Annotated in this window: 96 protein-coding genes (2 of these 96 running past the window's edge); 53 read left to right on the forward strand and 43 right to left on the reverse strand. The window is 48.6% G+C overall.

Annotation, left to right across the window (positions count from 1 at the left end; all coding sequences use genetic code 11):
* Together ACYVF1_RS15120 and ACYVF1_RS15125 are read right to left on the reverse strand one after the other, a co-directional pair.
* Window positions 1-508, reverse strand: partial view of a Gfo/Idh/MocA family protein gene (locus ACYVF1_RS15120; protein WP_461080138.1) — the 5' portion only. 605 nt of this gene lie to the left of the window's left edge; only the first 508 of its 1,113 coding nucleotides appear in the window; the start codon lies at window positions 506-508; its stop codon lies off the left edge, out of view.
* 62 nt (window positions 509-570) lie between these two features.
* Entirely contained in the window at window positions 571-1,461 is an 891-nt protein-coding gene (locus tag ACYVF1_RS15125) for a sugar phosphate isomerase/epimerase family protein (RefSeq protein WP_461080140.1), read from the reverse strand.
* 130 nt (window positions 1,462-1,591) lie between these two features.
* Between ACYVF1_RS15125 and ACYVF1_RS15130 the strand changes: the two genes are divergently transcribed.
* Window positions 1,592-2,464, forward strand: a complete 873-nt coding sequence (locus ACYVF1_RS15130; protein WP_461080142.1) for an AraC family transcriptional regulator — start codon at window positions 1,592-1,594, stop codon at window positions 2,462-2,464.
* Between the two features lie 91 nt (window positions 2,465-2,555).
* Here the strand turns inward: ACYVF1_RS15130 and ACYVF1_RS15135 are convergent, their stop codons facing one another.
* On the reverse strand, window positions 2,556-3,431 hold the full coding sequence (locus ACYVF1_RS15135; RefSeq protein ID WP_461080144.1) for an alpha/beta fold hydrolase: 876 nt from the start codon (window positions 3,429-3,431) through the stop codon (window positions 2,556-2,558).
* A gap of 118 nt (window positions 3,432-3,549) precedes the next feature.
* Between ACYVF1_RS15135 and ACYVF1_RS15140 the strand changes: the two genes are divergently transcribed.
* Entirely contained in the window at window positions 3,550-4,035 is a 486-nt protein-coding gene (locus ACYVF1_RS15140; RefSeq protein WP_461080146.1) for a DinB family protein, read from the forward strand.
* 98 nt (window positions 4,036-4,133) lie between these two features.
* Here ACYVF1_RS15140 and ACYVF1_RS15145 read toward each other — a convergent pair whose 3' ends face one another.
* Together ACYVF1_RS15145 and ACYVF1_RS15150 are read right to left on the reverse strand one after the other, a co-directional pair.
* Window positions 4,134-4,958, reverse strand: coding sequence for a glycoside hydrolase family 16 protein (locus ACYVF1_RS15145; protein WP_461080148.1), 825 nt, complete (start codon window positions 4,956-4,958; stop codon window positions 4,134-4,136).
* Window positions 4,959-4,986: 28 nt separating this feature from the next.
* Window positions 4,987-5,847 carry an alpha/beta hydrolase gene (locus tag ACYVF1_RS15150; RefSeq protein ID WP_461080762.1) on the reverse strand — a complete coding sequence of 287 codons (861 nt, stop codon included), beginning with the start codon at window positions 5,845-5,847 and terminating at the stop codon, window positions 4,987-4,989.
* 144 nt (window positions 5,848-5,991) lie between these two features.
* Here ACYVF1_RS15150 and ACYVF1_RS15155 point away from each other — a divergent pair, with 144 nt between their 5' ends.
* The 17 genes from ACYVF1_RS15155 to ACYVF1_RS15235 all read left to right on the forward strand — a co-directional run bounded on the left by ACYVF1_RS15155 (window position 5,992) and on the right by ACYVF1_RS15235 (window position 27,815).
* Window positions 5,992-6,696: an esterase family protein gene (locus ACYVF1_RS15155; RefSeq protein ID WP_461080150.1), complete on the forward strand. Its 705-nt coding sequence runs from the start codon at window positions 5,992-5,994 to the stop codon at window positions 6,694-6,696.
* Between the two features lie 76 nt (window positions 6,697-6,772).
* Complete coding sequence (locus tag ACYVF1_RS15160; RefSeq protein WP_461080152.1) at window positions 6,773-7,213, forward strand: DinB family protein; 441 nt, start codon at window positions 6,773-6,775, stop codon at window positions 7,211-7,213.
* A gap of 677 nt (window positions 7,214-7,890) precedes the next feature.
* Window positions 7,891-8,982 (forward strand): ATP-grasp domain-containing protein, encoded by a 1,092-nt coding sequence (locus ACYVF1_RS15165; RefSeq protein ID WP_461080154.1) that lies wholly within the window; start codon window positions 7,891-7,893, stop codon window positions 8,980-8,982.
* 504 nt (window positions 8,983-9,486) lie between these two features.
* Complete coding sequence (locus ACYVF1_RS15170; RefSeq protein WP_461080156.1) at window positions 9,487-11,160, forward strand: TldD/PmbA family protein; 1,674 nt, start codon at window positions 9,487-9,489, stop codon at window positions 11,158-11,160.
* A gap of 90 nt (window positions 11,161-11,250) precedes the next feature.
* Entirely contained in the window at window positions 11,251-12,618 is a 1,368-nt protein-coding gene (locus tag ACYVF1_RS15175; RefSeq protein ID WP_461080158.1) for a TldD/PmbA family protein, read from the forward strand.
* A 136-nt stretch (window positions 12,619-12,754) separates the two neighbouring features.
* Window positions 12,755-14,395 carry a TldD/PmbA family protein gene (locus tag ACYVF1_RS15180; RefSeq protein ID WP_461080160.1) on the forward strand — a complete coding sequence of 547 codons (1,641 nt, stop codon included), beginning with the start codon at window positions 12,755-12,757 and terminating at the stop codon, window positions 14,393-14,395.
* 63 nt (window positions 14,396-14,458) lie between these two features.
* Window positions 14,459-15,805 (forward strand): TldD/PmbA family protein, encoded by a 1,347-nt coding sequence (locus ACYVF1_RS15185; RefSeq protein WP_461080162.1) that lies wholly within the window; start codon window positions 14,459-14,461, stop codon window positions 15,803-15,805.
* Between the two features lie 102 nt (window positions 15,806-15,907).
* Window positions 15,908-17,548, forward strand: a complete 1,641-nt coding sequence (locus ACYVF1_RS15190; RefSeq protein ID WP_461080164.1) for a TldD/PmbA family protein — start codon at window positions 15,908-15,910, stop codon at window positions 17,546-17,548.
* Window positions 17,549-17,621: 73 nt separating this feature from the next.
* On the forward strand, window positions 17,622-18,959 hold the full coding sequence (locus ACYVF1_RS15195) for a TldD/PmbA family protein (RefSeq protein ID WP_461080166.1): 1,338 nt from the start codon (window positions 17,622-17,624) through the stop codon (window positions 18,957-18,959).
* Window positions 18,960-18,991: 32 nt separating this feature from the next.
* Entirely contained in the window at window positions 18,992-19,507 is a 516-nt protein-coding gene (locus ACYVF1_RS15200; RefSeq protein WP_461080168.1) for a GNAT family N-acetyltransferase, read from the forward strand.
* A gap of 2 nt (window positions 19,508-19,509) precedes the next feature.
* Window positions 19,510-20,016 carry a GNAT family N-acetyltransferase gene (locus tag ACYVF1_RS15205; RefSeq protein WP_461080169.1) on the forward strand — a complete coding sequence of 169 codons (507 nt, stop codon included), beginning with the start codon at window positions 19,510-19,512 and terminating at the stop codon, window positions 20,014-20,016.
* 36 nt (window positions 20,017-20,052) lie between these two features.
* On the forward strand, window positions 20,053-20,670 hold the full coding sequence (locus ACYVF1_RS15210; protein ID WP_461080171.1) for a DUF4159 domain-containing protein: 618 nt from the start codon (window positions 20,053-20,055) through the stop codon (window positions 20,668-20,670).
* Between the two features lie 80 nt (window positions 20,671-20,750).
* Window positions 20,751-21,725 carry an AAA family ATPase gene (locus ACYVF1_RS15215; protein ID WP_461080173.1) on the forward strand — a complete coding sequence of 325 codons (975 nt, stop codon included), beginning with the start codon at window positions 20,751-20,753 and terminating at the stop codon, window positions 21,723-21,725.
* 122 nt (window positions 21,726-21,847) lie between these two features.
* Window positions 21,848-22,699, forward strand: a complete 852-nt coding sequence (locus ACYVF1_RS15220; RefSeq protein ID WP_461080175.1) for a DUF58 domain-containing protein — start codon at window positions 21,848-21,850, stop codon at window positions 22,697-22,699.
* A gap of 56 nt (window positions 22,700-22,755) precedes the next feature.
* A complete protein-coding gene (locus ACYVF1_RS15225; RefSeq protein WP_461080177.1) occupies window positions 22,756-23,946 on the forward strand; it encodes a BatA domain-containing protein in 1,191 nt (396 codons plus the stop codon).
* Window positions 23,943-26,171 carry a hypothetical protein gene (locus tag ACYVF1_RS15230; RefSeq protein ID WP_461080179.1) on the forward strand — a complete coding sequence of 743 codons (2,229 nt, stop codon included), beginning with the start codon at window positions 23,943-23,945 and terminating at the stop codon, window positions 26,169-26,171. The genes ACYVF1_RS15225 and ACYVF1_RS15230 overlap by 4 nt, the downstream gene beginning before the upstream one ends.
* A gap of 6 nt (window positions 26,172-26,177) precedes the next feature.
* Window positions 26,178-27,815, forward strand: coding sequence for a hypothetical protein (locus ACYVF1_RS15235; protein WP_461080181.1), 1,638 nt, complete (start codon window positions 26,178-26,180; stop codon window positions 27,813-27,815).
* 17 nt (window positions 27,816-27,832) lie between these two features.
* On the opposite strand, the gene ACYVF1_RS15240 is transcribed toward ACYVF1_RS15235, so the two are convergent.
* On the reverse strand, window positions 27,833-28,090 hold the full coding sequence (locus ACYVF1_RS15240) for a hypothetical protein (RefSeq protein WP_461080183.1): 258 nt from the start codon (window positions 28,088-28,090) through the stop codon (window positions 27,833-27,835).
* Window positions 28,091-28,340: 250 nt separating this feature from the next.
* On the opposite strand from ACYVF1_RS15240, the gene ACYVF1_RS15245 reads away from it, so the two are divergent.
* The 4 genes from ACYVF1_RS15245 (at window position 28,341) to ACYVF1_RS15260 (ending at window position 32,508) form a co-directional block, all read left to right on the forward strand.
* The gene (locus ACYVF1_RS15245; protein WP_461080185.1) at window positions 28,341-29,441 is read left to right on the forward strand and encodes a carboxylate-amine ligase; all 1,101 of its coding nucleotides are present in this window, start codon (window positions 28,341-28,343) and stop codon (window positions 29,439-29,441) included.
* Between the two features lie 134 nt (window positions 29,442-29,575).
* Entirely contained in the window at window positions 29,576-30,406 is an 831-nt protein-coding gene (locus ACYVF1_RS15250) for a type 1 glutamine amidotransferase (RefSeq protein ID WP_461080187.1), read from the forward strand.
* Window positions 30,407-30,491: 85 nt separating this feature from the next.
* Window positions 30,492-31,688, forward strand: a complete 1,197-nt coding sequence (locus ACYVF1_RS15255; protein ID WP_461080189.1) for a hypothetical protein — start codon at window positions 30,492-30,494, stop codon at window positions 31,686-31,688.
* 43 nt (window positions 31,689-31,731) lie between these two features.
* Window positions 31,732-32,508, forward strand: a complete 777-nt coding sequence (locus tag ACYVF1_RS15260) for an SDR family NAD(P)-dependent oxidoreductase (protein ID WP_461080191.1) — start codon at window positions 31,732-31,734, stop codon at window positions 32,506-32,508.
* A gap of 79 nt (window positions 32,509-32,587) precedes the next feature.
* On the opposite strand, the gene nagA is transcribed toward ACYVF1_RS15260, so the two are convergent.
* The 12 genes from nagA to ACYVF1_RS15320 form a co-directional block, all read right to left on the reverse strand.
* Complete coding sequence (gene nagA / locus ACYVF1_RS15265; protein WP_461080193.1) at window positions 32,588-33,766, reverse strand: N-acetylglucosamine-6-phosphate deacetylase; 1,179 nt, start codon at window positions 33,764-33,766, stop codon at window positions 32,588-32,590.
* Window positions 33,754-35,070 (reverse strand): sugar MFS transporter, encoded by a 1,317-nt coding sequence (locus tag ACYVF1_RS15270; RefSeq protein WP_461080195.1) that lies wholly within the window; start codon window positions 35,068-35,070, stop codon window positions 33,754-33,756. Before ACYVF1_RS15270 ends, nagA begins: the two co-directional genes overlap by 13 nt.
* A 26-nt stretch (window positions 35,071-35,096) precedes the next feature.
* A complete protein-coding gene (locus tag ACYVF1_RS15275; protein ID WP_461080197.1) occupies window positions 35,097-36,464 on the reverse strand; it encodes a Gfo/Idh/MocA family protein in 1,368 nt (455 codons plus the stop codon).
* Window positions 36,465-36,525: 61 nt separating this feature from the next.
* Window positions 36,526-37,803, reverse strand: a complete 1,278-nt coding sequence (locus ACYVF1_RS15280) for an NHL repeat-containing protein (protein WP_461080199.1) — start codon at window positions 37,801-37,803, stop codon at window positions 36,526-36,528.
* A gap of 26 nt (window positions 37,804-37,829) precedes the next feature.
* Entirely contained in the window at window positions 37,830-39,197 is a 1,368-nt protein-coding gene (locus tag ACYVF1_RS15285; RefSeq protein ID WP_461080201.1) for a neutral/alkaline non-lysosomal ceramidase N-terminal domain-containing protein, read from the reverse strand.
* On the reverse strand, window positions 39,194-40,612 hold the full coding sequence (locus tag ACYVF1_RS15290; protein WP_461080203.1) for a DegT/DnrJ/EryC1/StrS family aminotransferase: 1,419 nt from the start codon (window positions 40,610-40,612) through the stop codon (window positions 39,194-39,196). Before ACYVF1_RS15290 ends, ACYVF1_RS15285 begins: the two co-directional genes overlap by 4 nt.
* 90 nt (window positions 40,613-40,702) lie before the next feature.
* Window positions 40,703-42,352, reverse strand: a complete 1,650-nt coding sequence (locus ACYVF1_RS15295) for a DUF4980 domain-containing protein (protein WP_461080205.1) — start codon at window positions 42,350-42,352, stop codon at window positions 40,703-40,705.
* A 13-nt stretch (window positions 42,353-42,365) separates the two neighbouring features.
* Complete coding sequence (locus ACYVF1_RS15300; RefSeq protein WP_461080207.1) at window positions 42,366-43,382, reverse strand: Gfo/Idh/MocA family protein; 1,017 nt, start codon at window positions 43,380-43,382, stop codon at window positions 42,366-42,368.
* Between the two features lie 173 nt (window positions 43,383-43,555).
* Window positions 43,556-44,377 carry a PhzF family phenazine biosynthesis protein gene (locus tag ACYVF1_RS15305; RefSeq protein WP_461080209.1) on the reverse strand — a complete coding sequence of 274 codons (822 nt, stop codon included), beginning with the start codon at window positions 44,375-44,377 and terminating at the stop codon, window positions 43,556-43,558.
* 25 nt (window positions 44,378-44,402) lie between these two features.
* Entirely contained in the window at window positions 44,403-45,098 is a 696-nt protein-coding gene (gene hxpB, locus ACYVF1_RS15310; RefSeq protein WP_461080211.1) for a hexitol phosphatase HxpB, read from the reverse strand.
* Window positions 45,099-45,173: 75 nt separating this feature from the next.
* Complete coding sequence (locus ACYVF1_RS15315) at window positions 45,174-45,461, reverse strand: YciI family protein (RefSeq protein WP_461080213.1); 288 nt, start codon at window positions 45,459-45,461, stop codon at window positions 45,174-45,176.
* A gap of 137 nt (window positions 45,462-45,598) precedes the next feature.
* Complete coding sequence (locus tag ACYVF1_RS15320) at window positions 45,599-46,255, reverse strand: alpha/beta hydrolase (protein ID WP_461080215.1); 657 nt, start codon at window positions 46,253-46,255, stop codon at window positions 45,599-45,601.
* A 72-nt stretch (window positions 46,256-46,327) separates the two neighbouring features.
* On the opposite strand from ACYVF1_RS15320, the gene ACYVF1_RS15325 reads away from it, so the two are divergent.
* Entirely contained in the window at window positions 46,328-48,757 is a 2,430-nt protein-coding gene (locus ACYVF1_RS15325) for a S9 family peptidase (protein WP_461080217.1), read from the forward strand.
* Window positions 48,758-48,865: 108 nt separating this feature from the next.
* On the opposite strand, the gene ACYVF1_RS15330 is transcribed toward ACYVF1_RS15325, so the two are convergent.
* From ACYVF1_RS15330 to ACYVF1_RS15350, 5 genes are all read right to left on the reverse strand, one after another.
* Window positions 48,866-51,235 (reverse strand): T9SS type A sorting domain-containing protein, encoded by a 2,370-nt coding sequence (locus ACYVF1_RS15330; RefSeq protein ID WP_461080219.1) that lies wholly within the window; start codon window positions 51,233-51,235, stop codon window positions 48,866-48,868.
* 135 nt (window positions 51,236-51,370) lie between these two features.
* Window positions 51,371-52,162 carry a LytR/AlgR family response regulator transcription factor gene (locus tag ACYVF1_RS15335; protein ID WP_461080221.1) on the reverse strand — a complete coding sequence of 264 codons (792 nt, stop codon included), beginning with the start codon at window positions 52,160-52,162 and terminating at the stop codon, window positions 51,371-51,373.
* Complete coding sequence (locus ACYVF1_RS15340; protein ID WP_461080223.1) at window positions 52,159-53,271, reverse strand: sensor histidine kinase; 1,113 nt, start codon at window positions 53,269-53,271, stop codon at window positions 52,159-52,161. Before ACYVF1_RS15340 ends, ACYVF1_RS15335 begins: the two co-directional genes overlap by 4 nt.
* Window positions 53,272-53,425: 154 nt before the next feature.
* Window positions 53,426-54,511, reverse strand: coding sequence for a sensor histidine kinase (locus ACYVF1_RS15345; protein ID WP_461080225.1), 1,086 nt, complete (start codon window positions 54,509-54,511; stop codon window positions 53,426-53,428).
* 320 nt (window positions 54,512-54,831) lie between these two features.
* Window positions 54,832-55,326, reverse strand: a complete 495-nt coding sequence (locus ACYVF1_RS15350; protein WP_190890380.1) for a hypothetical protein — start codon at window positions 55,324-55,326, stop codon at window positions 54,832-54,834.
* 293 nt (window positions 55,327-55,619) lie between these two features.
* Between ACYVF1_RS15350 and ACYVF1_RS15355 the strand changes: the two genes are divergently transcribed.
* From ACYVF1_RS15355 to ACYVF1_RS15385, 7 genes are all read left to right on the forward strand, one after another.
* On the forward strand, window positions 55,620-58,106 hold the full coding sequence (locus tag ACYVF1_RS15355) for a hypothetical protein (RefSeq protein ID WP_461080227.1): 2,487 nt from the start codon (window positions 55,620-55,622) through the stop codon (window positions 58,104-58,106).
* Between the two features lie 145 nt (window positions 58,107-58,251).
* Window positions 58,252-58,998: a peptidase gene (locus ACYVF1_RS15360; RefSeq protein ID WP_461080764.1), complete on the forward strand. Its 747-nt coding sequence runs from the start codon at window positions 58,252-58,254 to the stop codon at window positions 58,996-58,998.
* Between the two features lie 91 nt (window positions 58,999-59,089).
* Complete coding sequence (locus ACYVF1_RS15365) at window positions 59,090-59,920, forward strand: transglutaminase family protein (RefSeq protein ID WP_461080229.1); 831 nt, start codon at window positions 59,090-59,092, stop codon at window positions 59,918-59,920.
* Between the two features lie 200 nt (window positions 59,921-60,120).
* On the forward strand, window positions 60,121-61,518 hold the full coding sequence (gene glmM, locus ACYVF1_RS15370) for a phosphoglucosamine mutase (protein WP_461080231.1): 1,398 nt from the start codon (window positions 60,121-60,123) through the stop codon (window positions 61,516-61,518).
* Window positions 61,519-61,828: 310 nt separating this feature from the next.
* Window positions 61,829-62,191, forward strand: a complete 363-nt coding sequence (locus tag ACYVF1_RS15375) for a YtxH domain-containing protein (protein ID WP_461080233.1) — start codon at window positions 61,829-61,831, stop codon at window positions 62,189-62,191.
* A 155-nt stretch (window positions 62,192-62,346) separates the two neighbouring features.
* A complete protein-coding gene (locus tag ACYVF1_RS15380; RefSeq protein WP_461080235.1) occupies window positions 62,347-62,706 on the forward strand; it encodes a hypothetical protein in 360 nt (119 codons plus the stop codon).
* A gap of 24 nt (window positions 62,707-62,730) precedes the next feature.
* Window positions 62,731-64,338: an FAD-binding protein gene (locus ACYVF1_RS15385; protein WP_461080237.1), complete on the forward strand. Its 1,608-nt coding sequence runs from the start codon at window positions 62,731-62,733 to the stop codon at window positions 64,336-64,338.
* Window positions 64,339-64,467: 129 nt separating this feature from the next.
* Here the strand turns inward: ACYVF1_RS15385 and ACYVF1_RS15390 are convergent, their stop codons facing one another.
* The 3 genes from ACYVF1_RS15390 to ACYVF1_RS15400 all read right to left on the reverse strand — a co-directional run bounded on the left by ACYVF1_RS15390 (window position 64,468) and on the right by ACYVF1_RS15400 (window position 67,990).
* Entirely contained in the window at window positions 64,468-65,001 is a 534-nt protein-coding gene (locus ACYVF1_RS15390; protein ID WP_461080239.1) for a DUF2911 domain-containing protein, read from the reverse strand.
* 147 nt (window positions 65,002-65,148) lie between these two features.
* The gene (guaA, locus tag ACYVF1_RS15395; protein ID WP_461080241.1) at window positions 65,149-66,681 is read right to left on the reverse strand and encodes a glutamine-hydrolyzing GMP synthase; all 1,533 of its coding nucleotides are present in this window, start codon (window positions 66,679-66,681) and stop codon (window positions 65,149-65,151) included.
* Window positions 66,682-66,811: 130 nt separating this feature from the next.
* Window positions 66,812-67,990: an exo-beta-N-acetylmuramidase NamZ family protein gene (locus tag ACYVF1_RS15400; protein ID WP_461080243.1), complete on the reverse strand. Its 1,179-nt coding sequence runs from the start codon at window positions 67,988-67,990 to the stop codon at window positions 66,812-66,814.
* 177 nt (window positions 67,991-68,167) lie between these two features.
* Between ACYVF1_RS15400 and ACYVF1_RS15405 the strand changes: the two genes are divergently transcribed.
* On the forward strand, window positions 68,168-69,394 hold the full coding sequence (locus tag ACYVF1_RS15405) for an ABC transporter permease (protein ID WP_461080245.1): 1,227 nt from the start codon (window positions 68,168-68,170) through the stop codon (window positions 69,392-69,394).
* 69 nt (window positions 69,395-69,463) lie between these two features.
* Here the strand turns inward: ACYVF1_RS15405 and ACYVF1_RS15410 are convergent, their stop codons facing one another.
* A complete protein-coding gene (locus ACYVF1_RS15410; RefSeq protein ID WP_461080247.1) occupies window positions 69,464-70,336 on the reverse strand; it encodes a TraB/GumN family protein in 873 nt (290 codons plus the stop codon).
* 103 nt (window positions 70,337-70,439) lie between these two features.
* On the opposite strand from ACYVF1_RS15410, the gene ACYVF1_RS15415 reads away from it, so the two are divergent.
* Complete coding sequence (locus tag ACYVF1_RS15415; RefSeq protein ID WP_461080249.1) at window positions 70,440-73,802, forward strand: methylmalonyl-CoA mutase family protein; 3,363 nt, start codon at window positions 70,440-70,442, stop codon at window positions 73,800-73,802.
* A gap of 29 nt (window positions 73,803-73,831) precedes the next feature.
* On the opposite strand, the gene ACYVF1_RS15420 is transcribed toward ACYVF1_RS15415, so the two are convergent.
* The gene (locus tag ACYVF1_RS15420) at window positions 73,832-74,305 is read right to left on the reverse strand and encodes a LytTR family transcriptional regulator DNA-binding domain-containing protein (RefSeq protein ID WP_461080251.1); all 474 of its coding nucleotides are present in this window, start codon (window positions 74,303-74,305) and stop codon (window positions 73,832-73,834) included.
* Window positions 74,306-74,347: 42 nt separating this feature from the next.
* The gene (locus tag ACYVF1_RS15425) at window positions 74,348-74,686 is read right to left on the reverse strand and encodes a response regulator (protein ID WP_461080253.1); all 339 of its coding nucleotides are present in this window, start codon (window positions 74,684-74,686) and stop codon (window positions 74,348-74,350) included.
* 19 nt (window positions 74,687-74,705) lie between these two features.
* On the opposite strand from ACYVF1_RS15425, the gene ACYVF1_RS15430 reads away from it, so the two are divergent.
* Window positions 74,706-75,110: a hypothetical protein gene (locus ACYVF1_RS15430; RefSeq protein WP_461080255.1), complete on the forward strand. Its 405-nt coding sequence runs from the start codon at window positions 74,706-74,708 to the stop codon at window positions 75,108-75,110.
* 28 nt (window positions 75,111-75,138) lie between these two features.
* Here ACYVF1_RS15430 and ACYVF1_RS15435 read toward each other — a convergent pair whose 3' ends face one another.
* The gene (locus ACYVF1_RS15435; protein WP_461080257.1) at window positions 75,139-75,912 is read right to left on the reverse strand and encodes a hypothetical protein; all 774 of its coding nucleotides are present in this window, start codon (window positions 75,910-75,912) and stop codon (window positions 75,139-75,141) included.
* A gap of 99 nt (window positions 75,913-76,011) precedes the next feature.
* A complete protein-coding gene (locus ACYVF1_RS15440; protein WP_461080259.1) occupies window positions 76,012-76,341 on the reverse strand; it encodes a YegP family protein in 330 nt (109 codons plus the stop codon).
* 292 nt (window positions 76,342-76,633) lie between these two features.
* On the opposite strand from ACYVF1_RS15440, the gene ACYVF1_RS15445 reads away from it, so the two are divergent.
* The 4 genes from ACYVF1_RS15445 (at window position 76,634) to ACYVF1_RS15460 (ending at window position 81,106) form a co-directional block, all read left to right on the forward strand.
* Entirely contained in the window at window positions 76,634-77,656 is a 1,023-nt protein-coding gene (locus ACYVF1_RS15445) for a bile acid:sodium symporter family protein (protein ID WP_461080261.1), read from the forward strand.
* A 112-nt stretch (window positions 77,657-77,768) separates the two neighbouring features.
* Window positions 77,769-78,164 (forward strand): hypothetical protein, encoded by a 396-nt coding sequence (locus ACYVF1_RS15450; protein ID WP_461080263.1) that lies wholly within the window; start codon window positions 77,769-77,771, stop codon window positions 78,162-78,164.
* 123 nt (window positions 78,165-78,287) lie between these two features.
* Window positions 78,288-79,670 (forward strand): GH1 family beta-glucosidase, encoded by a 1,383-nt coding sequence (locus tag ACYVF1_RS15455; RefSeq protein WP_461080265.1) that lies wholly within the window; start codon window positions 78,288-78,290, stop codon window positions 79,668-79,670.
* A gap of 152 nt (window positions 79,671-79,822) precedes the next feature.
* Complete coding sequence (locus ACYVF1_RS15460) at window positions 79,823-81,106, forward strand: acetyl-CoA hydrolase/transferase family protein (protein ID WP_461080267.1); 1,284 nt, start codon at window positions 79,823-79,825, stop codon at window positions 81,104-81,106.
* Window positions 81,107-81,159: 53 nt separating this feature from the next.
* Here ACYVF1_RS15460 and ACYVF1_RS15465 read toward each other — a convergent pair whose 3' ends face one another.
* The 3 genes from ACYVF1_RS15465 to ACYVF1_RS15475 form a co-directional block, all read right to left on the reverse strand.
* Window positions 81,160-82,050 carry a sugar phosphate isomerase/epimerase family protein gene (locus ACYVF1_RS15465; protein ID WP_461080269.1) on the reverse strand — a complete coding sequence of 297 codons (891 nt, stop codon included), beginning with the start codon at window positions 82,048-82,050 and terminating at the stop codon, window positions 81,160-81,162.
* Window positions 82,051-82,135: 85 nt separating this feature from the next.
* Window positions 82,136-82,864: a DUF72 domain-containing protein gene (locus tag ACYVF1_RS15470; RefSeq protein ID WP_461080271.1), complete on the reverse strand. Its 729-nt coding sequence runs from the start codon at window positions 82,862-82,864 to the stop codon at window positions 82,136-82,138.
* A gap of 82 nt (window positions 82,865-82,946) precedes the next feature.
* Entirely contained in the window at window positions 82,947-84,254 is a 1,308-nt protein-coding gene (locus tag ACYVF1_RS15475; protein ID WP_461080273.1) for a PQQ-dependent sugar dehydrogenase, read from the reverse strand.
* 187 nt (window positions 84,255-84,441) lie between these two features.
* Here ACYVF1_RS15475 and ACYVF1_RS15480 point away from each other — a divergent pair, with 187 nt between their 5' ends.
* From ACYVF1_RS15480 to ACYVF1_RS15490, 3 genes are read left to right on the forward strand one after another with little or no spacing between them, the layout of a single operon-like run.
* On the forward strand, window positions 84,442-87,051 hold the full coding sequence (locus ACYVF1_RS15480; RefSeq protein WP_461080275.1) for a PQQ-dependent sugar dehydrogenase: 2,610 nt from the start codon (window positions 84,442-84,444) through the stop codon (window positions 87,049-87,051).
* A 3-nt stretch (window positions 87,052-87,054) separates the two neighbouring features.
* Entirely contained in the window at window positions 87,055-87,615 is a 561-nt protein-coding gene (locus tag ACYVF1_RS15485) for a hypothetical protein (RefSeq protein ID WP_461080277.1), read from the forward strand.
* Window positions 87,612-87,779, forward strand: coding sequence for a hypothetical protein (locus tag ACYVF1_RS15490; RefSeq protein WP_461080279.1), 168 nt, complete (start codon window positions 87,612-87,614; stop codon window positions 87,777-87,779). Before ACYVF1_RS15485 ends, ACYVF1_RS15490 begins: the two co-directional genes overlap by 4 nt.
* 1 nt (window position 87,780) lies before the next feature.
* Here the strand turns inward: ACYVF1_RS15490 and ACYVF1_RS15495 are convergent, their stop codons facing one another.
* From ACYVF1_RS15495 to ACYVF1_RS15505, 3 genes are all read right to left on the reverse strand, one after another.
* Window positions 87,781-88,383, reverse strand: coding sequence for a class I SAM-dependent methyltransferase (locus ACYVF1_RS15495; RefSeq protein ID WP_461080281.1), 603 nt, complete (start codon window positions 88,381-88,383; stop codon window positions 87,781-87,783).
* A gap of 72 nt (window positions 88,384-88,455) precedes the next feature.
* On the reverse strand, window positions 88,456-90,168 hold the full coding sequence (locus tag ACYVF1_RS15500; RefSeq protein WP_461080283.1) for a GMC oxidoreductase: 1,713 nt from the start codon (window positions 90,166-90,168) through the stop codon (window positions 88,456-88,458).
* Window positions 90,169-90,171: 3 nt separating this feature from the next.
* The gene (locus ACYVF1_RS15505) at window positions 90,172-90,687 is read right to left on the reverse strand and encodes a gluconate 2-dehydrogenase subunit 3 family protein (protein ID WP_461080766.1); all 516 of its coding nucleotides are present in this window, start codon (window positions 90,685-90,687) and stop codon (window positions 90,172-90,174) included.
* A gap of 556 nt (window positions 90,688-91,243) precedes the next feature.
* Between ACYVF1_RS15505 and ACYVF1_RS15510 the strand changes: the two genes are divergently transcribed.
* The 4 genes from ACYVF1_RS15510 to ACYVF1_RS15525 all read left to right on the forward strand — a co-directional run bounded on the left by ACYVF1_RS15510 (window position 91,244) and on the right by ACYVF1_RS15525 (window position 95,893).
* Entirely contained in the window at window positions 91,244-92,755 is a 1,512-nt protein-coding gene (locus ACYVF1_RS15510; protein ID WP_461080285.1) for a S41 family peptidase, read from the forward strand.
* A 334-nt stretch (window positions 92,756-93,089) separates the two neighbouring features.
* Window positions 93,090-94,181, forward strand: a complete 1,092-nt coding sequence (locus ACYVF1_RS15515; protein ID WP_461080287.1) for a Kelch repeat-containing protein — start codon at window positions 93,090-93,092, stop codon at window positions 94,179-94,181.
* Window positions 94,182-94,190: 9 nt separating this feature from the next.
* Window positions 94,191-94,550, forward strand: a complete 360-nt coding sequence (locus ACYVF1_RS15520) for a DUF4907 domain-containing protein (RefSeq protein WP_461080289.1) — start codon at window positions 94,191-94,193, stop codon at window positions 94,548-94,550.
* A gap of 11 nt (window positions 94,551-94,561) precedes the next feature.
* Window positions 94,562-95,893, forward strand: coding sequence for a DUF4270 family protein (locus tag ACYVF1_RS15525; protein WP_461080291.1), 1,332 nt, complete (start codon window positions 94,562-94,564; stop codon window positions 95,891-95,893).
* A gap of 61 nt (window positions 95,894-95,954) precedes the next feature.
* On the opposite strand, the gene ACYVF1_RS15530 is transcribed toward ACYVF1_RS15525, so the two are convergent.
* Window positions 95,955-98,432, reverse strand: coding sequence for a glycoside hydrolase family 95 protein (locus ACYVF1_RS15530; protein WP_461080293.1), 2,478 nt, complete (start codon window positions 98,430-98,432; stop codon window positions 95,955-95,957).
* 229 nt (window positions 98,433-98,661) lie between these two features.
* Here ACYVF1_RS15530 and ACYVF1_RS15535 point away from each other — a divergent pair, with 229 nt between their 5' ends.
* From ACYVF1_RS15535 to ACYVF1_RS15555, 5 genes are all read left to right on the forward strand, one after another.
* Window positions 98,662-100,119, forward strand: coding sequence for a CotH kinase family protein (locus ACYVF1_RS15535; RefSeq protein WP_461080295.1), 1,458 nt, complete (start codon window positions 98,662-98,664; stop codon window positions 100,117-100,119).
* Window positions 100,120-100,123: 4 nt separating this feature from the next.
* Window positions 100,124-100,810 (forward strand): DUF4956 domain-containing protein, encoded by a 687-nt coding sequence (locus ACYVF1_RS15540; RefSeq protein WP_461080297.1) that lies wholly within the window; start codon window positions 100,124-100,126, stop codon window positions 100,808-100,810.
* Window positions 100,755-101,513: a DUF2490 domain-containing protein gene (locus ACYVF1_RS15545; RefSeq protein WP_461080299.1), complete on the forward strand. Its 759-nt coding sequence runs from the start codon at window positions 100,755-100,757 to the stop codon at window positions 101,511-101,513. Before ACYVF1_RS15540 ends, ACYVF1_RS15545 begins: the two co-directional genes overlap by 56 nt.
* 98 nt (window positions 101,514-101,611) lie before the next feature.
* The gene (locus ACYVF1_RS15550; RefSeq protein ID WP_461080300.1) at window positions 101,612-102,346 is read left to right on the forward strand and encodes a DUF2490 domain-containing protein; all 735 of its coding nucleotides are present in this window, start codon (window positions 101,612-101,614) and stop codon (window positions 102,344-102,346) included.
* Between the two features lie 129 nt (window positions 102,347-102,475).
* Window positions 102,476-104,869, forward strand: coding sequence for a gliding motility-associated C-terminal domain-containing protein (locus tag ACYVF1_RS15555; protein ID WP_461080302.1), 2,394 nt, complete (start codon window positions 102,476-102,478; stop codon window positions 104,867-104,869).
* 72 nt (window positions 104,870-104,941) lie between these two features.
* Here the strand turns inward: ACYVF1_RS15555 and ACYVF1_RS15560 are convergent, their stop codons facing one another.
* The 3 genes from ACYVF1_RS15560 to ACYVF1_RS15570 all read right to left on the reverse strand — a co-directional run bounded on the left by ACYVF1_RS15560 (window position 104,942) and on the right by ACYVF1_RS15570 (window position 107,373).
* Window positions 104,942-105,490: a YceI family protein gene (locus tag ACYVF1_RS15560; RefSeq protein ID WP_461080304.1), complete on the reverse strand. Its 549-nt coding sequence runs from the start codon at window positions 105,488-105,490 to the stop codon at window positions 104,942-104,944.
* 153 nt (window positions 105,491-105,643) lie between these two features.
* The gene (locus ACYVF1_RS15565) at window positions 105,644-106,351 is read right to left on the reverse strand and encodes a LytR/AlgR family response regulator transcription factor (RefSeq protein ID WP_461080306.1); all 708 of its coding nucleotides are present in this window, start codon (window positions 106,349-106,351) and stop codon (window positions 105,644-105,646) included.
* Window positions 106,348-107,373, reverse strand: coding sequence for a sensor histidine kinase (locus tag ACYVF1_RS15570; protein ID WP_461080308.1), 1,026 nt, complete (start codon window positions 107,371-107,373; stop codon window positions 106,348-106,350). The genes ACYVF1_RS15565 and ACYVF1_RS15570 overlap by 4 nt, the downstream gene beginning before the upstream one ends.
* 244 nt (window positions 107,374-107,617) lie before the next feature.
* Between ACYVF1_RS15570 and ACYVF1_RS15575 the strand changes: the two genes are divergently transcribed.
* Window positions 107,618-110,062 carry an outer membrane beta-barrel protein gene (locus ACYVF1_RS15575; protein WP_461080310.1) on the forward strand — a complete coding sequence of 815 codons (2,445 nt, stop codon included), beginning with the start codon at window positions 107,618-107,620 and terminating at the stop codon, window positions 110,060-110,062.
* A 10-nt stretch (window positions 110,063-110,072) separates the two neighbouring features.
* Here the strand turns inward: ACYVF1_RS15575 and ACYVF1_RS15580 are convergent, their stop codons facing one another.
* Both ACYVF1_RS15580 and ACYVF1_RS15585 read right to left on the reverse strand, forming a co-directional pair.
* On the reverse strand, window positions 110,073-111,593 hold the full coding sequence (locus ACYVF1_RS15580; RefSeq protein ID WP_461080312.1) for a M20/M25/M40 family metallo-hydrolase: 1,521 nt from the start codon (window positions 111,591-111,593) through the stop codon (window positions 110,073-110,075).
* Window positions 111,594-111,722: 129 nt separating this feature from the next.
* On the reverse strand, window positions 111,723-113,288 hold the full coding sequence (locus tag ACYVF1_RS15585; RefSeq protein ID WP_461080314.1) for a serine hydrolase: 1,566 nt from the start codon (window positions 113,286-113,288) through the stop codon (window positions 111,723-111,725).
* A 110-nt stretch (window positions 113,289-113,398) separates the two neighbouring features.
* Here ACYVF1_RS15585 and ACYVF1_RS15590 point away from each other — a divergent pair, with 110 nt between their 5' ends.
* Window positions 113,399-114,886: a M28 family peptidase gene (locus tag ACYVF1_RS15590; protein WP_461080316.1), complete on the forward strand. Its 1,488-nt coding sequence runs from the start codon at window positions 113,399-113,401 to the stop codon at window positions 114,884-114,886.
* A gap of 74 nt (window positions 114,887-114,960) precedes the next feature.
* A protein-coding gene (locus ACYVF1_RS15595; RefSeq protein ID WP_461080318.1) for a serine hydrolase domain-containing protein crosses the window boundary here: on the forward strand, window positions 114,961-115,343 show its start. It continues 793 nt past the right edge of the window; the window shows 383 of its 1,176 coding nt (coding positions 1-383); the start codon lies at window positions 114,961-114,963; the stop codon falls past the right edge of the window.

A 115,343-nucleotide genomic window follows, 5' to 3' on the forward strand; every position in this document is an offset into this window, starting at 1 on the left:
CGTAGTGCATTGGCGGCAAACCGGGCCAGTAATCCGGCCATCCGTCCATATCCTGCTGGTGACTGGCTTTCAGAAACTGCACTTTCCCCAGCTCACCTTTTTCGTATAACTCCTTGACGAACAGAAATTCACGGCTATACACCACCGTTTCCATCATCATGTATTTCTTGCCCGATTCTTTGGTAGCTTTCACGATTTCCAGGCAATCTTCAACCGAAGTTGCCATCGGCACCGTGCACGCTACGTGTTTACCAGCACGTAACGCTTTGAGGCTTTGTTCGGCGTGGTTCGGAATCGGCGAATTGATATGAACGGCATCCACATTGGGGTCGGCCAGTAGTTCGTCGTAGCTGCTATAGCGTTTTTCAATGCCATACGCGTCGCCAATCTTGTTCAGATTTTCGACGTTGCGCTGGCAGATAGCATACATATTGGCGTTCGGATGACGCTGATAAATCGGAATGAATTCGGCCCCAAAACCCAGGCCCACAATGGCAACGTTAATCATAATTAAAGAGTGAAAGTGCGAAAGATTGAAAGAGCGAAAGATTGACTGCTGGTGAGGCAACATTATGACGAGAGCAATGCGCTCTTTCGCTTATTCGCTCTTTCACTCATTGTTTTTATAAACGCCAGTCCGTCTACTGCCAGTTGTTCGGGCGAGGTAAACATGGGCCGGAAAATATGCGTGGCTGCCGCCAGATCAGGCGGGTTCGGACCGAAGGCTTCTATAGCAATTGGGCCTTCGTAACCCACTTCCTGCAACGTACCAAATACATCGTCGAAATTAATATGGCCTTTGCCGGGAGTAGAACGGTCGTTTTCGGAAATCTGAACGTGAACCAGGTAAGGCGCTACGTTCCGAATGGCCTCTGCTACGCTCTTCTCCTCCATGTTGGCGTGGAACGTATCGAAAGCCGCCCGGCAATTCGGGTGATCAACCGCTTCGACGTAGCGAACCAGTTCATCGACGCAGGTAAGCAGGTACGTCTCAAACCTATTTAGGTACTCAACCGCCAGCACTACGTCCTTCGTTTGGGCGTATTCGGCCACTTCGCGCATTCCTTCAACCGACCAGTTCCATTCCTGCTCAGTGGCGGGTTTGCCCGTAAAGGTTTTGAATCCGGCATACATCGGCCCCATCAGAATGCGGGAACCAACGGCTGCTGAGCAGTCGACAATCTTTTTTAAGTACGTAACGCCTGCACGTCGCGTAGCTTCGTCGGGACTGATGAGGCTTACCTCATGGCTACAGATGGTACAGGTTTGAACACCTAAGTCCAGCGCCTTCAATTGTTGACCGATACGTTGCCATTTGGCGAGGTTCGGCGTATCGTTCGGTTCGCTGATGGGAACCTCCACAAAATCGAATCCGCTGTTTTTCAGAAACGCGAACGTTTCGGACAAGTTTTCGTCCATCGACGCTGTCCAGACAAACAGATTCATTCCTACCTTATTCATATTACGTCTCTAAAAAATTACACAAATTTACTTAGTAACCAAATACGAGTCATAGCTTTTATTAATGAATACCGACTGTATTTTCACGCAAAACTTCTATTTTTGGCTCGGATTACGTTAAATAAAAACAATGCGACCGCCCTTACGCAAAGATATCGAACCTGTTGCGTCTTCGTTCATTGTTAAAGAACTGACAGAGCCTCACTTCGATCAAAATTGGCATTTTCATCCCCACTACCAGTTATTTCTGGTCGAAGAAGGGACCGGTATGCGGTTTATTGGCGACTCAATAAAGCCGTTCGGTCCCGGCGATCTGGTTTTTTTAGGCCCCAATTTACCGCATCTCTGGCGTAGTGATCAGGATTATTTCAACAAATTTTCGGGCCTCATCACGAAAGGCATTGTCGTTTATTTCGCCGAAGATTTTCTGGGAGGGGATTTCTTCAATAAACAGGAGATGACCCTGGTGCGGCAATTGCTCAATAACGCCCGGCAAGGGCTGGAATGGACTGGTGAGACACGTAGACAAACCGAAAAATCGCTACGTAATCTGGCCAAACAAACCGTTGATTTTGAGCGTGTTATTAGTCTACTCTCCTTACTAAATACGTTGTCGCATGCGTCAGACTACCGTTTTCTGACGAGTTCAGGATATACCAACACGGTAAAGCCGTCTGAAACGGATCGCATGCAATTGGTACACGATTACGTACTGGAACATTTCCCAGACGACCTTAGCCTAGATACCATCGCCGATCTGGCCGGGATGACGCCACCCGCTTTTTGTCGCTATTTTAAAACCCGGGCCAATAAAACGTTTTCTGAATTTGTGTCGGAGGTACGCATCGGGCATGCGTGTAAACTACTGATGATGGGGAAGTTAAATATCACGCAGATCAGTCTGGAAAGCGGTTTCCGTACGCTTTCGAATTTTAATCGCCAGTTCAAAGACATAACCGGCCAAACTCCTTCGAATTACGTAAAGACGTATCGGGAGCTTTAGCATATAAAGTGCGGAAGAATAAAAGAGTGAAAGTGCGAATACCATCGTAGGCTTTTCGCACTTTCACTCTTTTATTCTTTCACTCTTAAACTTAATACGTCACCGTGCTCGCTGGTTCGCGAACTGATACGCCTTCATTGATAAAGGTCAGCAGATCTTCGTTGAGCCGATCTTTTTCGGTTACGAACAAACCGTGCGGAGCGCCTTCATACACGATATACGTAGCATTTGGCAAAGCATCGGCTGTCCGTTCGCCTGACGCTTCAATGGGTACGGTTTTATCGGAATCCCCATGAATAATGAGCGCCGGTACGTTAATCTGCATTAAATCATCCCGAAAATCGGTGGTTGCAAATGCGTTGGCGCAGTCGAGCGTAGCTTTGTGCGATGCTACGTAGGCGCGGGCAAAATCACCGTCGAGGTGGGCTTGACTAACGGGCTGGCTGATCAGGCTGACGCCATAGAATTGCTTACCGAAAGTTTGCAGGAAATCGGCGCGATCTTTCTGTAAATTCTCAGTGATTTCGTCGAACACTTCCTTATCTACGCCATCTGGATTGTCTTCCGTTTTCAGCAAATAAGGTGTTACAGCACTGACAAATGCTACTTTCGCTACGCGCGCACCACCATGGCGGCTCATGTAACGAGCTACTTCGCCACCGCCCATCGAAAAACCGACCAGCGTTACGTTCTGCAAATCCAGTTCATCAAGAACCGCTTTCAGATCGTCGGCCAACGTATCGTAATCATAACCATCCCAGGTCTGGGTCGATTTTCCGAAACCGCGACGGTCATAAGCGACTACGCGGATGCCATGTGCCGGTAATTCGGCCAGTTGATAATCCCACATTTCGTGGCTGAGCGGCCAGCCATGAATGAGTACGACAGGATTGCCGGTGCCTAAATCTTGATAGAACAATTTGATGTCGTTGCCTGAGGCATCGGTGCCTGCTTTAATATAGCTCATAACGTTTTTGTTTTGTCGATTTTAATCGAGTTGTTTTATAGACAACTCGACTTGTAATAAATAGTTTGCTACTGGTCCATTATTTGATTGTTACCAGGGTTTAGCCGATTATTGGTCCATGAAACAATCTTTACTCGCCCGACTTTCCGAGCAACCACACGCCCTAAACCATTTATTACTTGGCCTTAGCGAAGATCAGATCCGGCAACGACCACAGCCTGAGAAATGGTCTATTTTAGAAAATATGGCGCATTTGGGGCGTTATCAGGAAGTGTTTCTGGACCGTATCCAGCAGATTATCAGCAACGTAACACCAAGATTTAACCGCTACGTTGCCGATAATGATCCTGATTTTGATGATTGGACACGGCTATCTTTTCAAACGTTGACCGAGCGCATGCAAAACGAACGGGCAGCACTGAATGCCTTTCTGAGCATTTTACGAGAGGAGCAATTGTTACGCGTGGGCATACACCCCGCGTTTGGACCTATGACAGTAGAAGGCTGGGCCGAATTTTTTCTGCTCCATGAAGCGCATCATTTCTTTACCATTCTGAAGCTAGGCGGAGCCATGCGAACCGAAGAACAGCCGATGGGCGTATAGTAAAAAGCGATGAGAGACAAAGGATGAGTTTGCTGACGCATTCAATTGCTTGGTACTTCAGCAAACTCATCCTTTGTCTCTCATCGCTTTTTTTCTGACTACTGGTACACCCGCACGTAGTCGACTTCCATTCGTCGGGGCCAGATGCTTTCGTCAACGCCTTTCTGGCCTCCCCAGTTGCCGCCCACCGCTACGTTCAGCAGCAGGTAAAATTTTTGTTCAAACGGCCATTCTGCTACGTTACTGCCCAAAACAGACTTTTCGACCGTGTTATATTTCTGGTTATCGACGAAGAAATCGATCTTATCGGCGGTCCATTCAATAGCGTAGAGGTGATACGCCTGAGTAGCATCCGGTACATTAATCTGCTTCCCTTTCTGGGTCTTTTTAGCGTGGTTGTACGATTCGGTGTGAATTGTGCCATGAATGACGCCTTCATCGAAGCCAACGTGTTCCATGATGTCAATTTCGCCAGCCAGCGGCCAACCGGCTGTTTTAATATTATTACCCAGCATCCAGACGGCAGGCCACGTACCACGACCCGATGGCAGTTTGGCGTAGGCTTCGATACGTCCCTGCTGCCACGCCATTTTGCCTCGCGTCAGCAACCGTGCCGACGTATAGTTTTTGCCTTCATAGGTTTCTTTGCGGGCTTCGATGATCAGTTTCCCATTTTCAACGCGGGCGTTTTCACTTCGCCGACGGGTGTAGTACTGCAGCTCATTATTGCCCCAGCCATTCCCTCCTACTTCATAATCCCATTTCGTGGAATCGGGCAGGCCTGGCTTGTCGAATTCATCACTCCACACGAGTTTTCGGTCTGTGGGCGAAGTTGTTACGTTCACCGGGGCTGTTACGTCCGGCGCTTTACAGGCTAGCAGAGCGATTAGCACTAAGGCTTTTAATATCAATACGTTTCTCATAATCAGTATTTCTTGTTCGATCAATCACTCATTTTCCAAACGCCCACGTCAGGAAATCGGGCATGATGGCGCTCCAGGTTTCCTGGTTGTGTTTTCCTCCGGCAATTTCAACGTAGCGAATGTCGTCGTTACGTTGATAACCTTTTTCCTCCAACTCCTTTATCAGATCAAGCGTATCGTCGATGGCGTCGATGATGCCGTTGTTATTGCGGTCGCTGGTTTCGTCGTCGGTACCGGCTTCGAACCAGAATTTCTGGCCTTTATGATACGTTCCCTTTCGAACAAGCGCGTGCATAATTCGGTCGGTTTCGTCGCGGTAACCGTCTTCCGTACTCTTGCTACGCCACCAGAGCGAACCCGAAAATACGCCCGCTTTGGAGAATCGGTCGGGATGGTGAAACACAATATCGAAGGCCGACAATCCGCCGAGCGAAAAACCAGCAAACACTGATTGGGCGGGGTCGGTACTGACGCGGTACTTTTTCTTAACGTAGGGAATGAGTTCAGTCAGCACGAAGTCGGTATACAGATTGGCCTTACTTCCCCGGCTCATATAATCGGCCTGAGCCGCCGTTCCGTATTCCTGAATCCGGTCGCCGGCGTGAATAGCCACAAGTATAAACGGACGTATCGCCTGTTTTTCGTAAAGAGAATCGAGCACTTCTTTTATCCGCAACCGGGTCAGATCCTGCCCATCGTTCAGGTATAAAACGGGCAAGCGCGCTACGTCGTTTTGCCGATTCATTTCAGCAAAGGACTGGTAATGAGGAGGTAGTACTACGTCTAATTCAACAGTTCGTTTTAGGGGAACCGAGTATAATGAATCGTCGTGCCGAACCGTTACGGTAGATTGTTCAGCATTGGGGAGGGTTGGTACAAGGTCAACCATAAGCGCAAAAAATAACAAAAGGATAATCTTCACAATTGACAAAGTAGCTAAATTTTTCGATGCCTACGACTCTCTTTTTGACGGTACGAGCTATTTCTTCTATTTTCAGCCGAAATTTTGTACACTCATTAAACAACTACCAACGTGAAGGAAGACTATCGGAAGTGGTATTCGCATCACCTCGGACGCGACATTGAAATGCTGGTTTATGGGGATTGGGGCTACCCGGTGATAATGTTTCCGACCTCTATGGGCCATTATTACGAATATAAAGATTTCGGTTTGCTCGAAACGGCCCGTTGGTTTGTGGAAACCGGAAAAGTAAAACTTTATTGCATCGACAGCATCGACAAAGACAGCTGGTATGCCAAGCACCTGCATCCTGGCACCCGCATCTGGAATCACGTATTGTACGACCGGTTTCTGCATGAGGAATTGGTACCCGGCATTCAGCGGGAATGCAACGTACGGAAAATCGGCGTTTCGGGCGCTTCATTTGGTGGGTATCATGCCATGAACTTTGCGTTCCGGCATCCCGAACAGGTTGGTCATCTGCTCACCATGGGCGCGGCTTTCGACATCAGATCGTTTCTGGGTGGTTATTACGACGATAACGTGTATTACAACAATCCGCCCGATTTCATGCCCAACGCGCAAAACGATGAGTTCTACCATATGAATATTGTGCTCGGTACGTCGGAATATGATTTCTGCAAACCCGCTAATTACCAGATGTCGGGCATCCTGAACCAAAAGGGCATTCGGCATCAACTCGACGTAACGCCTTGGGGAAACCATGACTGGCCCGTCTGGAAAGACCAGTTTCCTAAGTATTTAAGCCAGATATAATGTATGAACTAGGATGTATGAAGTATGAACGTCGTATCGCATACATCCTATTCTATACTTTATACATCATCAATCTATGCACCACCTCGACCGGCTTCGCCAACATATTATTGACATACCGATTCGCCTGAAAGCCTTCTCCGATACCGAGCTGACTCAGCACGCACCGGACAAGTGGTCGCGTAAGCAAATTCTGGGGCACCTGATTGATTCGGCTATTAATAATCTGAAGCGATTTACGGATGCTCAGTTTTCGGAGGGAACGTATCAGACAACGTCTTACAATCAGAATCAGCTGGTTATTGTCAACCAATACCAAACGTTACCGCTGGACCATCTGCTCACGCTCTGGAGCAGTTTGAACACCCAAATTCTTTACGTTGCTGAAGTCATACCAGATGCCAAACTTGCTCAATCTGTTCAGTACAATGGAGTAGCAGCAGAAACCTATACACTCGATTGGATTATTGAAGATTACGTAGCACACTTGGAGCATCACCTCAAAACATTACTTTGATTATCAGATATTTATAATAATAATCCTATCAACGTAACATTATCTTTTACTACGTAGTATCAGTTCGGCACAGTAGTTGTTTTGGAAGATTTAATGCCTCATCCTCCATAACATAACTATGACAACTTTTACACAAATCTGGCCCAATTTTCGCCGTACGAAGACCGGCTTGCACATGTACATTCAGCACCGCAATAAACAGGGGTTCGTTTTAAGCAACTACGTTTGTTCGGCGCTATATAATTGAAAAAAGCCCGCTAAATGACGGGCCTTGTGTAGTAGCGAGGTGGTTTTACAGGTTGCGGTGGACAAGCGGAAAACCGGGACAAAGTTAAGTAGTTTTACCCGAAACGTTTGCAGATTTATATTAAAACCCGATTAATTCAACCTATTTACCAATACGTATCTTGAATCAAATCAGTCTCTTACGATAGAAAATAGTAAAATACTATAGCCTTTCTGACTCACTAGTTCACGACGCTACACAGCCTTTTAAGCACAAATAGTTAAGTAGTTTATACTGTATAGACTAAGCAGGTTACCGCTAAGATTGCGATTGATGCGCGCTAAACAATGTGAAAAGCGGTATGTTTACCACATCAACAACCAACGCTTTTGCAATTTAATAAACTGTTGTTCATGAAAGCAGTTTTTAAATTAGCCTTAACTAATTCATTATGAGCAAGAAATCAAAAATCGGTATTTTGTTCGGCCAGGAGAATACTTTTCCGCAAGCATTTGTCGACCGTGTTAATGAAAAACAGAGCGCTTTCCAGGCCGAATTTGTTGCCATTGAGCAAGTTGAACAAAGTGTGGCGACCGATTACGCCGTTATTATCGACCGCATCTCGCAGGATGTGCCGTTCTATAAAGCTTTCCTGAAAAACGCTGCGCTGACCGGTACAGCGGTGGTAAACAACCCGTTCTGGTGGAGCGCCGACGAGAAATTTTTCAATAACGCTCTGGCCGTTCAGCTGGGCGTACCTGTTCCGAAAACCATTTTGCTTCCTTCGAAAGAACGCCCCGACGATACGAACCATAACTCATTCCGGAACCTTCGCCACATGAACTGGGATGCGATTTTCAGGCATATCGGTTTCCCGGCTTTCATGAAACCGCACGCGGGTGGCGGCTGGAAAAGCGTATATAAAGTTGATAATCCGGAGCAGATGTTCAACGCCTACGACGAAACGGGGCAGTTGGTAATGCTGTATCAGGAAGCCATCGACTTTACCGACTATTTCCGGTGCTACTGCATTGGTGGAAAAGATGTTCGGATAATGCCCTACGAGCCACGTAATCCGCACCACCTGCGCTACGCGTCCGAAATGAAAACTACGGGGGATGCTGGCAAAAAACTGCTGGAAACCATGCACGACTACGTATTGAAACTGAATCATGGCCTTGGTTACGATTTCAATACGGTAGAATTTGCGGTACGTGACGGTATACCCATTGCCATTGATTTCTGCAACCCTGCCCCCGACGCCGACGTGCATTCGGTTGGACAGGAGAATTTCGACTGGGTGGTTGAAGCAGCCGCCAATATGGCCATCGACCGGGCGAAAAAAGCGCAGAAAGGCACCAACAATCTGACTTGGGGTACGTTTGTCCGCGGCTCAGTGGGCGATACGTCTGAAGTGTCAGCGCCGGCAAAAGAAGCGAAAGTCCCGGCTTCTAAAGGTGAAAAAACGAAAGAAGCTCCTAAAGCCGCAACGAAAGCGGTGAAAGCCAGCGAAGAAGAAAAACCCAAAAAAGGAAAAAAATAAGGAATCTTGTCATTCTGAAGGACAGAATAAGCCTAACAGCCCCTCCCAAACGTATCAATACGTTTGGGAGGGGCTGTTAGGCTTTAGTTATAGACCAGGTTATTTCAGACCAATACCCGTATCGCGGGCCGAGGCACGTAGTATGGCCAGCATTTCGCCGTAACTGAATAAGCGCCCGTCGATGTAATCATGCTCTTTCGGGCGGTCCGACGTTTGGGTTAGCGAAGGTTCGCTTCTCTTCCAGATCGCAAATGTTGGCGTGAATCGTTATTAATACGTCCTGAATAAACTCCTCAAATTACGCTACATCCATAACTACGTAGCATTAATCTATTTTCTATAAATCCTACAAAAATCTCTGCATATAAGTCTTTACCCCGAATAATATTAGGCATATTGGCAAAATTTCGACGTACCGCTCGTCACAAAAGTACCGTCACTTCAGCATTTTTAACCATATTCGCGTTTTGCGAATGTTTGAATCGATCATCAACAACCTAGTACATGCAAAGACGCAATTTTATCCAGTTGTCGGGACTGGGAATTGGTAGCCTTTTTACATCTGGAATTCCGGCGGCCGGCGTCCCGGTATTTGGCAATAACGTATCGGCAGACTATCTGTCCGATGCATCAGGTTGGGGCGCAGGTGTTGACGCTGCTGCCAAGAAAACATTAGCTGACGTAGCACTCAATACGGCCAAAAGTCAGGGCGCTACGTACACCGACGTGCGCATCGGCCGTTACCTCCAACAATACGTATTTACACGCGAGAAACAGGTTCAGAATATTGTCAACGCTGAATCGTACGGCATCGGTATTCGGGTTATTGCGAATGGTACGTGGGGTTTTGCCGCCACCAGCGACGTAACACCTGATGCCATTGCCCGTTGTACGAAGACGGCCGTGGCCATCGCCAAAGCTAATTCTCGCCTGCAAACAGAACCGGTTCAACTGGCTCCGCAGAAAGGCGTTGGTGAAGTAGCCTGGAAAACCCCCATTCAGAAAAACGCCTTTCAGATTCCCGTTAGTGAAAAAATCGATCTGTTGATGAAGGTTAACGGCGAAGCGCTGAAAAACGGCGCGGCTTTCGTTACGTCGAACCTGTTTTTTATCAACGAACAGAAATACTTCGCTTCAACCGACGGCTCCTACATCGATCAGGACATTCACCGCATCTGGCCAACGTTCACGGTGTCTGCGGTTGACCGGGCGGCCGGCAAATTCAAAACGCGCGATGCCATCAGTTCGCCGATGGGCATGGGCTACGAATACCTCGATGGACTGGCTTCCGAAAAGATAAAAGCACCAAACGGTCTGGTAGGCTACCGGTATTCGTACGACATGGTTGAAGATGCTACGTTGGCTGCGAAACAGGCGAAAGAAAAACTCACGGCCAAAAGCGTTCAGCCCGGCAAATATGATCTTGTGCTCGACCCCAATCACCTCGGTCTGACCATCCATGAATCCGTTGGTCACCCTACCGAACTTGATCGCGTACTGGGCTATGAAGCGAATTACGCAGGAACCAGTTTCGCTACGTTGGATAAATGGAAATCCAAAACGTTCAACTACGGCAGCAAACTAGTCAATATCGTGGCCGACAAAACCCAGCCGCATACACTCGGCACGGTCGGTTACGACGATGAGGGTGTTCCTTGCAAAGAGTGGGATTTGATCAAAAACGGTATTCTGGTGAATTACCAGGCCATTCGCGACCAGGCCGCTATTCTGGGCGAGAAAGAATCGAACGGGTGCTGCTACGCCGACAACTGGAGTACGGTACAGTTTCAGCGGATGCCGAACGTATCACTCAAACCCGGTACGGAAAAACGCTCGGTTTTCGACATGATCAAAGGCGTTGACAAAGGTATTTATATCATTGGACGCGGATCGTATTCTATTGACCAACAGCGGTATAACTTCCAGTTTGGCGGACAGTTGTTCTATGAAATCAAGAATGGCGAAATCGTAGGTATGCTCGACGACGTAGCCTACCAGTCGAACACGCAGGAATTCTGGAACTCCTGCACCCAGCTCTGCGACCAGGACGATTACCGCACATTCGGTTCGTTCTTCGATGGAAAGGGGCAGCCTTCACAAGTCAGCGCCGTTTCGCACGGGTCAGCAACAACGCGTTTCAACGGCGTCAACGTAATCAATACAGGTCGGAAGATATAAAGGGAAGTTGTAAGGTTGTAGAGTTATAAAGTTGCTGACGCAAAACAAACTCTACAACGCAACAACTTTACAACCCTACAACAAGGAACCATGTCCATCTTAACCAAAGACGAAGCAAAAAAAATAATTGACAAGGCCCTCTCCTATGCCAAGTGCGACGAAATGAGTGTCAACCTATCGGGGGGACGTACCGGCAATATTCGTTATGCCCGCAACGCCGTATCGACCAGTGGCGAAGGCACTAACCTCTCGATGAGTGTAACGGCGGTATTCGGCAAACGGGCTGGTACAGCAACGCTCAACGAATTTGATGACGCGTCGATTGAAAAGACTGTCCGGCGCGCCGAAGAAGTGGCCCGACTTGCGCCCGAAAACCCGGAATACGTACCAATGCTGGGGCCGCAAACGTATCTTCCGGCTGATCCTTATTCCGAAAATACGGCCAAAATCGATCCCGAATTTCGGGCCAAAGCTACTTTCGACAGTCTTGATCCTTGCCGAAAAAAGAATTTGACAGCGGCTGGCTACATGGAAGATACGACCCGATTTACGGCTATCGGTAACACTAAAGGATTATCAGCCTATAACCGGGAAACCTCCGTCGAATTTTCGATTACGGTACGTACCGCCGACGGAACCGGCTCTGGTTACGCCACCCGCGACGTAACGGACGTATCAAAATTAAGTACGAAAGACGCCACCGAGATTGCCATGCAGAAAGCGATGGCTTCGACAAACGCGCGAGCGCTGGAGCCCGGAAAATACACAGTTATTCTGGAACCAGCCGCCCTGTTGAGCAACGTAGATGCTTCGCTTATGGCTGCGATGATGAATGGTCTGGATGCCCGAAATGCTGAAGAAGGGCGTAGTTTTCTGAGTAAAAAAGGGGGTTCTACGCGATTGGGTGACAAATTATTTGACGAGCGGGTCACGATTTATTCCGACCCGACGAATCTGGAAGTTCCCGCTGCCGCGTTTGGCGGAGGAGGGGGCGGTGGTCGTTTTGGGGGTGGCGGCAGTGACGGTCGTCCGCAGGAAAAGATCACCTGGATCGAAAAAGGCGTTGTGAAAAACCTGTCGTATTCGCGCTACTGGGCGGAGAAAAAAGGCGTAAAAGCTGTACCTCCGCCAGCGAATTTCATTATGGAAGGTGGCACGCAGTCGCTGGTTGATATGATCAAAAGTACCGAAAAAGGAATTCTGGTTACGCGATTCTGGTATATCCGCCCGGTCGATCCACAAACATTATTGTATACGGGGCTCACCCGCGACGGTACGTTCTACATCGAAAACGGGCAGATCAAATTCCCGGTCAAAAACTTCCGCTTCAACGAAAGCCCGGTCATCATGCTCAACAATCTTGAAGCACTGGGTAAACCCGTTCGGATGGGGGGCAACCTGATTCCGCCCATGAAAATTCGCGACTTTACGTTTACCAGCCTGTCTGACGCCGTGTAGTTATATCGTTATAAAGGGTTTAAAGTCTGTGAACGCGGCAGTCCTAGCGGGGAACCGCAAAGGCGGCCCAGCGCAACGTTACAACCTTACACAACTCTATAACTCTCTTGTACCCAACCTGAAAACTCTCACTTCAATGAATCGTCGAGATTTTAATCATTTATTAAGTATGGGCGCAGCCGGAATGCTGATGCCTTCATTACCCGCTTTTTCGCGATCGGTTACCCCGGAACAATTGCTGGAGCCTGGTCTGGATATAGCCGTAAAAAAACGGCTGGCTGATGCCGCGCTAAACACGGCGAAAAGCAAAGGTGCTACGTATGCCGATGTACGTATTGGCCGCTACCTGAACCAGTTCGTACTCACCCGCGAGAACAAAGTGCAGGGCATCGTCAACTCCGAATCGTTTGGCGTTGGCGTACGTGTTATTGCCGATGGCTGCTGGGGGTTTGCGTCGGTAGGTGATGCGCGAGATGAATCGGTTGTAGTCAAAGCCACCGAAACAGCCATTCGGATTGCCAAAGCGAACGCCCGCTTATTGACCGAACCCGTTCAACTCGCCCCACAAAAGGGTTTTGGCGAAGTAAGCTGGAAAGCTCCGATCAAACGTAACGCCTTCGAAGTACCCATTAAAGAAAAGGTGGAATTGTTGCTGTCCTGCAACGCTGCGGCCATGAAAAACGGAGCCAATTTCGTGAACAACGTACTGTTCCAGGTTAACGAACAAAAATATTTTGCCTCGACCGATGGTACGTATTCCGATCAGGATATTCACCGGATTGGGCCGAGTTTTACCGTTACAGCCGTTGATCCGCAGAACGGGCGGTTTGCTACCCGGAATTCATTGAGTGCGCCAATGGGGATGGGCTACGATTATCTGCAAACAAATCCGGCCGACAAGATTACGGGCGTAACGACCCGGTACAACAAAGGGTACGATATGCTGGAAGATATTACCGCAGCCGCCAAGCAAGCCAAAGAAAAACTCTCGGCCAAGTCGGTGGAAGCGGGCAAATACGACCTCGTCCTCGACCCATCGCACACCTGGCTGACCATTCACGAATCGGTTGGTCACCCGCTCGAACTCGACCGCGTACTGGGTTACGAAGCCAACTACGCGGGCACCAGCTTCGCTACGTTGGATAAGTGGCAAACCAAGAATTTCAATTACGGCAGTCCGGTGGTTAACTTCTTCGCCGATAAAACCCAGGAAGGTTCATTAGGTTCCGTGGGCTGGGATGACGAAGGCGTTAAAACCAAGCGTTGGGATCTAGTAAAAGATGGCATTCTGGTGAATTACCAGGCCATTCGCGATCAGGTGCACATCATTGGCGAGAAAGAATCGCAGGGCTGCTGCTACGCCGACAACTGGAGTTCAGTACAGTTTCAACGCATGGCCAACGTATCGCTGGCTCCCGGAAAAACGCCGTTGTCCGTTGACCAAATGATTAAAGACGTTAAAAAAGGGATCTACATCATCGGCGACGGTTCGTTCTCCATTGATCAGCAGCGCTATAATTTCCAGTTTGGTGGCCAATTGTTCTACGAAATCAAAGACGGTCAGATCGTGGGAATGCTCAAGGACGTAGCATACCAGGCGAACACCCGCGAATTCTGGAACTCCTGCGTAGCGGTTTGCGACGAAAAAGATTACCGGTTAGGTGGCGCATTTAACGACGGAAAAGGCCAGCCACCTCAATCGAGCGCGGTTTCGCATGGTAGCTCAACGGCTCGTTTTAATGGGGTTAACGTAATTAATACTGCACGGAAAATCTAAAAAGATATACGAGCGATGTGTCATCTTTCATAGCTCATATATCCTACATCATCAACTAAATGTATGGCCATCTTAACCAAAGACGAAGCAAAACGTATCATAGATAAGGCTCTTTCCTACGCCAAGGCCGACGAAACCAGCGTCAATCTGACGGGGGGACGTACCGGCAACATTCGCTACGCCCGTAACTCGGTATCGACCAGCGGTGAAGCCGATAACATGGCGCTTGCGGTGACAGCCGTGTTCGGCAAACGGTCGGGTACGGCGACCATCAACGAACTCGATGATGCGTCGCTTGAGAAAACGGTACGTCGGGCGGAGGAGATTGCAAAGCTTGCGCCCGAAAACCCAGAATACATGCCGATGCTGGGGCCGCAAACGTATCTGCAAACCAATACGTACGCCGAAAGTACCGCCAAAATCGATCCCGAATTCCGGGCCAATGCCGCTTTCGATAGCATTGATCCCTGCAAAAAGAAGAATTTGACAGCCGCCGGTTATATGGAAGATACCACTGGCTTTTCGTCGATTGGCAACAGCAAGGGATTGTTTGGATATAACCGCTCAACCGGCGTCGATTTTTCGATTACGGTACGTACCGCCGACGGACTTGGCTCGGGTTACGCCAATCCTGATGTGAACGACGTATCGAAACTCAGCACCAAAGCGGCCACGGAAATAGCCATGAGCAAAGCGGTAGCCTCCGTAAACGCCCGTGCGTTGGAACCCGGTAAATACACGGTCATTCTGGAGCCGACGGCATCGGTTGAGTTATTACAGAACATGATGTTCAGCATGGATGCTCGAAACGCCGATGAAGGCCGAAGTTTTTTAAGCAAAAAAGGCGGAGGTACGCGTTTGGGCGAGAAACTTTTCGACGAACGCGTCAACATCATTACTGACCCGATGAATGCCGAGTTACCCCTGTCGCCATTCGGCGGAGGAGGGGGCGGCCGTTTTGGCGGTGGCAGCGATGGCCGTCCACAGGAAAAAGTGACGTGGGTCGAAAAAGGCGTTGTGAAGAATATGACGTATTCGCGCTACTGGGCGGAGAAAAAAGGCGTGAAAGCCGTACCTCCACCTAGCGGCATCATTATGCTAGGCGGTACAGAATCGCTGGCCGACTTGATTAAAAGCACAACGAAAGGAATTTTGGTCACCCGGCTTTGGTACATCCGCGCCGTTGATCCGCAGACTTTGCTCTATACGGGCCTCACCCGCGACGGTACGTTCTACATCGAAAATGGGCAGATTAAGTACCCGGTCAAGAACTTCCGGTTCAACGAGAGCCCGGTCATCATGCTTAATAACCTCGAAGCGCTGGGCAAGCCCGTTCGGGCAGGTGGGCACTTGATTCCGCCCATGAAAATTCGTGACTTTACGTTTACCAGCCTGTCTGACGCCGTGTAGACTTTAAGTTATAGAGTTGTAAGGTTATAATGTTGTAAAGTTGGTTCGACAGCCACACAATGCTATAACCTTACAACCTACAACCTTATAACTCTTAATTCAATGAACCGCCGACACTTTAACCAACTTCTGGGCATGGGTACTGCTGGTATCCTGTTGCCACCCTTACCCGCCTTTTCACGCCCGGTTACGCCTGAAATGCTACTGGAACCCGGCCTGGACGTAGCCGTCAAGAAGCGCCTTGCCGATGCCGCCATGAATGCGGCCAAAAGTAAAGGTGCTACGTACACCGACGTACGTATTGGCCGCTACCTGAATCAATTTGTGGTTACCCGCGAGGATAAAGTACAGAATATCGTCAACACGGAATCGTATGGCGTTGGGGTTCGGGTGATTGCCGATGGGTGTTGGGGATTTGCCGCCGTGGTCGATGCGAAAAGCGAGACGGATACGGCCAAAGCGGCCGAAAAAGCCGTAGCTATTGCAAAAGCGAACGCCAAGCTGATGAAACAACCTGTGCAGCTGGCTCCGCAGAAAGGGTATGGCGAAGTAAGCTGGAAAGCACCCATTCAAAAAAATGCGTTTGAGGTGCCTATTCAGGAGAAAGTTGATTTGCTCTTATCCGTCAACAACGCAGCCCTGAAAAACGGAGCTAACTACGTGAACTCCATCCTGTTCATGGTCAATGAGCAGAAGTATCTGGCTACTACCGATGGTACCTACGCCGACCAGGATATTCACCGCATCTGGCCACTGTCCACCGTAACAGCAATCGACCCAAAAACGGGTAAATTCGAGACGCGGCAGGGGCTAAGCGCACCAGTAGGTATGGGTTATGAATACCTTCAGACTAATCCGGCCGATAAAATTACGGGTATCACGACTCGGTATAACAAAGGCTACGACATGCTGGAGGACATTACCGCAGCCGCAAAACAAGCCCGCGCCAAGCATGCAGCCAAATCAGTCGAAGCCGGTAAGTATGACCTTGTTTTGGACCCCTCGCACCTTTGGCTGACCATTCATGAATCCGTTGGTCACCCGCTCGAACTCGATCGCGTACTGGGTTATGAAGCCAATTTTGCGGGCACCAGCTTCGCTACGTTGGATAAGTGGCAAACCAAGAATTTCAACTATGGCAGCAAGCAGGTCAATCTGTTCGCCGATAAAACGCAGGTAGGTTCATTGGGCGCCGTTGGCTACGACGACGAAGGTGTGCAGACCAAGCGTTGGGATCTGGTGAAAGATGGTACGTTGGTGAATTACCAGGCCATCCGCGATCAGGTGCACATCATCGGCGAAAAAGAATCGCAGGGCTGCTGCTACGCGGATAGCTGGAGTTCGGTGCAGTTTCAACGCATGGCCAACGTATCGCTGGCACCTGGCAAAACGCCTTTATCGGTGCAGGACATGATTAAAGACGTCAAAAAAGGTATTTACATCATCGGTGACGGCTCGTTCTCCATTGATCAGCAACGCTATAACTTCCAGTTTGGCGGCCAGCTATACTACGAAATCAAAGATGGTCAGATTGCCGGGATGCTCAAGGACGTAGCGTACCAGTCAAATACGCAGGAATTCTGGAACTCCTGCGTAGCGGTCTGCGACGAAAAAGACTATCGACTTGGTGGCTCATTCTTCGACGGGAAAGGGCAGCCCCCACAGTCGAGTGCGGTTTCGCATGGGAGCTCAACGGCACGATTCAACGGCGTAAATGTTATTAATACGGCAAGAAAAATATAAGTTATCGGTCGATAGTCGACAGTCACCAGCATTCTGACGACTATTGACCGAAAGCTACTGACCGACTAAAATCATGGCAATCATACTCACAGAAGCAGAAGCTAAGGCGCTGCTCACTAAAGTTCTCAGTTACTCGAAAGCTGACGAGTGCGAAGTCAATATTCTCGGCGAAGAACGGGGTAATCTACGTTATGCCCGCAACGAAGTGTCGACCAGCGGCTCGCTCATCAACAAAAACCTGGCGGTTCAGTCGGCATTTGGCAAAAAAGTCGGCGTGGCCACTATCGACGAATTTGATGATGCTTCTCTAGAAAAAGTGGTACGTCGTTCGGAGGAGCTGGCCCGGCTGGCCCCCGAAAACCCGGAATATGTGAGCGTATTGGACCCGCAACAATACCTGAAATCGAATGGGTTTTTCGACACAACTGCTCAGATTACGCCCGATAAACGCGCTGATGCTGTCGACAAAAGCCTGCAACTTTCGCGAGAAAAAAATTTAGTAGCCGCTGGCTTTTTGCAGGATCAATATGGCTACTCAGCCATGATGAACTCCAAAGGCTTATTCGCCTATTACCCAAGCACTAACGTTAATTTCTCTCTGACGGTACGTACGCCCGATGGCAAAGGTTCCGGATACGTAGCACGCGGTTTTAGCGACTTCAATAAGCTGGATACCGCTGGAGCTACACGTATCGCTATCCAGAAAGCGCAGGGTTCAGCCGAAGCACGTGCCATCGAGCCAGGTAAATACACCGTTATTTTGGAGCCAACGGCCGCCGTCGTTTTGCTCGAAAACATTTTCTTCAACATGGACGCCCGGTCGGCAGATGAAGGCCGGTCGTATTTCAGCAAAGCGGGCGGCAAATCACGGCTGGGCGATAAGATTGTTGATGAACGTGTTACCATTTATTCCGACCCAACAAATCCCGATTTGCCCGCATCACCCTGGTCGGGCGATGGGCGTCCGCAGGAAAAAACGATGTGGATTGAGAAAGGGGTAGCTAAAAATCTGTCGTACTCACGATACTGGGCGCAAAAACAAGGCAAAAAAGCCATTCCAGGCCCCAATAACGTAATCATGATGGGCGGCAACGCTTCGCTCGAAGACATGATTAAAAGTACGCAACGAGGTATTCTGGTCACCAAACTATGGTATATCCGCTCCGTAGATCCGCAAACGATCCTGCTCACCGGCCTTACCCGCGATGGTACGTTCTACATTGAAAACGGGAAAATAAAGCACCCTGTCAAGAACTTCCGGTTCAACGAAAGTCCGATTATCATGCTCAATAACCTCGAATCCCTGGGTAAACCAGAACGTGTCGTCAGCACCGAAACGGATCAGAACTACCTGATTCCACCCATGAAAATTCGGGAATTCACGTTCACCAGTCTTTCGGATGCGGTGTAAAGATAAAGTTAACGTAGAAGCGAATTGACATAATGGTCACGATTCGGCACGGATTCCTTCAGGATAAAAACGCACTTTGTGAACTGTATCGGGACGTAGCGCGTATCAGCCAGGGCATTGCCCGAACAGAAGCAGAAATTACGGATGCGTACGTAGCATCGCTGTTTCAAACTACGGCAAGGCAGGGGCTGATGCTCGTTGCCACCGACGAACCGAACCGACTGGTTGCCGAAATCCACGCGTCGAAATACGGAATCCATATTTTCGACCATATTTTAACCGGTCTGACCATAGCGGTTCATCCTGATTATCAAGGTAAAGGGATTGGCAAAATGCTGTTTCAGGCATTTCTGGCTGACATACAGATCCGGTTTCCTGAAGTGCTACGTGTTGAGCTTGAATCGCGGGCGTCGAATCAGAAATCAATCGGACTTTACCAAAGTCTGGGATTTGTTCTGGAAGGCACGATGCGGAACAAAACCAGAAATGCGGACGGTTCTTTTGAAGACAGCCTATTGATGGCCTGGACGAAAATGAATAATGAGTAGGCATGATTGCAATTACAGAAGTTAGTGAAGCCGATTTTCCGATTATTCAGGACATCGCCAAGCGAACCTGGCCCAGTACGTTCGAAGCTATTCTGTCGCCCACGCAGATTAGTTATATGCTCGATATGATGTATAGTCTGGATTCGCTCAAGTCGCAGATACAGGATAAACATCACGTTTTTCTGCTGGCGAAAAACCAGCCCACTAACGAACCCTTAGGTTACGTATCGTATGAACTGAATTATAAAGAAGAGCCACTAACGAAAGTCCATAAAATATATCTTTTGCCTGCTAGTCAGGGCAAAGGCGTTGGGCGGTTATTGCTCGACAAAGTGGCCGAAACCGCGCTACGTAACGGAAATACTCGACTCGGGCTGAACGTAAACCGATTTAACAAAGCCGTTCAGTTTTACGAACGAATGGGTTTTTCAGTGGTTGGGCAGGAAGACATTGATATTGGCGAAGGTTTTTTGATGGAAGATTTTATTATGGAAAAACCGTTAACGTAGCAGCACTACGTAGTGCACCAAACTCAACAAACGCTTTTGAAACCGTTTTTTTTCACTCGAATCCAATATACCTCCGGCGACTGGGACACCGATCAGCGGATGCCATCGAACCTGTTGCATTCACTGGTAGAGTATACTACGTTGCCGGTCGACCAGAAGGAGCGGGTGGTTCAGTTAAGTAGCCCAGACTTGTTTAAAAGTCCGTTTTGTTACCTCAGCGGACACAAATTGGTCGAGTTTTCGGCTCAGGAGCGAGATCATTTTAAACGCTACGTTCAAAACGGTGGCTTCGTGTTCGTCGACGACTGCAATCACGACGTAGACGGGCTATTTGCGAAATCGTTCGAGCAGGAAATGGCCCGGACTTTTGGCCAAAAAGCGTTACAGAAAATACCGAATACGCACCCGATTTACACCTGTTTTTTCAAGTTTGACGAGGGGCCACCTACTACGTCGTTCGAACTGAATGGATGGGGTGATGATCTGGTTCATGACTATCTCAAAGCCGTAACCATCAACGGACGTATCGGCGTGTTGTACAGCAACAAAGACTACGGCTGTGAGTGGGATTACGATTTTCGAAACAAGCGTTTTCTGGCCGAAGACAACACAAAATTTGGAGTAAACATCGTCACGTATGCGCTAACCGCTTGAGTTTTATTTAGAATGTATGATGTATTGGCAAACAAGTGATGCCTCCTATATCATACATCAACATACAACCTGAATAGACATTGGATACACAACATTACAAAACACTCGTCGCCAAACTACCGCAACTAAGAGCAGAAATCGGAAAGGTCATCATCGGGCAGCAGGAGGCTATCAACGAAGTGCTTACTACGTTGCTGGCCGGTGGACATTGCCTGCTCGAAGGCGTACCGGGGCTGGCTAAGACGCTGATGGTCAAGACCATGTCGGATGCGCTGGCAATGCGATTCAAACGAATTCAGTTTACGCCCGACCTGATGCCCGGCGACATTGTTGGCACCGAAATCCTGGAAGATGACCACGAAACGGGCCACAAAGTCTTTGTGTTTAACCGGGGCCCGCTGTTTGCCAACGTAGTGCTGGCCGATGAAATTAACCGAACCCCGCCCAAAACGCAGGCCGCCATGCTGGAAGCCATGCAGGAATACAAGGTTACGTATGGCGGCACCGACTATGAACTTCCCCGGCCTTTCCTGATCATTGCAACCCAGAATCCAATTGAGCAGGCGGGTACGTATCCGCTCCCCGAAGCCCAGCTCGACCGATTTCTGCTGTATATCAAGCTAAGTTATCCGTCTGAAAACGAGGAATTGAACGTATTGAAAAGTACGACCGGCACCGCCAAACCGAAGCTGGATACCGTATTGTCCGACAAGGATATACTTGATTTACAAACCCTAACCCGGCAGGTTCACATCAGCGATGAACTAATCGACTACATCAATCGGCTGGTACGTTCCTCGCGCCCGCAAACTACTACGTCGGCGTTTGTAAAGCAGTGGGGCGAATGGGGCGCTGGCCCACGGGCGGGTCAGGCACTGGTATTATGTGCGAAAGCGCGGGCGGTATTACACGAGCGGTTTTCCGTCATTCCCGAAGATATTCAGGCGCTGGCCTATCCCGTGCTACGTCATCGGATCGCGTTAAACTTCCGCGCCGAATCCGAAGGCATCACAACGGATAAAGTAATAGACGAATTACTGAAAACTGTAAAATGAAGAGAAGCTGTAAGCCGACTTGACAAAGCGGTTACAGAGCAGCAAGTTTATAAAGCTAGCTGCTATAAACCCAACCCACAACTTTTTAACGCTAGAACATTACAACTTCATAACGCTGTCACATGCTCACCCAGGACCTCATCAAACTGAATAATCTTCAACTGGCCGGAAAACTGGTCAGTGATGAGTTGATGCTGGGCGTTCAGCAGAGTCGGCGGTCGGGGATTGGGACGGAGTTTGAGCAATTCCGGCACTACGTTCCCGGTGATGATCCGAAGCGTATCGACTGGAAATTATTTGCGAAAACTGGCCATCACCTCGTACGGGAATCAGCGACAGAAAGTAATCAGCAAATCCGGCTATTGATCGATTTGTCGGGTTCGATGAATTATACAGAAGCGAACATCAGTCGTTTACACTATGCGAAGATTTTGCTGGCTTCGCTGGCGTATCTGGCCAATCGTCAGGGCGATCAGTTGAGTTTATACGCGTTGAAACAAGGGTTGGTTCAGCCGCTGGTTCCGCCGGGAAAACAGTCATTTCTAAAGATTGTGGCGCAACTCGAAGCGGCCCAGGCTTCCGGTCCTTGGGTTAATCAGGGCGATTTTATTCCTGAATTTAGCCGCAAACAAGCTGAGGTGCTCATCATCGCATCCGACTTTCTGCAGGTGAACGATGAATGGGTGAATCTTATCCAGAAAGTGGCCGCTCCTCGACGGGAGATTGTGCTGTTTCAGATACTGGGCGATCAGGAGACCGATTTTTCGCTAAGTGGCTTCTACCGATTTCAGGACCTTGAAACCGGAAAAGAACTTGAATTACAGGCCGATGTCGTCAGAGATACGGTTCGGCAACGCGCAACCGACTATCTGAAGAATCTGGAAGAGAGTTTTCGCCTGCCACACGTTCAATTGATACGTACCCAATTAAGTGAACCAATCGCTCTGGTACTGAAGCAGTTTTTATTGAAATAAGTGAAGTCTGTGCGGTTCAGAAACGGCTTAGATCTTTTATTGATACAACCTGAAAAATGTCATTTATTGAGCCATCATTGTTATGGGGAGCGTTGGCTGTTCTGGTGCCGGTGATGATTCACTTCTGGCATCAGAAGCAAGGGAAACCGATGCCCTGGGCAGCCACGCAATGGCTCATAGAGAAGCAGCAACAACAAAGTCGCGGACTCCGACTCGACAATATTGCGCTCCTGATACTCCGGTGTCTTCTGGTGATTTTGCTCGTCTTTCTGCTGGCTCAGCCGATTTTGGACTGGTTAAACAAAAAGCCCACTATTCAGAAAGTACATCTCGTTCAGCCGAGTGCCGCCGTTGCCGATAATTTCCGATTTGAGTTGACAGAAGCGCAAAAAAAAGGCGAGCGGGTGGCCTGGGCAGATGACCAGCTTAACTCCTTAGGCGAGAAAACTACGTACTCTCAACAGTCAGCTCAATCAGATGGCTTATCACTTCAAACGGCTATTAATCAGCTTGATGCGAAGAATACCGAGCTTCATCTTTACGTATTGAACACTCAATTGTTAGCCGACTTACCAGCCATTACGGTACCTGCTCGTTTCCGATTACATGCAATGGTTGATTCAGCCGCTGCCCCCCGACCCTATTTGACTGTTCAACAAAACAAAAAACTGTTCATCAATCGGTCCGGGAAACTGGTCAGCGTACCGCAGTTAGAACCAAGCCTGACAGCTGGAAAACCGGTTCATTCGGGTACGTTGTACACGTTGATCAGCTACCGAAATGAACTGGAACGACAAACGGTAAAAGCCGCCCTGATAGCGCTTATCGACGTGTATTCGCTGGATTTAACCATCGACGAACGACCAGTTCCTAATCGAACGTACGAGTGGATTTTAACGGATCAACTGCCGTCGAAACCACGCCCCCAAACGCTTTACGTAGTGTCGGCCCCCATGCAACCTTTGGGAGCACGTAACGTCATTTTCACGAACGAGACACTCACCCCACAAACATCGGAGCGGGTAGAAACGGGGCAGCTACCCGAATGGCTCGGTGGGCATTTACTACGTCATTTTGAGCTTTATACGAGCCAGTTACCTTTAAGTGAGCAGGAGTTGAAAGCGCTGTTTGTGCCGTCGTCGAAAACGGATGCGCAGCAACAGCCCGGTCTTCAACATGCACTCTTACTGCTTTTTATCGTTTTACTACTAGCAGAACGCTGGCTCGCCTTAACAAAAAACGCATGAACGAACTGAAACGACTGCTTTCGTCCATTACGTATCAGCTGTACGCCAACGCGTTACTACGTTGTCTGTTGTTGGCAATGTCGGCCTACCTACTGACCGCTACGTTCACGAATACGTTCATTTGGCCCTTGCTGGCTGGCATTGCTGGATTTGCCCTTGGCGCTTTTTTTAATAAGCTAACTCAGAACAAAACGGAGCAGGCGGTCCGGCTTATTCACCAAACCGTTGGCGACGCTGAATACAGCTTGCCTTTACTGACCAAATCACAACTTAATCTGGCCGAGCAACTTCAGTTAGAGCGATTAAATGAGCGGATACAAACTATCCGAATTCCGGTCGTATTACTGTCGAAAATAGGCCTGTATTTATTGCCGGTTCTGGTGGCGCTGGGCATTCATTTTGCGTATCCCCTACTCGCGAAAAATGCCCCGGATGCGCCCAAAAAGCAAGGATTCCTTTCAAGTATTTTACCCGATAGAAAACCAGTCGCTCCTGCGTTCGAATCGGCCCGTTTGCACGTTCAGCCGCCAGCCTATACCCGATTACCCGATATTCGCTCTGCCAATCTCAACGTGTCGGCCACGGTTGGCTCTATGCTGACCTGGAGTATCCAGTTCACTGATACTCAGAACGTATCGGTACGTCTGGTCGGTGCCCGGGGACAGGAATTAGCTTTTCAGAAAGTGGGCGACGGTTTTACGTATCAGGATAAGTTGATTAGTTCGGGGTTATATGCAATCAAAGCCTACTGGCAGACGGCAAATAAACGCGATTCGGTCATCTATCAGTCCGATTTTTACCGGCTCGAAGCCAAACCTGATCTGGCGCCTAAAATTGAACCTGATTCAAAAGAACTGTATAAATTTCATTACCTGAAAGACCCGAAAACGCTGAACATTGCAGCCAGAATTTCGGATGATTTCAGCGTATCGCAGGCGTTCATCGTGGCTACAGTAGCGCGTGGATCGGGCGAGAACGTGAAATTTCGGGAAATGAAATTTCCGCTCAGTCAGGCCAATTTCCGGGAAGCTCGCCTTTCCAAAACGCTCGACCTCAACGCTTTGCAATTCGCGCCTGGCGACGAATTGTATTATTACTGGGCCGCTTTCGATAATCGCCGACCTGAGCCAAATTTCACGAAGTCAGACACGTATTTCGTCGTCTATAAAGACACTACACAGCTAGAAGAAAGCGAATTAGCGACGATGGCGGTTAACATCATGCCGGAGTATTTTCGAAGTCAGCGGCAGATCATCATCGATACCGAAAAACTGATTGCGGGTCGCAAAAAGATGGCAGACAGGCCATTCAAAAGCCAGTCTAACGAAATCGGCTTCGATCAGAAAGCGTTACGTCTCCGATACGGACAGTTTTTAGGAGAAGAATTTGAGAAAAACATCGGGGGCGGCAACCCGCTCCCAACCAATGGCGATGGGGCTGTGGTGGCTGGTATGGCCGCTATTCAAGCCTATATGCACAAGCACGATGAGGGCGAAGGTGAGCAGGTTGCCCCGGCTCCTGCGCCGGCACACAGCGCCGACGATGGGCACAATCATGGCGGGGGCGGAAATTCCGACGACAAAGATCCGGTCGCAGCGTTGCTTGAGCAATACATGCACTCACACGACGATGCCGAAACCAATACGTTTCATGAACAATCGACGCGGTCGTTGCTGAAAATGGCTCTGGAAAATATGTGGCAGTCGGAACTGCATTTGCGCATGTACGAGCCCGAAAAAGCTCTGCCTTTTGAACAGGAAGCGTTGAAATATTTGAAGTTATCGCAGCAGAAAGCCCGCTCCTACGTCAAAAAAACCGGCTTCGATCCTCCTCAGACCAAAGAAAAAGAAACGCGTCTGACAGGCGAACTGAAGAACGTAACAGAAGCTTTCCGGCAGGAACGCACCTATTCGCAGCAACGTATTGAAACGCTCGTTGCCGAAACACTCGGTTATCTTGATTTGCCGACCTTGAATGCCCGGCAACGCCAGACCGTACAACAGTTGGGTAATGCCCTTACCGAGGGCGTCATGAACAGCGGCCTCACAAACTGGTCGGTACTGACGACGCTACAGAAAGTTGTAGCCGGAAAACCTATTACCGTTGCCGAAAAATCGGGGCTCAAAACGCGGCTATACGCTTTGGTAAACGCATCGGAGCGAACCGGTTCAGCCTACGTAAGCGACCGAAAATTGCAGCAGGCTTTCTGGCGACAACTCAAGTAATTCGCTATGCACATTACTGTCAATTGGACAAATCCGATCAACTGGCTGATTGCCATTACGTTGCTTATTCTGCTGATAGGCCAGCTCTGGCTGGTCGCTCGTAATTCGTCACTTAGTACGTCTCGCAAGTGGATTCGGGGTGGGTTGAATGGGTTGCTGTGGTTGCTGTTGCTCGTTTACTTTCTACAAATTGAATGGACCGTAGAACGCCCGTCTCGGCATGTTATGCTCGTTGGCGACGACGTACCATCAACTTTTACCGATCAGATAAAAGATAGTCTGCACATTCGGGAAAGCTTCACCAGCCGGAACATCAAACCCAATTATGACTCCATAACCTTGGTTGGACAGCAATTTCCAATCGGAACACTCGCGCAACTAAGCAACGTAGCGCTACGCTGGATCCCCTATACCGCCCCCGATCAGTTGCAGTCGATACGTTGGAAAGGCGTTGTGCAGCAGGGTGAAATCCAGCACGTAACAGGTCAGATTTTAGCGTCTGAACCGAACGTATTAAAACTTAAATTCGGTAATCGAACGCTGGACAGTATGTCGCTACGTAAAGGAGCGAACGCGTTCGCCTTTCAGTTTCCCGTCTTCGCTCGTGGCCGCAATCAGGTAGATGTTACGTTGGGCAACGCTACGTTGGATACGCTACGTTATTTTGCCCAGCCAACCCGGCCTCTTACGATCCAGATTCTATCAAATAGTCCTGATTTTGAGAGCAAAACGCTAGCTGACTGGCTGGGCAAACAGGGGCACACGGTTACTGTTTCCGCTACATTATCGAAGAACCTGAACAGTAGCGTAGCTATTAACAAAGCCCCTAAATCAGCAACAAAACCGACTGATCTCATCATAACTGAGCCAGCCAACGCCAACAACGTAGCGGTACGTAAAATCCTTGCGGATGGTAAAGCCGTATTGTTCATTAACCTGACCAATCCTGAAGCGGATTGCCAGCTTATTAATCGAGCAGTCGGGAGTCGCTGGCAGGTGCGCAGAATGAGTAACGAGCCGACAATTGCCATCGGTAACGGTTTAAATGCACTCCCCTATCGCTTTAACGATCAACTGAATCAATTCAACGTACCCACTTTTCCAGTCGCCGTTCAGCAGACTTCGGGCCGTGTGGGGGTCAGCTTACTGAGCGAAACGTATCCGCTTTCGCTCAGTGGAGACAGCCTTACGTATGCCCGCTTATGGACGGGAGTACTGGCCAAATTATCTCGACCTAACCAGAATACCATTCAAGTTGAAGCCCCACTTTACAAAGGACTTCGGCAGGCAATATTCGTCAACAGTTCTGGCAAGCAGCCTCATTTGTTACGTATCGGGGCAGACACTACGTATTTGCAGCCATTCCCCATAAACGACCGATTGTCGGAAGGGGTAGCACGGTTTACCAACTCAGGCTGGCAACCGGTTCAGGATTCGCTGGCAATGTATGTAAACGACGGAGCAACTGACAATCGCTTACGTAACAAAGAGTTAGTCAGTCAGTTCATAAAAGCTCATACTCAAAAGCAAACCGTTAGCGGGAGTTTGAATAACGCAGTAAAAAGCCAGCTGCCAAACTGGATCTGGTTGTTACTACTGATTACGTGTTTCACAGCATTATGGGTTGAGCCGAAAATTAGCTGAGGTTCAAGCTGAATAAATTACTTTTTCTCACGGTGCTCAAGCTCCCGTAGCACATCAGCCAGCGTCCGAAAGCGGTTGGCATCGCCAATAAAACCTAAACCCGACATAATCAGGGCAAATCCGCCGGTACTCACCCAAAACCAAGGATCGGCGTTTGCTTCTTTTTGTTTTGAGCCATGTAATAATACGGCCAATCCACTCCCTAGAAGCATTGCTCCTCCCCCACCGAATAGCCAGTATTTTTTAATTAAATCTTTCTCGCGTTTCGTTCTCATTGCGTTTACATTTTTCATTTTCTGTATAAAACACAACTTATCAGACTACTATCAGGTTTACGAAAATTAACAAACGGAGCCGTGAGTTGCCTATTCTGCATACTTAACAGAAACCCCGATTGTGTGTACATCAAGTTTTATCTAAAAAAAATACCTGGCCGTACCGAACGTAGCGCGTCAATTCAAAAACTAGTATATTCCATTTTCGTTTCTTAGCTTACAGAACCATATTTTCAAACCCATATTGCCGATGCCAATCTTCACCTTAGGAATTGAAGAAGAGTTTCAAACAATTGACCCAAGTTCAGGCGAGTTGCGTTCGCACATGTCGAAGATTGTCGATGGCGGGCAGATCGTGCTACAGGAACGCGTAAAAGCCGAAATGCACCAGGCAGTGGTTGAGGTAGGCACCAACGTATGTAACAACATTCATGATGCGCGCCAGGAGGTTACGTACCTCCGTAAGATGATCATCGAACTCGCTGAAAAACAGAATCTTAAAATTGCCGCGGCCGGAACGCACCCATTTTCCGACTGGCAGGAACAGCTCATTACGCCCAACGAACGCTACGACCGGCTCATCGAAGAAATGCGCGACGTAGCCCGCTCGAACCTGATTTTTGGTCTGCACGTCCACGTAGGTATTGAGAGCCGTAACGAGGGTATCCAGATTATGAACGCGGTACGTTATTTTCTGCCCCACATCTACGCCCTCTCCACGAATTCGCCGTTCTGGCGGGGACGTAACACAGGCTTTAAATCCTATCGCTCCAAAGTTTTCGATAAATTTCCCCGGACGGGTATTCCGGACTTTTTCTCGTCGGCAGCAGAATACGACGAATACATCGAACTGCTGGTAAAAACGGGCTGTATTGATAACGGCAAGAAAATCTGGTGGGACATCCGGCTCCACCCTTTCTTCGACACCATTGAATTCCGTATCTGCGACATACCAATGCGCGTCGACGAGACGATTTGTCTGGCTGCGATCATGCAGGCGCTGGTTGCCAAAATTTACAAACTGCACAAGCAGAACCTCAATTTCCGCCCGTATCGCCGTATTCTCATCAACGAAAACAAATGGCGGGCCGCGCGTTATGGTATTGAAGGAAAACTAATCGATTTTGGCAAACAGGAAGAAGTGCCGACCCATCACCTGATTCACGAACTACTCAATTTTATCGACGACGTAGTGGATGATCTGGGCAGTCGCGCGGAATGTGAATACGTACTGAAAATCCTGGAAATGGGTACCGGCGCTGATCGGCAACTCGCTGTTTTCCAGCAACACAACGACCTGAAAAGCGTAGTCGATTACATCGTACAAGAAACTTCTTACGGTATCCAGTAGTTTTGAAAAAGGGGCCGACTGGCGTCCAGAGTCTGTAAATAGTTTTCTGTTTTTAGTTGTCCTTTCGACCACTTGAACGTCTAAAAAGGAGCAACAGAAAGCTGTTTACTTATTTAAAAGATGTATTTACCTCTATGAGTATCGTAAAAATTGCCGTTCTGGATATGAATAACAACCATGCCAACGAAGGTATGCGTTGTATTGTACAGCTTATCCGCAACGTACAGGGAAACGACCACGCCGAGCTGGCATTCGACGTGTTTAATGTTCGGGCTGAGAATCAAATTCCTGGCCTGGATTATGACATATATATTTCGTCGGGTGGTCCAGGCAGTCCGATGGCGTCAACCGATGAATGGGAAGCTCGCTATTTTGATCTGATTGACCAGCTTTTCGACTGGAACCGACGGAACGACCGCAAGAAATTTGTTTTTCTAATTTGTCATTCGTTCCAACTGGTAACCCGCCACCTCAATCTGGCGGTGCTGAGTCGGCGGAGATCTACGTCATTTGGTATTTTACCTGTACACAAAACGGATGATGGCTGTTCGGAGCCGCTGCTACGTGGTCTTCCTGATCCTTTTTATGCCGTCGATTCGCGTGACTACCAGATTACCTCGCCAAACATAGAACGAATGGATGAATTGGGTGCGACGATCTTATGTCTCGAAAAAATTCGTCCGCACATACCACTCGATCGGGCGGTCATGGCCATGCGTTTTTCGCCCGAAGTCATTGGTACACAGTTCCATCCCGAAGCCGATAACGAAGGTATGCTACGTTACTTTATGAAAGAGGAGAAGCGTAACCAGATTGTTAAAAATTTTGGTCAGGCCAAATACGACGACATGGTCGCTTATTTACAGGATCCCGACAAAATTCCGCTGACTGAATCGGTAATTCTGCCAGGATTTTTGCGTCGGGCAATATCGTCATTGGCGCCCGCCGAGCAGTTTGCGGAATAACGTAACATCAATCCATTTTGGATAAACTATCTTACCAAAACCCAGTAATCAGCTAGCCGGTTACTGGGTTTTATGAATCTGAACCATGATCAAGTCCGTTCGTCAATCGTTCAATGCAGCGTTCAGCCCGGAAACGTACCAGGCTTTTCTGGATAAAATCAATGCCGACCTACCTGGTTTGCTGGATTTCCGCGTAGCAGAAACGCCCGTTTTCGTCCCAAAACTGCTGACAGATAAGATTTTACAAGCCTGTGACGATATCGTTAACGTTATAACTCGTGATGATTTTAAGGCATTGACCGAAAAAGCAATTCCTGAGGGCCAGCGCGTACCAAACGAAGACGAACACACACAATTTCTGGCCGTCGATTTCGCCGTTTGTCATGATGAAACGGGAGAATTAACCCCACAGCTGATTGAATTACAGGGCTTTCCATCGCTTTATGGGTTTCAACCTTACGTAGCAAACCAGTTTCGCACTTTATATCCAATTCCTGATACACTTTCGCATTTATTCACTGTCGAAACGAACGATGATTATTTGGAGCGATTGCGCGATATGCTCGTTGGAGATTGCAATCCGGAGGAAGTGATTTTGCTGGAAATTTATCCAGAGAAGCAAAAGACACGCATCGACTTTGTATTGACGGAGAAATACACCGGGGTTAAAGCCGTTTGCCTGACCAAAATCCGAAAAGAAGGCCGCGAATTGTACTACGAAAAAGCCGGTCGGCAGGTACGTATCAAGCGAATTTATAACCGACTGATTTTCGACGATCTGACAAATTTTCCCGATTTACAATCTGACTTTCAGCTCACTGACGACGTAGATGTTGAGTGGATCGGGCATCCGAACTGGTTTTTCCGCATCAGCAAATACACGCTTCCGTTGCTGAAAAGTCCCTACGTACCAACCAGTTACTACCTCTCCGACCTCGCTACGTATCCCGCCGATCTGGAAAATTACGTATTGAAACCACTATTTTCATTTGCCGGAAGTGGCGTAAAACTAAACATCACGACGGCCGACCTCGACGCCATACCAGATGAACAACGTAACGGTTACCTGCTCCAACGAAAGGTGAAATATGAGCCAGTTATCCAGTCGCCTGATGGATTGGTAAAATGCGAAATACGTATGCTGTTTATTTGGCCGAAAGATGATCCAAAACCAACCTTGATTACCAACCTCAGCCGATTGAGCCGGGGCGAAATGATTGGCGTTAATTTCAATAAAAATAAAGATTGGGTCGGCGGTTCAGTCTGTTTTTTCGAAAAGTAACCTTTCTAACCGCATCAGTGCTACGTTTTAAGACTATTCCTTCATGACTTCTCAACCCGAAAAAGTACTTTTTGACCTTACGAATAAAGTTGCTCTTATTACCGGAGCCAGCAAAGGCATTGGCGAAGACATGGCGCGCGTTTTCGCTCGTTTTGGCGCAAAAGTCGTAGTAAGCAGCCGAAAGCAGGACGCCTGTGATGCGCTCGCCAATGACATCAAAGCGCAGGGGGGCGAAGCGACAGGCATAGCTGCGCACGTTGGTGATTCAGCTCAACTTCAGCAATTGGTCGATAAGACAATTGCTACGTATGGCGGCATTGATATTCTGGTGAATAACGCAGCTTCAAACCCGGTCTTCGGCCCCTCACTCGACTGCGACGGAGCCGCTTTCGACAAAATTATGCAGGCCAACGTCAAAGCTCCATTTGAATTGAGCAAGCTATGTCATGCCAGCATGAAAGCACGCGGTGGCGGCAGTGTAATTATGGTCAGCAGCATCGCTGGTCACACACCCGACCCCGGTTTGGGCATTTACAGCGTGAGTAAATCTGCTTTAAATATGCTCACCAAAGTGCTGGCGAAAGAATGGGGGCAAGACGGCATCCGCGTCAACGCCATTTGTCCGGGTCTGATCAAAACGAAATTCAGTCAGGCACTTTGGCAGGACGAAAAAATCCTGAATCATTTCACCAAACGCATTCCCATTGCCCGCATGGGAACTACCGACGAAATTAGTCCCCTCGCCCTATTTCTGGCCTCGGATGCTTCGTCATACTGCACTGGAAGCCTGTACTATGCCGATGGCGGAACGGTGATTTAACACCTACATTTTGTCTGCTAAGAAAGAACTCTGCCATTTCGAGTCAACCATCGTTGGCTTCTAGTACACGCGTGTGCTTTTAGTTTGAGTAAATAATTCTCCCGCCAACCAACGTAGCGGCAATAGTGATATTGTCGTCGAAAATGACGATGTCCGCATCTTTACCCACTGTTAATGAGCCCTTTCGCGAATCAACACCCATGATACGTGCCGGAGTCGTACTGGCCATGCGCACGGCGTCCAGCAATGATACGTCGGCGAGTCGTACCATGTTACGTACCAACCGATTGGTTGTGGCCACACTTCCCGCAAACGAACTACGGTCGGGCAGTTTTGCTACGTCGTCTTCTACTAGTACTTTCAATCCGTTTTTGAGCGGACCCAATACGCTTTCGCCTTCGGGCATTCCGGCCGCCCGCATGGCGTCAGTAATCAGCGCTGTTTTGTCGGCCCCTTTGATTTTGTAAACCAGCTTAAGCAATGGTGGCGGCAGATGAATACCGTCGGTAATAATCTCAACATCCATATCCAGCAAAAACGCACTTTCAATGGTTCCCGCATAACGGAACGCATTCCGACGCGTCACGCCCGACATGGCCGAATACAGGTGCGTTGCCAGCGAGTAGCCATTTTCATAAGCTTCTAGTACATCTTCGTAAACTGCATCGGTATGCGCCACAGCCGCCAGAATTCCTTTCTCGCGCAGCCGACGCCCGAACGCAATGGCACCGGGTAATTCAGGAGCCGCACTCCACCGGACGATTGAGGATGAATAAGCCAGGATTTCTTCGTATTCCTGCGGGTCTGGATTTCGGATGTAACGCGGGTCCTGCGCCCCTCGCTGACTCATAGCAAAGTATGGCCCTTCCAGATGAATTCCCAGGAACGCAGCTCCTTGCTGGTTATTCTGATTTGCCCGTTCGAATGCATCCAGCGTCTGCAAAAGATCTTCTTTTTCGGCGGTCAACGTAGTAGGAACCAACGACGTAGTGCCGTAACGAGCGTGGAGTTCAGCAATTTTCAGGAAAGCTTCTTCCGTACCATCCATGAAGTCGTAACCACCACCGCCGTGTACGTGAATGTCGATAAATCCCGGTGCTACGTATTGCCCTTTCGCATCGAGCAACGTAGCATTAGGTACGTCGACATCACGCTCATGAATACCTATAATACGTCCATCTTCAATCACCAACGTACCACCGCGAACGTAGCGGTAAGGCGTTATTAACGTACCATTTGTTATTTTCAGAACCCCCATTTCCGAATTTGATGGCCTTTAACGGCGTAAAAAACCAGATAAAGGTAACACGGTATCAGCACCCAGTACGCCGTCCGAAGGTCGAATTTATCAGCGAAATAACCGTAGAAAACGGGCATAATAGCATTTCCACAAAGCCCCATAATCAGTAACGACGCCCCCAGCTTCGTGAAACGCCCCAAACCGTCGAGAGCCAGTGGCCAGATACCCGCCCAAATCAGCGAATTAGCTAATCCCAGCAGCACCACAAACCAGAGTGATACGTCGGTGGAGTGACCCAGCAACGTAACGTTTCCTTTGGTAAACAGAATCAGTAGGCTGAACGTAGTGCCCAGCAGCGTACAGATACGTAGCGCGTTGACCTGACTGATAAATCGAGGAATCAGGCTGATTCCTATTAGGTAACCGCAGATCGTACAGAATAATGTATATGATGGAAACACTTTGGCTTCCAGCAAATTAACGCCCATCGAACCGGCGTATCCAATCACCGTATCGATAGCAATTACCTGAGATCCAACGTGAAAAAAAATGGCAAACGCGCCTAATACCAGATGTGGAAATTGCAGAATAGTTGTCTTTCCGGCGTTAGCGGTCGCCACTTCAGGGCTCTCCTGTTCCGTATTCAGTTCCGGCAGGGGCGAGCGATAGACCAGGAATCCTAATAGTAGGAGAAAGCTTCCCAGTGCTACGTAGGGCGGAATCACCCGCCGGACCAGTTCGTCGAGCGCAGCAGCCTTTTCGGCGAAGCCCATGGTACTCAGTTTAGCAAACAAATCGGTGTCGGTCGGACGCAGGATGACGGCGGCAAAAACCAGCGGAGACAGGATTCCGGCGGCCTTGTTGCAGATACCCATCAGACTGATACGTTGGGCAGCCCGTTCTTTTGGGCCGAGAATGGTGATGTACGGATTTGAAGCCGTTTGCAGAATAGACAGGCCAATTCCGATGGTAAATAGCCCCATCAGAAAAATGACATAGGTGCGGGTCATGGCCGCCGGAACGAAAATAAAAGCCCCCAACGCCATGAACCAGAAGCCGATCATCATCCCTTTCTTAAAGCCCACTTTTTTGAGCAGATACGACGCCGGCACCGACATCACGAAGTAGGCAATGTAGAAGGCAAATGCTACCAGATAGGCCTGAAAACTAGTGAGTTCGCAGGCTATTTTGAAATAGGGAATCAGGATGGAATTCACCCAGGAAACAAACCCGAAAATGAAAAACATTAACCCGATCAGAAATATAGAAATCGCCGTATCTCGTTTTGTCAGACCCCGGGTATCAATGGCTAATGAGTTCATAAACTAAGTGAATGAATTTCTACGGATTAAATCGTTGGTTCCCAGCCTTTTTCGTAGTCGCGTTTCCATAGTTTTTCGGCTTCTTTATTGCCCTTGATATGCCCGTTTGTCGGATCAATGTCAAGCATACCACCAGAACGTAACGCAATGTTTCCTAACTGACAAAGCAACGTACTCTGGTGCCCACCGACGATATCAGAAGCCAGCGGAGTGCCTTTTTTGATGGCATCGAAAAAGTTCTGGAAGTGAATCGCATCCAAGGCCTGCGACGGATTCATTTTGTTCCGGGGGTCAATCGGCAGATCGTTCTTTACGTCTTTCACCAATTTATTTTCCAGGTCAAACACCTTGTATGAATTGCCCGATTCAATGAGAATGGAACCTGTATCTCCGTAAAAAACCACGCCTACGCTGTTGCCTTCAACGGTACGTCCGTTGCAGCTACGCCCTTCCCAACTCATGGCTGTATTATTCGAAAACTCCAGATTAATCACCTGCGTGTCAGGCGCTTCCCAGTCGTCTTTGTAACGATACCGACCACCGGCTGAGGTCACTTTGGTCGGGTACTCTACACCTAGTCCCCAACGCATCAGATCGAGCATGTGCGTACCGTTGTTGAGAGCCTCGCCAGTGCCCCAGTGCCAGAACCAGTGCCAGTTGTAGTGAATCAAGTTGTCTTTAAACGCCCGCCGAGGAGCCGGTCCCTGCCACAAGTCAAAATTCAGCCACGACGGTACGGATACCTCTTTGCCTACCCCAATCGACGCGCGATTGTTGGTATACCATCCCTTCGCGAAATACGGACGGCCGATAACGCCATTCTTTACGTCCTGAATTGCCTGCGCTACGTTCGGCCACGACCGGCGCTGGTTACCCATTTGAATCACATTTTTGTACTTCTTAGCGACGGCCACCAGTAGTTCGCCTTCGTTGGGATTGTGGCTGCACGGTTTCTCCAGATATACATGTTTACCCGCTTTCGACGCCAGAATCGCAGCGGGTGCGTGCCAGTGGTCGGGAGCGGCAATCACCAGTGCATCAACGTCTTTGTCATCCAACGCTTTCCGAAAATCGGGCTGATTTTTGGGTTTCGATTTCTGAATACCTTCAACGGTAGTGATGCATTTTTCGGCCGCCCGCGAATCGACATCTGATATCGAAACAACTTCACAATTCGGCTGAAGGGCGTAGTTACTTGCCAGCGCCAGACCCCGACTGTTGACCCCCATCACGCCGACGTGCACTTTTTCATTGGCACCCAAAATTCGGGCGTAACTTACCGGACTAAAACCTGGCAAAATACCCCCCACCGTTAGGGTAGCAGTGCCCGTGAGTGTTTGCCGAATGAAGTTTCTACGCGATTCGTTCGGGTGGGCGGTTTCCGTTTTTTTCATGGTGATAGGTTTCGGAATAGTCAACTATAGTTATGTGTTGTAAACGGGTTCGGTATTTTAATCAAATCCTGAATTTCGTGTCCATTATGTTTAAATCGGGCCAGCGTATAAACTGTGACTCATCATCACCAATAGCAATGGAATTGACGTATGTAGGCCGGGTCCCATCGGCGTAAAAAATAGCGCCGTGGTCCTGATACGTTCGGCTCGGTATGTGGTACGTAATCAGATGCAGATTTTCCAGTCCTTTAGCCGCTCCTTTAGCAATTTCATCTTCACCTTTTACGCGTTTGCCGTCGATATAAATGGGTCCGCCGGTCAGATAATAGATGGTTTCGCCATCGGGTCCCGGCTGAAATCCGAGATACCCATAACTAAACTGGTCGAACATACCGCTACGTTTCGAGGGCTCCGACGCGATTCGTTCGACTATCTCAAGTTTTGGTGCACGCGGGTCGAACCGAAACAGATAGCCTGAATTTCCGTGTATACCATAAGCTACCGCTTCGGGCTCGTACCAGAAAATCTTGCGCCAGTTGTACCCCATACTGCCCGGCCGGGTAGCATCATATCGACCAAAATAATCAAGGCGTAAATCAACATCTTCTACTTTCCGAATCACACCCAAATCAGGATGATACGTCAAAATATCGCCCTCTGCCGTCGAGAGGTAAAGCGTGCCATCGCCCGGATCAACGAACATAGACCGGCAAATTACCCGGTAATCCTCGCCCACCGTTCCCGCTTCTCCCCGACCACAAGTCAATCCGGCATTGGTCAGTTTATCAGTATTCAGATCATAATGAAACAAACAGCCCAGCGGCCACGATAGCGCATAAATTTGCCCTAGCGCCCGATCGAGTGTCATGGTAATCAGCCCTTCGCCATCCGGTGCAATCGCTAAGTCCTCGAACGTACCGGTTGACAAATCATAGGACAGAATATGTCCACCTGGATAAAGCTGGTAACCTTGCGGCAGATTTTGCGGTATCCGCTCCATACCGTCAATCATCTCATACACACCAATATGCGTAACAAAATAGAGTTTGCCCTTACGTTCATAAAACCGAACGTGGCTCTTCCCTTGCGGTATCGCTTTCTTTTCTTTTTCGCCACACACTTCCGTCAGGTCAGCAATAAACGTAGTGTTATCGGTTCTGGGATTGTACATATACATCTGCCCTCCCTGGTCGTATGATTCCGACGAAAGAACGTAGTAAATGTTACCATCGCTGGCGGCTGTGATCGCATTATACGTATCGTGCGCCAGTTCGAAACCGGAATAGTATCGTTTTGCTTCCAGGTGCTTAGCGGCTTTATTGCCAATCGGGTTATGCATTATGATTTTCAATACGTTATTTATGATCACGGCACCTTAACACCTGCCTGTTGCGCTACGTTGATAACCTCATTTAGAATAGTCGATTCGATCGTTGATGCCCAGACGCTGGGCAATCCGTAAACCATTTGAGCCGTATCGCCTTCGTAGCCGCCTTCGCGTAATACGGTAGTTGATGGAATGTACCCCATTACATCGTTGGAGTAACCGGCGATAAACGTATCGGAACCAAATATCTGCTTCAGTTTTATGGAATATTCAATCACAACTTCGCCCCCCAGACTGATAATTGGCTGATCACCCAATTGCCAGACCTGCACTGGATAGGGATACGACGTAATGAACGATTCGCTCCGGTGTAATTTCCCCAGCATACGCTCAGCCCATCGTTTATAGTGCGGAACATCTGATTTTGCAACAGCCAGTAAATCAGCTTCCGTTGGCGATTTAGCGAAAGCCAGATCAACTTCTGAATACGCCGTTGCAAGTTTGGGAGCTAATGTACGCATAGGCTCGGCCAGTACTCGTTCAACGGCCGACGCCAGTTCTCGCCCGTATTGCTGCGCCAGAGGAATCGTATGTCTTGGAAGGGCGTTCTGATCGGCACCAGCGCATTGAAAAAAGAGCGCTGTTATGTTGGGATGGGCTTTTTCCAACTCTAATTGCGCAAAACCGACGTAATCGCCCGACCATTTGTAGATGTCGAGAACAGTCGGATGACAGGAATAACCAAACAAAACCGCTTTTAACGTACCATTGGCTTTTTCCACCTTGATCACCGGAACGGCGTAATCGTTTGGCCCCTGCAATTCCGGCAGCCGATGCAGCAACGTAGCGTTGTTATTGCGTCGATTTACCTGAAACCGGGTTACACCCTGCTGCGCCGACAACGTAACGGGTTCTTTACTACGTAGCGCATCGCCCACCAACGTAACAATTTGGTTTTCTAACGTAGCAGTATATTGCTCAATTTTAGCTAATTGTTCAGCGTCGATTGGATAAATATCCAACAGCGCATCCGACAAAACCGGTCCCGAATGGGTATGCGAACTGTTTAGTATTATTTGCGCTTTCGACAAATTGAAACTGTTTTTCAGGCGATTGCGTATACGGTCGGAGAGTTTTTTGGGGAAGCCTAACAAATCAGTTGTCACAAAAACAGCCTGCTTACCGTTTTCATCTTCCAGGGCTATTGCTTTTGCCCAGAGGTCGTGCAGCGTGCCATCAGCCGGATGCGTTCGAACAGCAAAGCCAGCCATCCAAACAGGCTCTTTTGGTGTAATAACTACGCGTGAAACGCCTGCTCTCCAGCCTGTTGCGTTACCAGTAGCTTTCGCCAGAATGGGAAACAGGCATAAACAGATTAGTATCTTGAGCGCACGTAGTAGCTTCATTTTTGGCTTAGCTTAATCAGTTCGTCGGCGTTTTTATGCACCTTTTCAATGGCCGCAGCAATGTCGTTCATGTCTTCTTTCGTTCCCAGCAGCATATTTTGCGTAAACCAGACGGCTTCTTCGTTGCACAGTTTATCGTTTTCAGGACACTGGTTCTGCGCTACGTATCGCTTGAAATCAAGCATTTCTTTCGGGTACACTTTCTGGAAGTTTTTCGATTGGAAGGCGTCGTTCAGATACGGCTGATTAGTCAACGTAGCGTAACCGCTTGAACACGGAATGCCCTCAGCCTGAAGCGCCTTCAGGAAAGCAGCTCGCGGTAAACCTTTAAAACCTTCTTTCTGATAACGGAACGGAAACAGGTGAAATGCCGCCCGCGTTACGTCGTCGTAGAGTTTGTAGGGTACAATTCCCGGAATTTTTTCAATCTGAGCTTTCAGGTAAGCCGCGTTTTCGTTGCGTGTGGTCGTCTGCGCATCCAGCCGGGCAAGTTGTGCCAGCCCGATAGCAGCCTGATACTCAGTAATTCGTAGTTTGTTTCCCTGCCGGATACTGCCGACGCTTACCGAACCCACGCCTGCGCCGTACGGATTGCCGAAGTTCTGGTAGGAAAAACATCGGTCCATGAACGCATCGTCGTTACTGACTACGGCTCCGCCTTCACCAATCGCTAAATTCTTTGAATTTTGAAAGCTGAAACAGCCGGCATTTCCAAACGTACCAACTTTCTGGTGGTTGATTTCGGCCAGGTGCGCCTGACAGGCATCTTCAATCACGATCAGATTATGCTTCTTAGCGATGGGCAGAATCTTATTCATCTGAGCCGGTAAACCCAGAATATGAACGGGAATGATGGCTTTGGTACGTGGCGTAATTTTCGCTTCAATCTTAGCCGGGTCAATCTGGAACGTAGCAGGGTCGACATCGACAAAAATGGGCATAGCTCCTGTGGCCAGCACAGCTGATACCGTAGCAATAAACGTATAAGGTGGCACCAGCACCTCATCTCCCGCCCGAATATTGAGCTGACTCAAAGCGATAATTAGAGCGTTTGTACCATTGACAACCAGCAAACTACGTTTCACACCCAACGCCTGCGCCCACTTCTGTTCAAACTCCGCTGCTACGTTCGCTCGTGACCAGATGCCACTACGTAGCACCTCAAGCAATCGCTTTTCATCCGTTTCCGGATTCCAGATGGGCCAAGTCGGCCAGTTTTTTGTACGAACGGGTGCGCCACCTAATAAGGCCGGACTACTGGACGTAGTGTGTATAATTGAGGATGGTACGTCGGGGGATGGCGTCGCCGGAACTTCTGCCCTGTTCGTAATCAGCGATGGAGTCAACATGGCGCCAAGGCCGGTCAGGGAATTTCGCCTGATGAATTCGCGTCTCGATACGTTTTTAGATGCCATTTGCTTTCGGAATTAATTATCCAAGACGATATAACGTAACGAAGTCAGCAGCGCCATCACTAAAACTACATCCAATAACTGCTTATGGCCTTATTTCCAGATTGACTTTGCTGTATACAGTTGCAAATCCTTGATTTCAATTCGATTGCCCCAAAACTGAAGACTTTCTTTGGCATTCGCAACCGGCTTTCGTTCAAGTGAATAGGAATAGTCACCTCCGTTAATGAATACCTCAATCGAAGTCCGATCCACATAAATGTCCGCCGAAATCTCCATACTGGTCATATTTTCCGGGGAGTAGAAAACACCATTTACTAGGTTGGAATTCAGGTCGTAATCAAGTATGCGCTGGCCCATAAGCGAGAGTCCGGCACTGGTAGCGTGCGACAGTTTAAGCGTTGTTTTTATCCTGAATTGTTCTAGCTGATCGAACGACTTCAATTTATCATTGGCCTCGTTTACACTCAATGATGACCCTTGTTGCACTGGCGTAAACAGTTGCTCCGTTTCTTTAACTGGCACACTGAAAAGACGCGGTCCATTTTTGGTAGTACGAAGCTGTAACTCAGTGGGCAGCAGCATCATGTGATTGAAAGGCATTCCCCGCTGCGGAATTCGCCCCCAACCAATCTGGATACGCCGGGGATCACTTTCGGGCATGTTTGTGAAAGTTTGTGCCGCATAAATGGAGCCGGTCGTATACGAATGTTTGCCAGATTCGGGCGTAAAGGTTTTCCCGTCGAACGAGCCAATCATATACGTAGTCGACGCGCCGTACATGACCCATTTCGTCTTGTTTTTGTCGCCGTCAATGGGTAATTCGAACAGGTCGGGACATTCCCAGAAACCGGTTACGTGGCTTTGATACGTCCAGTCCCGCATATTTTTGGACGTATAAATCGAATGTCCGTCGCGCTCATTGAGCACCATAACCCAATGACGACCGGGCTTATACCAAAACACACGCGGATCACGGGTATCCTTGCTGTTCCATTTCGCATTCGAATCAATGAGTGGGTTCTTGTTATATTTTGTCCAGGTGCGGCCTTTATCCAGACTGTAAGCCATGCACTGAACCTGTTTTTCCGGATTATCGACGGTAAAAAAAGCGACCATTGCCGGTACGTTTCCCTTGTTAAAGCCCGCCGTATTTTCATAGTCAATTACAGTTGAGCCAGAAAACATAGTACCCAAACTATCAGGCGATAAGGCCGTTGGCAGTTCCTCCCAATGAATCATGTCTTTGCTGACGGCATGGCCCCAGGACATGTTTTCCCATTCACGCTCGTAAGGATTGTGCTGATAAAAAAGATGATATTCGCCTTCATAGAATATCATTCCATTTGGATCGTTGATCCAGCCCCGGCGCGTGGAAAAATGAAATTGTGGGCGATTTTTCTCTTTATAAAGCGAATCCTGACCGGCAATTTTATCGTCCTGATAAATTTTGCTTAGCCCCTCCGAGTTTCCGTCAAAACTGATGGAAATGGTCTTGCCCTGTAAGGCAGACATGTCGCAAAATACCCAGTAGTCAGGTTTGCCAGACGCCAATCGTATCTTGAAGGAGCGTTCCTGTCTATTATTAATGCTGAACTTCATGTTACCCCTGGGCTGCTCTTGCGCAACAGGAAGATTCAGATATCGTTTATTAATCGTAATCGAACGGTTCTGCGCCTGTACTACTTGAGTCACACACAAAATCAATCCAACTAAGGTGATACGTTTAAGGGCTAACTGCATCTGCTTTGGGGCGTTACTTCTTCAATTTATTCATTACGCTTTCCAGACTCACAGCCACGCCACCCCGTCGTTTGCTTTCGTCGGCGGCTTCCATAAACGCAAAAATCTCGATTGTTTCTTCTGGTTTGACGGGGACATTACCCGTCTCGAAATACTTGATAATCTCCTTTAACAGAGGTTCGTAACCGGCATAAGGGCCTAATTTCACGTTGCCATTCTGCGTATACACGGTTCCGCCGTAGTCGTGTTTGCCCGTTCGCGTTCCCCGAAACGTACCAACACGTCCGTCGTCCCAGGTGCCAATCACTACGTCGGTGCCGTCAGTATTCACCCGTACTACGTTGCGGCAGCCCGTTCCCATAACCGTGTACAGCGTTTCTACGCCGTGAATACCGTACCAGAATAAATCAGGGTGCGTTTTCTCCAGAACAGCAGGACTGAACGTATCGGCACCAACCACCTGGCTTTTATCAATGCTTTCGATGCCTTTGATGTAACGTAGCGACGAGGCTGAAAAAAGCGGCATTTTATATTGCTTCGATGCGTCGAAAATAGCCACTACGTCGCTCAGCGAAGCGGCAATCGGTTTATCGATGAACACCCGTTTCCCTGCTTTAAGTACCTGAATAGCCTGCTCCTTATGCAGCCGTCCGTCGTTGGTTTCGAGCAGCACTACGTCGACTTTCTTCAGTAAATCATCGATGGAATCTACGATTTCGACGTTTAGTTTTTTTACCTCCTCGATATACCCCGGAATCCGTTTCGTGCTGCTTTCGATATCTCGGCTGCCGTATGGGTAGGCCGCAACAATTTTATAACCCGCGTAATCGGGGCTTGCATCGGCGGCATTCAACACTTTGGTGAACGCTGTACTATGCGACGTATCCAGCCCGATTATTCCCACCCGTTTTCCTTTATCAACCTCACTCCTACCTGCCCACAATAACCCTGGATTTACTAAGCTAAATGCTGCGCTTCCTAAAGCAGCATTTTTCAGAAAAACTCTGCGGGTATTGGTTTGGCTGGTCATGAAAAACAAGGTTAATCGAGCAAACAGGAACGCTACGTTACCCAGTAAAGACGTTTTCTAATAGACATTACTTGTTTTAACCAGCACAGATTAATGACAGTAAAAAGCTCTTTTATCAGGCTGACGAATGAAGCCTGATAAAAGAGCTTTTCCAGAACATTTTAGGAAGTTTCTCAGACCTGAATATCGCCCGTCATGTAAAGTTGCACCTGACCGGAAATATCGACCCGACCGGGGCCATTTTCGTCGGCATTGAGTTTACAGCGCAGGTAGCCGCCCCGTTTAGAAAGTTGGCGAGCGGTGAGTTCGATTTTACCCAATTTCTCAGTCCAGTACGGCATTAAAGTAGTATACGCCGAACCCGTAACGGGGTCTTCATCAATACCTGATTGGGGGCCAAAGAAACGAGCGACAAAATCAACATCGGAATCGGCGTCCGCAGGGGCTGTTACGATAACACCCCGCGCGGGCACGGTACTCATTTCCCGGAAGTCGGGATTGAGGGATTCGACCTGAGCCTGTGTTTTATAAACCAGCAAATAATCCGTTTTCCCTTTATGCACCTCAATGGGTTTTTCGCCAACACTAGCCAGCAGCGCGGGCGGTTGCAGGTTTGCTTTCTGCACAACGTCGGCAGGGAAATCGAGTGTCAGCCAGCCGCTTTCGCTCCGGCACACCTTCAGCAGTCCGCTCTGCGACTGGAAGAAAATCTGATCGTTTTCGGGCTTTGAATCCGCTTCCAGAAAAAACACGACGTAACCCGTTGCCAAGGTAGCATGACCGCACAATGCCACTTCAACCGTGGGTGTAAACCAGCGAATGTGATACGTATCGGGCTGGTCGGTTTTGACGTAAAAAGCGGTTTCGGCCAGGTTATTTTCGGAGGCAATCTGAAGCATTTGTTCTTCAGAAAGCCATTCCGTTAGCGGCACGACAGCCGCTGGATTACCGGCAAACAATCGGTCGGTAAAAGCGTCAAGCTGGTAAATACGCATAAAAAAGTAAGAGTGTGCCAGGCACTTAAATGTTAGGAATAGTATGTTCTTGTAACGTATTGAATGTATCCAACGAAAAATCGGTGAGCGAATTCAGTACGATATCGGCAATAGCAAATTTAGAGTCACTACGTTCAAAATCAGCAGGTACCGCCACGGTCCGCATACCCGCTGCGTTGGCTGAACGTAACCCATTGAACGAATCTTCAAACGCCAGGCACGTTTCCGGCAAAACTCCCAACCGACGGGCCGTACCTAAATAGACATCGGGAGCGGGTTTGTTACGCGCTTCTAACGTAGCAGAATGCCAGAGTGTGAGCGCATTGTAAATTCCCAGTCGCTTCACCACTACCTCAATCAAACTCATTGGCGACGCTGATGCAATGGCGGTCGGAATACCTCTGCTGACAAAAAAATCAAGTGCCTCGAGTGCCCCCGGCATGGGTTCTGCGTAATGGGCGATACGTTCATGAACGCCTAACGTAATGGCTTCTCCCAAATCGGCAAAACTACGTCCGGCAGCGGCTTCTTCTGTCCAGGGTGCGCGGGCGTACCAATATTTCACTACGTCTAAAATAGGGAGACCGGTGGTTATTTTACACTGATCATCAGTCAGATACAATCCTACGGTATCAAAAACTTCCCGTTCCATGATGCGCCAGTGGGGTTCTGAATCCACCAGCAGGCCATCCATATCAAAAATTGCTGCGCTTATTTCCATTAATTTTTTCGAACGCCTTTCAACATTTGTTAGTAACCGGGTCGCTACCTGAACACCTGCGTTACAACAAGCTTATTATACGTCAGCCTGACGAAAGGGCTTTACATCAATTTTTTCCCAAACCCCCTGCACGATATACGGGTCTGATTGTAAATACTCATTCAACTGGTCTTCTGTTTCCATCTCAAGCAGCAACATCGACCCGATCATTTTGCCATCGGGGTCGAGCAGCGCACCTCCCAAAATAAATTGTCCATCTGCTTTCAGCTTTCGGACATAGTCAAAATGGAAGGGACGAGCCGCCATTCGCCGGTCGAGTGCATCGGTGCCGGTATGGTCGTAGGCATGAATAACGTATCGCATTTGCCAGTGAAATTTAGTTGGGCAAGATACTATCTTTCGGCAACATAAACCTATGCCCTGGCTAAGGTTCTTACTCCTTTAGACGCCGTATAAATAAGTGGGTCAATTGACTGAGTGCTGACTATTAAATCCCTTTCTTAGAGTAAACCTCTTATAACATCCGTAATTTCTTCGGCTTTATTCAAGGTCATAAAATGACCGCCACCATTTACTATCAAATCACTCACTACGTAACGAAATGGCAAAATTCTGTCTGCGGTTCCATGAATGTGGGTCAAGTTATCGTGATAAGTCTGGTTCGTCCAGGTAACGATTTTGTCTATCGCCCACTTTAAAAAATGGCTATCAGTATCGCGTAAAATATCAGCCAGCAGTTTTTTATCCTTGTTACTCTGCGCCCCAAAAAACCAATTACTTAATACGTTTGGTCGCTTTAATAAAATCACCGGTAATAACTTATGAAGTCGTAGTTTACCAGCAAGTCGATAGTAGAATGGAATTTCCTGTTGGGTTTTGGCCGAAGCGATAAGAATTACTTTTTCCGTTTTAATTAATTTGGCTACTTCTACAGCCATAATTCCGCCGAAAGAAAGCCCAATTAATACGGGACGAACTGTTACAATTTGTTTAGCCAATCGCTCCGCATATTGTTCTATCGTTTCGTTTAGTATAGGTTGCACCCAGCGGATAAACGTTACGTCAAAGCCTGAAAAATCCAACTCTTTAAAAACTCGCTCGTCTGCTCCTAGCCCACTAAATACGTAGATACAAGGAGGGTTAATAGCCGTTTTCATGTCGAAAAGTAAGGTTTTCGACCTTTTCTTCCTAATTTCCGGTTTCATCCGTTTCATTCACTTCGTCTTTCTATGCGCCACCTGTTCAGTTGGTCGTTTGCGCTGGTTGCTACGTCGGCACTGGCTCAATCAACCCCTACTATTACGTCTGCTCTTACCGTCGAAATGATTATGCAGGACCCTAAAGAGTGGATTGGTACGTCGCCAACCAACCCGTTCTGGTCCGATGATTCGCAGACGCTTTATTTCAATTGGAATCCCGAAAGAGCGAAGAGCGACTCACTTTACAAAGTGACATTTACGCGTCCGGCCCGCGGCAACGCACTAGTGCCATCGAAGCCTATTAAAGTCGGTCCCGCCGAACGTAACGCTTTGCCAACAGCTCCCATAGAAGCCTACAACCGTGCCCGGACGCAGCGACTGTTCGACCGGCAGGGTGATCTATTCTGGATCGATGTTAAAACCGGGCGGATTCGGCAGTTGACCAACACCGTCGAAACGGAAAGCGATCCCGTTTTTTCGGGCGATGAGCAACGCGTGGTTTTCCGACGTAGCGAAAATCTGTTCAGTATCAACCTGAGCACAGGCGAACTCAACCAGCTCACCGATTTCCGACCGGGCACCAAAAAGGCAGATCCAAAACTCACTGATGAAGAGAAATTTCTTAAGCAGGATCAGTTAAAGTTATCGACAATTCTGAAAGAGCGGAAGGAGAAAAAAGACGAAGGCGAACGTATTACGAAAGCCAACAAACCCAAGCGAGCGAAAGAAATTTATCTGGACGACAAGCGATTATTCAATCCACAGGTCAGCCCCGATGGGCGTTTCATTACGTATCGGCTGGCGAAAAATCCGACGGGCGCCAAAACGGCACAGGTACCCAACTACGTAACGGAATCAGGTTTTACAGAAGACATTTCGGCACGTACGAAAGTTGGCGCTCCTCAGGCTACGCACGAGTTTTTTGTGTACGACGTAGCAAAAGATACCGTACGGCTGGTGCCGGTTAAAGATATTCCGGGCATTACCGATAAGCCAGCGTATCTAAAAGCGAGTGCTACGTCGAAGGCTGACACGTCGAAAAAACTGCGTTCGGTAGTCGTGAATGGCCCCATGTGGTCCGACGACGGGAAATTGTGCGTGGTAGTGGTACGGTCGCTGGATAACAAAGACCGCTGGATTATGCGCTTCGACCCCGAAACGCTGAAACTAAGCCTACTCGACCGTCAGCATGACGATGCCTGGATCGGCGGGCCCAACATCGGCGGTTTGAATGGTCCGGGAAACATGAATTTTCTGGCTGACAATCAGACGATCTGGTTTCAGTCGGAAGCTGACGGTTACTCACACATTTACACCGTGAACGTACTGACCGGTGAGAAAAAACAATTAACGAAAGGCAAGTTTGAGGTGCAGCAAGTCGTGCTATCGAAAGACAAATCGCACTTTTTCATGCAAACTAATGAGGTTCATCCGGGCGAACAACATTATTACCGGATGTCGGTCAATGGCGGTGAGCGGGTACGTTTGACGACTATGATGGGTGCCAATGAAGTGACGCTTTCGCCCGACGAAACCCGTTTGGCGATTCGCTATTCGTCCAGCAATCAGCCGTGGGAGCTGTATGTGGGAGTCGTTAGCCCTCAGCCGACAGTCAATAGCAAAGCCAAAGCAACAGTTACCAGTGCGCCGGTTAAACTAACAGAATCGCTGACCGATGCTTTCAAAAAGTATACTTGGCGCGAACCGACGCTGGTCACCATTCCATCCCGCGATGGGCAGCAAATCTATGCGCGGCTGTATAAACCGCAGAAGCCATCCGGAAAGAGCGTAGTGTTTGTGCATGGCGCAGGTTATTTGCAGAATGCGCACAAATGGTGGAGTCAGTATTTCCGTGAGTATATGTTCCATAACCTGCTGGCCGACAAAGGATACACCGTTCTCGATATCGACTACCGGGCCAGTTCCGGCTATGGACGCGACTGGCGCACAGGCATCTACCGATTCATGGGCGGCAAAGACTTGGAAGACCATGTCGATGCTGCAAAATGGCTCGTTCAGACTCAGGGGGTGGATGCTAACCGCATCGGTATTTACGGCGGGTCTTATGGCGGATTCATTACGTTGATGGCCATGTTTACCACGCCCGACGTATTCAAGGCGGGAGCCGCGCTACGTCCCGTTACTGACTGGGCTGCTTACAACCATCCATACACCGCTAATATTCTCAACGAGCCGCAAAATGATTCGCTTTCGTATCGCCGTTCGTCACCGATCTACTTTGCAGAAGGGCTAAAAGGGCACTTGCTGATCTGTCACGGAATGGTCGATGTTAATGTGCATTACCAGGACACGGTTCGTCTGCTCCAACGGCTCATCGAACTCCGCAAGGAAAACTGGGAAGTCGCTTCTTATCCCGTTGAAGATCACGGATTTGTGGAGCCTACTAGCTGGATGGACGAATACAAACGAATTCTGAAGCTGTTTGAGGAAAGACTTTAGATAGTGATTGAGTTATAAAGTTGTAGGGTTATAAAGTTGGCTGACGCAAGAGTGGTATGTATGCGTCAGCCAACTTTATAACCCTACAACTTTATAACTCTATAACGTCTACTGCACAAGTACCCGGATCACCGACTGGCGTGACTCGGCGTTGACTTTCAGCAGATACGTTCCGGTAGCAATACCGCTAATGGGCCATTCGGCCTGTTTTTTTCCCGTAAAGGCCGGAATTTCGTAGGCACGTACCGAACGTCCGGTCGCATCGAGCAACTGTACCTGAATCGCTGATCGCTCGACTTGCTCAATTTCCAGCCGCAAACGGTCAATTATTGGATTAGGAACGACCCGTACAGACAAACCAGCATCTGGCTCCGGGGCGGTTAATACAAAACTGATAGCTTCGGAGGGCGGGGAGGCACAACCGCCATTATTAGTCACAATAACGTAGTACGAACCACTCGCAAACGGCGTTAGTGTTGAGGCCGTTGCATTCGGGACTGCCGTTCCGGGGTCAGTGCCGGTGCGAACGTACCACTGAATACCAGCGGGGGGTTCAACAACATTTAACGTACCACCCGACTGCGCTAACACAGGCTTAGCTGGCACCAGAAAAAGTGCTTTTATATTGACAAACGCCGTACTGGTTGTGCACCGGTTGCTGTCGATAACACTTACAGTATACGTACCTTCCGATAAACCTGCCTGCGAAGGCGTATAGGTTTTCAGCGTGTCTTTCCGCTCAGTTGTCCAGTAATACGTAAACGGCCTTTTGCCCCCGGCAACTTGTACCACTGCCTCGCCGTTGGTGCTCCCTTTGCATTGAATATCCTTCACACTGGCCACCGAAAGCGATAGAGCCTGCCCGTCGGTTATAACTGCCCGCACTGAGTCGGTACATCCTGCTTCGTCGATGACTCGTAACAGGTATGAATTCGGACGAAGACCGCCGATCTGACTCCCAACCTGATAGGCTTGACCGGCAACCTGAAACTGACGTAGTATGCCACTACCACCTGTACTGATCAGATTTACGGCTCCTGTGGGACATACGCAGCACGTAGCAGGAACCGGTGTGGCCTGCACTTTAAGGGCCTGGGCCTGCGTAACCGTAACCGACACCAGGCTCGTGCAGCCGTTGGCATCCGTACCGACAACCGTATAATCGCCAACGCCGACCCCCGTAAATACATTACTGGTTTGAGGTACTTTGTTGGAGGTAAGCTGATACGTAACAGCTCCGGTTCCGCCCGAGGGTGTTACCGCAATGGTGCCGCTCGTGGGTCCAAAACAGTTGACCTGTTTCGACGTAGCAGTTAGTTGTAATGGGCTGGGCTGGCCAATGGTAAACGGCTGATTTGTTAAACATCCATTGGCGTCACGAACCGTGATGTCGTAGGCTTTGGCCGCCAAACCTGTAAACTGCGCACCGGTCTGAAACGCGCCACCGCCCAATTGATACTGATACGGGGCCGTACCGCCGGTAACAGACACAGATACGCTCCCGTCGGTCGTGCCTGTACAGCGGGTGAGTTGCGGAGTTAGTTTAACATCCAGCGCGATAGGAGCGCCAACCTTTACGTCCTGAAACAGCACACAGGTATTCTTATCACTGACCCCAAGATTATAGGTCGTATTCGCTTTTAAATCAACAAATGTGCCGGTCAGTTGAGGAGTACCGCTATTAAGTATATAGCGATAGCCACCATTACCACCCGATGCTACCGCAACGATTCCACCATCGCTCCCTCCGGTGCATTTCGTGCCTACCACCGTGATAGTGAGCGATAGGGCCGCCGGTTGGGTTATCTGGACAGAACTCTGCAGCGTACACCCTCGCGAATCTTTGATCACAATTGGATACGAACCCGCTCGTAAGCCCCCATACTGATTATTTACCTGAATTGGCAGATCACTGAATTGATACTGGTATGAACCAGACCCGCCCGTCGGCGCAAAAAGTACCTGTCCGTCTTTCCCGTTATTACAGGAAACGTTCGAGATCGATGCATTCAGAACAATGCCCGCGTAGACCTGTACTGTAGCCGAAGCAGTCGTTGTATTTGTCGTTACGTTGGTTGTGGTAACAACAGACGTACTGACTGCGGTAGAACTCGTGGCCGTGGAGCTGCTACCGGTTGTGCTGACCGGGACCGTTATGGTTCGGGTTTCGGTGCTTGTTACACTGACCGAGCAGCTCAATGAATAAACAGTTGTCTGCGTAGGTGCTACGTTAATAGCGGTTGTTGTCTGCCCGGTCGACCAACGTAGTGTTCCGTTAGTGGGGCATTCGGTTGCGGTCAGAGCAACGGTAGTTCCGGGGCAAACGGGTGATGCACCCACGGTTATCCCCAGGGCCGTTGGCGATTGAGGATCTGCGTCATTAGTAGCCCAGGCAACTGTAGTGGCGCCTAAAACGGCCACTGCCCAAACTAATACGTGTCTGAAAAACCAAAGAAATGAGTGTAAACGAACGTCCATATACAAGCTACTACTTCTAACCAGGCAAAGATAATCAGTTAAATTACGAAAATCGCTCAAACGTCGATTCGCTTTCTTATCTGCTGGCTTTGCTAGACGTAGACCCCTTTATGTATGAATCGGTTTATCCGCCATTTATTTACCCATCCATTTTTTAAATTCACTCAACTTTTCGCGGCTGACAATCGCTTCTTTATCGAACACCGGACGTAGCGTAAGTGCCAGACGATTACCGAAATACGGCTGCATCTGGTCAACGGCTTTATGGGTCACCAGCATTCCACGATTGATCCGATAAAACTGGTCTGGATCTAGGGCTTCGGCCAGTTCATCGAGGGTATAATCGACCAGAAATTTCTGATTGGTATGCGTCCGAAAAAAGCTAAATCGCTCATCGGTATAAAAATACGCTATCTCGCCCGTTTCGACCGACAGTAACCGTTGTCCCTGACGTACCAGAAACCGTTTACGGTAATCTTTGGGCTGATTCTGAAGTTGCAGCTCACGAAGTAACTTGTCCAGATTCAGCGACTGGCCTCCCGACGTAGCAGCATCTTCGGACGGCGCGCTATTCCGTAAATCGTAAAATTTCTTCAGACTACGTTGCAGATCTTCTTTCTGAATGGGTTTCAGCAGGTAATCAATGCTGTTGACTTTAAAGGCCTGCAACGCGTATTCGTCGTAGGAAGTCGTGAAAATAACCGTGCTTTTTACTTCGACCTGTTCAAAAATCTCGAAACTCTGCCCATCGGCCAGTTCAATATCCATGAAAATCAGACTGGGTGTAGGGTTTGTCTGCAACCAGTTGACCGATTCTTCGATACTGGCCGTAACGCCCTCAATCGATAGCGAGGGGTCTACTTCATTGACTAATTTACGCAACTTGCGAACGGCCAGGTCTTCGTCTTCAATAATGAGAACATTCATGCTTTAAGTGGCATTAATAATGGTAAAATAACTGTAAAGTAGCCGTCGTCGTCACGTACTGATGGCTCCGTTTTGGCCAGCAACTGATACTTGGCGGCAATGTTGCTTAAGCCAACATGGTTCGACAAAACGCCCGTTCCGTTTTTTCGCTGTAGATTATTTCGAACAATCAATTGGCCTGGATGCTGGGCCGGAGAATACGCATCGGGAATGGCCCAAATTTCGAGCGTCAGAGGTTTACTGGCGCTGATTACGTTGTGTTTTACGGCATTCTCGACCAGCATCTGCAAAGTCAGCGGGGGCAGCAGATAAGATTGATAATTGGCAGGGATATTAACTTCGAGTCGAATGCCGGCCCGGTAGCGGGTCTTGAGCAGGTGATAATACGAGTCAATAAACGATAGCTCGGTCGATAACGTAGTGAGTTCACTTTCGTTGGTCTGAAGCAGATACCGATATACTTTCGACATTTCATCCACAAACAGCTCGGCCTGTTCAGGCTCGTCGGCAATAAGCGACGAAAGCGAATTCAGACTGTTAAACAGAAAGTGAGGATTTACCTGACTTTTCAGACTAGCCAGCTGGCTCTGCAAATTCACTTTCTTCAGTTGTTCGCGTTCAATGGCATTTTCGCGCCATTTCCCCAGTGAATACGTTGTTTCATCGATGCCCACAGACAGTAGATTCGCGCCAACGTTAACAGTCAAAATCAGGCCAATATTCGACGTATTAAACGCATAATCGAACAACTGAAAATGGTCGTAGCAGAACAACGTACCAAAAATAAACAGCGGTGTCACTAACATAAATATCAGCAGCAGGCGACTTACGCGCGGCCAGGTCTGTCCGTAGTTCGGGTACCGGCGAATGATGGCCTGAGTCAGTAAATCAAGCGTAATGAGGCACGTAGCAGCGATGGTGAGATTGAGCGTCGTTGCGGTAATAAATGTCTGGAAGCTTTCGATATACACCGGCCCGATAGCCCAGTACGTAATGAGGGGAATAAACCACGGAAACAACAGCAAAAAGTGCCACAGCGTCTGAGTTCGAAGTGAACCCAGCCCGATACGGGGCAACTGATTGTTTACTATGGCTATAAATTTATTCATGCTACGTTATCAAATCTTTTTCGGCCCTGGCAGGCCCCGACGACCGGAGCCGAACGTACTACCAAATAACACATAAACCCTGAAGCCTACACCTGAATCCTGACCGAAATGCATTTAACGAGGTTTTTTCTGCATAAAATCATAACTGAGTTGTTTAAGATCGTTTGACGATTGGTGCCGGAAATAATGGCAACGTAATAACAAATCGGGTTGGTGTTTCCTGAATCGCTACCGGTTCCTCGGTCAAAAGTTGATATTTGACCGTTATATTCGACAGTTCCGACTGGCGGGTTTCCACCCGTAGATTTTTCCGTTGCAGGTTATTTTCAATCCGTAATTGCCCAAATGCAGTCGTGTGGATACTAATAATTAATGGTCGTTCAGCCAACATTACATTGTGTTTAATTGCATTGTCGATAAGAATCTGTACGCTGAGTGGCGGCAACTGATAGCCCTGAAACAACGCATCGATACGTTGTTCCACCTGTAACGTATCGCCGTAGCGAATGCGGAGCAGATTGATATAAACGGAAACAAAATCCATTTCGGCCTGTAACGTAACGAGTTCGTTTCCCCCAATAGGATTTTTGCCCGCCTGAAGCATATAGCGATACACTTTAGCCAGATCATCCACAAAACGCTCCGCTTTCATCGGGTCTTCACTAATAAGCGAGGAAAGCGAGTTGAGGCTATTGAACAAAAAATGGGGATTTAGCTGCCCTTTCAACCGGTCGAACTGATGCTGAAGTGACATCCGTTTCAGCTGCTCATTTTCGGTAACATGATTTTTCCATTGTGAATACGTATAAAACATGGAAAGCGCAATGCAGAGAAACAGGTCGAACAGCAGGCCCAGCACCCAAATTGGCTGAACGGCATCCCAGCTGAACGTAGCACCTGTAATCGGAAAAATACTGTAAATCCAGACATCGAAAATGGCCAGTACGACGGTAAGTACGCCCACCAACAACAGCATTGTAAGCGTGCGCGGCAAAGCCTGACGAACATCAGGAAAGCGGGCAATAACCCAACGTACCGCAATCGTTAGCACACTGATAGACAACCAGTAAAGACCAAATACAATGGCGGTTCCGGTAGCAAATACCAGAGGGTCGTTAAAATAACGCGCTCCGATAAAATAATAGTTACCAAGCGGAAACAGCACCGGCATCATCAGCAGATGATACCACCATTCGTACGTAGAAAAAAAAGCTGGCCGCTTCAGAAATAACGAAGTCATAGTGTAAAGGACAAGTTAGCGCCGACGGCCCCGAAATTCTGTGCCAGTCGGTTGCCAACTGCAAGATATACCGGATGAATTGAGGAAAATACTGGATGAATTGTAATTGACGCCAAATGCACCGAGGGTTTACGATTGTTCTACTCAAAGAGCATTCTTTTAAGAAGAGAAGCAATTGAATTAGCAAAATATCGTCGCATTGCAACTCAATGTTTATAGAAATGGTATCAATGCATTGTTTGCTCCAGATAACCTGACTACAAAAAAACAGCCTGTGTTTGGCACAGGCTCGTAGCGACTTTCAGCAAATAAGGACGATATCAGTAAAACAGGCCCCAGTCGTCGGGAGCATCGTTGTTTTTGTCGAAGTTATTCACCCACTCCACAAATAAAAGCCTGAACTGTTCTATTTCATCGCGCAGTACGTTTAGGTAAGCAGGCGTAGCTAATTTTTCAGCCTTACAATATGAGGTTTGCGCCAATAGTTCGCGGGCGTGCATTTTGATAATGACCGCATTTTCCATTCGCAGTGTATACAAATCACCGCCTTCGGCGCCCACAATTTTAGGAGCCAGCATCATGGCGTTGGCCAGCATCTGCTCGTGCATCATCAGCACATCGTCCTCCTTGTTGATGGTTTCCACAATAGCTTGTGTCAGTTCCATCAATTCGTTGGCTTTGCGCAGAATGGGTAAGTTTTTAATACGTCGATTTTCAGCTTCCATCTCGGCTCGGGTTTCTTCAGGATCGTAATCCTCGTCGAAACCATCCCAATCCATGAAGCTGTCATCGTCATCTTCATCGTCAAAGTTCATCGCAAAATGGGCAGAGGGGTTGATTATCTTCTGGTTGCCAAAGTAACACAAACCTTTCTCAAAAACAAACCCTTATTTTCGAAATCATCAGCACTGCGGCAAGAATTCTTTCCATACCTAGTCGTTGTCAGGCATATTTTTTGCTCTGCTTTATCTTTACGCTACAGCATGCAAGCGAGCCCGATATGTTACCATTTCTACCGTTATTTAATTTAATTTTTTAATCGGCGAAAGGAATGTATATTTGGTCACATAAATTCTATAGCACATAGATTTTATCGACTTTATCCAACATGAACATATCTTTAAGGCATTTCATGGGTTTAGTCCTGATGAGTGTTTGTTTCTACACTCCGCAGGCTAAAGCTCAGGTCGATGTTACGTATCCAGTGAACCGGATGGTTATCCAGCGTAACAACGGCAACACCGCAGATATCCAGATTGCGGGCAGTTATTCACAGCCTGTAGATGCCATCGAAGCCCGCGTAGTAGCCCGCGTATCGGGTCAGGGCATCACCTCTAACTGGACACTTATCCAGAACAATCCGACCAACGGTCAGTTCAACGGAACCATGAGTGCCAACGGTGGCTGGTATAAACTCATGGTGCGGGGAATGCGTAATGGCAACGTTGTTGGCATCGATTCCGTTGATCGATTTGGTATTGGGGAGGTGTTTGCCATTATGGGCCACTCCAATGCACAGGGAAGTAGCTGTGGCACCGACGGCAACGGTAATGAGCGCTGTCCCATTGGTGTAGGAGCTAACGACGACCGTGTATCGGTGGTTGTAATTGACGAGTCGACTCCTGATTTTGATACGTACCTCAACACCGCCGATACGCGTTATCTGCCAGGTATTCTGTTCAATCAATTACCAACCTTCCCGGGTCAGGCACCTTTCGGTCATTTTGCCTGGTTCTGGGGAAAGATGGGCGATCAGTTAGTGCAGCAGCTTGGCGTACCGGTTTTGTTTTATAATGCTGGTTTTGGAGGGACCAATATGCAGCAGACGTATCAGGCGGCCTACGATCAGGCCTTTTTTCACCCGTTTATCAAATACTCTCTGCGGATGCCCTATGCGAACTTCCGCAATCTGATGAACCTCTACGTACCCAGTACGGGTATACGGGCCGTACTCCTGCATCATGGCGAGAACGACCGATTCAGTCCGACCGATTCGCTCCAGACGTATTATTCCGGGGTTATTTCCAAAAGCCGGCAGGAGTTCAACAAACCCGATCTGGCTTATATTATTGCGATCTCTTCGTATGCGGGTGCCGTTTTCGGGCAGGTACGTTATGCCCAGTCTCAAGTTGCCAATCAGTCCGGCTTCCGTACCTTTCAAGGGCCCGATCTTGATAATATCAATTCATCCGACGATCGCCCCGATGGTATACACTATTCCGGTTCCGGACAGGCAAAAGTTGCCAATGCCTGGGCCAACGCCATTTCGAATGGCGTCCTGCAAAATATAACGCCTTACTCAGCCGAAACCCAGCCTCTGGCCAATATAGCCTGTGCTACGAGCAATCTGCTTACGCTTACCCAGCCAGGTGGTTATCAGGATTATATATGGAATACAGGAAGCAATAATCAGGCTCTTACCGTCGGTAGTGGTACGTACAACGCCCGGATACGTAACGCCCAGAAGAAGGTCTATTTTCCACCAGCTATAACTGTCCCGAACGATGTACAGCCTGCCATGCCCACAATTAGTGGCGTATCGGCGGTATGCTCCCTAACCGGAGTAACTTTAACATCCAGTTATTCGGCCCTGAATCAATGGAATACGGGTGCCACCACGCAGTCTATTACAGTAAACAGCCCCGGCTCCTATAGTGTACAGGCGAAAAATCCTGTTTATGGGTGCCTGTCGCCAGTGGCCTCTAGATCGGTTAATGTGGCCGGCGCTGATTTGACTTTGCTGCTCAATACCAGCCGTGTGGTTGTTCCAGTAGGCGATACACTCACCTATACGCTAACAGTACGTAGCGAAAGCGATTGCGACGCTGGCAGTGTAACCATTCGGAACCGATTACCCAACAATGTTACGTTTGTTTCGTCGCCCGATGGCTTAAGCGCGTCCAATGGCGTTGTCACTGGCACTATTTCGGGTGTATCAGCACGTAGTAACGTTAGTCGGCGATACGTAGCACGGCTGAACGCAGGCGGTACGTATTTCAACGCAGCCGAACTGCAGCTTCAGGCTACTAGTGACCCCGATAGTCAACCCGGCACCGGAACAGGCGATGGTCAGGACGATATGGCCATGACCGAAGTACGTACCAGACCTCTTAACGCAACGGCAGTTTTTGCGTCACCAAATCCCAATCCGCCCACATTACCCGATCCGATCAGTAGCCAGCCTGCGGCTTCACCAACTAAAGCCGATTTAAGTCTATCCATGCAGGCTAATAAGAGTATAGTAACTGTAGGAGAATCGCTTACGTTTGTGCTCACGGTGACGAACGTTGGCGGCATACAGACCAGCAATGTAGCTGTCGGCTTTACGTTACCATCTTCATTATCATTTGTCAGCTCTGTTTCAGGCATGACAGTCAACGGGTCTGTGGTTTCGGGTTCGATCGCTCAATTGGGCGTTAACAAAGTAGCCATTTTCCGATTTGAAGCTAAGGCGCTCAATGTCGGCTCGGTAATTAATCGGGCGCAGATTACTGCGTCGAGCCAGGCTGATCCGGATTCAACGCCAAACAACGGGACAAATAAAGGCGAGGACGATGAAGCTCGCTTCGATATACGCGTTGTTCCGGCTCAATGAAATCACTCATCGTGAGGAACCGAAAAAGCAATTTTCAAGAAATCGTGGGCGGAAATCGAACAAAAATGAGGGCAACCTGTATATTTGTCCGTATTCCATTCGGGGCATCGACTCGTGGATGATCCTGAATTTCCCACTGTATCGAATGACGTATTGTTTAGGCATTAAGGTTGCGTCGGGCTTGGTGGCTATCGCCGATAGACGGCTCACCTCTGGTACTGAAGTATCGTCGAACCGGAAAATATCGGTTCATGAAGTTGAAAATCACTCGTTGTTTGTCATGACTTCGGGGCTGCGTTCGGTACGTGACAAAGCCATTACTTACTTTAAAGAAGTACTCACCGAACAGGACCGATCTTTCAATAAATTGTATAAAGCCGTAAATGCTTTTGGCGAGCAGGTAAAGCGGGTAGCCCAGGAAGACAAAGCGTCTATTGTAGCTAATGGCCTGAATTTTAACTTGAATGCCATTGTAGGAGGTCAATTGGAAGACGATGAAGAGCATAAACTTTTTATGCTGTATCCAGAAGGCAACTGGGTCGAAGTCGATCAGGGCTCGCCATTCAAAATAATTGGCAACTCAGGATATGGCAAACCACTGCTCTTTCGAAATCTATCCTACGAAACCAGCATGCAGGATGCGCTTAAAATTGGGTTTCTGGCCTTCGATGCCACCCGAGTCAGCGCCAACGACGTCGATTACCCGTTAGACGTTGTCATCTATCCTAAAGACAGTTTTCACATGACCGAGTATCGGCTTGAAAAAGACGATATGGATGAAGTGTCGCACCAATGGAGCGCCTTACTTAGCAATTCAGTGCGCAAGCTTCCCTCCTACTGGATGGACCCGATTTTCGAGAAAGTGCGCGCAACCAAACAAGGTATCAAGTGATGAGTTGTAAGGTTTCTGACGCATTCAACAATTATTAAGTCAGCAAACCGCTACGGCGAACCGTTCATCACTCAACGTTCATCACTCTCCCATGAATCTCCACGTTCGGCATAAGTCTGAATATACGTATGACATTCCCGTCGCACTGGGGCCGCAAACGCTATACCTTTACCCCCGCATGTATCCTTACCAGCGACTACTTGATTATCAGCTGGTAATCGACCCTGTCCCTGACCGAATTGTTCGGAATGTCGACGTAGAGAGTAATGTGCAGCAACTGGTTTATATCAATACTCCAACAAAACACCTCAGCGTAACGGTGGAGATGCAGTTGCAGTCTGATGAATTTAATCCGCTGGATTTTATCTTTTTTCCATACGAATCGCATCGTATGCCATTCCATTATCTGAAAGCCGAGAAAGAGTTACTTAGCCCGTATCTGAAACGGGTAGGCGTTTCAGAAAAGGTGAAGCGCTGGGCTCAGGAAATTGCAGCCAAAGCTGATTGGCAAACCGTTGCTTTTCTGACGGAGCTCAATCAAACCATCCGGGAGTTTACGTATGAAATTCGGGAAACCGGCGCTCCTTTTTCACCTGAAAAAACGTTGACGAAACGCCGAGGTTCCTGCCGTGATTATACTACCCTGTTTATGGCAGCCTGCCGCAGCCTAGGCATAGCAGCTCGTTTTGTCAGCGGCTACCTGCTCGGCAACCCGCAGCAGGAACACCAGCTTCACGCCTGGGCCGAAGTGTATTTGCCAGGTGCAGGCTGGCGTGGCTTCGACCCCTCGGAGAACTCTGTAGTGGCTAATCGACACATTTTTCTGACGTCTACTGCAAAACCCGAGCTAGCGGCACCCATCAGCGGTTCGTATACAGGAGGGGTAAAATCTAGCCTTCGCTCCGAGCTGATATTTGTCTGAATCGTAAAGAAATCAAGAAAGTCTACGACTTATTTAAATCCTTTTTTTCTTTTCCCACTGACGAAATTCTTTGCATGAAATAGCCGGTTGCTAACGTTATTTACAGGAATCAACGTAGTACACACTCCCGACTGGCGACGATTTCCTATCTTTGCAGTCAATTATAGTGTATAATTTCTATCATATTCTAACCCAGTACAGTGGCCTTAATTAAGTCTATTTCCGGCATTAGAGGGACGATTGGAGGACGTAGCGGAAACGGGCTAACTCCTCTTGACGTAGTAAAATTTACAGCTGCTTTTGGGCAATGGTTGAAACAACGTAGCACCGAACGCCGAACTGTTGTGATTGGACGCGACGGTCGTTTGTCGGGTGAAATGGTTTCGAAACTAGTGGCCGCTACGTTGCAGGGGCTCGGCTTGGATGTCATCGACCTGGGTCTGTCGACTACGCCAACCGTAGAAATGGCCGTACCAGGTGAAGGGGCTGCCGGTGGTATTATTCTAACGGCCAGCCACAACCCTATTCAATGGAATGCGCTCAAACTGCTCAATGAAGCGGGTGAATTTATATCAGGGCAAGATGGTGCCGACGTACTGGAAATCGCTGATTCAGAAGCAGTTGAATTTGCCGAAGTTCGTAAATTAGGAACGTATCGCACTGATGATACGTGGTTACAAAAACACATTGATCAGATTTTAGACCTTCCATTGGTCAATCGCAACGCCATTGCCGCCCGGAATTTCCGAATTGTTGTCGATGCCGTTAATTCAACTGGTGGTCTGGCCGTGCCGATGTTGCTGGAAGCGTTGGGAATTGAGCAAATTACTAAACTGCACTGCGAACCAACAGGGAATTTTGCCCACAACCCGGAACCACTACCCGAAAACCTGCGTGATATCATCAAAGAAATGGGCAAAGGCAAAGCGGATCTCGGTATCGTTGTCGATCCAGATGTAGATCGGCTGGCCCTGATCTGTGAAGATGGCTCACCTTTTGGCGAAGAATACACACTTGTTGCCGTTGCTGATTATGTACTGAAAAACAGTGGTAAAGGCAATACAGTGTCGAATATGTCGAGTACGGTGGCACTACGTGACATTACACAACGCTATGGCGGTCAGCACTTTGCGTCGGCCGTTGGCGAAGTCAACGTAGTGGAAATGATGAAAGAGAAAGGTGCTATTATTGGCGGAGAAGGTAATGGCGGCATCATTTATCCTGAACTACACCAAGGGCGCGACGCACTAGTCGGTATCGCGTTGTTTTTGAGCCATCTTGCTACGTCTGAGAAATCAGCGTCTATGCTTCGGCGCACCTATCCAAACTATTACATTTCCAAAAACAAAATTGAACTCACCCCCGACATCGACGTTGATGCGGTGCTGAACCAGATTCAAACTAAATATGCCCGCAACCCGATTAGCACAATCGACGGTGTGAAGATTGAATTTGACAAAGAGTGGGTTCATCTTCGCAAGTCTAATACAGAACCTATTATCCGGATTTACTCTGAATCTGATACGTTAGCCACTGCCGATTATCTGGCTGGCAAAATCATTAGCGACATTCGGGAAGTAATTGCCGAAAAACGCTAGCAGACAGCGCAAAAACTCCCCCTTAACCTCGATTCAGGCTACCCTAAAAAAGTAGCCTGTTTTTTTTGAGCTTATCAATTTGTTAATGCGATGGTAGTCAACTTTACAACTCACTGCTACGCCCCATCAAAGCCCCTATCTTGTAGAATAAAATACTCAGATAGTAGTCTTTTATCATTTGTAACTAGTTAGCCAAAAAGTCCTAATAAACTGATAGCCAATTGTATAAAGGCAATACTCAACTTATGGCATACTTTTTTATAAAGGATCTGCAGATTTCATACATTACTAATTCAAAACAACCAGCATCATGGGCTTTTTGAGAGGAGTATTAGCGGGTTTAGCAATAGGTTATTTAACAGCGCCCCGAAGTGGAAAGGAAACCCGCGATAAACTAGCGCAGGGATTCGATGATATGCAACAGCAGTGGGAAGACGGGATTGATCAAGTGAAATCACAAATTGATCGACTAGCCGGTAAAGCCGAAAAACAGGCAGATAAATACTCAAACGAGGCAGAAGAAATTTTTGACAAGTATCGCGATGATGCCGAATCAAATTATAAGCAGAAACGTAGTCAAGCGAAAACTGCTTACAATGATACGATAGACAATACGGCAGACGCTGCTAAAACGGGTATCAACAACGCCGAAGAAGCACTGAAATTCAACTAATTCAATTAGTAGCTTTTCGTCAAAAAGGGCCGCGCTCCATAATTTGGAGCGCGGCCCTTTTTTTATCACTTGCCGTTCGCTCAATGAGTTAGCTCACGAATAAACAATCCATGTAACTTTTGCAACGATTATGAACTACACCATAACCTCCCGCCATGATTATAACCATTTCACGTACCCGAACAGCCTGTTCAGGGCGTCAGTTGCTCGTTCTGGTATTCCTAATTAACAGCCTTTCTGGTTGTATGACTACGCGCGTATTTACGGAACCTAACTGCAATACGCCCGCTAACGTTACGTATACGAGCCAGGTAACGACGGCCTATTTCTGGGGACTCAAACAGCCACTTGACATCAAGCCCCCCTGCGACCCGCGCTTTAATCACCTTAACGGCGTAATGGTGAAATCTACAATTGGTCACTACGTCCTCACAACCATTACGTTGGGTATTGTGAACAAACGACGTGTGCAGTGGTGCTGTGCGCCCTACGTACCACCCACAGATTCTATTTAGCCAACCATTCATCCACAACCAATTATGAGCCTTCCAAATGGTATTCAGGCGTTGGCAGTGAGTAGTCTGACCAACCGCCACGAGAATTTTACGCAGCCGCTCACCGCCAATGCCTCGTTCAAACTGACCATTCCACTGGGAATGCCTGACAGCAAATCGGAGTATCGCCAAACTACGGCAAATTTCCAGTGGCTTATTCAGCATGCTATCGATAACAACTTTCGTTTGCGTGCAATTGGCAAAAACTGGTCGTTCACCAAAGTGGGGGTAACAAATGGGGGAATGATCGACACTGATGCGCTGATGCAAACGTTCGCGATACGTAGCAGTTCCGTTGCTGCGGCTTATCTGAGCGCAGGCAAATCGGCTGACAATCTGTTTTTTACGGAGTGCGGCACCACAATTCACATCCTGGAACAACTACTGGAAGCACGTAACAAATCAATACGTGCGTCCGGTGCCAGCAACGGTCAGACCATTGCCGGTGCTACGTCGACAGGCACGCACGGAGCCGCTTTTGACTTCGGGGCCGTTCATGATACCATTGTTGGTTTGCACATTGTTTGCGGTCCGAACCGACATGTCTGGCTGGAACGGGCATCTTACCCAGTAGCGGGCAAGCCATTCACTGATCTGCTCGACGTAACAGATGTCATTCTCGATGATGATTTATTCAACGCAGCCGTCGTTAGTTTTGGATCATTCGGCTTTATTCACGGCATCATGCTCGAAATCACGGATTTATTCTGGCTTAAATCATTCAGCGCGAATAGTGTAGCTTATAACAGCGCCCTGAAGAAAGCAATGACGGGCTGCGATTTTTCGGGAATCAGCACAGCACTGAATCTGCCAGCCGCTACGTCCGATGCACAACCTTATCACTTTCAGATAATTGCCAATCCGCATCAGTTCGACGTAACGGGGAACGATATCGCCCGAGGACCATTTGTTCGCATACTTTATAAACACCTGACCAAGCCCGTCGGTGCTATTCCTCCCCCACCGAAATCGGGGTTTACGTACGGCGACGATACAATGGGCTTAATTCAGACATTGCTGGATAAATTAACGCCAAATAAACTGGTTCCTTCGCTGGTAAATGCACTATACCCCCAAGCCATTGAGGACACAAACGGCTGGGTCGGAACAATGAGTGATTTTTTCGGCAATACGAACATTCGCGGTAAAGCGTCGAGTGCCGCCATTGGCCTCAATGCGAAAGACAGCCCTCAAGTTCTGGAAGAAATGATTGCGCTGAACAACAAACGGGGTGGTGCTTACCCGGGCATTATGGCCATGCGCTGGGTGAAACAAACACCTGCTACGTTAGGCTTCACCCGGTTTCCAATAACCTGTGTATTGGAACTCGACGGCATCGAATCGGAACTGACGCGCAAATTCATAGAACGTGCCTGGAACCGGCTCGATGAACTCGATATTCCTTTTACAATGCACTGGGGAAAAGTAAATTTTGGTCTCACTGCCGACCGCGTTCGGAAAATGTATACTGACGCCAAAGTAGATGCCTGGCTCACAGCCCGACAGGAGTTACTGGATGCACCAACAAGGGCGGTTTTTGCGAATGAATTCATGGAAACCTGCGGCCTCGACCAAGCTGGAGTGATTGTCTAGAAGCTCGAAACGTAGTGTTCCGTGGCGTCAGATCTAAGCATCTAACGTAATGAGGTTTCTCAAAACCGAACGACACGTACGCTGCCCGTTTGGTTTTGAGAAACCTCATTACGTCTATAGATTCACCTTTTACTGAATCATGATGGGCACTGCCACATTTTCCCACATAAGCGTAACACCTTTACCTGTTACGTTGTAGGCCAGTTTCTCATTCATTTGAGGAGACTTCATTGGCTTGGTCATCACACGTAGCGCGTCTTTAGACTGATCATATTTGAAAGCGCCCCACTGATTTGGTTCTTTGTTGAAAATGATAGTCCACTCTTTTTCGCCGGGAATGGCAAATAAACCGTATTTGCCCGCAGGCAGTGTTTTACCTTCAACTTTTATGTCTTTGTCTGTTTCGAATGTAGTGGCTTCGTTCGCGCCAGCGCGCCACACTTTACCATAAGGGGCCAGACTACCGCTTGCGTCCCAAACGTTCCGGCCTTTTACCGAAGGGCTGCTGTAATTAATGGTAATGTTTGCACCACCTACTTTTCCGCTGGCGGTGGCTGGCGGGCTGGGACGGCTGGCTTTGTCGCCCTGCGCCCAGGTCATGAGGGTCATTAATGTGCCGACTAACGTCAGAGCGATAGTCCGATTCATTTGTATTGTTTTCATTTTTTATAAAGAGTTTGGTAATGAGCGGCTAAAGTAAAAATAATGTGGCAAATGCCAGAACGTAGCAGTATTTTATTTAATCAGTGAACGTAGCAATCAGAAAAGCAAAACGCCCGACTACGTAGCGTCAGGCGTTTTACATGTTATCTATTCCCACTCAATAGTTGCCGGTGGTTTCGATGATATATCGTACACAACCCGGTTGACACCTTTCACGCGGTTAATGATTTCGTTAGAAATGTCGGCCAGGAATTCATAGGGCAAATGCGCCCAGTCGGCGGTCATACCATCAACGCTTGTCACGGCACGTAGCGCCACTACGCGCTCATAGGTACGTTCGTCGCCCATGACGCCTACCGACTGCACGGGTAACAAAATAGCACCCGCCTGCCATACCTTATCATAAAGTCCTTCCCGTTTCAGGCCGTCAATGAACAAGGCGTCGACCTGTTGTAGTATCGCGACTTTTTCGGGAGTAATATCGCCCAGAATCCGTATGGCCAGCCCCGGTCCCGGAAACGGATGTCGACCAAGAATGGCGTCGGGCAGGCCGAGTGTTTTGCCTACGGCCCGAACTTCGTCTTTAAATAGCGTATTAAGCGGCTCCACTACTTTGAGCTTCATGAAGTCGGGCAGGCCACCAACGTTATGGTGCGATTTGATCGTAGCTGACGGCCCTTTTACCGACACTGACTCAATCACGTCGGGATAAATCGTTCCCTGACCCAACCACGCTACGTCCTCAACCAGATGCGCTTCCTGGTCAAATACGTCGATGAACGTTTTACCGATAGCTTTCCGTTTGGCTTCCGGATCGGTCAGACCAGTAAGAGCGGTATAAAACTGTTCTTTTGAATCGACACCTTTTACGTTCAGGCCCAGCGTTTTGTACGATTCCAGAACGCCCGAAAATTCATCTTTCCGAAGCACGCCATTATCAACAAAAATGCAATACAGGTTCTTACCAATGGCCCGGTGAATAAGCATAGCCGCCACCGACGAATCGACGCCACCTGAGAGCCCCAGCACAACTTTGTCGTTGCCGAGTTTCTCCTTCAATTGCGCCACCGTGGTTTCGACAAACGAAGCCGCCGTCCAATCCTGCGAGCAACCGCAAATGTCGACGACGAAGTTATGAAGCAGCGTTTTTCCCTGAAGCGAGTGCGTCACTTCGGGGTGAAACTGAATCCCGTAAGTCGGTTCGCCTTCAATTTGAAAAGCAGCCACTCGCACCGAATCAGTAGACGCTATAATGTGGAAATTCTCAGGAATGCTGGTGATCGTATCACCGTGCGACATCCAAACCTGCGAATGCTGATCAATGCCTTTCAGAAGTGGATTCGCTGACTCGACAGTGCCTAACTTCGCCCGACCATACTCACGGATAGACGACGGCTGCACCTCACCCCCGCTGGTGTGGGCCATTAATTGAGCACCGTAGCACACACCCAGAATAGGTAGTTTGTGCCGGAAATCCGACAGATTGACGAACGGAGCTTCAGCGTCACGTACCGATGACGGGCTGCCTGAGAGAATGATGCCCTTTACATCGGGCGTAATTGTGGGAATGTGATTGTACGGATGAATTTCACAGTAGACGTCTAGTTCGCGAACCCGGCGGGCAATTAATTGAGTATACTGCGAACCAAAATCCAGAATCAAAATCTGTTCAGTGGCCATGATGGGTCTCTAAAATGCAAAGTTAGCCCATTTTGGCGGCACGGCAAATTTAAAGAGCGAAAGAGTGAATGAGTGAAAGTGCGATTTGCCGGATAGTTTTCGCACTTTCACTCATTCACTCTTTCGCTCTTTAAGGATACAGTAGGTATTTTTTCCGTTTCACCTTATAGGCGTTCAGCGCGGGTTGCCAGCTTTGGCGGATTTTTTCTTCCGATACGCCAGTCATCAATTGCAGCCGGAATTGATCGGTTCCGGCCAGCCGGTCGATGTAGTTGGTAGCCAGGAAAAACTTGTTTTTATCCGACGCCCGTTTCATAAAATCGAATATGTAATTCAGCATCAGCCCTTTTTTGGAAACCGCTACGTTCGATAAATCAAGGCCGTAACAGAGTTGACCTTCCATGGGAGGATTTATAGCACCCGGTTTATCGACAGGCGTAAATGTGTAAGGGCCATATTTGGTAAAGGGCGATCCAATCACCTGAAACTGCTTATCCGTACCCCGTCCGACGCTGACGACCGTTCCTTCAAAAAAGCAGATCGACGGATAGAGTAAAATAGACTGCTGATTTGGCAGGTTAGGCGACGGGGCCACGGGCAATACGTAGGGCGTCTGGTGCGTGTAGTTTTTAAGCGGAATAATCGTAAGCTTACAGGTTTTGGCCCCGGCCAGCCAGCCTTCCCCGTTAATCATATTGGCCAGTTCGCCTATGGTTAATCCATACACAACCGGAATCGGATTCAGTCCCACGAATGATTTGAATTTCGGATCGAGAACGGGGCCGTCAACGTAGTGACCGTTGGGATTGGGCCGGTCGAGTACAATCATAGGCTTATTCGCTTCGGCGCAGGCCTCCATAACGTAGTGCATAGTGCTGGTGTAGGTATAAAAGCGCGCACCAACGTCCTGAATATCAAACACGATAACATCCAGCGAATCCATCTGCTGTGGTGTTGGCTTACGCGTATCACCGTACAACGACGCAATCATAACACCGGTACGTGTATCGCGGGCATTGTTTATTGTCGCGCCATCCGTAGCATCACCCCGAAAACCGTGTTCCGGTGCGAAAATCGTTTTCACGGCAATACCCCGCGCCAGCAACGTATCGGCCAGATGAGTCTTCCCGATGATGGATGTATGATTGACGACCAGCCCGACCCGTTTCCCCTGTAAGGCGGGTAGATACAAAGCCATTTGGTCGGCTCCAGTCTGAATAGAGGTCGCTTGTTTAGAGTTCGTTTGCGCGAAACAGGCAAATCCGAATAGACAAAACCCGGTCAGAAACAGTTTAGTACGAAAAGACATAGTGTAGAAACGAATAAGCGTTCTCACAAAACTCTTACTTTTACCAGAACAAAAAAAATAGTTGGTAGTCGTTAGGCCCCGACAGGCTCCGGCTGTTGGAGTCGCGCCAGCGACTAACTCGGTAGCTACATCCGACAGCCGGAGCCTGTCGGGGCCTAACGACTTTTTCAACTTCCCTTGAACGTCCCCGTTTTTTTAGCCCGTAAAGTTCGTCATGCGCCCGAAGGCAGTTTTTCGGCCACGGTTACACGCATTGGTATCGGTAGTATCGCGCTCGGACTCAGCATTCTAATTGTTGCGTTCGCTGTTTTGTATGGCTTCAAAGACACCATCCAACAGAAGATTTTTCTGTTCGGAGCCCACTTACAGGTCAGTAAATTCACGAACAACAACTCCTACGAAGAATCGCCCCTGCCGCTCAACACGGTTCTTTATAAGGAAGCCAATAAAATTCCGGGGGTACGTCATATTCAGGCGGTGGCTCTGAAAGCGGGCATCCTGAAAACCGAAACAGAGTTAACCGGCGTGATTCTCAAAGGCGTAGGCAAAGATTATGACTGGAATCTGTTTCGAAGCTCATTGGTAGCGGGAACCGTGCCAACGGTTGGCGCCGACACCGGCAATGGGTCAACACAAGTGCTACTGAGCCAATATATGGCCAATCAGTTGGCGGTAAAAGTTGGTGATAACGTACCGCTTTATTTTTTGGGTAATACGCCCCGCGCCCGCAAGATGAACGTAGTAGGTATCTACGAGACCGGTCTTGAAGAGGTCGATAAAACCATTGCACTGGGCGATATTCGACTGATTCAACGTCTCAATCGCTGGGGGGCTGACTCGGTTGGCACGTATGAAATTTTCGTAAATGACTTCACGAAATTGAACGCCACCGCCGATAATGTATTCGACGTAATGGCTCCCAACATGCGGCTCACCCGCGTAACGGATCAGTACCGCCCGCTGTTCGACTGGATGATTCTGCTCGACCGAAATATGGTCATTCTGCTGAGTCTGATTGGTTTCGTAGCATCGTTCAACATGGTGTCGGTACTGCTGGTGCTGATGATGGAACGTACCCCAATGATTGGTTTATTGAAAGCGCTTGGTGGACCTAATCCCTTGATACGTAAGATGTTTCTGGCCGTGGGTCTGAACATGGTCGGATGGGGGCTAGTGATCGGCAATGGGGTTGGGATACTCGTCAACTTTCTCCAGGATCGTTTCAAGCTGATTCCCCTTGACCCCAAAAATTACTTCATGAACTACGTTCCCATCGTTTGGGACTGGTCGACGATTCTATTCCTGAACGTAGCGACTATTTTACTGATTGCGGTGATTTTGTGGTTCGCTACGTTCATCATTAACCGGATTCAGCCCGTGAAAGCGCTGGCGTTTAAAAAGTAAGTATGATGTATGAAATAGGAAGCATAGCGGTGATCACTACGTCTGTTACCCTACATCATACTTCATACATCATTTCACCGCTTTTACCGTATAGCCTTTCTGACGTAGCAGGTTAATAACGCCTTTGTCTGTGCCCAGATGGCCGGCTCCGAAGGCAAAAAAAGTCGGTTTTTCTTTAGCTGCTTTTTCAATTACCGGAACCCAATTGGCATTACGATCACCGAGTAGGCTGTCTTCAAATTCGCCGATATCGCCAAACTTACTGGATTTCATCAGCGCCATGAGTTTGCTTACGTCGTTGGTTTTGTAGGCCGCCAGCAGGTCCGAAAATTCTTTTTTCGCTTCGTCGGGCATTTTGGCCATGTCGACAAGGCCTTTCAATTGTTCTTCCATCGGAATTTTGTCCAGCGCGGCTAATTGAGCGTCAATCGTTTCCAGCCCCAGCACTTCCTTTTTGTCCTTGGCCGCCATCTGCGCAAATGTCATATCGTACGATGCGGGCTGACAAGGCAGAACAGTCGTGTACATCAACGACAACAGACCAATGGGTTTGAACCGCTCGAACTGAGCCAGACCCATCTTCATTTTGTCTTTCAGGTAGTTGTCCAGTACGGTGTAATCTTCGGGTTTGAGCAAGTCCTTCAGGGTTTTACCATCGGTCATCACAATGGCCTTCTGCATACCCATCATCATCGACGGATCGTCCAAATCAAGCTCTAAATACACCTGTTGAGCATCGTTTACCGCCTTTTGCACCGACTCTGAAATCTTTAAATCGGCCGGGCAAACCAGGTGAAACGTACCGTAGAGATACGATGGTTTTGTGAGACCGGGGCCCGTTACTTCATAAAGCAGCGTATTATCTTGAGCCTGTGTGGGAATCAACGCACTTACAGAAAGTAAACCAGCAAGCGCGAGTTTGGTAGCAGTTTTTCGTTTCATAAAGGTATTCATCAAGTATCTGCGGAAGTGTCGGGCAAGATGATAAGTCGTTTTGATACGTAACTTTGGTTTGCCGACCCTTGCTAACGAAATTACGAAACGAATGATTGCACAGCAACCTAAGCCGACCTCCCCAAAATCGGCGGCTTTTACCCATAAAATTCGCCTGGTTACAGCGGCTTCGCTGTTCGACGGGCACGACGCGGCCATTAATCTGATGCGTCGGCTGATGCAGGCGTCGGGGGCCGAAGTGATTCATCTTGGCCATAATCGATCAGTAGCCGAAATTGTTGATTGTGCCATTCAGGAAGACGTGCAGGGCATTGCTGTGACGAGTTATCAGGGCGGCCATCTGGAGTTTTTCAAATACATGTACGACCTCCTCAACGAACGGGGAGCCGGTCATATCAGGATTTTTGGGGGCGGGGGCGGCACCATTCTTCCGGCCGAAATTGAGGAATTACATACTTACGGTATTGCCCGGATTTACTCGCCCGACGATGGCCGGGCGATGGGCCTGCAGGGTATGATTGACGATTTACTACGTCAGTGCGATTTTGAGTTAACACCGTTAAGTACGGTTGATTATCAGAATTTAAAAGAAAACCCTGGTCAGATTGCCCGACTGATTACGACCGCCGAAAATCATCCTGATCAATTCAATCGCGACACCCTGAAACCGTTTATGCAGGACGTTCCCGTTCTCGGTGTAACGGGAACGGGCGGTGCAGGCAAATCATCATTGGTTGATGAACTGGTACTACGTTATTTGCGGACGTATCCAGATAGAACGCTGGCAATCATATCCGTAGATCCATCGAAACGCAAAACCGGCGGTGCACTCCTCGGCGACCGCATCCGCATGAATGCCATCTATGCGCCCAATGGAGCACCGGGTCGGGTGTACATGCGGTCGCTGGCAACGCGGCAGTCGAATCTGGCCCTGAGCCGCTACGTTCAGGATGCCATCGACGTATGCAAAGCCGCTCAGTTCGACTTAATTATCGTAGAAACGTCGGGCATTGGCCAGTCGGATACGGAAATCACCGAACATGCCAACAAGACGCTCTACGTAATGACGGCCGAATACGGAGCCGCTACGCAGTTGGAAAAAATCGACATGCTCGACTTCGCCGACGTAATCGCTATCAACAAATTTGACAAACGCGGCTCACTCGACGCGCTACGTGATGTGCGGAAACAATATCGACGAAATCATAACCTCTGGGACATAGCAGACGACGAATTGCCCATCATTGGCACCATCGCTTCCCAGTTCAACGACGCTGGCATGAACGCCCTTTTTGATGGCATAGGGCAGAGGGTTTGGAATAGTGGGGTTGAAGCGGAAGATTCGGGGCGGAGAGAGAAGATTGACTCAGCCTCACTCCATTCCGTCATCCCCCCCGACCGGGTGCGGTATCTGGCTGAGATTGTGGAGGAAAGCCGCCGATACAACCAGTTTGTGGAGGAACAATCTTTGTTAGCCCGGCAGCTTTATCAGGTCGATGGTACGTTGAAACTGGCGGATGATTCAGCTACACAGGAAGCGTTGCAGACGATATTTGCGAAAATCGACGCGCAATTGCATACCGATAGTCGGAGGTTGCTTCAGCAGTGGCCCGATTTGCAGAAACGCTACGTAGCCGATTTTTATGAGTTCAAAGTCCGGGATAAAATCATCCGTCAACCGCTGTATTCGGAAACGCTGTCGCACCTGAAAATCCCGAAAGTCAGTCTACCAAAATACCATGACTGGGGCGACGTGCTACGTTGGTTGCTGACCGAGAACGTACCGGGCGAATTTCCCTATGCGGCTGGCGTATTTCCGCTCAAGCGTGAAGGTGAAGACCCTACGCGCATGTTTGCGGGCGAAGGCGGCCCTGAACGTACCAACCGACGGTTTCACTACGTATCGAAAGGATTGCCCGCCAAGCGGCTTTCCACCGCTTTCGATTCCGTTACATTGTATGGCGAAGACCCCGCGCTACGTCCCGATATTTTCGGTAAAATCGGCAACTCCGGCGTCAGCATCTGTACCCTCGACGATGCCAAGAAACTCTATTCCGGCTTCGACCTTTGCGACCCTGCTACGTCGGTTTCAATGACGATTAACGGCCCCGCACCCATGATTCTGGCCTTTTTCTTAAACGCAGCCATCGACCAGCAATGCGAGAAATGGCTGCACCAGCAGGGGACAGAGGGCAAAGGGCCGGGGATGTTTAAAGTATCTAACCCTCACTATCAAGGCTCTCTCCCCGATGGAAATGACGGATTAGGATTGATGTTATTGGGTACAACGGGCGATAGGGTTTTGCCGCCTGAGGTATATGAGCAGATCAAAACCGATACGTTGCGACGGGTACGCGGCACCGTGCAGGCTGATATTCTCAAGGAAGATCAGGCGCAGAACACCTGTATCTTTTCGACCGAATTCGCGCTTTGGATGATGGGCGATATTCAGCAGTATTTTACGGATAATCGGGTGCAGAATTTCTATTCCGTGTCGATTTCGGGTTATCACATCGCTGAAGCGGGCGCCAATCCGATTTCGCAGTTGGCATTTACCCTTTCTAACGGCTTTACGTTCGTGGAATACTACCTCAGTCGGGGGATGCACGTCGATGATTTTGCGCCAAACCTGTCGTTCTTTTTCTCGAACGGCATGGACCCGGAATATGCCGTGCTGGGTCGTGTGGCCCGACGTATCTGGGCGAAGGCCATGAAACACAAATACAAAGCCAACAGCCGGTCGCAGAAACTCAAGTATCATATTCAGACATCGGGGCGGAGTTTGCATGCGCAGGAAATCGCGTTTAACGACATCCGTACTACATTGCAGGCGCTGCTAGCCATTTATGACAATTGTAACTCGCTGCATACCAACGCCTACGACGAAGCAATCACCACACCTACTGAAGAATCAGTACGTCGCGCCATGGCGATTCAGTTGATTATTAACCGCGAATTTGGTCTAACCAAAAACGAGAATCCGTTACAGGGTTCGTTTGTCGTAGAGGAATTAACGGATCTTGTCGAAGAAGCCGTTTATCAGGAATTTCTGGCTATTAATGAGCGCGGGGGCGTATTGGGCGCGATGGAACGGATGTACCAACGTAGCAAAATCCAGGAGGAATCGATGTACTACGAAACGCTCAAACATAACGGCGAGCTACCCATTGTGGGCGTCAATACGTTCCTCGATCCGGCGGGTTCACCCACTACGTTACCTCGCGAAGTGATACGTTCAACCGACGACGAAAAACACTACGCAGTCAGTTCGTGCCAGGCGTTTCAGGAACGTAACACGTCCGCAGCCAACGTAGCACTGGCGAATTTACAGGCGGTGGCTTTGGCGCATGGAAATGTTTTCGAAAGTTTGATGGAAGCCGCCAAAGTATGCTCGCTGGGTCAATTATCGAATGCGCTTTACGCGGTTGGTGGACAGTATCGACGAAACATGTAAACTTTCCCCACTACTTCCTTCGATACGTACTAAAAAGGTGACCCATCAGGATGCACTTTCCCGACGAGATGGTGTTTTGACGATGGCGAACTGCTGAAGGAACAATTTATGATTGTTTTCCGGAAACGGTATCGGCGCTTTTCGGCCTGCCACATAAACTGCCCCTTGTCGATTCGCTCTACGTAATCCAGATTGACCAGCAGCGAGCGAGAAAGCGAATAGAAATTAGTGGTCGTAAAAAACTGCGCCAGATAGCCCAGATTCATCGTGAAAACGCGTTTTTGGAGTTCATCCACCAGATAAATTTCGACGTATACGCGGTCGGCTGCCAGGTATTGTACATCGCCTTTTTTGATGCGCACGTATCCTCTCCCCTGCTCTACCGGCAAGTATAGGCTGTCCGATAAAAACGGATCGACCGAATTGGCCTGCGTAGCCGGATAATTGTAATAGGCCAGCTCAACCTGAATCGCCAATTCTTTATGCCGAAATGGCTTCAGCAAATAAGCCGCCGGGTGGGTTTGCTGTGCCCGGACAATGGTGAGCTATTCGGAATGACCGGTGAGGTAGATGATCGGAATAGTTTGCTGCGTCAGCACACGCTGGGCAATGTCGATACCATCTTCGGGAGAATGCTCCAGATGAATGTCGACCAGTATCAGATCGGGCTGGCTGATACGTACTAAGGTCAGGGCTGCGGGTAAGTTACGGGCAATACCAGTTACGTTGTGGCGTGCTCTTTCAAGCGTTTCTTTGATGTCAGATGTGGATATTATTTCTAACGAAACAGACGTAGCGCTGGTCCTGTACGACTCTTTTGGACAGGAGTTTTTTAGCAGGCTATACGGTACTACTCGCAATAAATACCAGATTGAAGTTAACAAGAAAGGTATCTATACGGCTATGGCAGCCACGTTTACTCGGGGCGGTGTGGGGAACTACCAATTGAGTATAGCAGGAAAAGTTCAGAACCTGACCCGGATCGAATCGCAGGTGACTAGTTTAACGGGGCGCTATGCGGATAAAAACTCGACTGACATTTACACCATCCAGACAACACCCAGTTCGTCTCCCCTGGATATTGAAATCTCATCGCCGGATGTGGCGTCTTACATTGATTTACAGACGAGTGCGGGCAGCAGTATTGCCAATGCAGGAAGTGGTGTCGCAAAAAATGTTGTGCTGGTGAAGCAGGACGTAGCAAAAAATACTTACCTGATTCGGGTTTATCCTCCCCGTGTGAGCGGTGGTCCGGGGAGTTACACGCTCACCGTAAATGGTCAGTACACTGATTTTAAGAAACAATAATTGGTTGCATGACCTAGCAACGTAGCAGTTACTGAAACAGCTTTCGCATCCACACTTTCAGGCGGGAAGGTTTTCGGCAAAGGGCAATGCCTCCGCCGGTTATGTTCTTCATGTGTTTTGGCACATACGCTATAATGTCTTCCAGAGCAACGGATGGGCTCAATGAAGATGCCGTAAAAGTAGTTCTTGCATAAAGGCGTCCCGTGTTAGAACACCATATATTGAACTCTGTAATTTGTCTTTTCCCCGAAATAGTTAAGCTAAACGAACCCGTACTATCAGTTCGTGACTGCCAGGTTTTTCCTGCTCCACCGATTGTTACGTAGGCTTGCGCTATGGGCGATACGTTACCGGCCGAATCCGATTGCATAAACTTTCCTGAAACAGTCCAGTTCATAACAACATCTGCACTGGTTAGAATAGGCGGAATATCGGGGACTGTGGGTCGGGAGAAATCTTTTGGAGACGTAGTACGTTCTGAATGACTATTTTTTGGGTTCGATTGGGCGCGAACCGTCTGCCAGCCAAGAATTCCTACCGTCAGGATACTAACCCAGTGCCGCCAGCCCCTAGAATTTTTACCGGAAGATTCCATGAAACGATTCAACTGGTCGTTGCGAAAACGCCCGCATCCAGGGTCAGACGCCCGACTCAAAACAGCCATTAATTCCGTATCAGAAAGAGCTGTATAATCAACCACCTGTTTTTGGCATGCGGCACAGAATCGCCCACGTTCGAGCGGTTGCATGTCGTCCCAACGCTCGCTACACGGTTTTGGAATCTGAATACTGAAGCTTTTCATAAGACAAAGTGTAGAGTTGTAGGGGTTAGCTAGCGTCAGTCCCAGCGTGGATTCGCAACTTTACACCCCTACAACTTTATAATTCAATTTATTCAGTCACTACATGTCATCTTCAACACTGGCGTCGGGCGCGTTACGCTTTATGGACTCAATGCCGTTGTCACGCCCACTGGCGCTTTCATACATTTGACTACTACCAATAATCTGTCCGTTTCCGGCTTTCAGGTTGAAATAGTATTTTCCGTTCGATGACTCCTTGCGATTATAGTTGTCGTCATCCGGTGCGTTTTTCCGAACGGATTCGATACCATTTTCGCAGCCGGATCGTGCGGAATAGCCTTCGCTGGTAAGAATTACCTGACCATTATCGGCCTTCAAATTGAACTGAAACTCGCCATTGCTTCTTTTCGAGATTACAAACTTGCCCATACTTGATTTGGATTTAGGTTCATACGTGTTACTTATCAGACAATATACAAAAAGTTTTCAGATGATTTATGGCTGCCAACTTTTTACAAACCTTTCCTGGAATGACATCCGGCTCACTGACAGTCAACAAGTTACCCAGGCACCATGATACGTAAACTCAGGACTGGCAAAAACAACGGTCAGGTATCAGCCTAACTAGCCGCGTGTGAAGTTTTTCAAGAAAAACCATCTTCTTGCAGGTAAACTGGCCTATCTGTTGGTTTAACCAATTGAAAACGCTTTACCCGCTCCTATGGCAAAAACATCACTCAGTACGCTTCTCTCCCGCGTTGGCCTCGACTGGTTTATTCTGGCTCTGCTGGCCATGATTGGGCTGGCTAAAGTCTGGCCTGCACCCGGTATTCAGGAAGGACCGCTATCGCTCTCGGCATTGGCGAACTATGGCGTTTCGCTGATTTTTTTCTTCTACGGATTAAAACTGAATTTCAGCCAGTTGCGCGCGGGTTTGCAGAATTACCGGCTCCATTTGGTTATTCATCTTACCACGTTTATACTCTTTCCGGCGGTTGTTCTGCCGCTACGTGCCCTCCTGCAAACGCCTGACACCGATCTTCTCTGGCTGGGCATTTTCTACGTAGCAGCGTTGCCGTCAACAGTTTCATCGTCGGTGGTCATGGTATCTATTGCAGGCGGAAATCTGCCAGCAGCTATTTTCAACGCCAGCATTTCCAGCCTGATTGGCGTGTTTATTACCCCTTTGTGGATGAGTTATTTACTAACCGAAACTACCGGCAATTATGATTTAACGGGTGTTATTGGCAAGCTTACGCTTCAGGTTATCGTGCCCGTTGTGCTGGGGTTATTATTGAATCAGCGACTTGGCTGGTTTGCCGCTAAACATAAAACGGCGCTACGTTACTTCGACCAGATAACCATTCTGCTGATCGTTTACACCTCCTTCTGCGAGTCGTTTACGAGACGTGCTTTCGAGAACATTTCGGGAAGTGATCTCCTGTGGCTGGCGGGCCTGATGTTAGGTCTTTTCTTTCTCATTTACGGACTGATTACCTTGCTTAGCCGGCTCCTTAATTTCAGTCGTGAAGACCGCATTACGGCCTTATTCTGCGGTTCCAAGAAATCGCTGGTGCAGGGGAGTGTTATGGCCAATGTGCTGTTTCCGGGCAATCTGGCGGGTGTGGCGCTGTTGCCTATTATGATGTACCATGCCCTTCAACTCATTGTTGCCAGCATTCTGGCGCAGGCAATGGCGCGTCGGCAACAGAACGTAGCAGAATACATTCAACCCCCAATTTAAGTCTTTCTACACCTCAATTCGGGCATTCGGATAGATACGCCTATGGGTCGGTTAAACGCAGCAAGTCGATTGCCCTCTAAGAATCAGATAACCTTAAAAACACAATCTGATCATGAAAACGACAATCATTGCAGCCCTGACTTTCTTCACCTTATCGACTGGTGCTACGTTCGCTCAACGCGCTTATAATAAACCATTTGACAACCGTCCTCCACAATACGGCGGCTCTCGTTACGACCGCGACCAGTTTCAGGATGAATTGAAAATCGACCGTATCGACGCCATCGTTGGCTTGTCGAAACGTCAGGAAAAACAACTGCACAAAATCGAAGACAGTTACGACCGCATCCAGCAAACGTCGCGGATGACGCCCGATGGATTCCGTCAGCTGCAACTTCGCAAACGTCAGGATATGCTGGCCGTATTGACATCCGCCCAACGCGACCGTCTGTTTGCCGCTCAACAACCTACTAATCGCTACAATGGCCCTTACGGTCGCCGTGGCTAAGTAAGCACAGAGCTCGGTCAACTAGTTGTTAATCCCCAGCACGGTATGTTAAATTACTGTGATGGGGATTATCTTTTTAGATGGACCCGGTACTTTTGCTCGAATTAGCCCAATCAACGTACCGTGTCCTTAAACGTAGCATCGATTCCGCCTTTTTCAATTCCGTTTAAACGCGAGGATTTTGGCCCTGATTTCGTTTGGGGAACGGCGACGGCAGCCTATCAGATTGAAGGGGCTGTCGACCGCGACGGACGTACACCCTGCGTCTGGGATACGTTCAGCCGACAAAAAGGACGTATCAAAACCGGCGAAACTGCCGACGTAGCGTGTGAATTTTACGACCGCTACGAATCAGATCTGCAACTGCACCAATCTCTGGGATTAAAGGCTTTTCGATTTTCCATTTCCTGGTCGCGCATTTTACCCGATGGTTTTGGTCCCGCACACGGTGGCTGTATCAACGAAACCGGAATTGCGTTTTATGACCGACTGATTGATCATTGCTTAAAGCTGGGAATTACCCCCTGGATCACCCTCTACCACTGGGATTTACCACAAGCGCTCGAAAATCTGGGCGGCTGGCCGAATCGCAAAATCATCGACTGGTTCGCCGACTACGTAGACGTCTGTACCAAAGCGTTTGGCCATAAAGTTAAGCACTGGATTATTCTGAACGAACCACTGGCGTTTTCGGTACTGGGCTATTTTACAGGTCAGCACGCGCCCGGTCGGCGGAGTTTTCGAAGCTTGTTACCCGTCATTCATCATACGGCACTTGCGCAGGCTGAGGGCGGACGTATCGTGCGACGTAACGTACCGGATGCACAGGTGGGTACTACGTTCTCCTGCTCTCCCATCGACCCATTTACCCCCCGCGATAAGGCAGCGGCAATTCGTGTTGATGCGCTGATGAACAGGCTGTTTATTGAACCAGCACTTGGGCTGGGTTACCCAAAAGAATTGCCGTTTCTGGGAGGTATTGCCAAAAAAGTTGCCAAACCCGGCGATATGGAGCGGCTCGCTTTCGACTTCGATTTCATTGGTTTACAGCACTATTTCCGGGCCGTGGTGGAGCAATCGTATTTCATGCCGTATCTATGGGCCTCGCAGGTGTCTCCTTTGCGACGGAACGTAGCGACGATCACCGAAATGGGCTGGGAAGTTTATCCCGAAAGCATGTACCGGATTATTCAGCAATTCAGTCAGTACGAAGGCGTGCGAAAACTGCTCATTACCGAGAGTGGAGCCGCTTTCTACGACAATGTTCAGCAAGGTGAGGTGAACGACGTAGCACGGCTAACGTATCACCAGAACTATATCGAACAGGTGCTACGTGCCAAACAGGATGGGTTTCCGGTAGAGGGTTACTTCGCCTGGACGTTTCTCGACAATTTCGAATGGGCTGAAGGATATCGACCCCGTTTCGGTCTGGTTTATGTTGATTTTCGAACGCAGAAACGTATCATTAAGGCGTCGGGCCGGTGGTTTCAGCAGTTATTGGCGTAGGGCATGGAGATAATGGACAGTCGTTAACTCATCTGACAATAATCAATTCGATACCAGAGCATAATCAATTGAGTGTGTAGAAAACAGTTTCGGCTAGACTCGTATTATTGAAAAATAATCGAGTCCTATTTTCGATTCATTCCAATCAGACAATGCCAGTTATTCTGCCAATTACCAGCCCCGAAAAAGCGGTGTCCGTTATTCAGTCGGGCAATCGCGTTTTCATTCATAGTGTTGCCCAGACACCCCACGCCCTTATCAACGCAATGGTCGACCGGGCGGACGAGCTACGTAACGTAGAAGTTTGCCACATCCATACCGAAGGCCCGCTGCCGTATCTGGATAAAAAATACCAGTCGTCGTTTCGGCCTAATTCGTTTTTTATTGGTGCGAACATGCGCAAACAGCTCAATCAGGGCATTGGTGATTACGTTCCCGTTTTTCTGAGCGAAGTTCCGTTGCTGTTTCGCCGAAACATTTTACCTATCGACGTAGCACTGATTCAGGTTTCTCCCCCCGATGCGCACGGTTACTGCTCACTTGGTCCTTCTGTCGACGTATCACTGGCGGCCATTCAGTCGGCAAAGTACGTAGTGGCCCAAATTAACCCGAAAGTACCGCGTACGCATGGCGATGGGCTGATTCCGGCGTCTATGCTCCATGCCGCTATTGAAGTCGATGAGCCGATTTATGAAGTTTTGCCCGGCGAGATTAGCGCTGAAGACCGAAAAATTGGGCAGTACGTTGCCAGTCTGGTGGAGGATGGCGCTACGTTGCAGCTCGGTATTGGCGGCATTCCGAACGCTACGCTGGCCGAACTGATTCACCACAAAGGACTGGGTATTCATACCGAAATGTTTTCGGATGGGGTGATCGATCTGGTGGAGCGCGGAGTCATTACGGGTGAACACAAAACGGTGCTTCCCCATCGGATCGTTTCGGCCTTTGTGATGGGCAGTCAGCGGGTTTATGATTTTATCAACGATAATCCGGGCGTCGCCATGAAACAGGCCAGTTACACCAACGATACGTCCATCATCCGACGTAATCCGAGGGTAACCGCCATCAATTCAGCTATTGAAATTGATCTGACCGGGCAGGTTTGCGCCGATACCATCGGTACGTATCAATATTCAGGCGTTGGCGGTCAGATGGATTTCGTACGCGGTGCTACGTTGTCGGAAGGCGGAAAACCAATTATCGCTCTACCCTCGATAACAAGTAAAGGACTGAGCAAAATTGTTCCGTTTTTGAAAGAAGGGGCTGGCGTTACGACTACACGGGCTCATGTGCATTACATCGTAACCGAATATGGAATAGCTGACCTCTACGGCCAGAATTTACGCCAACGCGCTCGGGCGCTCATCAACATTGCTCACCCCGATCACCGCGAAGAATTAGAGAAGCAAGCTTTCGAGCGGTTTGGCAGCATTTAAGCGAGGTGCATAGGGCAGGGAGCAAAACAACATACTCCCTACCCCATGCTACGTTACACTTTCAGTTTTTCAACATTTTTATAGCTGATGGCAATTGATTCCAGTGGGGGAAGTTTGCAGACGTCCTGCTCCACAAAATAGTGCGTCAGGCCAGCCGTTTTCTGTGCATCGAAAATCCGCTGGAAGTTGATAGAACCCGTTCCGACCGGAGCAAAGGCTCGTTCGGCGGTTTTTTCCATGTCTTTGATGTGCCAGAGCGGGAACCGGCCAGGGTGCTTTTTGAACAGTTCGACCGGGTCCTGATTTGCGAAGGTAGCCCAGTACAAATCGAGTTCGAGTTTAACCAGATTTTTGTCGGTACCGCTTAGTAATACGTCGTAAGGCAGTTTACCGTCCATTTCTTTAAACTCAAAATCGTGGTTGTGATAACAGAACTGAATACCAGCCGATTTGCAAACCTCCGCCGACTTATTGAACAGGTCGGCAAACTGTTTGTAATCGTCCAGCTTTTTCCGCTCGTCGGGGAATAAATAGGCGCACACCATATATTTCTGCCCAATCGCAGCCGCATCATCAACCGCCCGTTTCCAGTCGTTGGTGAGCGTTCCTTTCATGTTGGGCATTGTTTTTCCCGTCGTATAGTGCCCGCTCGGTGCCGACAATCCCAGGCTTTTCAGATACGCGCTGTATTCTTTGGCCGTTTTGCCGAAGAATTTACCATCTGAATAACCAAACGATTCCACTTCCTTATAACCGATATCAGCTACTTTTTTCAACGTACCATCGGGGTCTTTTGCCATCAGGTCACGTAGCGTATAAAGCTGTAAACCAACGGCTTTAGTTGAAGCGGCAAAGGCGTTGATGTTAGGCAGAAAAGCAGCCGACGTAGCCAGCGCACTCCATTTAAGAAATTGTTGACGAGTTATTTTCTCTGAATAATTCATAGATGATGGAATCAAGTAATCAACGATGAGCGAACTGCTCACGCAGAGGCAAAAGCTACGTAGCAGTTGGGTTTACTGTTCTCCGCTACGTACCACATAGCCAACGTAGCGTTTCGGCGTTTCGTACAGCGTTTCCTCCGCCATCGTTGTTGAAATACACAAATACATCTTTGCCCATTGCCTGCCATTCCCGAATACGATCGGCCCACCAGCGCAAATCATCCTCCGAATACGAGCCGCCGTATAAATAATTTGTATCAGGCCCGTGAAGCCGCACGTACACGAATGACGCTGTAGTACGCAAAATACAGGGCAGATTGGCGCCACTCATGATGCAGTAAGCCGCCTGATGCTGTTCCAGTAACTTGAAAATTGATTCAGTATTCCAACTCGGATGGCGAAATTCGATGGCCGTCGGCATCCAGTCAGGAATCTGGTCGAGGAAATAAGCGAGTCGGTCATAATCGCAGCCATGATTTGGTGATAGCTGTACGAGAAAAATGGCCCGCTTTTCGCCCAATTCGTGCCAACACGGCTTTATGCGCTCCATCCAGATTTCTGGGGCGTACAGTTTTTTTGCGTGCGTAAGGCCACGCGGGGCTTTCACCGTCAGCAGAAAACCGTTGGGCAGTCGCTGCCGCCAGGAGGCAAACGTGGTTTGTTTGGGCCATCGGTAGAAACTACTGTTAAGTTCCACCGTCTGAAAACGCTGAACGTAGTACGCCAGCCGATTATGAACCGGCGTATTTGGCGGGTATAAAACACCCTGCCAATGATCGTAACTCCACCCCGACGTACCAATGTGAACAGCCATCTGCGCTCTTTTTTTGATCAAAAAAATAAGCCTATACGATCTGAACGACCGTATAGGCTTGAACTGCGAACGCGTTTATCTGTTACTTCTTTTTCGTCGCCATCGCTGATTTTTTACCCTGCGATCCGCTGTAGCTGATTTTGACGAGCATGCCGTTCAGGTCGTCCGTTACGTATAACGAGCCATCGGGCCCTTGCGCCAGTCCACATGGGCGGTGCTGAACGGGGCCGGTCGGTTTTTCCAGGTCGATACCCGCAAAATTATCAGCGAAGATTTCCCAGGGACCAGCTGGTTTTCCGTTTTTGAACGGCACAAAAGCCACCAGATACCCTTTTTTCAGTTCCTGCGATTGCCCGTGAAACGCGATAAAAGCGCCATTTCGGTATTTTTCCGGAAAAGCAGTGCCAGTGTAAAACAGAAGCGCGTTTGGACCCATGTGCGCCGGGAACGCTACAACAGGATTGATCGCTTTTTCGCCACCCGTTTTCTTGCCATCGCCACCGTATTCGGGTGCTACAATTTTCTTTTTCTGGATGTGATCGTAATACACGTAGGGCCAGCCAGCATCATCGCCCTGATGTAGTTCATACATGGTTTCGGCGGGCAACGTAGCACTTTGCTGCGGTGTATAATATTGCGGATAAAAATCGTCGAACTTACCCCGGCCGTGTTGCAGCACGAATAACGTATTGGTTTTTCCATTCCAGTCAAGGCCCACTACGTTCTTCAGTCCTTTCGCGTAATGCACGCCATCGGAAGGTTTCTGGTCTGTTACGTTGGCTTTAAACTTCCAGATACCGGCCGTATCGACCAGTGGGCAGGGCATCATCCCTTTTCCCGTACCCGGTACGCGGCAGGGATCATTATCTGACGCTACGTTGACATAAAGATTCCCCTGATTATCAATCGCAATCGACTTCGACTTATCCCGATCTTTCTCCCGCAGACCCGACACGAGTAGCTCCGGCTTTTCGGCGTCGATAACCTCCTGTTTGTCATTCAGTTTATAGCGAAAAACGCTGTTGTTGGATGAGGTGTACAGGTAATCATTTTTGATAGCAATACCCGTTCCCGGATAATCGCCAAAGCCAACCCGTTCATCAATTACCCCGTCATTATTCGTATCGCGAAGCCGGAAAACCCCTTTTCCATCCTTCAGCTTATTCAGTTTTACGTAAATATCGCCGGATTTTGTAATCGCGATGTGGCGAGGATTGCCTAGTTCTTCTGCAACAACGGTTCCCGAAAAACCAGCGGGCAATTTCAAGGCGAGCGGTGGTTTTTCCTGACTCGCTGGACGATTCGTTGATTTGCCGGGATTTTCGCCCAAAGCATGTACAGTTACGAGAATAGCAAGTAGGCCGGTAAAGCCATAATGAGGTTTATGCATGAGTAAGAAACAGTAACGCCGGTTAGTATAGAGTTTCCCTAAAAAGCGTTTAATACGGGTTAGATACTTAATTGCGTAGAGATCAAAAAGAGTTGCGACAAAACACTTTCGTAACGGTTAACGCCAATCAGTAATTTTTAGCCTCAACTTCCTCTTGTGAACATACCCGACTAAACCCTATTGTATCATGCAACGTATCAAACGACCGCTGCTACTTCTGCTGGCAGTTGTTGGTCTATTGCTATCCTTCCGGCAGGATACTCCGCCTACTTCTGCTCCCGACGAACACCGTTTCCGAAAAGTATTTTTGACGGGAAATATGCCCGATCTGATCGAAATGGACGTAGCGCCCAACGGCGATATTTATTTCATCACAATGACGGGTGGCGTTTGGGTGTACGATGTTCGGCAAAAAGACACGCGGCTACTATCGAAAATACCCGTTAGTATGGCCACCGAAGCCCGGATGCAGGGTATTGTACTGGACCCAAAATTCAGCCAGAACCGTCGACTTTATTTGTTTTACGCTCCGCTTAATCAGGGAAAAGTGAATCGCGTTTCACGCTTTACGTTGCAGGGCGATTCACTGGCGCGGTCGACAGAAAAAGTGCTTATCGAAATAACCGATTCCGGGCATTGCTGCCATGCGGGCGGGGGCATGACGTTCGATAAACACGGTAATTTATACATCGCTACGGGCGACAATTCAAATCCATTTGGTACCAATTATTCACCCAGCGACCAGCGGCCCGGTCGGGAAGAATATGACGCGCAACGTTCGTCGGCCAATACCAATGATTTGCGGGGTAAAGTGCTACGTATCCACCCCGAAGAAGATGGTTCGTATACCATTCCAGCCGGAAACCTATTTCCTAAATCCGACAAAACTCGTCCGGAAATTTACATCATGGGCTGCCGGAACCCATACCGCGTTACGGTTGATCGCGATACGGATTTGTTATACTGGAGCGAAGTTGGTCCAGACGCCAGCGATACCGCTCCCCGTGGCCCACGCGGTTACGACGAATTTAATCAGGCTTCGAAACCCGGTTTTCATGGCTGGCCGCTGGTGATCGGTAACAACGAAGCCTACGCCAAAGTCAATTTTGACAACGATTCCATCCGCGAAACAATCGACCCGGCCAGGCCGATCAATTCATCCCCCAACAATACTGGATTGCGGGAGTTGCCACCCGCCCAGAAACCGATGATCTGGTATCCCTACGACAACTCGTCTGAATTTCCCGAACTCGGAGCCGGGGGACGTACCGCCATCATGGGACCGATTTATTATTACGACGCGCAAAACCCTTCCAAAACCAAGTTTCCGGCTTATTTCGACCGAAAATTATTCATTGCCGACTGGATGCGTAACTGGGTGAAAGTGGTATCGCTGGACGATCAGAAAAAACTGAAACGTATCGACCCGTTTATGCCGTCTGCTACGTTCCGCAAGCCGATGAGCATGAAATTCGGGCCAGATGGCTCCTTATACGTTATCGAACACGGTTCGCTTTGGGGCGGCAACAAAGATTCCCGCCTGGTACGTATCGATTACATCGCTGGCAATCGCCCGCCAATTGCCAAAATCACGACGTCTACGGAAGCCGGTCCCGCACCGATGCAAGCTCAGCTTTCAGCCCGACAATCGCTTGATTATGACCAGGACGACGAATTAACGTATCAGTGGTTTGCCGATGGAAAACCATTAGCGCAGAAATCTATCGATGTTAGTCCGGTTCTAACCAAACCAGGAACGCACCGAATTAAGTTAGTCGTTCGCGACAAAGCCGGTGCTACGTCATCTACCGAAAAAACAATTCTGGTCGGAAATACGCCCCCGACGATACGTATCGAACTACCCGATACAGGTCTATTACGTAGCCCGCAACTGACATATCGAGTTCACGTTACCGACCCGGAAGACGGACGAATCAATCCAAAGGACGTAGCGGTAAAACTAACGTATCTGCCAACGAGCCGGGCGCTGACGCAATCAACTACAGGCGCTATTGTTTCGGAATATCAGCGCGGCCTGACCTGGATTGAGGAAAGTGATTGCAAAGGTTGTCATGCAGTAACGGCAAAGTCGGTCGGCCCAAGTTTTCAGGCGATTGCGCAACGGTATCAACCTCAGAAGAAAGCACCGGAGTTAATTGCTGCGCTCGGTCAGAAAATAATTAAAGGTGGCCACGGTATCTGGGGAGAAGCCAATATGAGCGCCCATCCACAACTCGCTCCCGACGTCACTGACGAAATGGTACGTTACATCCTCTCGCTAACGGATGATAAACCGGTTGAAAAAACGCTTTCGACAGAAGGGCAAATCGACGTAGACCTCAAAACCCCCGGTACGTACATTCTGACCGCGAGCTATACCGATCGGGGAAATAAGTCGATAAGACCTCTTTCACGACAGACAATTAGCGTGCTACGTTCACCCGTTTTTCAGGGGCAGGATTTCGACAAAGGATTGGAATTGAATCGGGGAGCGATTCTGCAAGGTATCAATAATTTATCGTACGCGATGGCAAAACAGGTCGATATGACGGGCGTTCGCGAACTTCTTTTTCAGTTCACCACCGAAACACCGGGCACCATCATCCGGATACGGGCCGACGGTCCTACAGGTGATACGTTAGGTGAAGTGGCGGTACCCGTTGGGAAGTGGAAAAACTGGCAGGAACGTAGCGTTGCTCTTAAACCGCTCACTGGCAGGCACGACATTTACCTCTGCTTCGAGAATCGTGGCAATATTTTCAACCTGGCCGAAGTGAAGTCTGTTACGTTTAAATGAGTTTTGCGTCTAACTCCAAGTTGTCAAGAGATAGGCGCCTTACCTGATTTGTTCGTATCTTGTCATTTATGTTTTGCCATTGCTAATTCCAGACATTTGATTACTAACAGAATTAGTCAAGAGCAGTTTCAAACCATCTATTTCGAAACTACAAAGAAAGATCTACCTCGTTTAAATAAAAAGTTTTGGTCATTTGATTGGAAGCAGGAAATTAAACTCACTGATCGGATTGTTTACAAGTTAACTACACAAGAAAATCCAGATGTCATACAAGGCTTGATTAGCTGGTCTGATTTAGGTGATCACATTTTTATTAATGTGGTCGAATCAGCTTTGTTTAATCGGGGTAAAGAGCGTTTGTACCAAGGTGTAGCAGGTAATTTATTTGCTATTGCCTGTCAAGAGTCATTCAAAAAAGGGTACGATGGCTTTATTGTGTTTGAATCTAAAACAAAACTGATCGGTCATTATCGGGACTTATTAGGGGCACAACGTCTAGGCAATTCAATTCGAATGTTTATTGATACACAGGCAGCTAACCAGTTAATAAAACTTTATTTATGAAACCGAAACACCCGAAGTTAATTGAAGAAATAGACGTAGAGGTTGTTAATCGTCAACCCAATCTTGAAGAACGTCGAGAGATTAGTGCGTTTATTCAGGCCTATAAAGCGAAGCCTAAAAATTCATCCACTGTTGCAGGCAAAACAAAAACGCTTAAATCATAATTCAGGCAGGCATTTTTCGGGCCAGCCACACGGTACGGTTGCCACAGGTCTCGTCATTTACCTTGTGTTTCAATACATCGAAGCCGTGTTGTTTAAGAAGAGACTGATATTCTACAGTATCCAGGCTGGCGTGAAATATAGCATGCCCATCCATTTCGCCATAAGCAACACCATGCTCAGTTCCAGACGTAAAGAGTAAAACCCCTCCATCTTCGGTATGATCCGCAAAAACCTGGAATATAGCCCGTTGGGTATCATGATCTAAATGAAAGAAACTGTCCCAGGCAATCACAGCACCAAATTTTCGAGGGAGATTTATTGCCGTCATATCAGCCACAATCCATTCCATATCTGGGAAACGCTGGCTGCACATAGCAATCATGTTTACTGAGTTGTCGACGCCGGTAACGTAGCAGCCTTGTTCAATGAGATAGCGGGCAATAGGTTCGCTAGTTCCGCAGCCCAAATCCAGTATTGAAGCGTTTGACTGACAATGCTGTAGCACAATATCCAGATAGTTTTTTTCAAACAGATTTTTTGCGCGGTTCTGATCAAACCAATGGGCAATGGCTTCATAAGCTGCCCCAATTCCCTCGTCGTTCATAACACACAATTTATACGTAGCAAAAAGGCCACCCACTTCCGCAGATGGCCTTTTTGTCAATGAATTAGACGTTTATACTAGTCCCTTCTTCATCCCTTTCACTGCATAATCGGCAGCGCGGGCAGTGAGGGCCATGTACGTCAAAGACGGGTTTTGCGTTGACGTAGAGGTCATGCAGGCACCGTCCGTTACGAACACGTTTTTGCAGTTGTGGACCTGATTCCACTTGTTCAGGATCGACGTTTTAGGGTCTTTTCCCATACGCGCACCACCCATTTCGTGAATATCGAGCCCCGGATTGCGTTTATCGTCGCGAACGCGGATGTTTTTGAAACCGGCTTCGGTAAACATCTCGGTCAGTTGCTCCTGATAATCTTTTACCATCTTATCGTCGTTATCGTCGTAAGCGATGGAGATTTTCAGTTGTGGTATACCAAACGGGTCTTTCAGCGACGAATCGAGCGCTACGTAGTTGGTTTCTTTCGGAATGGTTTCGCCCATCATGTGCGAGCCAACGTACCAGCCACCCAGTTTCGGGTTCAGCAGGCTTTCTTTCAGATCGGCCCCTACCCCACTCTGATCGGAGCGCGAAATTCGTCCGGCCGAGAAGCCAGCTGCGTAGCCACGTAAAAAGTCGGTTTCCTGTTTCAGTACGTTGCGGAAACGAGGAATGTATGGCCCGTTCGGCCGACGACCATCGGTGGTAGAGTCAAGAAATCCGTCGAATTCGCCGGTGATTCCTGCCCGGTAATTGTGAAATGCTACGTACTTACCCAATACACCACTATCGTTGCCCAGTCCGTTCGGGAACCGATTCGACGTTGAATTCAGCAGTACCAGATTGGAGTTCAGCGCAGCCGCATTCAGGAAAATAATGCGGGCGTAAAACTCCTGCATTTGCTTCGTTTGCGTATCAACGACCCGAACGCCTGTGGCACGACCTAACTTCTCATCGTAAATGATGGAATGAACGACGGAATTAGGACGTAGCGTCATTTTGCCGGTTTTGGCGGCCCAGGGAATCGTCGAGGAATTGCTGCTGAAATAGCCACCAAACGGGCAACCCCGCTCACAAATGGTCCGGTGTTGGCACTGCGCGCGTCCTTGCTGAAAATGAATCGATTGCGGTTGCGTAATGTGCGCAGCCCGACCCATTATTATGGGGCGATCTTTGTATTTAGCTGCCATTTTCTGCTGAAAATGTTTTTCCACACAGTTCCACTCGTGCGGAGGCAAAAACTCGCCATCGGGCAACGTAGCGATTCCGTCCTTGTTTCCGGTGATACCCGCAAATTTCTCGACGTAGCTATACCACGGAGCAATGTCAGCGTACCGAATCGGCCAGTCGACGGCGTAACCATCACGGGCGGGGCCTTCGTAATCGAAATCGCTCCAGCGCTGCGTTTGCCGCGCCCACATTAACGATTTACCGCCTACCTGGTAGCCACGTATCCAGTCGAATGGTTTTTCCTGCACGTAGGGATGTTCGGCGTCTTTCACGAAAAACTGTTCCGTTCCTTCGTAGAAAGCGTAACATTTACTGATAATCGGATTGGCTTCCTTCACTTCGCGCCGAAGTTGATTGCGGTGCTCGAACTCCCACGGCTGCTTATTTGTGGTTGGGTAATCCGTTACGTGTCGAACATCGCGCCCACGCTCCAGCACGAGCGTACGTAAGCCTTTCTGGGTTAGTTCTTTAGCCGCCCATCCGCCACTAATTCCTGAGCCAATGACTATGGCATCGTAAGTATTTAGCGCCTGAGCATCAATATTAAAATAGGACATAGGTTATTTTCCTTGCGAGATGGCTTTCTTTTGAACGGACACACAACCGTTATAATGGCCGGGAATAAATTGATAATGAGTCAGGTTAGTCATGACGTATTCCGAAGTCATGTACCCACGTATCGTTAGTCCTTTGACCAAGGAATAAAAATCTTTCTGAGCCGTATCAGTCGATTGTGACAACTGCGTCAGCAGAGCGGTACGTTGCGCTACGTCTCCCTCCTGGAACGACTTTCCAAACGATTTCTGCGCCCAGCTATCCAACGTATCCAGCCCGTTGCGGAACGTATCCTGCGCTTTGGGGTCGTAACAGTCGGCTACCATTTTTTGCACGAACTGATCTATTTTCAAGGCTTTAGCTCCCGGCGTATCAGTAACCGGAATAATAGTTTCGACCAAATCGGTCAATTGCTCTGCTTGCCCACGTGTGAGTAGTTGAGCATCTAAACGCACCGTATCCGTTGTCCATCGATTGGCCCAGGCCGGCAGACTCACCAGTCCACCAACGGTACCAACCATCGCTTTAAGCGCACTCCTTCTTTCCACCGATCTTGCTTTGGTTATGGTTTATCTCTCAAAGATACTAAAGAAACGAACACGGCTTGTCGGGTATTTTGGCTGACTAACCACTACGACTATTTTACAATTGATATTTCCCGAAGACTCTGAACCATTCCGGTTATCCTGATTCGCTGGCTCCTTGCACTTGGTAAATTTTTGTTTTTTTGGTTAGAATATCCATTCAAAATTGTTGTTTTTTCTATCAGATTTTTGTCGCTAGAAATGAACGTTCAGATCAGACACGACGTTATATTAACATGCAGCATTTTAGCATGATCATCACTGCAAATCAGCGCCTTACGACTAAAAGAAGGTCTGATGACGTAGCAATTTCTCTTCCTCTCCATCATTCAGTTTCTGTCCACTTCTGATCTCATCCAGGCTCTTCGGGCAACTGGACTATTTTGTTAAATAGCCATTAAATCCGGAGTGCTGCCAATGAGTTGTGCAACATTCGTTCGACTTACATCGTAAGTGAGTATAAATCAATAGTACAGATTACTCGATTATTCCAATGGATCAACTAGTTATGAATATTATGCGCAAAACCGTAAATCGTTTGCTTTCGGTTCGATCTGGCCTTTTGCTGGCTTTTGTCGGTGCTACGTTGTCGCTTTCTTCCTGCACGAAGCCTGCTGACAATGTTACTCCTCAAACCACAACGGGTAGTACGTCGACTTCGGCTACAGCTTCGGAGAATCAGACCATTAACGACTGGATTCTGGCCAACATGCAGGAACTATATTACTGGAACGACAAGATTCCGGCGAATCCTGACAAATCGCTTGCCCCTGCTGCTTTTTTTGAGTCGCTTTTGTATGACCGTGCCAACACGGCTAATACCGAACGCGACCGGTTTTCCTGGATCGAAGAAAGTGCGGATGACTTATCGGCCAGTCTGAGCGGACAGACGACGACGACGGGTATGGAGTATAATTTATACCTGCGGACTTCGGGCGGCACGGGCGTTATTGCTCAGGTATTGTATGTATTACCAGGCTCTCCTGCCGCAAAAGCGGGATTGAAACGAGGTGACATCATATCGAAAGTGAACGGTCAGTTGATTACGACGACCAACTACGCTGATTTGTTGTATTCTGGTACTACTACTTATACGTTTGGCCTGGCTTCGGTAAATGGTCAATCGCTGGTTGATACGGATCAGACCAAGACCGTTACAGCTACTGTTTTTCAGGAAAATCCCGTATTCCTTGACTCGGTTTATACCGTTGGTAGCAAAAAAGTAGGGTATCTGGTTTATAATCAGTTTGTTCCTGGTGCTAATGGCAGCAAAGCCAGCGAATATGATGCGCAGGTAGACGCTATTTTCAGTGATTTCAAAGCGCAAGGCGTGAACGAACTCGTGCTGGATTTACGCTACAATCCCGGTGGCTATACGTCATCATCGGCGAATCTGGCCAGCCTTATTGGTAAAGGCGTCAATTCCAGTAAATTATATTTTCGGGAAGAATGGAATGCTACCGCGACTAAAGAGATACTAGCTGATCCTCAATACGGCGGCAATAGTTTTTTCACCCAAAATTTCCTGACCAAAGCGCAGAACATTGGCGGTAATCTTTCGCGGGTGTTTGTACTGACTACCGATCAGACGGCCTCAGCTAGCGAGCTTATTATTAATGGGCTACGTCCTTATATGACCGTTACAACTATAGGTACCACTACGTACGGTAAAAACGTCGGTTCGATTACCATCACCGACGAAACCGGCAAGATTAAGTGGGGTATGCAGCCAATCGTTTTCAAATCGTACAACAGCTTGAGCCAATCCGATTATAGTTCGGGCTTCAAACCATCTATTGAGGTTGAAGAGCCGCTCAACCTGCTTCCGCTCGGCGACACGAATGAGGCCATGCTACGTACTGCACTTAACCAGATTTCTGGAGCTGCAACGACGGGTCGTCAGGGTGTGGCAACGGCTAATCCGTTTGCGTCGGTCGGGTCTTCTATTCAGCGAAAAGCCGGTGGTCATGCGATGGTACGGGCGATTAAAAGCCTGAATCTGTAGGTATTAGTTTTTGATAAATCGTTCCAACGACTACAGCACAAAATGGGTCTTTGTGCTGTAGTCGTTTCAGTTTTTTACGTTTAAGACACAATCGCCCGTAACAATTAAGAATTTTTATGAGACCGGGACGTTATTAACTAACAGGCATTTGGCTTAATTTTGCCGAACAGAATTGCGCCAAATGCGTTGTCCAGCAGCTTCGGAAATCAGTTCACTGGTGAATTTACCAGCGTTTTACGGAAGCTGATTCTTCTGGCAGGATGAGTAAAAACATCGTTCTTAACCCAAATTGGTATAACTTTACGTTTCAGTTTTTTTGTACACGCTATCTTTCATGATTCATTTACCATTTCGATTTTTTTCGGCAACTGAATCTGCGCCGAAATCTATACCCACTGAGACAGCTCTCTCACCCATCGGTCAAAATCCTCAAAATCACCGCCGTAATCAACGTATCAACTGGGCTTTGGGCCTACTTTCTATTGGTTGGGCGGGTCTGTTAATTGGCTGTAACGGCTCCAGTAGTACCGTATCAACGCTCGGCGACTGGGTAAAACGGTCGGATCTGGAAGGCGTAGCTCGTTCGCAGGCCAGTGGCTTTGTGGTGAACAACATTGCCTATATGGGAACGGGAACGAACGTAAGCAACGAGCGCCTGCAGGACTTCTGGGCCTATGACCCGGCACGTAACGCCTGGACACAAAAAGCCGACTTTGCAGGAGGCCCTCGTTACGCAGCCGTTGGATTTTCTGCTGGCAGCAAAGGGTATCTGGGTACTGGTATTGATGTCAACAGTGTTCGCCTAAAGGATTTCTGGGAATATGACCCGGCTACGAATGCCTGGAAAAAAGTGGCTGATTTTGCCGGAACTGCCCGTCAGGCTGCTACGGCTTTTACGATTGGCAACAAGGGATACGTTACCTGTGGTTTTGATGGTAACTATCTAAAAGACATGTATTCGTATGACCCCGCCACTAATGCATGGGCAAAAGTAGCCAGCTACGGCGGTGCCAAACGTATCGGTGCTGTGGCTTTCGTTATCGACAACAAAGCCTACGTAGGGACGGGTAACAACAACGGTCTTGCTCAGAAAGACTGGTACGTTTACGATCCTGCGCAGGATCTGTGGACCCAAAAAGCCGATTTCATTACTGATCAGTCGGCTATTGCCCGTAGTTATGCCGTGGCCTTTGCTATTAACGGGAAGGGGTATATTACGTGTGGTGATGCCGGTACGAGAGACGTATGGCAGTATGATCCGGCCACCGATACGTGGGCTACGCTAGGTGTATTTGAAGGTAGCGTACGTTCATATGCCGTTGGCTTTGCCATCAATAATAAAGGATACGTAACGACAGGTGGGCAAGGAACCGCCCGTTACGACGATGTATGGGCATTTGACCCTACAATTGAGCAGGTTCAATAACTAAACAGAATGTCAGCAGTGGCAAATCAGAGCCGGCCACGGTCGCAAACGAAGCTTATCCGGGCATTCTTACTGCTGCTGCTGACAATTCTGGCAGTTCTGACCGTCTTTTTCCTCTACCAGCGTCAGCCACAATTTGAAGTTCGGGTGATTAAAACTGGTGGGGGCTGGGGATACGACATCCTCAATCGTGGAACACTGTTTATTCACCAGCCAACTATACCGGGTCAGCCGGGCACAGGCGGCTTTGCTACTGAAGAACAGGCTCGTCGGGTTGGAGAACGGGTGGTCGAGAAAATACAACAGACGGAGGCTATGCCTACGTTAACGAATGATGAATTACGCCAGTTAGGCGTACAGATTCCCTGAATTATCTACTTATGCGTACTTGCTGGTACGCCGGTTTGCTTTGGCTAGCCGGTATATTATTATCTGCCTGCCAATCGGGTACGCTCGACGTAGGGCAGTCGGTCATCAACCCTCAGGAGCTACTGGTTCAATCTATTGATTCAGTTACGGTTCAGACCGCTACCGTTATGCGATCCGATTCGTTTGCGACCTACGGCGATAATGACCTGGTTATTGGCAACTGGTCTGATGCACAGACGGGTAAAGTAACGGCGCGTACCTATACTTCGCTCGATTTCAGTAACAATCCGCTGCTTGAGCAAACCACCTTTCAATTCGATTCGCTAGTGCTTGAGCTGGGGTATTCATTTGCCTATGGCGATACCACGTCTGCATTTACGATAGGTGTTCATCGACTGAACCGGGCGCTTCAGAATCAGCTTTATTACAACACCAGTTCCGTTCCTTACGAAGCAACACCTTTCTTACAAAAAACGGTAATTCCGCAGCCGAACAGCCGTACCAGGCAAGTTCGGATACGCTTTCCTGATGCGTTTGGGAAAACCATGTACGATAAGCTGATTAAAGGCGAGATTGATGCTAATACCTTAAATAATTTTCTGACAGGATTTGCTTTTACGGGCAGTTCATCAACGAATGCGTTTGTGGGCTTCACGGCAGCCGCAACGGCCAGTGGACTACGGCTGTATTATCACAGTACAGCAAGTACGGATGTCAGTAATGCGTCGACGTCAATCCAGTTTCCGATTGTAGGTATTCACTTTACCCAATTACAACGCGATTTTCGTGGTAGTGCGCTGAGTGGTCTGCAAAAGAAATCAGATATTATACCCAGCCAGCAAACGGGTAATTCTACGTTTATTGTACCAGGAGCTGGTTTACAGACACGTATCGAATTTCCATATCTGGGCGAATTTGCCCGACCAGAAGACTACGCCGATTTGAACAGCGCTGTATTGGTGCTCGGCCCGATTCGACGAGATTTTCGGGATAATTATCCACCACCGGCGCAATTAGAGCTTTACTATACCAATAATCAGAACGAAATTCTGTCTACCATTGTGCCGGGCGGGCCATCTGGCCTTAGTGGAGCTATTGGAGCGTATAGTTATGATTTAGATGCGCTTACGCTGACTGATTTCTATACGTTTGATTTAACGTATTACATTGGTCAGATTATCAAACGGAAACTTCCCAACCGCCCGCTGGTACTTACGTTGCCCATAAACGCAAATGGAGCACCTCCAGCGCTACGTACCTTGGTTCAGCGGGTGGCTATTGGCGACCGTTTTAAGGCAAACGACCGGCTTCAGCTGAAGCTTTTCATTACGTCAGGTATCTAACGATCTCAGATTTAGAGGATAAATAACGTAGTAGGCCAGACATGCTGTCTGGCCTACTACGTTATAGGCCGGTCAGTACGTATGTTTTTCCTTTTTGTGTGGGAAACGACGTAACGTATCCAAAATCCGTTTGCTTAGACTGGGTTGTTACGTCCTTAACGCGAATGGGTCGGCTGGTTCGGATGTGGCACTCGTTGCCATTCAGCGACTTAACAGTTGCGGTAGTTAGCTGTTTGTTTTTCCACTGCATCGTTACGTCAAAACCGCCCCGCGCTTTTAGTCCTGTAACCGTACCATCTTTCCAGGCATCGGGTAATGCAGCCAGCAGGTGGATATCATTTAAGTGGCTTTGAATCAGCATTTCAGCCATACCCGCCGTTCCCCCAAAATTTCCGTCGATCTGAAACGGTGGGTGGGCGTCGAAAAAGTTCGGATACGTACCACCCCCTTCCCGATTGCCATAATTCGTTGCTGACTGACTGGTGTAAGTCAACAGTTGACGTAGCAACCGATACGCATGATTACCATCGAGCAGCCTTGCCCAGAAATTGATTTTCCAGGCGCGGCTCCAACCCGTTCCGGCATCGCCCCGGATTTCGAGCGTCTTTTTAGCCGCGGCTGCAAATTCAGGCGTTGTAATTGGCGCAATTTGGCGGCCGGGGTGCAGACCAAACAGGTGCGATACATGCCGGTGTTGCGGGTCAACGTCTTCCCAATCCTTATTCCACTCCTGTAGATTACCCTTATGGCCAATATGCAAAGGATAGAGTTTCTTCCGCTTTTCGACGAGCAATTGCCGAAAATCAGGTTCTATGTTCAGTGCGGTAGAAGCATCAATCAGGTTTGAGAACAAATCCCAGATAATCGACATGTCCATGGTTGTAGCCACCGAAATAGGTGAAGGCTTGCCTTTGGCGTCGATAAAGTCGTTTTCTGGCGATACCGATGGCGACACTATCAGGTAACCTTCTTTGTCTTCAATAAGCCAGTCGAGGTAAAATTCGGCCGCGCCTTTCATAAGCGGATACGCCGTTTCTTTCAGGAATTTCTGATCGCCGGAGAAGCGGTAATGTTCCCACAAATGCTGACAAAGCCAGCCCGCACCCTGGTTCCAGTTAGCCCATTTTGGATCACCCTGCCCCTTGTCGCCCACGGGATTCGAGATGGCCCAAATGTCGGTGTTGTGATGAGCCACCCAACCGCGCATGTTGTAAAATTCTTTAGCGGTCATTTTACCGGTTTTAGCCAGCGGTTCCAGAAAGCTCAGCAGCGGCCAGTGCATTTCCGATAGGTTCGTAACTTCCACCGGCCAATAGTTCATCTGAGTATTGATGTTGATGGTATAATTCGAACTCCACGGCGCTCGCAATTCCTTATTCCAGATACCCTGAAGATTAGCGGGCACACCCGGCACCCGTGAACTGGAGATCAGTAAGTATCGTCCGTACTGCCCGTAAAGCGTTTCCAGACCGGGGTCGTAGGCGCCTTTTGTGTAGCCCAGCAAACGTTCATCCGACGGCAGTTTTGCGTTGGAATTCGCTTTTGTCGTATCCGTTATCTGCAACGCAAAACGATTAAAATACGGCTGATAATCAGCTGAATGTCGTTTCAACAATGTTTGATAATTCGTACTTGCAGCCTTGCGTATAATTTCTTCGGCCAGTTTATTTTCATCTTTTCCGTCTTTATCCGGGCATTTATCGTAGCCGTTGAAGCTGGTTGTAGCCGTCAACAGTAAGAGAACTTCGGTTGCATTACGCACGTGAATTCCCGATGTATCACCTTGCAACGTACCACCTTTGTTTACAGCTTTCATACGTAGCTGAAAGCGCATGCCTTTGCAACCCGTTACGTCCTCATACACGACGGGCTCACGGTCTTTCGGATTATAATAGTTGGGATCAACCTGGGCGGGAGCTTTGCCCTTCATTACCCATTCGTCCTTGCCCGACGCTACGTTCTGAAAACGAAGTTGACTTTTGGTTGTCGCATCGAAACTGAGCTGCCCCGGTTTGCTGGCTGTCAACCGAATGACCAGCAGTTGGTCGGGAGCCGACGTAAAGATTTCGCGGGTAAACTCCGTGCCATTGGCGGTGAATCGTGTGGTGGCTACGGCTCGTTGAATATCGAGGTCGCGGTAATACGTAGTAGGCTTAGCTCCCGCTACGTTCTGCCTGATAATCAGATCGCCCAGCGGCAGGTACGATTGCGTATAAAGCCCCTGCATGTGTTTCACCAGCGCTACCGCCTGGCTGTACTCCTCGCGTTCCAGCGCCTGACGAGCCTGCGGCAGATAGGTCGGTGATTCGGGATTGACGTTTCCACTCACCGGCCCACCCGACCAGAGCGTACTCTCGTTCAGTTGGATCAGCTCCTCATCGACACGTCCAAACACCATCGCGCCAATACGTCCATTGCCAACGGGCAACGCTTCGGTCCAGATGGCAGCGGGTTTGTTGTACCATAATTTCAGATTCGACTGGGCAAGACACAGGGTCGAGCAGGTAAGCAGTACGCTAAGGAGGTAAGTTTGTTTCATAAATGATTTGTCTGAGCCAATCCGCTACGTCTCTTTTAAAAGGAATTTACGTCGGAATTATCATTGGCCTGCCGACTAATTTGGGCAAAATGGATCGCAAATAAACACGTATTACTGCATTCTCCGACACATTTTCCCCATTCACCGCTCGACATGTCGCTTTTGCAACGTAATAAAGCATTGTCGCGTAATGGCAGAAAAGTCACTTCTGAGGCTTTCTGTCACCAATATGAATCTTACTCGTTTACTCTTCTTCGGAGCGTTGCTCTGGGCTGGTGCATCCTGCCAACCCAAAAACCTTGATCCCATCGCGACGGGCGGCACAAATACCGACTGGACCGATGAATCGCACGGGGGCGATGCCGAACCGAATTACGCCATCGCTTTTTCGCAAACTGAAGTCAAGACCATGGAAATCACCATGACCGCAGCGCAATGGCAGGCTATTCAGACGGACATGGCAGCAAAGTCCTGGGGAAATTTTGGAACCAGCGGAGGTGCTGCCACCAATCCGGGCGGGGGCGTCAATCCAGGAATTGGTGTAAATCCGGGCGGAGGTCAGGCTGGTGGTGGCGGAAGCTTTGGTCAGGACCCCGAATACGTAGCGTTGCCAGTACGTATCAACGGCAAACTTTGGGACCACGTTGGTTTTCGGCTTAAAGGGAATTCGAGTTTATCATCGGCCTGGCGATCAGGTATTTACAAATTACCCTTTCGGCTGAAAATGGACGAATTTGAAGATACGTATTCCGACATTACCGACCAGCGATATTATGGTTTCAAAGAGTTGAGTATGTCGCCGGGATACAGTGATAATTCGCTGTTACGGGAGAAAATTGTAGCCGATATTTTTCGGCAGGGGGGTGTAGCAGCCGCACAAACCGCTTTTTACCGGGTGTATATCGATTTTGGCGCGGGCAAAAAATACTGTGGCGTTTACACGATGGTGGAAGTTATCGACGATACAATGGTGAAAACGCAGTTCGGCGAGAAGAAAGGAAATATTTATAAACCCGAATCAACTTTGCAAACGTTCAACGTAGCGCAGTTTGAGAAGAAAAACAACGAAACTAAAGCCGATTACTCTGACGTACAGGCGTTTATTAATGCCTTAAACGCGACCAACCGGACAACGAATGCAGCCGCCTGGCGGAGTTCGCTCGAGCAGACGTTCAATGTTGACCAATACCTGAAATATCTGGCCGTCAACAATACCATCGTGAACTGGGATGCCTATGGTGCGATGGCGCATAATTATTACCTCTACAACTCCCCCACCAGCAAATTGACCTGGATTCCGTGGGATCACAATATGTCGATGACCAATACGTCGGGCGGTGGTGGAAACATGGGCGGCAATGGCGGAGGAAACCGGGCTGTATCGCTGGAAATGACCGAAGTAGGCACGGGCTGGCCACTGATCCGATACATCGCGCAGGACCCGGTTTACTACGCAAAGTATAAACAGTATGTCCGAACGTTTACCGAAACCGTATTCACGACGGCAAACATGAACGCTCTCATTGATCAAAACTACAACCTGATTGCGCCCTACGTAACGGGTACTGAATCGGAGCAGAAACCATATTCGTACCTGAGCAGCGCTACCGATTTTACCAGTGCTCAGGCCGCACTGAAAAGTCACGTAGCATCTCGTAATCAGGCAGTCACCGCTTTTCTTAAATAATTCTATGCTGTTTCTCCAGATTCCCGCTTCGCCCGAAACGATTCAACATTTCGGAGGTTTCGATATGTTTTCCAACGATTTTCTAATACGTATCGCCCTCGACGTACTTGCGGTTGGGTTGTTGATTCGTCTGATTTATTATCGAATCTACCGTCGGTCTGATCTGTTCCTGACGTTTTTCGGGTTCAACTTCGTCATTTTCCTCATTACGTACCTGCTCAATCAGGTGCAGATGTCTATTGGAGCCGCGTTTGGTTTGTTCGCCGTTTTTTCAATGCTACGTTACCGCACGCAGGGCATCTCGGCCAAAGACATGACGTACCTGTTCATGGTGATTTCCATTGGATTGATTTCGGCTATTAGCCAAGGCGACTGGTTGGCGCTGGTGTGGATCGATGGGCTGATTCTGGGCAGCGTGCAACTGCTGGAAAGTAATTTTTTGTTTCAGCGCGAGCTCAGCAAAGCCATCAATTACGACCGTATCGATCACATTCGTCCCGAAAAATTGCCCGCTCTGCTCGCCGAATTACAACTACGTACCGGCCTGCCCGTTCACCGGGTCGATATTCAAAGTGTTGATTTTGTAAAAGAATCGGTTCAGCTTATCATGTATTACCACGCAAATCAAACCGTTCATGCACCCTCCTCTTCTCAGAATATTCCCATTCAGCAAGCCATTGCAACTGAGTAAATGGTTGTTAATCAGCAATTTCGTCGGTTTATCCCCTCTATGTGGTTTGGCGCAAACGGGCACGTTGGGTTTATGGACGGGTGCTAGCGCGGAAGTAAAACTAACCAAGGCCTTTTCGATTCAGGGAACCAGCCAACTGCGTTTTTCCAACAACATGACCGTAACGTCGGCCTACCTGGGCGAGCTTGGACTTTCGTATAATATCACGAAACACTGGCAACTGACCGGCTATTACCGCTACGTTGGCCGACGGAAGTTTGATAAGCATATTGATGAGTATTACTATCGTCCGTATCACCGATTCTATGGCGAACTGACATTCGATCAGAAACTGAACAAACGTATCAAACTCGATTACCGACTTCGGTATCAGAATCAGTTCAAAGACGATGCCGAAGGACTTGTGGCCGATAAGAGTTATCTACGTAATAAAGTGGAATTGTCGCTCAATACGTCGTCGCGCTTTAGCCCGTTTGTTTCTGGCGATTTGTTCTATCGACTAGGCGACGAAGAAAGCAAAGGTCTTTTCGATCAGGTCCGTGTGAAGGCGGGCGTTTCTGCTGATCTAAGCTCGCCGGGTGCACGATTTCGTCATGGTATCGACCTGAGTGTTTTTAATGACGTACCGCTGAACGGAAATGAAAAGAGCGAAATCATTATCGGCGTTACGTATAAATTAAAAATAGGATTAAAAAAGAAATGACCTACGCAACGTAGCAACCCCAATCTACGTAGTACGAAAATAGAAACCCGCGTCACAAACTGGTCTCAGCCATCCTACTTCATACACCCTACATTCCTATGGCCTACTATTATCGTGCTACGTTCATTGGCCTGTTTCTGCTGAGTCAGTACGTTCCCGCCGTGGGGCAGTCGGCGTCGACCCAACCTCCGCCTGATTTTCAGACCTGGTATGATGCGTCGCTGAAACTCAACATGAAAAAAGGATGGGAAGTAACAACTCAGTACCGGGTTCGGTTCTACAACAATGCGCACGATTATCGGGGCTCTTATTTCTTTCTGACGGGCGAAAAGAAAGTGAATAAATACATGAACGTACTGGCAAATTATCGGTTGTCGCTTATTGAGAACCAGGCTTATCACCGGTTTGCGGTGGGTTTTAACGCCCACATTCAGGCTGGTCGATGGCGGCCCTTTTTACGGCCAACGCTTCAGAACCAGCGGCAGTATTTTCAGGGCGACGACGAAAACAGTGGCGACGGAAAAACGTATCTGCGAACGCGCGTGGGAACCAAGTACCACATTAACAAATTGCTGGATGCGTACTTGTATGCCGAACCTTTTTTCAATACCGAAAAGCAGGGTTTACCCATTGCATTTTGGCAAAACTCAGCGGGTTTGTCGGTCGATGTGAGTAAGCGGATATCACTAACCACTTATTACATCTGGCAACCCGAATTGCAGATTAAGCACGCGCAGACCAAGCACATTGTGGGGTTAAGCCTCAACGTAGAACTAAAAACAGGTAACCAGACGAAGAAAGAAAAGAAGCCAAAATCCATACCCCAGTTTTAGAGATTGACATTCCGGAAGTATTTTGTAAATTGCTTATTACCTGTCACTTAACACACCATAAGTAAACAGGAGTCCAGTTAATGAATAGTCGTAGTGAGTTGTGGAGTAGTGTTTTAGAACGGCTTTTTTATGCACAAATCTACCTTTTGGTATGTATTTTGGCTTTTGGCAGTGGTAGCTCCACGGTCAGTACTGGCAACTCACCAGGTTGGCGGGCAACTCGAAATGCGCGCCGTTGGCGACGTACCCGGGCACTTTCATATTACCGTCACTAACTACCTCGAAGATGGCACCCGGGGAGCCGCCAACCAGGCTACTAGCGGAACAGTTGGTATTTATCGAATACGCGATAATAATCTGATGTATAATTTCACAGTACGTCAGACCGGTGGTCGGCAGAAGGTGATTTATGCGAACGAATACTGTGCTGCCCAACGAAATCTTAACTTCATTGTCATCATCTACGAAGCTGATATTCAGCTGTCGCCCAATACGTATAATGACGAGCAGGGGTATTACATGTCGTATCAGACACGTAACCGAAACGCATATATAGAAAACGTCAGCACGCCCGACCAGACCGGTTTTACATTTTACCTTGAGTTTCCATCTCTTCTGAAAAACGGGTTGTATTTTCAGAATTCATCCCCTCATTTCGGTCCTATCAACGGCGAATACATCTGCCTGGGCGCCCCTTTCACATTTCCCTTTGGAGGCACTGATCCTGATGGCGACCAGCTTCGGTATTCGATGGCTACACCATTAAACCAGAAGGGAGGCAACAATGCCAACGGTGGTGGTGGCGGTAGCCAGAATCCGTTGTCGCCCGGTCCCTATCCAGAGCTAAATTGGCTATCTGGCTTCAGTGCAACCAATGCTATTCCTGGCAGTCCGCCGTTGCAGGTTGATGAGCAGACAGGTCAATTGTCGGTAACGGCCACGAAATTGGGTTTGTTTGTATTTACCGTAAAAGTGGAAGAATTTCGGAATGGGGTAAAAATTGGGGAAGTCCGGCGGGATTTCCAGTTTCTGGTTATTGACTGCCCCCCGCAAACGGTGCCCGACCCGGTTGCTAACTTCAAAAGCACTCCCGGCGAAAATACAACCTCTATATGTCTGGGCGATTCGACTGTGCTTCAGGCAACCGTCAATGCAAGCTGGAATTATCAATGGCGTCGGGATGGGGTAAACCTTTCCGGTGCAACCAGCGCCACCCTGGCGGTCCGCGAACCCGGCGAATACATGGTTGTGGTATCGCAGAAAGCCGCTTGCAGCAAAGTCGGAAACTCTGAGAATCTGCGGGTTAATGTTATAGGAGCAGCAGCGAAGCTATTCGAAGCGGGGCATTTATGTGCCACAACGGGTTCTGTACACTTTACCGTTAAAGGTGATGCCGACGTAACGTATCAATGGTATCGAAATAACCAGGCGCTGGCTGGTGAAACGGCAGATTCGCTACGTACCGAACAGCCTGGGCGTTACTACGTTAGACTGACCTATAATACGTTAGGGTGTAAGGTCAATACGGATACAGCCGACATCCAACGCTCGGCCGCGGTGCAGGCGCTCATCAAATCATCGACGGGCCAAAACCGCATTTGCCCACAGGATTCGCTTCAGTTACAGGGCAGTGGTGGCACTAGCTATAGTTGGGAAAAAGATGGCGCTTCGGTAGGAGGCAGCAGCAGTCAATACGTAACCAGCAAGCCCGGTACGTTTGTCCTGACAGCCACGGATTTATTCGGTTGCAAAGGAACATCGCCACCGGTTGCCATCAGCCAGCTTGCGCCACTGGTGGTTACGCTGGATTCGATACCGGACGTCTGCGGCCCCAATAATCCAATTTATACACTAGTGGGCAGCCCGTCAGAAGGCGTATTTGCCGGACCGGGCGTAACCGACGATAAATTTAGTCCTAAAGCTGCCGGCATAGGCAATCACCAGATAACCTACACAGTAAAAGTTGCCCCTGAGTGTCAGGGCACAGTAGCTACGAGAACGGCGGTGGTAGCCCCTATTCCAACCATCGATCTGCGGGATTCGCTCACAACGTACACGGGCAATACGTTCTCCCTGGATCCAGTTTATACCGGCGATCCGAATCAGTTTCTGTGGACATCCGCTACGTTTCTCGACAATCCAAGCGCAGCGAATCCTATGATTACCAACATTGGTAAGGATATTACGTACACGATTGATGTGAAAAATAAGTCGGGCTGTACGTCGAAAGATACGATTTACATTAAGGTGCTTGCCCGGGTGTGGGTGCCCGATGCGTTCTCACCCAACGGCGATGGCATGAACGATACGTGGGAATTACCGGGCATCGAAGCGTTTCCGGATGCCATCGTAACCGTTTTCAATCGATGGGGTGAAATTGTCTATTCTTCCGAAAGAGGTTATAAAAATCCCTTCAATGGTACGTTAAACGGTACGTCTTTGCCAGCGGGTATATATGCATACGCCGTACGTACCGTCCCCGAAAAACCCATTCTACGAGGAAGTGTGATGCTGGTGCGTTAGAAAGGCAGCGGGGTAAGTACAAAGGAATTAATTAGCCCTTTGCACTTACCCCGCTGCCTTATGCGTATTACATTAAGCTTGTTTTGTGACTTGAATATTCATCACCAGCTTCACGTCGTCGCTTACAACAACGCCACCAGCTTCGGTAACGCCATCCCACGTCAAACCAAAATCTTTCCGTTTCACGGTGCCCGAAATTTCAAAACCGGCTTTGGTCTGGCCATAAAAATCCTGCATTTGACCGCCGTGCTCAACCTTTAACGTGACCGGTTTCGTTGTACCTCTGATGGTCAGATCGCCAACTAGATCATACGTATCGTCACCCGTTTTGGTCATGCTTGTCGATACGAACGTCAGTTTTGGGTGCGTAGCTGCATCGAAGAAATCAGCTGATTTCAGGTGGCCATCGCGTTGTTCCTGACCCGTGGAGATGCTGTCGATATCGGCTGAAAACGAAACAGAAGCGCCATCGAAATCATCGCCATGCGAAACGATTTGTCCTTCGTATTGCCCGAAAGAACCCGTAACGGTCGAGATAACAAGGTGTTTTACTTTGAATTGGACTTCAGAGTGAGTAGGGTCAATGGTCCAGGTTGTGTCTACAGCGGTTTGCGTTGCCATGGTTATAAAGTAGTTAAGTTCGTGTGTTCTAACATTTGATGTATATACATTTAATACAAAAAATTTGTTCACACAGCTGTCATATTTTTTTAGATTGTACACTAGGCGTTATCAAACAAAGAGTTGCAAAAAAATTACAATAGACTCTTAACCTCAAACACCCAACTCTTTCAAAAAACTGTCGCGGTAATTACTGCCGATAGGAATTTCTGCTGAACTGATAAACACGCGATTACCTTCAATATGGCTGATTTTGGATTTGTTGATCACGAACGACCGATGAACTCGTAGAAACTGACTGGGCGGTAGTAAGTCGAGAAAACTCGAAAAAGTCATGCCGGGCATTAACGTACCCGTTGTTGTGTTGATTCTGGTGTAATTCCCACTGGCTTCCGCAAATAGCAAATCGTCGTGGTAGATTTTATAGATTTTGCCATCGGTTTTCACAAAAATGTATTCCTGAGCCTTGGCATCGGCAGTTGGCTGAGCCGGTAGTACCGACTGTAAACGTTCTAGCGCCTTATCAACAGCCACAATAAAGCGGTCGAGCGAAAACGGCTTTAGTAAATAATCGCAGGCGGCTAAATCGAAAGCATCAACAGCATATTCCTTGTAAGCGGTCGTAAAAATCACCTGCGGCTGATTTCGAAGCGTTTTCAGAAACGCAATACCATTCAGAACAGGCATGTTGATGTCTAAAAACAGAATGTCGATGGGTTGTTTCTGAAGCTCAGCTTTGGCATCAAGCGCATTATCGCAGGAGGCAACTACAGATAAAATTGGTAAATGGCGGCAGTACGTCTCAATAATTTCGCGGGCAATGGGCTCATCATCAACGATTAAACAGGCTACTTTTCTCATTTATTCCGAAGCTGTAATTCTACCGTATACAATCCGTTGTCGTCTCGAATGCTTAAATCATGGGCGTTTTCATACAACAACTCGAGCCGTTTGCGCACATTGACTAGCCCCAAACCGCTGTGCTTATCCAACACTTTATTGCTGTCTTCAGCCTCCGAAAACGAATTCACTACCGAAAACAAAATCGAATTACCCCACAGTTTCAGTGTAATGTCAATTCGGATGGTTTGGCTGGTGGTATTACGACTGTGTTTAAATGCATTTTCGACAAAGACGATCAGGAGCATCGGCGCAATCCGAATTCCCGAATCTGTTACGTTGTCGATAGCCGTCGTTAGCGCGAGTTTAGAGCCAATACGTAGTTTTTCGAATTCAATATAATTGTTGATATACGCAATTTCGTCGGTCAGAGGCACAAATAATTCCTTGGCGTCATACACCGAATAACGTAGTAAATCTGAGAGTTTGAGCAATAACGGGGGCATTTTGTCAGGTTGCGAAATTGAAATGCCGTACAAATTATTCAACGTATTGAACAGAAAATGAGGACTTAACTGCGATTGAAGCAAGAGTCGCTCGCTCTGATTATGTTCCGCCTGCGCCTGGGCTTCCTGCAACTGGTTGTCGATACGTGCCTGAATCAATGTGACGAGCAGGCCCGACGCTACAAAAAAAATAAACAGAGGCAACGCCAGAAAAAGCGTATAAATGAATGTCTGCTGACGTATCAAACTGGTGGCGAAAAGAGCGCAAAAAAACGCACAACCAATAAGCAGAATCAGCAGCAAACCCAAAAACCAATCGGATATGGGTTTATTCGAAATCGTCCACAACCGAGCCAGCGACCGACCGCCGTACACGCCGATGAAACTGCCGAACGTAGCAACGAGGGCCGCTTCTTCGTCGTATACCGTGGTAATATTTTTGATATAGTTGCGGAACATAAAGTAGAGCACAATCAGAGCCAGCCCCCAAAGGAACGCCTGGCTTGACAACTTAAAACGGAAATTATCGCGTGTCATTGATTTGCTGATGTAATTGATCCTGTCCAAAATTCCTCGTCAAAACCGACACCCGTAAACCTTCGTGGCAGACACGCTAAAATAACTGATGAACTGATGGAATACGCTGACGAATGCATTTGTCAGCCCAAAACAACAGTCTGTCAGGCCAATACCCAGATTCGACATTATTCTTTTAGGAGCCAGCTCACGCCGTCAATCTTTACACCGAACGTAGTGAATCGGACTCTTAAAAGAATCTCCCATGCGACCTGTTTTTGTTATTTTCCTCTTTCTGATTTTACCTTTTAGCGCTTTTAATCAGACACTTACAAACCGTTTAAATGGCTCAGTCAACGATATTCAGAACGTAGCGTTACCCGGCGCAACCGTCCGGCTGCTACGTTTGGTAGACTCTACGTTGGTGGCCGGTATCCAAACTGAAGTCAATGGCAAATTTGCCTTCACAAATCTCCCAATGGATACGTATCGGATACACATAACGAGTGTCGGTAACAACGATTACTGGAGTACGCCGATAACCGTCGATGAGCAGCATCCGGCTATTGAGTTACCGGTTTTTATTGTAACTCCTTCGAAAACAATGCTAAATGAAGTTAAAGTCGTAGCGAAAAAACCGTTACTCGAACAGGATATCGATAAGACAATTGTGAACGTAGAGGCTATGATTGGCAGTGCGAGCAGTAATACGTTGGAAGTTCTCGAAAAAACACCCGGCGTCAGCGTTGACCTGAACGGGGAAATCAGCCTGAATGGCAAAGCGGGCGTGGTTGTGCTGATCGATGGTCGCCCAACGTATATGTCGGGACAGGATTTGGCTGCTTATTTAAAATCGTTACCCGGCGGCTCTCTCGACAAACTCGAATTGATGACTAATCCGCCCGCCAAATACGACGCGGCTGGTACGTCTATCATTAACATCCGTCTAAAAAGAGCTAAAATTCAGGGTTTTACGGGAGGAATTACAGCGGGCTACAACCAGGGTATTACGGGTCGGAATAACAATGCGCTGAATCTGAATTACAATCGCGGGAAAGTGAATTTGTTCGGAAGTCTCAGCTATAACAAAGACGGTAATTTCTCGAACGACATCTATGACAGAAAGTTCTATGACGCAAACAATCGTCTGACTTCGACGGTAAAACTGGATAATCGTTACACAACTACGAGCCATAGTATTGGGGCAAAACTGGGCATGGATTATGCCGCGTCGCCGAATACGGTATATGGTTTTGTTCTTAATTTTCAGCGAAGCCCAAGGCGCGAACGGCTGGACTACGTTAGTCAAAGTTTTGCGAATCGCTACGTTCCAGATTCTGTTGGAAGGGGCTCGACAGATGGTCGATTTCTGTGGACGAACAGCAGTGTGAACGGAAATTTTCAGCACAAATTCGGAAAGAGCGGCCGCGAAATCAGCGCCGATTTGAACTACATTCAATACGTAACGGAAGGAGAGCAATTCTTACAAAATCAGGTAAATACGCCAAGTGACAGCTTACTGAACAGCTATCGATTCCTCTACAAACTTCCCTCAACCATCCAGATTTATTCAGCGAAAGCGGATTACAGTCACCCTTTTTCGAAGAAAGCGAAACTGGAAACGGGCGTTAAAACGAGTTATGTCTCGAACGATAACAACGCCCAATATTTCAACCAGGCGAACGAGCGTTACGTACCGGATTACCGACGGTCGAATCATTTTCTCTATCACGAAACCATTTACGCGGCTTACATAAATGGTCGAAACGAGTGGAAACGCATAGCTGCACAAACTGGTTTACGGCTGGAAAATACCCAAATTGTCGGGCAACAACTGGGCAATTCAGAAGTAGCAGGAACGTCGTTCACAAGAAATTACACAAGTTTATTCCCGACAGTTTTTGTGAGCTACAAGCTGGACAGTACAGGTCAAAAAACATTGACAATCAGTCTATCCCGACGTATTAGCCGACCTAATTACCAATTACTTAACCCCTTTCTGGCCTTCCGCGATCAGTACTCATTCACAGCCGGAAACCCTTACTTAAAACCACAGTATCACACGCAATACGAAGTAAAATATCAGCATAAACAGATTCTGGGACTAGCCTTGCAGTATAGTCGGTTTTCGGATGTAATTTTTCAGTTGACCGAAACCGTCGGTGATACGTTTGTCATCCGTCCATCCAACATTGCAAATGGTTATATTCTGGCACTTAACACCAACGTATCGCTTTCACCCACGAAATGGTGGAACCTGAACGCCAACGTAACACTAGCTCATCTGGAGCTTCGGGGTATGGCTTTTTCTCAATCGCTGAACCCGAGTATCTACCACGCCAGACTGAATTTAATGAATCAATTACGGTTCAATCAGGGCTGGGGCGCCGAAATGATTGGCTATTTCACGTCTGGCGATTTGGCCGGGCAAACCGTTACCCGACCACGCTACCGGGTAGCCGCTGCAGTTCAGAAGAAAATTTTTCAGGACAAAGGTAGCATACGACTAACCTTCGACGATATTTTTCACTCCTGGCGAACGATCGACAGAACCGTGAGTCTGAGGCAAGCTGACGCCCTCCATACGAACGTATCAGACACCCAACGTATTGGTCTATCATTCACGTATCGATTTGGGAAAGAGACATTTGTCCGAAAACGCAATCATTCTGACAATGCCAGCGACGAGGAGAGAAATCGGGTGAATTGATACGTAGCAATTACTTCATCAGCATAATTGACGCCATAATTTCCATACCCTCCCAGAGATACTGCACCTTAACGTTCTCATTTTCGGCGTGTTGATTGTTATCATAATTGACAACCGGCACCGACACTACGTTGGCTTTCAGCACACTTTCAAATAAATACAGCGGCAAACTCCCACCCGACGAAGGCGAAATTACAATCGGTTCATCTGTGGTTGCCTGGACCGCCTTGATAACGGATTGTGCAACAGGCAAATCCAGAGGAGTGCGTTGGGCGTTGTAGCCGTGTCCCTGGGTGATTTTGATGAGTTTCGGGTACTGCTGCCGTTCGGCGTCGGTTGGGTCGTGATCGATTATCTGAAAACCCTGACCCTGAATGTGATCCCTGACTCGTCCAATCTGACGCGTTACGTCGTTTCCGCGAACGAGCCGTAAATCGAGAACGGCTTCGGCTTTGGCGGGTATTATGTTACCTGCCATCGCACCAACGTTCGCGCTCTGGATTCCGTTGATATTTAGCGTCGGACGCATGAGCAATTCCACAAATGGTGTTCCGTTTCCGTCGGGTTTTGCGATACCTAATTCCTGCTTCAGCGCAGCTTCCATGTTCGGTACGTTAGCCAGCGCCTGCTTTTCGGAAACTGAAAGGGGCACTACGTCGTCATAAAAACCCTTGATGAGTACGTTATCATCATCGTCTTTCATACTGGCCAACAATTTCACCAGTTTCATAGCTGGATTGGGTGCCCAGTTACCGTAATTTCCGCTGTGCAGAGGGCGTTTCGGCCCATAAACAGTCAGATGCATGTTCACATCGCCCCGCACCCCAAACTGCACGATACGTTTTCCCGATACGTGTCGGGGGCCATCGGCAATAATCCAGAGATCGCTGGCGAGTTTATCGCGGTGTTTTTCGAAAATCTCGCCCAGATGCGTCGAGCCAACTTCCTCTTCTCCTTCGAAGAAAAACTTCAGATTGACATTGGGCGTAATCTTACTTTTTACGAGAGCATCATACGCATTCAGAATGGTCATAACACCGGCTTTATCATCGGCACTCCCCCGCCCCGCCAGTCGCCAGTTCGGGTCGATGGCATCGCCCGATTTGTACGTTGTTACGATTTTGCCGCCCTGCTCAACCGGCAATGTAATGAAAACAGGTGTAAAGGGCTGCAACCCTTCGGCCCACTGTTTTGGGTTTACGGGCTGGCCGTCGTAATGCGCGTAAAAAATGACTGTTTTTTGAGCACCGGGCACCTTCACCTCCCCAAAAACGGCAGGGGTCGTTCCGGATTTAGCACCATCGAGCAGCACGGGTTGGAGCCCCCTTTGCTTCATCATCTGCACAATGAACGTAGCATTTTTTCGGATGTTGGCCGAATCACTCGATACGTTGGGAATGGATAAAAACTGCCGGTATTCGTCCATCAACGCGGTCTCATTCGCTTTTCGATACTCACGAACCCGCTCCGTCACCGACTGCGCATGGACCGAAACAGCACTGATTAAAAGGAGAAGTACGGTTGTTTTCATAGGGCTAATTCAGGTATATTAAGAATGTGATGACTGGCTTTGCTATGTATATAATTGGTCATGCTGAGTCAGGAAACTTCAAGATGTTTCCTGACTCAGCATGACCAATTCGCTCGTTTTATAGAGCATCTACCGTCCTGATGCAGCCTTACTCACTACGTTCGGCGTTTTGGTCAACTCCATGCCTCCGCAGATTAGTTTAATGACCTTGCCCTGCGTATCAAGGATGAAACTGACGGGGTCTTTGCCATTCCAGAACTGGTCGTACCGGAGCCGGAACGTATCGAAATGCCAGTGATCTAAATAGCCGGTTGACAGATTATTGAGTGATACGTAAAGTTTATCGTTTTTGAGCGTTACGTCAGCTTTTCCGTACAGGGGATTAGTATACGTACCAGCGTAAGCAGTCAACGGAAGCGATGGTTTTGTGTTCGTCACCCGCGTGCTGTCGATTCTTCGCTCAACTTGTTTTGCCTGCTGACGAATGCCGCCGTATAGCTGAAGCAAATCCTTACTCCAATCACGATCAATACCAAGACCACCGAACGTATCAAAAACCCGGTACATCAGCGCGTGACGTACCTCAACATGATCAAGGTTTGCCTGTACGTAAACCGCCAGTTTTTGGTCGGGAAGTTGGCCGTGGATAGCGACCGTACCTGTCAGGCTGCCCGTATGAAAATTGACGCGATGCCCCCGATAATCGTGCTGAAACCAGCCCAGGCCGTAGGTTTTCCAGACGGGCTTAGTCAGTCGCTGCGTTGGATAGAACTGGGCGTCGGTTACGAGTGTCTGCGGTTTGAACAGTTCGGCCCAGGTAGCCGGTTTGAGCAACGTTTTTCCGTTATACCGACCACTGTCGAGCATGCACTGCATCCAGGCTGCTACGTCGTCGGGACAGGTCCACACCGAACCGGCTGGACCAATGGCGTCTACTAATCCTTCTTCGGTCGGGCTATCGACTAGCCGGATGGTATCGTTCACGTCTACATGCGGTTTCGCCCGATTAGAGTCATTTACGTCCTTGAATAAAGCTTTGGTACGTTGCATGCCCAGCGGTTCGAACAGGCGTGTTCGGATAAATACGTCCCAGGGCATTCCGCTCACTTTTTCCAGTACTTTTCCGGCCGCCAGATACATGATATTCTGATAGATGAACCCCGACCGTAGCGAATACGACGGTTTTATCATCCGCATCCGACGTAGAATTTCATCCGACGGAATCTGCATGGCCGCCCACAAGACGTCGGCATTCCCAACGCCCGTATTATGAATGAGCAAATCGCGCACCCGAACCTCGCGGGTCACCGCAGGATCGTAAAACAGGAAATCGGGCAGATAATTAACCACGGGATCGTCCCAACGCAGTTTTCCTTCATCGACAAGCATTCCCAGACAGGCGGCCGTCATGGCTTTGGTTGTCGATGCCATCGCAAAAAGTGTCTGTGTATCAACACTTTCAGCTTTATCAGATACCCCAGGACGTAGTGCGCGAACGCCATAGCCTTTCTTAAACAGCACCTTACCGTCTTTTACGACCGTAATGGTTAACCCCGGCACGTGCCAGTCGCGTACGGCCTGTTGCACATACGTATCAAAGCTGGCAATGGCGTCGGGTTGTTTTTTGGTGGATTGGCCGTACAGAAACTGACACGTAGTGGTGAGGATGGCCCAGAATGTAATGATTTTTTTCATGGCAGGTTGATGGTTGCCCTAAGATAAGGTTTTATCGGCTTGCCAAAACGCGAATCTGAGCGTCTCTGTGTAGATTTGTCTTAATCCTCTATTGTCTTTCTAATACAACCATGTTTTATCGGAATCAACAAACATTCTGGCGAGTTGCGGCTATTGTCCTGCTGGCCTTTTACGTTCCTCGGTACAGTTGGGCGCAGTCGAAAGCCAACGCTGTAGCAGCCATCACCGAAAGCGACATCAAGCGCGACCTTTTTGCGCTGGCTGGCGATCATTTTCGGGGCCGCGAAGGTGGTTCACTCGATGAATTAAAAGCCTCGGTCTGGATTGCCGATCAGCTACGCGCGATGGGGCTGCAACCGGCCGGCGACGATGGTACGTTCTTTCAGTTTTTTCACATTCAGCGCACCCGTATCACTGAAACCAGCCGCCTGAACATCGGTTCGCACCAGCTCACGCATGGTCAGGATGCGTTTATTCTGGCTCCGGCCATTGCGTCGGTCGATGCTCCATTGGTGTTTGTGGGAAAAGGCACACCCGACGAATTGGCAAAAGTCGATATTAAAGGAAAAGCTGTTGCGCTGGAATTTTCCGGAACGCCACCGGCCGAGTTAAGCTACCGGCGTTTTTTAACGGGAACGATGAACCGCCGGGCAGCTGAGTTAGTAAAAGCCGGAGCATTGGCCGTAATCTGGGTGTCAAATAGTGAAGCACAGTTCTATTTCGACCGCTGGACAACCGGTCTGGAACGGGGCCGCTATGATTTACCCGGCGGAACGAACACCCGCGTGTTTTCGCAGGCCCCAACAGTCTGGCTACCTTCCAGCGCACTTGACTGGATAAAGCAGCCTAATCAGCAGTTTACCAACGTAGTGAACGTCGAAAGTTTCAACTATCCATCCGTGAACATCGTCGCCAAAGTGCCGGGAACCGATCCTATACTCAAAAACGAGTATGTTTTATTTAGCACCCACCAGGATCACGACGGCGTTCGGAGAGCCGTTGCCGGCGATTCAATTTGGAACGGTGCCGACGATAACGCCAGTGGCTGCGTAGCGACGATGGCTATCGGGCGAGCTTTCGTCAAAAAACCGGGCAAACGGTCGGCGTTGTTTGTTTTTCACGGAGCCGAAGAGCGAGGCTTGTTGGGTTCGCGGTACTACGTCGAAAAGCCGACGGTACCCCGTTCGTCTATCGTGGCCGTGCTGAATGCTGAGATGATTGGCCGTAATGCCGCCGACAGCGCCTGTATTCTGGGTCAGCAGCCACCGCATCGCAACTCGACGGATTTAGTAAATGCGGCCTTGGCGGTAAACCAGTCAGAATCGCATTTCAAACTCGATACACTCTGGGATAAACCCGACCATCCCGAAGGCTGGTATTTCCGGTCGGATCACCTCCCCTACGCCCGCCAAAACATACCGGCCATTGCGTTCACCAGCCTGCTCCACCCCGATTACCACACCCCCAAAGACGAGCCGGAACGTATCAATACAGCGAAAGTGACACGTATCGCCAAGTGGATTTACCTCACGGGCTGGGACGTAGCGAACCGTCCGCAACGTGTGAGGTTAGACAAAGATTTTAAACTGGAGCGATAACTCGGTTCCCAAAGGTGGTGTTCGGCGCTCATATCTGACACCACAGAACAATTAACTCACCCATCAACGCTCAAATGAAACTACAACCAATACGTATCCTCTTTTTTCACCTACTGGCGCTTGCCTTTTTCACCGCATGCCATCGTCCTCCAGCCAAAGAAACAACGTACTTTCCGGCGAAGGGTGATAATTGGGAACACCGCACTCCGGCTCAGGTTGGTATGGACGCCAACTTGCTCGAACAGGCGGTTGCTTTTGCCAAGACGCAGGAAACCAAGCAGATGCCGCCCGACTTTTCAACTCAGGAGGAAATTTTCGGTAAACTACTCGGTCCCATGCCAACGAGCCGGGCGGCTACCAACGGCATTGTTCTGCGTCACGGCTATATTGTAGCCGAATGGGGCGAAACCCAACGTCCTGACCCAACCTATAGCGTGGCGAAAAGTGTCTTATCGAC

Source organism: Spirosoma flavus (assembly GCF_054778555.1).

Coding starts and splice junctions, on each gene's coding strand:
- ACYVF1_RS15430 (WP_461080255.1), top strand. CDS start 74,706: ATGGCAGCCACGTTTACTCGGGGCGGTGTGGGGAACTACCAATTGAGT.
- ACYVF1_RS15555 (WP_461080302.1), top strand. CDS start 102,476: ATGCACAAATCTACCTTTTGGTATGTATTTTGGCTTTTGGCAGTGGTA.
- ACYVF1_RS15295 (WP_461080205.1), bottom strand. CDS start 42,352: ATGCAGTTAGCCCTTAAACGTATCACCTTAGTTGGATTGATTTTGTGT.
- ACYVF1_RS15305 (WP_461080209.1), bottom strand. CDS start 44,377: ATGCGTATTTACCAGCTTGACGCTTTTACCGACCGATTGTTTGCCGGT.
- ACYVF1_RS15375 (WP_461080233.1), top strand. CDS start 61,829: ATGGGCTTTTTGAGAGGAGTATTAGCGGGTTTAGCAATAGGTTATTTA.
- ACYVF1_RS15380 (WP_461080235.1), top strand. CDS start 62,347: ATGATTATAACCATTTCACGTACCCGAACAGCCTGTTCAGGGCGTCAG.
- ACYVF1_RS15130 (WP_461080142.1), top strand. CDS start 1,592: ATGCGACCGCCCTTACGCAAAGATATCGAACCTGTTGCGTCTTCGTTC.
- ACYVF1_RS15415 (WP_461080249.1), top strand. CDS start 70,440: ATGATTGCACAGCAACCTAAGCCGACCTCCCCAAAATCGGCGGCTTTT.
- ACYVF1_RS15300 (WP_461080207.1), bottom strand. CDS start 43,382: ATGACCAGCCAAACCAATACCCGCAGAGTTTTTCTGAAAAATGCTGCT.
- ACYVF1_RS15240 (WP_461080183.1), bottom strand. CDS start 28,090: ATGAGAACGAAACGCGAGAAAGATTTAATTAAAAAATACTGGCTATTC.
- ACYVF1_RS15270 (WP_461080195.1), bottom strand. CDS start 35,070: ATGAACTCATTAGCCATTGATACCCGGGGTCTGACAAAACGAGATACG.
- ACYVF1_RS15140 (WP_461080146.1), top strand. CDS start 3,550: ATGAAACAATCTTTACTCGCCCGACTTTCCGAGCAACCACACGCCCTA.
- ACYVF1_RS15170 (WP_461080156.1), top strand. CDS start 9,487: ATGCAAAGACGCAATTTTATCCAGTTGTCGGGACTGGGAATTGGTAGC.
- ACYVF1_RS15175 (WP_461080158.1), top strand. CDS start 11,251: ATGTCCATCTTAACCAAAGACGAAGCAAAAAAAATAATTGACAAGGCC.
- ACYVF1_RS15510 (WP_461080285.1), top strand. CDS start 91,244: ATGGATCAACTAGTTATGAATATTATGCGCAAAACCGTAAATCGTTTG.
- ACYVF1_RS15585 (WP_461080314.1), bottom strand. CDS start 113,288: ATGAAAAAAATCATTACATTCTGGGCCATCCTCACCACTACGTGTCAG.
- nagA (WP_461080193.1), bottom strand. CDS start 33,766: ATGGGGGTTCTGAAAATAACAAATGGTACGTTAATAACGCCTTACCGC.
- ACYVF1_RS15350 (WP_190890380.1), bottom strand. CDS start 55,326: ATGAACTTTGACGATGAAGATGACGATGACAGCTTCATGGATTGGGAT.
- ACYVF1_RS15160 (WP_461080152.1), top strand. CDS start 6,773: ATGCACCACCTCGACCGGCTTCGCCAACATATTATTGACATACCGATT.
- ACYVF1_RS15280 (WP_461080199.1), bottom strand. CDS start 37,803: ATGCATAACCCGATTGGCAATAAAGCCGCTAAGCACCTGGAAGCAAAA.
- ACYVF1_RS15445 (WP_461080261.1), top strand. CDS start 76,634: ATGGCAAAAACATCACTCAGTACGCTTCTCTCCCGCGTTGGCCTCGAC.
- ACYVF1_RS15360 (WP_461080764.1), top strand. CDS start 58,252: ATGACGTATTGTTTAGGCATTAAGGTTGCGTCGGGCTTGGTGGCTATC.
- ACYVF1_RS15580 (WP_461080312.1), bottom strand. CDS start 111,593: ATGAAAACAACCGTACTTCTCCTTTTAATCAGTGCTGTTTCGGTCCAT.
- ACYVF1_RS15435 (WP_461080257.1), bottom strand. CDS start 75,912: ATGAAAAGCTTCAGTATTCAGATTCCAAAACCGTGTAGCGAGCGTTGG.
- guaA (WP_461080241.1), bottom strand. CDS start 66,681: ATGGCCACTGAACAGATTTTGATTCTGGATTTTGGTTCGCAGTATACT.
- ACYVF1_RS15340 (WP_461080223.1), bottom strand. CDS start 53,271: ATGAATAAATTTATAGCCATAGTAAACAATCAGTTGCCCCGTATCGGG.
- ACYVF1_RS15325 (WP_461080217.1), top strand. CDS start 46,328: ATGCGCCACCTGTTCAGTTGGTCGTTTGCGCTGGTTGCTACGTCGGCA.
- ACYVF1_RS15460 (WP_461080267.1), top strand. CDS start 79,823: ATGCCAGTTATTCTGCCAATTACCAGCCCCGAAAAAGCGGTGTCCGTT.
- ACYVF1_RS15330 (WP_461080219.1), bottom strand. CDS start 51,235: ATGGACGTTCGTTTACACTCATTTCTTTGGTTTTTCAGACACGTATTA.
- ACYVF1_RS15205 (WP_461080169.1), top strand. CDS start 19,510: ATGATTGCAATTACAGAAGTTAGTGAAGCCGATTTTCCGATTATTCAG.
- ACYVF1_RS15390 (WP_461080239.1), bottom strand. CDS start 65,001: ATGAAAACAATACAAATGAATCGGACTATCGCTCTGACGTTAGTCGGC.
- ACYVF1_RS15195 (WP_461080166.1), top strand. CDS start 17,622: ATGGCAATCATACTCACAGAAGCAGAAGCTAAGGCGCTGCTCACTAAA.
- ACYVF1_RS15335 (WP_461080221.1), bottom strand. CDS start 52,162: ATGAATGTTCTCATTATTGAAGACGAAGACCTGGCCGTTCGCAAGTTG.
- ACYVF1_RS15535 (WP_461080295.1), top strand. CDS start 98,662: ATGAATCTTACTCGTTTACTCTTCTTCGGAGCGTTGCTCTGGGCTGGT.
- ACYVF1_RS15145 (WP_461080148.1), bottom strand. CDS start 4,958: ATGAGAAACGTATTGATATTAAAAGCCTTAGTGCTAATCGCTCTGCTA.
- ACYVF1_RS15200 (WP_461080168.1), top strand. CDS start 18,992: ATGGTCACGATTCGGCACGGATTCCTTCAGGATAAAAACGCACTTTGT.
- ACYVF1_RS15235 (WP_461080181.1), top strand. CDS start 26,178: ATGCACATTACTGTCAATTGGACAAATCCGATCAACTGGCTGATTGCC.
- ACYVF1_RS15315 (WP_461080213.1), bottom strand. CDS start 45,461: ATGCGATACGTTATTCATGCCTACGACCATACCGGCACCGATGCACTC.
- ACYVF1_RS15545 (WP_461080299.1), top strand. CDS start 100,755: ATGCACCCTCCTCTTCTCAGAATATTCCCATTCAGCAAGCCATTGCAA.
- ACYVF1_RS15475 (WP_461080273.1), bottom strand. CDS start 84,254: ATGCATAAACCTCATTATGGCTTTACCGGCCTACTTGCTATTCTCGTA.
- ACYVF1_RS15505 (WP_461080766.1), bottom strand. CDS start 90,687: ATGGTTGGTACCGTTGGTGGACTGGTGAGTCTGCCGGCCTGGGCCAAT.
- ACYVF1_RS15465 (WP_461080269.1), bottom strand. CDS start 82,050: ATGAATTATTCAGAGAAAATAACTCGTCAACAATTTCTTAAATGGAGT.
- ACYVF1_RS15410 (WP_461080247.1), bottom strand. CDS start 70,336: ATGAAACGAAAAACTGCTACCAAACTCGCGCTTGCTGGTTTACTTTCT.
- ACYVF1_RS15495 (WP_461080281.1), bottom strand. CDS start 88,383: ATGAACGACGAGGGAATTGGGGCAGCTTATGAAGCCATTGCCCATTGG.
- ACYVF1_RS15560 (WP_461080304.1), bottom strand. CDS start 105,490: ATGGCAACGCAAACCGCTGTAGACACAACCTGGACCATTGACCCTACT.
- ACYVF1_RS15260 (WP_461080191.1), top strand. CDS start 31,732: ATGACTTCTCAACCCGAAAAAGTACTTTTTGACCTTACGAATAAAGTT.
- ACYVF1_RS15540 (WP_461080297.1), top strand. CDS start 100,124: ATGCTGTTTCTCCAGATTCCCGCTTCGCCCGAAACGATTCAACATTTC.
- ACYVF1_RS15180 (WP_461080160.1), top strand. CDS start 12,755: ATGAATCGTCGAGATTTTAATCATTTATTAAGTATGGGCGCAGCCGGA.
- ACYVF1_RS15220 (WP_461080175.1), top strand. CDS start 21,848: ATGCTCACCCAGGACCTCATCAAACTGAATAATCTTCAACTGGCCGGA.
- ACYVF1_RS15525 (WP_461080291.1), top strand. CDS start 94,562: ATGCGTACTTGCTGGTACGCCGGTTTGCTTTGGCTAGCCGGTATATTA.
- ACYVF1_RS15590 (WP_461080316.1), top strand. CDS start 113,399: ATGTTTTATCGGAATCAACAAACATTCTGGCGAGTTGCGGCTATTGTC.
- ACYVF1_RS15320 (WP_461080215.1), bottom strand. CDS start 46,255: ATGAAAACGGCTATTAACCCTCCTTGTATCTACGTATTTAGTGGGCTA.
- ACYVF1_RS15565 (WP_461080306.1), bottom strand. CDS start 106,351: ATGAGAAAAGTAGCCTGTTTAATCGTTGATGATGAGCCCATTGCCCGC.
- ACYVF1_RS15480 (WP_461080275.1), top strand. CDS start 84,442: ATGCAACGTATCAAACGACCGCTGCTACTTCTGCTGGCAGTTGTTGGT.
- ACYVF1_RS15470 (WP_461080271.1), bottom strand. CDS start 82,864: ATGGCTGTTCACATTGGTACGTCGGGGTGGAGTTACGATCATTGGCAG.
- ACYVF1_RS15450 (WP_461080263.1), top strand. CDS start 77,769: ATGAAAACGACAATCATTGCAGCCCTGACTTTCTTCACCTTATCGACT.
- ACYVF1_RS15440 (WP_461080259.1), bottom strand. CDS start 76,341: ATGGGCAAGTTTGTAATCTCGAAAAGAAGCAATGGCGAGTTTCAGTTC.
- hxpB (WP_461080211.1), bottom strand. CDS start 45,098: ATGGAAATAAGCGCAGCAATTTTTGATATGGATGGCCTGCTGGTGGAT.
- ACYVF1_RS15550 (WP_461080300.1), top strand. CDS start 101,612: ATGGCCTACTATTATCGTGCTACGTTCATTGGCCTGTTTCTGCTGAGT.
- ACYVF1_RS15185 (WP_461080162.1), top strand. CDS start 14,459: ATGGCCATCTTAACCAAAGACGAAGCAAAACGTATCATAGATAAGGCT.
- ACYVF1_RS15125 (WP_461080140.1), bottom strand. CDS start 1,461: ATGAATAAGGTAGGAATGAATCTGTTTGTCTGGACAGCGTCGATGGAC.
- ACYVF1_RS15250 (WP_461080187.1), top strand. CDS start 29,576: ATGAGTATCGTAAAAATTGCCGTTCTGGATATGAATAACAACCATGCC.
- ACYVF1_RS15245 (WP_461080185.1), top strand. CDS start 28,341: ATGCCAATCTTCACCTTAGGAATTGAAGAAGAGTTTCAAACAATTGAC.
- ACYVF1_RS15530 (WP_461080293.1), bottom strand. CDS start 98,432: ATGAAACAAACTTACCTCCTTAGCGTACTGCTTACCTGCTCGACCCTG.
- ACYVF1_RS15365 (WP_461080229.1), top strand. CDS start 59,090: ATGAATCTCCACGTTCGGCATAAGTCTGAATATACGTATGACATTCCC.
- ACYVF1_RS15190 (WP_461080164.1), top strand. CDS start 15,908: ATGAACCGCCGACACTTTAACCAACTTCTGGGCATGGGTACTGCTGGT.
- ACYVF1_RS15290 (WP_461080203.1), bottom strand. CDS start 40,612: ATGGCATCTAAAAACGTATCGAGACGCGAATTCATCAGGCGAAATTCC.
- ACYVF1_RS15515 (WP_461080287.1), top strand. CDS start 93,090: ATGATTCATTTACCATTTCGATTTTTTTCGGCAACTGAATCTGCGCCG.
- ACYVF1_RS15230 (WP_461080179.1), top strand. CDS start 23,943: ATGAACGAACTGAAACGACTGCTTTCGTCCATTACGTATCAGCTGTAC.
- ACYVF1_RS15285 (WP_461080201.1), bottom strand. CDS start 39,197: ATGAAGCTACTACGTGCGCTCAAGATACTAATCTGTTTATGCCTGTTT.
- ACYVF1_RS15255 (WP_461080189.1), top strand. CDS start 30,492: ATGATCAAGTCCGTTCGTCAATCGTTCAATGCAGCGTTCAGCCCGGAA.
- ACYVF1_RS15385 (WP_461080237.1), top strand. CDS start 62,731: ATGAGCCTTCCAAATGGTATTCAGGCGTTGGCAGTGAGTAGTCTGACC.
- ACYVF1_RS15490 (WP_461080279.1), top strand. CDS start 87,612: ATGAAACCGAAACACCCGAAGTTAATTGAAGAAATAGACGTAGAGGTT.
- ACYVF1_RS15520 (WP_461080289.1), top strand. CDS start 94,191: ATGTCAGCAGTGGCAAATCAGAGCCGGCCACGGTCGCAAACGAAGCTT.
- ACYVF1_RS15570 (WP_461080308.1), bottom strand. CDS start 107,373: ATGACACGCGATAATTTCCGTTTTAAGTTGTCAAGCCAGGCGTTCCTT.
- ACYVF1_RS15135 (WP_461080144.1), bottom strand. CDS start 3,431: ATGAGCTATATTAAAGCAGGCACCGATGCCTCAGGCAACGACATCAAA.
- ACYVF1_RS15500 (WP_461080283.1), bottom strand. CDS start 90,168: ATGTCCTATTTTAATATTGATGCTCAGGCGCTAAATACTTACGATGCC.
- ACYVF1_RS15275 (WP_461080197.1), bottom strand. CDS start 36,464: ATGAAAAAAACGGAAACCGCCCACCCGAACGAATCGCGTAGAAACTTC.
- ACYVF1_RS15150 (WP_461080762.1), bottom strand. CDS start 5,847: ATGGTTGACCTTGTACCAACCCTCCCCAATGCTGAACAATCTACCGTA.
- ACYVF1_RS15575 (WP_461080310.1), top strand. CDS start 107,618: ATGCGACCTGTTTTTGTTATTTTCCTCTTTCTGATTTTACCTTTTAGC.
- ACYVF1_RS15225 (WP_461080177.1), top strand. CDS start 22,756: ATGTCATTTATTGAGCCATCATTGTTATGGGGAGCGTTGGCTGTTCTG.
- ACYVF1_RS15345 (WP_461080225.1), bottom strand. CDS start 54,511: ATGACTTCGTTATTTCTGAAGCGGCCAGCTTTTTTTTCTACGTACGAA.
- ACYVF1_RS15400 (WP_461080243.1), bottom strand. CDS start 67,990: ATGTCTTTTCGTACTAAACTGTTTCTGACCGGGTTTTGTCTATTCGGA.
- ACYVF1_RS15165 (WP_461080154.1), top strand. CDS start 7,891: ATGAGCAAGAAATCAAAAATCGGTATTTTGTTCGGCCAGGAGAATACT.
- ACYVF1_RS15355 (WP_461080227.1), top strand. CDS start 55,620: ATGAACATATCTTTAAGGCATTTCATGGGTTTAGTCCTGATGAGTGTT.